The sequence below is a fragment of the Aeromicrobium wangtongii genome (genome assembly GCF_024584515.1).
Classification (GTDB): Bacteria; Actinomycetota; Actinomycetes; order Propionibacteriales; family Nocardioidaceae; genus Aeromicrobium; species Aeromicrobium wangtongii.
Map to the genome: position 1 here is coordinate 1,288,493 of NZ_CP102173.1, position 112,268 is coordinate 1,400,760.

At 69.2% G+C, this 112,268-nt stretch carries 111 protein-coding genes and 1 riboswitch (2 of these 112 running past the window's edge); of the genes, 74 read left to right on the forward strand and 37 right to left on the reverse strand.

Annotation, left to right across the window (positions count from 1 at the left end):
• Window positions 1–1,360, forward strand: the 3' portion of a protein-coding gene (locus NQV15_RS06510; RefSeq protein ID WP_232398958.1) for a DUF7507 domain-containing protein. The gene continues 1,592 nt to the left of window position 1, outside the view; only the last 1,360 of its 2,952 coding nucleotides appear in the window; its start codon lies beyond the left edge, outside the window; it ends in the stop codon at window positions 1,358–1,360.
• Window positions 1,361–1,370: 10 nt separating this feature from the next.
• On the opposite strand, the gene NQV15_RS06515 is transcribed toward NQV15_RS06510, so the two are convergent.
• Entirely contained in the window at window positions 1,371–1,532 is a 162-nt protein-coding gene (locus NQV15_RS06515; RefSeq protein ID WP_232398961.1) for a hypothetical protein, read from the reverse strand.
• A gap of 19 nt (window positions 1,533–1,551) precedes the next feature.
• A complete protein-coding gene (locus NQV15_RS06520) occupies window positions 1,552–1,938 on the reverse strand; it encodes a carboxymuconolactone decarboxylase family protein (RefSeq protein ID WP_232398963.1) in 387 nt (128 codons plus the stop codon).
• A 108-nt stretch (window positions 1,939–2,046) separates the two neighbouring features.
• Between NQV15_RS06520 and NQV15_RS06525 the strand changes: the two genes are divergently transcribed.
• The 6 genes from NQV15_RS06525 (at window position 2,047) to NQV15_RS06550 (ending at window position 8,396) form a co-directional block, all read left to right on the forward strand.
• Complete coding sequence (locus NQV15_RS06525) at window positions 2,047–2,307, forward strand: metal-sensitive transcriptional regulator (RefSeq protein ID WP_232398965.1); 261 nt, start codon at window positions 2,047–2,049, stop codon at window positions 2,305–2,307.
• A gap of 80 nt (window positions 2,308–2,387) precedes the next feature.
• Window positions 2,388–3,422 (forward strand): endonuclease/exonuclease/phosphatase family protein, encoded by a 1,035-nt coding sequence (locus NQV15_RS06530; protein ID WP_232398967.1) that lies wholly within the window; start codon window positions 2,388–2,390, stop codon window positions 3,420–3,422.
• 588 nt (window positions 3,423–4,010) lie between these two features.
• A complete protein-coding gene (locus NQV15_RS06535; protein ID WP_232398969.1) occupies window positions 4,011–4,739 on the forward strand; it encodes a hypothetical protein in 729 nt (242 codons plus the stop codon).
• Window positions 4,732–5,865: an XRE family transcriptional regulator gene (locus NQV15_RS06540; RefSeq protein ID WP_232398971.1), complete on the forward strand. Its 1,134-nt coding sequence runs from the start codon at window positions 4,732–4,734 to the stop codon at window positions 5,863–5,865. Before NQV15_RS06535 ends, NQV15_RS06540 begins: the two co-directional genes overlap by 8 nt.
• A 127-nt stretch (window positions 5,866–5,992) precedes the next feature.
• A complete protein-coding gene (locus NQV15_RS06545; RefSeq protein ID WP_232398973.1) occupies window positions 5,993–6,790 on the forward strand; it encodes a ComF family protein in 798 nt (265 codons plus the stop codon).
• Complete coding sequence (locus tag NQV15_RS06550) at window positions 6,774–8,396, forward strand: HAD-IA family hydrolase (RefSeq protein ID WP_232398975.1); 1,623 nt, start codon at window positions 6,774–6,776, stop codon at window positions 8,394–8,396. Before NQV15_RS06545 ends, NQV15_RS06550 begins: the two co-directional genes overlap by 17 nt.
• Before the next feature lie 367 nt (window positions 8,397–8,763).
• On the opposite strand, the gene NQV15_RS06555 is transcribed toward NQV15_RS06550, so the two are convergent.
• The 7 genes from NQV15_RS06555 to NQV15_RS06585 form a co-directional block, all read right to left on the reverse strand.
• Window positions 8,764–9,645, reverse strand: a complete 882-nt coding sequence (locus NQV15_RS06555) for a hypothetical protein (RefSeq protein WP_232398977.1) — start codon at window positions 9,643–9,645, stop codon at window positions 8,764–8,766.
• A 592-nt stretch (window positions 9,646–10,237) separates the two neighbouring features.
• A complete protein-coding gene (locus NQV15_RS06560; protein WP_232398979.1) occupies window positions 10,238–10,516 on the reverse strand; it encodes a hypothetical protein in 279 nt (92 codons plus the stop codon).
• 1 nt (window position 10,517) lies between these two features.
• Entirely contained in the window at window positions 10,518–10,856 is a 339-nt protein-coding gene (locus NQV15_RS06565; protein ID WP_232398980.1) for a hypothetical protein, read from the reverse strand.
• A gap of 241 nt (window positions 10,857–11,097) precedes the next feature.
• Window positions 11,098–12,108 carry a hypothetical protein gene (locus tag NQV15_RS06570; RefSeq protein WP_232398982.1) on the reverse strand — a complete coding sequence of 337 codons (1,011 nt, stop codon included), beginning with the start codon at window positions 12,106–12,108 and terminating at the stop codon, window positions 11,098–11,100.
• Between the two features lie 356 nt (window positions 12,109–12,464).
• Window positions 12,465–14,105: an AAA family ATPase gene (locus NQV15_RS06575; RefSeq protein ID WP_232398983.1), complete on the reverse strand. Its 1,641-nt coding sequence runs from the start codon at window positions 14,103–14,105 to the stop codon at window positions 12,465–12,467.
• Window positions 14,102–14,305, reverse strand: coding sequence for a hypothetical protein (locus tag NQV15_RS06580; RefSeq protein ID WP_232398985.1), 204 nt, complete (start codon window positions 14,303–14,305; stop codon window positions 14,102–14,104). Before NQV15_RS06580 ends, NQV15_RS06575 begins: the two co-directional genes overlap by 4 nt.
• A complete protein-coding gene (locus tag NQV15_RS06585) occupies window positions 14,302–14,493 on the reverse strand; it encodes a helix-turn-helix transcriptional regulator (protein WP_232398987.1) in 192 nt (63 codons plus the stop codon). The genes NQV15_RS06580 and NQV15_RS06585 overlap by 4 nt, the downstream gene beginning before the upstream one ends.
• Window positions 14,494–14,639: 146 nt before the next feature.
• Here NQV15_RS06585 and NQV15_RS06590 point away from each other — a divergent pair, with 146 nt between their 5' ends.
• Both NQV15_RS06590 and NQV15_RS06595 read left to right on the forward strand, forming a co-directional pair.
• The gene (locus NQV15_RS06590; RefSeq protein ID WP_232398989.1) at window positions 14,640–15,029 is read left to right on the forward strand and encodes a hypothetical protein; all 390 of its coding nucleotides are present in this window, start codon (window positions 14,640–14,642) and stop codon (window positions 15,027–15,029) included.
• 2 nt (window positions 15,030–15,031) lie between these two features.
• Complete coding sequence (locus NQV15_RS06595) at window positions 15,032–16,159, forward strand: tyrosine-type recombinase/integrase (RefSeq protein WP_232398991.1); 1,128 nt, start codon at window positions 15,032–15,034, stop codon at window positions 16,157–16,159.
• 123 nt (window positions 16,160–16,282) lie between these two features.
• Here the strand turns inward: NQV15_RS06595 and glnA are convergent, their stop codons facing one another.
• Entirely contained in the window at window positions 16,283–17,704 is a 1,422-nt protein-coding gene (gene glnA / locus NQV15_RS06600) for a type I glutamate--ammonia ligase (protein WP_232398992.1), read from the reverse strand.
• Window positions 17,705–17,883: 179 nt separating this feature from the next.
• On the opposite strand from glnA, the gene NQV15_RS06605 reads away from it, so the two are divergent.
• Entirely contained in the window at window positions 17,884–18,255 is a 372-nt protein-coding gene (locus NQV15_RS06605; protein WP_232398993.1) for an RDD family protein, read from the forward strand.
• 147 nt (window positions 18,256–18,402) lie between these two features.
• Here NQV15_RS06605 and NQV15_RS06610 read toward each other — a convergent pair whose 3' ends face one another.
• Window positions 18,403–19,110 carry a DUF4191 domain-containing protein gene (locus NQV15_RS06610; protein WP_232398995.1) on the reverse strand — a complete coding sequence of 236 codons (708 nt, stop codon included), beginning with the start codon at window positions 19,108–19,110 and terminating at the stop codon, window positions 18,403–18,405.
• Window positions 19,111–19,120: 10 nt separating this feature from the next.
• Complete coding sequence (lipA, locus tag NQV15_RS06615) at window positions 19,121–20,044, reverse strand: lipoyl synthase (RefSeq protein WP_255669851.1); 924 nt, start codon at window positions 20,042–20,044, stop codon at window positions 19,121–19,123.
• 74 nt (window positions 20,045–20,118) lie between these two features.
• Here lipA and NQV15_RS06620 point away from each other — a divergent pair, with 74 nt between their 5' ends.
• From NQV15_RS06620 to NQV15_RS06635, 4 genes are all read left to right on the forward strand, one after another.
• Complete coding sequence (locus NQV15_RS06620) at window positions 20,119–21,405, forward strand: sensor histidine kinase (protein WP_232398997.1); 1,287 nt, start codon at window positions 20,119–20,121, stop codon at window positions 21,403–21,405.
• On the forward strand, window positions 21,402–22,058 hold the full coding sequence (locus NQV15_RS06625) for a response regulator (protein WP_232398999.1): 657 nt from the start codon (window positions 21,402–21,404) through the stop codon (window positions 22,056–22,058). Before NQV15_RS06620 ends, NQV15_RS06625 begins: the two co-directional genes overlap by 4 nt.
• Before the next feature lie 77 nt (window positions 22,059–22,135).
• The gene (locus NQV15_RS06630) at window positions 22,136–23,014 is read left to right on the forward strand and encodes an ABC transporter ATP-binding protein (RefSeq protein WP_232399000.1); all 879 of its coding nucleotides are present in this window, start codon (window positions 22,136–22,138) and stop codon (window positions 23,012–23,014) included.
• Complete coding sequence (locus NQV15_RS06635; RefSeq protein ID WP_232399002.1) at window positions 23,011–24,207, forward strand: ABC transporter permease; 1,197 nt, start codon at window positions 23,011–23,013, stop codon at window positions 24,205–24,207. Before NQV15_RS06630 ends, NQV15_RS06635 begins: the two co-directional genes overlap by 4 nt.
• On the opposite strand, the gene lipB is transcribed toward NQV15_RS06635, so the two are convergent.
• Window positions 24,197–24,916 (reverse strand): lipoyl(octanoyl) transferase LipB, encoded by a 720-nt coding sequence (gene lipB, locus NQV15_RS06640; protein WP_232399004.1) that lies wholly within the window; start codon window positions 24,914–24,916, stop codon window positions 24,197–24,199. The genes NQV15_RS06635 and lipB overlap by 11 nt on opposite strands.
• 64 nt (window positions 24,917–24,980) lie before the next feature.
• Here lipB and NQV15_RS06645 point away from each other — a divergent pair, with 64 nt between their 5' ends.
• Complete coding sequence (locus tag NQV15_RS06645) at window positions 24,981–25,412, forward strand: hypothetical protein (RefSeq protein WP_232399006.1); 432 nt, start codon at window positions 24,981–24,983, stop codon at window positions 25,410–25,412.
• Window positions 25,413–25,419: 7 nt separating this feature from the next.
• Here the strand turns inward: NQV15_RS06645 and NQV15_RS06650 are convergent, their stop codons facing one another.
• From NQV15_RS06650 to lpdA, 4 genes are read right to left on the reverse strand one after another with little or no spacing between them, the layout of a single operon-like run.
• Complete coding sequence (locus tag NQV15_RS06650) at window positions 25,420–25,926, reverse strand: mycothiol transferase (protein ID WP_232399007.1); 507 nt, start codon at window positions 25,924–25,926, stop codon at window positions 25,420–25,422.
• Window positions 25,923–26,813, reverse strand: coding sequence for a TIGR01777 family oxidoreductase (locus NQV15_RS06655; protein ID WP_232399009.1), 891 nt, complete (start codon window positions 26,811–26,813; stop codon window positions 25,923–25,925). The genes NQV15_RS06650 and NQV15_RS06655 overlap by 4 nt, the downstream gene beginning before the upstream one ends.
• Before the next feature lie 3 nt (window positions 26,814–26,816).
• Window positions 26,817–28,616 (reverse strand): 2-oxoglutarate dehydrogenase, E2 component, dihydrolipoamide succinyltransferase, encoded by a 1,800-nt coding sequence (gene sucB / locus NQV15_RS06660; RefSeq protein WP_232399010.1) that lies wholly within the window; start codon window positions 28,614–28,616, stop codon window positions 26,817–26,819.
• Window positions 28,617–28,629: 13 nt separating this feature from the next.
• On the reverse strand, window positions 28,630–30,012 hold the full coding sequence (gene lpdA, locus NQV15_RS06665; protein ID WP_232399012.1) for a dihydrolipoyl dehydrogenase: 1,383 nt from the start codon (window positions 30,010–30,012) through the stop codon (window positions 28,630–28,632).
• Window positions 30,013–30,116: 104 nt separating this feature from the next.
• Between lpdA and NQV15_RS06670 the strand changes: the two genes are divergently transcribed.
• Complete coding sequence (locus tag NQV15_RS06670; RefSeq protein ID WP_232399013.1) at window positions 30,117–30,689, forward strand: hypothetical protein; 573 nt, start codon at window positions 30,117–30,119, stop codon at window positions 30,687–30,689.
• Between the two features lie 87 nt (window positions 30,690–30,776).
• On the opposite strand, the gene NQV15_RS06675 is transcribed toward NQV15_RS06670, so the two are convergent.
• Together NQV15_RS06675 and NQV15_RS06680 are read right to left on the reverse strand one after the other, a co-directional pair.
• A complete protein-coding gene (locus NQV15_RS06675) occupies window positions 30,777–32,129 on the reverse strand; it encodes a serine hydrolase domain-containing protein (protein ID WP_232399015.1) in 1,353 nt (450 codons plus the stop codon).
• Entirely contained in the window at window positions 32,126–33,583 is a 1,458-nt protein-coding gene (locus tag NQV15_RS06680) for a leucyl aminopeptidase (RefSeq protein WP_232399017.1), read from the reverse strand. The genes NQV15_RS06675 and NQV15_RS06680 overlap by 4 nt, the downstream gene beginning before the upstream one ends.
• 58 nt (window positions 33,584–33,641) lie before the next feature.
• Here NQV15_RS06680 and gcvT point away from each other — a divergent pair, with 58 nt between their 5' ends.
• Window positions 33,642–34,742: a glycine cleavage system aminomethyltransferase GcvT gene (gcvT, locus tag NQV15_RS06685; protein WP_232399019.1), complete on the forward strand. Its 1,101-nt coding sequence runs from the start codon at window positions 33,642–33,644 to the stop codon at window positions 34,740–34,742.
• A 1-nt stretch (window position 34,743) separates the two neighbouring features.
• Window positions 34,744–34,938, forward strand: a complete 195-nt coding sequence (locus NQV15_RS06690) for a hypothetical protein (protein ID WP_232399021.1) — start codon at window positions 34,744–34,746, stop codon at window positions 34,936–34,938.
• Window positions 34,939–34,951: 13 nt separating this feature from the next.
• Here the strand turns inward: NQV15_RS06690 and NQV15_RS06695 are convergent, their stop codons facing one another.
• On the reverse strand, window positions 34,952–35,509 hold the full coding sequence (locus NQV15_RS06695) for a DUF3043 domain-containing protein (RefSeq protein WP_232399023.1): 558 nt from the start codon (window positions 35,507–35,509) through the stop codon (window positions 34,952–34,954).
• 30 nt (window positions 35,510–35,539) lie between these two features.
• On the opposite strand from NQV15_RS06695, the gene NQV15_RS06700 reads away from it, so the two are divergent.
• From NQV15_RS06700 to NQV15_RS06750, 11 genes are all read left to right on the forward strand, one after another.
• Window positions 35,540–36,262 (forward strand): PspA/IM30 family protein, encoded by a 723-nt coding sequence (locus NQV15_RS06700; RefSeq protein ID WP_232399025.1) that lies wholly within the window; start codon window positions 35,540–35,542, stop codon window positions 36,260–36,262.
• Complete coding sequence (gene htpX, locus NQV15_RS06705) at window positions 36,237–37,145, forward strand: zinc metalloprotease HtpX (RefSeq protein ID WP_232399027.1); 909 nt, start codon at window positions 36,237–36,239, stop codon at window positions 37,143–37,145. Before NQV15_RS06700 ends, htpX begins: the two co-directional genes overlap by 26 nt.
• A gap of 7 nt (window positions 37,146–37,152) precedes the next feature.
• On the forward strand, window positions 37,153–37,722 hold the full coding sequence (gene pspAB, locus NQV15_RS06710) for a PspA-associated protein PspAB (protein ID WP_232399029.1): 570 nt from the start codon (window positions 37,153–37,155) through the stop codon (window positions 37,720–37,722).
• A 37-nt stretch (window positions 37,723–37,759) separates the two neighbouring features.
• On the forward strand, window positions 37,760–39,028 hold the full coding sequence (locus NQV15_RS06715; protein WP_232399032.1) for an aminotransferase class I/II-fold pyridoxal phosphate-dependent enzyme: 1,269 nt from the start codon (window positions 37,760–37,762) through the stop codon (window positions 39,026–39,028).
• Window positions 39,029–39,032: 4 nt separating this feature from the next.
• Window positions 39,033–40,154, forward strand: coding sequence for a glycerate kinase family protein (locus NQV15_RS06720; protein ID WP_232399034.1), 1,122 nt, complete (start codon window positions 39,033–39,035; stop codon window positions 40,152–40,154).
• A 95-nt stretch (window positions 40,155–40,249) separates the two neighbouring features.
• Window positions 40,250–40,612 (forward strand): HesB/IscA family protein, encoded by a 363-nt coding sequence (locus NQV15_RS06725; RefSeq protein ID WP_232399035.1) that lies wholly within the window; start codon window positions 40,250–40,252, stop codon window positions 40,610–40,612.
• A 76-nt stretch (window positions 40,613–40,688) separates the two neighbouring features.
• The gene (locus NQV15_RS06730) at window positions 40,689–41,663 is read left to right on the forward strand and encodes a carbohydrate kinase family protein (RefSeq protein ID WP_232399036.1); all 975 of its coding nucleotides are present in this window, start codon (window positions 40,689–40,691) and stop codon (window positions 41,661–41,663) included.
• A gap of 126 nt (window positions 41,664–41,789) precedes the next feature.
• Entirely contained in the window at window positions 41,790–42,662 is an 873-nt protein-coding gene (gene ctaC, locus NQV15_RS06735) for an aa3-type cytochrome oxidase subunit II (protein ID WP_232399038.1), read from the forward strand.
• Complete coding sequence (gene ctaD / locus NQV15_RS06740; protein ID WP_232399040.1) at window positions 42,662–44,437, forward strand: aa3-type cytochrome oxidase subunit I; 1,776 nt, start codon at window positions 42,662–42,664, stop codon at window positions 44,435–44,437. The genes ctaC and ctaD overlap by 1 nt, the downstream gene beginning before the upstream one ends.
• A gap of 3 nt (window positions 44,438–44,440) precedes the next feature.
• Window positions 44,441–44,836 (forward strand): cytochrome c oxidase subunit 4, encoded by a 396-nt coding sequence (locus NQV15_RS06745; protein WP_232399041.1) that lies wholly within the window; start codon window positions 44,441–44,443, stop codon window positions 44,834–44,836.
• Window positions 44,837–44,949: 113 nt separating this feature from the next.
• Window positions 44,950–46,161 (forward strand): L,D-transpeptidase, encoded by a 1,212-nt coding sequence (locus NQV15_RS06750; protein WP_232399043.1) that lies wholly within the window; start codon window positions 44,950–44,952, stop codon window positions 46,159–46,161.
• 288 nt (window positions 46,162–46,449) lie between these two features.
• Here NQV15_RS06750 and qcrB read toward each other — a convergent pair whose 3' ends face one another.
• The 4 genes from qcrB to ctaE form a co-directional block, all read right to left on the reverse strand.
• A complete protein-coding gene (qcrB, locus tag NQV15_RS06755) occupies window positions 46,450–48,159 on the reverse strand; it encodes a cytochrome bc1 complex cytochrome b subunit (protein WP_232399045.1) in 1,710 nt (569 codons plus the stop codon).
• Window positions 48,156–49,205, reverse strand: a complete 1,050-nt coding sequence (gene qcrA / locus NQV15_RS06760) for a cytochrome bc1 complex Rieske iron-sulfur subunit (protein WP_232399046.1) — start codon at window positions 49,203–49,205, stop codon at window positions 48,156–48,158. Before qcrA ends, qcrB begins: the two co-directional genes overlap by 4 nt.
• Window positions 49,202–50,029: a cytochrome bc1 complex diheme cytochrome c subunit gene (qcrC, locus tag NQV15_RS06765; protein ID WP_232399047.1), complete on the reverse strand. Its 828-nt coding sequence runs from the start codon at window positions 50,027–50,029 to the stop codon at window positions 49,202–49,204. Before qcrC ends, qcrA begins: the two co-directional genes overlap by 4 nt.
• 71 nt (window positions 50,030–50,100) lie before the next feature.
• Entirely contained in the window at window positions 50,101–50,775 is a 675-nt protein-coding gene (ctaE, locus tag NQV15_RS06770; protein WP_439647522.1) for an aa3-type cytochrome oxidase subunit III, read from the reverse strand.
• Here ctaE and NQV15_RS06775 point away from each other — a divergent pair.
• Both NQV15_RS06775 and trpD read left to right on the forward strand, forming a co-directional pair.
• A complete protein-coding gene (locus NQV15_RS06775; RefSeq protein ID WP_232399049.1) occupies window positions 50,764–51,168 on the forward strand; it encodes an Rv3143 family two-component system response regulator in 405 nt (134 codons plus the stop codon). The genes ctaE and NQV15_RS06775 overlap by 12 nt on opposite strands.
• Window positions 51,169–51,175: 7 nt before the next feature.
• Window positions 51,176–52,216 (forward strand): anthranilate phosphoribosyltransferase, encoded by a 1,041-nt coding sequence (gene trpD / locus NQV15_RS06780; protein WP_232399051.1) that lies wholly within the window; start codon window positions 51,176–51,178, stop codon window positions 52,214–52,216.
• A gap of 77 nt (window positions 52,217–52,293) precedes the next feature.
• Here trpD and NQV15_RS06785 read toward each other — a convergent pair whose 3' ends face one another.
• Both NQV15_RS06785 and NQV15_RS06790 read right to left on the reverse strand, forming a co-directional pair.
• Window positions 52,294–52,569: an Lrp/AsnC family transcriptional regulator gene (locus NQV15_RS06785; protein WP_232399053.1), complete on the reverse strand. Its 276-nt coding sequence runs from the start codon at window positions 52,567–52,569 to the stop codon at window positions 52,294–52,296.
• 26 nt (window positions 52,570–52,595) lie between these two features.
• Window positions 52,596–54,302 carry a DEDD exonuclease domain-containing protein gene (locus NQV15_RS06790; protein ID WP_232399055.1) on the reverse strand — a complete coding sequence of 569 codons (1,707 nt, stop codon included), beginning with the start codon at window positions 54,300–54,302 and terminating at the stop codon, window positions 52,596–52,598.
• Between the two features lie 127 nt (window positions 54,303–54,429).
• On the opposite strand from NQV15_RS06790, the gene NQV15_RS06795 reads away from it, so the two are divergent.
• The 3 genes from NQV15_RS06795 (at window position 54,430) to NQV15_RS06805 (ending at window position 57,143) form a co-directional block, all read left to right on the forward strand.
• Window positions 54,430–54,675, forward strand: a complete 246-nt coding sequence (locus NQV15_RS06795; protein ID WP_232399056.1) for a hypothetical protein — start codon at window positions 54,430–54,432, stop codon at window positions 54,673–54,675.
• A 92-nt stretch (window positions 54,676–54,767) separates the two neighbouring features.
• Window positions 54,768–54,923, forward strand: a riboswitch (cyclic di-AMP (ydaO/yuaA leader).
• 20 nt (window positions 54,924–54,943) lie between these two features.
• Window positions 54,944–55,900 (forward strand): C40 family peptidase, encoded by a 957-nt coding sequence (locus tag NQV15_RS06800; protein WP_232399798.1) that lies wholly within the window; start codon window positions 54,944–54,946, stop codon window positions 55,898–55,900.
• A gap of 25 nt (window positions 55,901–55,925) precedes the next feature.
• On the forward strand, window positions 55,926–57,143 hold the full coding sequence (locus NQV15_RS06805; protein ID WP_232399057.1) for a hypothetical protein: 1,218 nt from the start codon (window positions 55,926–55,928) through the stop codon (window positions 57,141–57,143).
• Here the strand turns inward: NQV15_RS06805 and NQV15_RS06810 are convergent.
• The gene (locus NQV15_RS06810; protein WP_232399058.1) at window positions 57,110–58,840 is read right to left on the reverse strand and encodes an AMP-dependent synthetase/ligase; all 1,731 of its coding nucleotides are present in this window, start codon (window positions 58,838–58,840) and stop codon (window positions 57,110–57,112) included. The genes NQV15_RS06805 and NQV15_RS06810 overlap by 34 nt on opposite strands.
• Window positions 58,841–58,979: 139 nt before the next feature.
• Here NQV15_RS06810 and NQV15_RS06815 point away from each other — a divergent pair, with 139 nt between their 5' ends.
• Genes NQV15_RS06815 through NQV15_RS06830 form a run of 4 tightly spaced genes read left to right on the forward strand, consistent with a single transcriptional unit; the run spans window position 58,980 to window position 61,673 of the window.
• On the forward strand, window positions 58,980–59,417 hold the full coding sequence (locus NQV15_RS06815; RefSeq protein WP_232399060.1) for an SRPBCC family protein: 438 nt from the start codon (window positions 58,980–58,982) through the stop codon (window positions 59,415–59,417).
• The gene (locus NQV15_RS06820) at window positions 59,414–59,695 is read left to right on the forward strand and encodes a hypothetical protein (protein ID WP_232399061.1); all 282 of its coding nucleotides are present in this window, start codon (window positions 59,414–59,416) and stop codon (window positions 59,693–59,695) included. Before NQV15_RS06815 ends, NQV15_RS06820 begins: the two co-directional genes overlap by 4 nt.
• Window positions 59,692–60,642, forward strand: coding sequence for an ROK family glucokinase (locus tag NQV15_RS06825; RefSeq protein WP_232399063.1), 951 nt, complete (start codon window positions 59,692–59,694; stop codon window positions 60,640–60,642). The genes NQV15_RS06820 and NQV15_RS06825 overlap by 4 nt, the downstream gene beginning before the upstream one ends.
• Entirely contained in the window at window positions 60,642–61,673 is a 1,032-nt protein-coding gene (locus NQV15_RS06830) for an ROK family glucokinase (RefSeq protein ID WP_232399065.1), read from the forward strand. The genes NQV15_RS06825 and NQV15_RS06830 overlap by 1 nt, the downstream gene beginning before the upstream one ends.
• Here NQV15_RS06830 and NQV15_RS06835 read toward each other — a convergent pair.
• Together NQV15_RS06835 and NQV15_RS06840 are read right to left on the reverse strand one after the other, a co-directional pair.
• A complete protein-coding gene (locus NQV15_RS06835) occupies window positions 61,579–61,995 on the reverse strand; it encodes a hypothetical protein (protein ID WP_232399066.1) in 417 nt (138 codons plus the stop codon). The genes NQV15_RS06830 and NQV15_RS06835 overlap by 95 nt on opposite strands.
• Window positions 61,982–62,767, reverse strand: coding sequence for an alpha/beta hydrolase (locus NQV15_RS06840; protein WP_232399067.1), 786 nt, complete (start codon window positions 62,765–62,767; stop codon window positions 61,982–61,984). The genes NQV15_RS06835 and NQV15_RS06840 overlap by 14 nt, the downstream gene beginning before the upstream one ends.
• Before the next feature lie 77 nt (window positions 62,768–62,844).
• Between NQV15_RS06840 and NQV15_RS06845 the strand changes: the two genes are divergently transcribed.
• From NQV15_RS06845 to NQV15_RS06855, 3 genes are all read left to right on the forward strand, one after another.
• Complete coding sequence (locus NQV15_RS06845) at window positions 62,845–63,609, forward strand: lysophospholipid acyltransferase family protein (protein ID WP_232399069.1); 765 nt, start codon at window positions 62,845–62,847, stop codon at window positions 63,607–63,609.
• 28 nt (window positions 63,610–63,637) lie between these two features.
• The gene (locus NQV15_RS06850) at window positions 63,638–64,666 is read left to right on the forward strand and encodes a 6-phosphofructokinase (protein WP_232399070.1); all 1,029 of its coding nucleotides are present in this window, start codon (window positions 63,638–63,640) and stop codon (window positions 64,664–64,666) included.
• Window positions 64,667–64,840: 174 nt separating this feature from the next.
• Window positions 64,841–66,175, forward strand: a complete 1,335-nt coding sequence (locus tag NQV15_RS06855) for a class II 3-deoxy-7-phosphoheptulonate synthase (protein ID WP_232399073.1) — start codon at window positions 64,841–64,843, stop codon at window positions 66,173–66,175.
• A 78-nt stretch (window positions 66,176–66,253) separates the two neighbouring features.
• Here NQV15_RS06855 and pknB read toward each other — a convergent pair whose 3' ends face one another.
• Together pknB and NQV15_RS06865 are read right to left on the reverse strand one after the other, a co-directional pair.
• Window positions 66,254–68,281, reverse strand: coding sequence for a Stk1 family PASTA domain-containing Ser/Thr kinase (pknB, locus tag NQV15_RS06860; protein ID WP_232399074.1), 2,028 nt, complete (start codon window positions 68,279–68,281; stop codon window positions 66,254–66,256).
• Between the two features lie 99 nt (window positions 68,282–68,380).
• Window positions 68,381–69,343, reverse strand: coding sequence for a polyprenyl synthetase family protein (locus tag NQV15_RS06865; protein WP_232399077.1), 963 nt, complete (start codon window positions 69,341–69,343; stop codon window positions 68,381–68,383).
• Between the two features lie 104 nt (window positions 69,344–69,447).
• On the opposite strand from NQV15_RS06865, the gene metF reads away from it, so the two are divergent.
• Window positions 69,448–70,341, forward strand: a complete 894-nt coding sequence (gene metF / locus NQV15_RS06870; RefSeq protein ID WP_232399079.1) for a methylenetetrahydrofolate reductase [NAD(P)H] — start codon at window positions 69,448–69,450, stop codon at window positions 70,339–70,341.
• Between the two features lie 19 nt (window positions 70,342–70,360).
• Here the strand turns inward: metF and NQV15_RS06875 are convergent, their stop codons facing one another.
• On the reverse strand, window positions 70,361–71,617 hold the full coding sequence (locus NQV15_RS06875; protein WP_232399081.1) for a phytoene desaturase family protein: 1,257 nt from the start codon (window positions 71,615–71,617) through the stop codon (window positions 70,361–70,363).
• A gap of 56 nt (window positions 71,618–71,673) precedes the next feature.
• On the opposite strand from NQV15_RS06875, the gene NQV15_RS06880 reads away from it, so the two are divergent.
• From NQV15_RS06880 to NQV15_RS06980, 21 genes are all read left to right on the forward strand, one after another.
• Entirely contained in the window at window positions 71,674–72,444 is a 771-nt protein-coding gene (locus NQV15_RS06880) for a class I SAM-dependent methyltransferase (RefSeq protein WP_232399082.1), read from the forward strand.
• Window positions 72,431–72,832: a DUF3040 domain-containing protein gene (locus NQV15_RS06885; protein ID WP_232399084.1), complete on the forward strand. Its 402-nt coding sequence runs from the start codon at window positions 72,431–72,433 to the stop codon at window positions 72,830–72,832. Before NQV15_RS06880 ends, NQV15_RS06885 begins: the two co-directional genes overlap by 14 nt.
• Window positions 72,833–73,063: 231 nt before the next feature.
• Complete coding sequence (gene mraZ, locus NQV15_RS06890; protein WP_232399085.1) at window positions 73,064–73,513, forward strand: division/cell wall cluster transcriptional repressor MraZ; 450 nt, start codon at window positions 73,064–73,066, stop codon at window positions 73,511–73,513.
• Window positions 73,514–73,632: 119 nt separating this feature from the next.
• Window positions 73,633–73,761, forward strand: coding sequence for a hypothetical protein (locus NQV15_RS06895; RefSeq protein ID WP_255669728.1), 129 nt, complete (start codon window positions 73,633–73,635; stop codon window positions 73,759–73,761).
• Window positions 73,758–74,705, forward strand: a complete 948-nt coding sequence (gene rsmH, locus NQV15_RS06900; RefSeq protein WP_232399086.1) for a 16S rRNA (cytosine(1402)-N(4))-methyltransferase RsmH — start codon at window positions 73,758–73,760, stop codon at window positions 74,703–74,705. Before NQV15_RS06895 ends, rsmH begins: the two co-directional genes overlap by 4 nt.
• Window positions 74,702–75,127, forward strand: coding sequence for a hypothetical protein (locus NQV15_RS06905; RefSeq protein ID WP_232399087.1), 426 nt, complete (start codon window positions 74,702–74,704; stop codon window positions 75,125–75,127). Before rsmH ends, NQV15_RS06905 begins: the two co-directional genes overlap by 4 nt.
• A complete protein-coding gene (locus NQV15_RS06910; RefSeq protein WP_232399088.1) occupies window positions 75,124–76,872 on the forward strand; it encodes a peptidoglycan D,D-transpeptidase FtsI family protein in 1,749 nt (582 codons plus the stop codon). Before NQV15_RS06905 ends, NQV15_RS06910 begins: the two co-directional genes overlap by 4 nt.
• Window positions 76,873–76,914: 42 nt before the next feature.
• A complete protein-coding gene (locus tag NQV15_RS06915) occupies window positions 76,915–78,396 on the forward strand; it encodes a UDP-N-acetylmuramoyl-L-alanyl-D-glutamate--2,6-diaminopimelate ligase (protein WP_255669865.1) in 1,482 nt (493 codons plus the stop codon).
• Complete coding sequence (locus tag NQV15_RS06920) at window positions 78,393–79,742, forward strand: UDP-N-acetylmuramoyl-tripeptide--D-alanyl-D-alanine ligase (protein ID WP_232399090.1); 1,350 nt, start codon at window positions 78,393–78,395, stop codon at window positions 79,740–79,742. The genes NQV15_RS06915 and NQV15_RS06920 overlap by 4 nt, the downstream gene beginning before the upstream one ends.
• A gap of 55 nt (window positions 79,743–79,797) precedes the next feature.
• The gene (gene mraY, locus NQV15_RS06925) at window positions 79,798–80,862 is read left to right on the forward strand and encodes a phospho-N-acetylmuramoyl-pentapeptide-transferase (RefSeq protein ID WP_232399091.1); all 1,065 of its coding nucleotides are present in this window, start codon (window positions 79,798–79,800) and stop codon (window positions 80,860–80,862) included.
• Window positions 80,844–82,331 carry a UDP-N-acetylmuramoyl-L-alanine--D-glutamate ligase gene (gene murD / locus NQV15_RS06930; protein WP_232399092.1) on the forward strand — a complete coding sequence of 496 codons (1,488 nt, stop codon included), beginning with the start codon at window positions 80,844–80,846 and terminating at the stop codon, window positions 82,329–82,331. The genes mraY and murD overlap by 19 nt, the downstream gene beginning before the upstream one ends.
• A gap of 28 nt (window positions 82,332–82,359) precedes the next feature.
• Complete coding sequence (ftsW, locus tag NQV15_RS06935; protein WP_232399093.1) at window positions 82,360–83,574, forward strand: putative lipid II flippase FtsW; 1,215 nt, start codon at window positions 82,360–82,362, stop codon at window positions 83,572–83,574.
• Window positions 83,571–84,653 (forward strand): undecaprenyldiphospho-muramoylpentapeptide beta-N-acetylglucosaminyltransferase, encoded by a 1,083-nt coding sequence (gene murG / locus NQV15_RS06940; protein ID WP_255669729.1) that lies wholly within the window; start codon window positions 83,571–83,573, stop codon window positions 84,651–84,653. Before ftsW ends, murG begins: the two co-directional genes overlap by 4 nt.
• Window positions 84,650–86,053: a UDP-N-acetylmuramate--L-alanine ligase gene (murC, locus tag NQV15_RS06945; protein ID WP_232399095.1), complete on the forward strand. Its 1,404-nt coding sequence runs from the start codon at window positions 84,650–84,652 to the stop codon at window positions 86,051–86,053. Before murG ends, murC begins: the two co-directional genes overlap by 4 nt.
• Window positions 86,050–86,775: a cell division protein FtsQ/DivIB gene (locus NQV15_RS06950; RefSeq protein ID WP_232399096.1), complete on the forward strand. Its 726-nt coding sequence runs from the start codon at window positions 86,050–86,052 to the stop codon at window positions 86,773–86,775. Before murC ends, NQV15_RS06950 begins: the two co-directional genes overlap by 4 nt.
• A gap of 175 nt (window positions 86,776–86,950) precedes the next feature.
• Window positions 86,951–88,138: a cell division protein FtsZ gene (gene ftsZ, locus NQV15_RS06955; RefSeq protein WP_232399097.1), complete on the forward strand. Its 1,188-nt coding sequence runs from the start codon at window positions 86,951–86,953 to the stop codon at window positions 88,136–88,138.
• A 31-nt stretch (window positions 88,139–88,169) separates the two neighbouring features.
• Complete coding sequence (locus NQV15_RS06960) at window positions 88,170–88,892, forward strand: polyphenol oxidase family protein (protein ID WP_232399098.1); 723 nt, start codon at window positions 88,170–88,172, stop codon at window positions 88,890–88,892.
• The gene (locus tag NQV15_RS06965; RefSeq protein WP_232399099.1) at window positions 88,889–89,581 is read left to right on the forward strand and encodes a YggS family pyridoxal phosphate-dependent enzyme; all 693 of its coding nucleotides are present in this window, start codon (window positions 88,889–88,891) and stop codon (window positions 89,579–89,581) included. Before NQV15_RS06960 ends, NQV15_RS06965 begins: the two co-directional genes overlap by 4 nt.
• Window positions 89,582–89,621: 40 nt before the next feature.
• Window positions 89,622–90,113, forward strand: coding sequence for a cell division protein SepF (locus NQV15_RS06970; protein WP_232399100.1), 492 nt, complete (start codon window positions 89,622–89,624; stop codon window positions 90,111–90,113).
• A gap of 6 nt (window positions 90,114–90,119) precedes the next feature.
• Window positions 90,120–90,410 carry a YggT family protein gene (locus tag NQV15_RS06975; protein ID WP_232399101.1) on the forward strand — a complete coding sequence of 97 codons (291 nt, stop codon included), beginning with the start codon at window positions 90,120–90,122 and terminating at the stop codon, window positions 90,408–90,410.
• 126 nt (window positions 90,411–90,536) lie between these two features.
• Window positions 90,537–91,328 (forward strand): DivIVA domain-containing protein, encoded by a 792-nt coding sequence (locus NQV15_RS06980; protein ID WP_232399102.1) that lies wholly within the window; start codon window positions 90,537–90,539, stop codon window positions 91,326–91,328.
• 152 nt (window positions 91,329–91,480) lie between these two features.
• Here the strand turns inward: NQV15_RS06980 and ileS are convergent, their stop codons facing one another.
• Complete coding sequence (gene ileS, locus NQV15_RS06985; RefSeq protein ID WP_232399103.1) at window positions 91,481–94,624, reverse strand: isoleucine--tRNA ligase; 3,144 nt, start codon at window positions 94,622–94,624, stop codon at window positions 91,481–91,483.
• 82 nt (window positions 94,625–94,706) lie between these two features.
• On the opposite strand from ileS, the gene NQV15_RS06990 reads away from it, so the two are divergent.
• Genes NQV15_RS06990 through NQV15_RS07000 form a run of 3 tightly spaced genes read left to right on the forward strand, consistent with a single transcriptional unit; the run spans window position 94,707 to window position 96,579 of the window.
• Window positions 94,707–95,108: a TraR/DksA family transcriptional regulator gene (locus tag NQV15_RS06990; RefSeq protein ID WP_232399104.1), complete on the forward strand. Its 402-nt coding sequence runs from the start codon at window positions 94,707–94,709 to the stop codon at window positions 95,106–95,108.
• On the forward strand, window positions 95,081–95,620 hold the full coding sequence (gene lspA / locus NQV15_RS06995) for a signal peptidase II (RefSeq protein ID WP_232399105.1): 540 nt from the start codon (window positions 95,081–95,083) through the stop codon (window positions 95,618–95,620). Before NQV15_RS06990 ends, lspA begins: the two co-directional genes overlap by 28 nt.
• Complete coding sequence (locus NQV15_RS07000) at window positions 95,617–96,579, forward strand: RluA family pseudouridine synthase (protein WP_232399106.1); 963 nt, start codon at window positions 95,617–95,619, stop codon at window positions 96,577–96,579. The genes lspA and NQV15_RS07000 overlap by 4 nt, the downstream gene beginning before the upstream one ends.
• A 68-nt stretch (window positions 96,580–96,647) precedes the next feature.
• Here NQV15_RS07000 and NQV15_RS07005 read toward each other — a convergent pair whose 3' ends face one another.
• On the reverse strand, window positions 96,648–97,640 hold the full coding sequence (locus tag NQV15_RS07005; protein WP_232399107.1) for an endonuclease domain-containing protein: 993 nt from the start codon (window positions 97,638–97,640) through the stop codon (window positions 96,648–96,650).
• Window positions 97,641–97,804: 164 nt separating this feature from the next.
• On the opposite strand from NQV15_RS07005, the gene NQV15_RS07010 reads away from it, so the two are divergent.
• The 5 genes from NQV15_RS07010 (at window position 97,805) to NQV15_RS07030 (ending at window position 105,090) form a co-directional block, all read left to right on the forward strand.
• Window positions 97,805–99,028: a pyridoxal phosphate-dependent aminotransferase gene (locus NQV15_RS07010; RefSeq protein ID WP_232399108.1), complete on the forward strand. Its 1,224-nt coding sequence runs from the start codon at window positions 97,805–97,807 to the stop codon at window positions 99,026–99,028.
• 120 nt (window positions 99,029–99,148) lie between these two features.
• Entirely contained in the window at window positions 99,149–100,132 is a 984-nt protein-coding gene (locus tag NQV15_RS07015; RefSeq protein WP_232399109.1) for an ATP-binding cassette domain-containing protein, read from the forward strand.
• On the forward strand, window positions 100,129–100,935 hold the full coding sequence (locus tag NQV15_RS07020; protein ID WP_232399110.1) for an ABC transporter permease: 807 nt from the start codon (window positions 100,129–100,131) through the stop codon (window positions 100,933–100,935). The genes NQV15_RS07015 and NQV15_RS07020 overlap by 4 nt, the downstream gene beginning before the upstream one ends.
• Before the next feature lie 79 nt (window positions 100,936–101,014).
• Entirely contained in the window at window positions 101,015–102,328 is a 1,314-nt protein-coding gene (locus NQV15_RS07025) for a hypothetical protein (protein ID WP_232399111.1), read from the forward strand.
• Entirely contained in the window at window positions 102,325–105,090 is a 2,766-nt protein-coding gene (locus tag NQV15_RS07030; RefSeq protein ID WP_232399112.1) for an outer membrane protein assembly factor BamB family protein, read from the forward strand. Before NQV15_RS07025 ends, NQV15_RS07030 begins: the two co-directional genes overlap by 4 nt.
• A gap of 10 nt (window positions 105,091–105,100) precedes the next feature.
• Here the strand turns inward: NQV15_RS07030 and NQV15_RS07035 are convergent, their stop codons facing one another.
• Window positions 105,101–105,508 (reverse strand): iron chaperone, encoded by a 408-nt coding sequence (locus NQV15_RS07035; protein WP_232399113.1) that lies wholly within the window; start codon window positions 105,506–105,508, stop codon window positions 105,101–105,103.
• Window positions 105,509–105,536: 28 nt separating this feature from the next.
• Window positions 105,537–106,547 carry an Mce/MlaD family protein gene (locus NQV15_RS07040; RefSeq protein ID WP_232399114.1) on the reverse strand — a complete coding sequence of 337 codons (1,011 nt, stop codon included), beginning with the start codon at window positions 106,545–106,547 and terminating at the stop codon, window positions 105,537–105,539.
• Window positions 106,548–106,732: 185 nt separating this feature from the next.
• Here NQV15_RS07040 and dnaE point away from each other — a divergent pair, with 185 nt between their 5' ends.
• Window positions 106,733–110,269 (forward strand): DNA polymerase III subunit alpha, encoded by a 3,537-nt coding sequence (dnaE, locus tag NQV15_RS07045; protein ID WP_232399115.1) that lies wholly within the window; start codon window positions 106,733–106,735, stop codon window positions 110,267–110,269.
• Complete coding sequence (locus NQV15_RS07050; RefSeq protein ID WP_232399116.1) at window positions 110,266–110,787, forward strand: hypothetical protein; 522 nt, start codon at window positions 110,266–110,268, stop codon at window positions 110,785–110,787. The genes dnaE and NQV15_RS07050 overlap by 4 nt, the downstream gene beginning before the upstream one ends.
• Here NQV15_RS07050 and ybaK read toward each other — a convergent pair.
• The gene (gene ybaK, locus NQV15_RS07055; RefSeq protein WP_232399117.1) at window positions 110,784–111,275 is read right to left on the reverse strand and encodes a Cys-tRNA(Pro) deacylase; all 492 of its coding nucleotides are present in this window, start codon (window positions 111,273–111,275) and stop codon (window positions 110,784–110,786) included. The genes NQV15_RS07050 and ybaK overlap by 4 nt on opposite strands.
• 52 nt (window positions 111,276–111,327) lie before the next feature.
• Here ybaK and hisD point away from each other — a divergent pair, with 52 nt between their 5' ends.
• Window positions 111,328–112,268, forward strand: the 5' portion of a protein-coding gene (hisD, locus tag NQV15_RS07060) for a histidinol dehydrogenase (protein ID WP_232399799.1). Its footprint extends 370 nt past the window's final position; the window shows 941 of its 1,311 coding nt (coding positions 1–941); it begins with the start codon at window positions 111,328–111,330; its stop codon lies beyond the right edge, outside the window.

The following is a 112,268-nucleotide window of genomic DNA, read 5'->3' on the forward strand; positions in this document are numbered from 1 at the left end:
CGCGCAGGCGGACGCGTCGGGTCGGATCGTCAACACCGCTGTGGCCACCGGCCTCAGCCCGATCGGCCAGAACGTCCAGTCGCCACAGGCGCAGGCGACGATCACGCTCGGCACCGACCCGGCTCTGAGCCTGGAGAAGACCGCGAGCCCCACCACCGTCACGGCGGTCGGCCAACAGGTGACCTACTCGTTCCTGGTCACCAACACCGGCAACGTCCCGATCGGGAACATTGCGGTCGTCGAGGACAGCTTCACCGGGTCCGGGACCTTGCCGGACGCGACGTGCCCCGCTGAGCCGGCTCAGCTGGCACCCGGCGACAGTGTGGTCTGCACCAGCGTCTACACGGTGACGGCGGCAGACCTGGACGGTGCGGGGCTGCGCAACACCGCCCGGGGGATCGGCATAGACGCCGCCAGGCAAGACATTTCGTCGTCGCCCGACTCCGCCGCCGTGCAGGTGGACGCGCCCGCCCCCCAGCCACGGCCCCAGCCGCGGATCGGCACCCGCACCTCGCAGCAGCGGGTCAAGCCGGGGCAGTCCTTTTACGACCGCGTCCTGGTCACCGGCCTGGCCTCGGGAACCACGGTGCCAGCCACCGCGCGGCTCTACGGACCGTTCACGTCACTCTCGCGCGCGTCCTGCAGCCAGGCCCACCTGGTGCGCACCGTGAGGTGGAGTGCCACGAGCGGCTGGTCCAGGACTCCGGCGGTGAAGCTCTCCGAGCCGGGCGTCTACACCTGGCAGGTGGCGACCCAGGAGACGGGCGCCGCCCAGGCGGCCTCAACGCGGTGCGGCCTCGCCTCCGAGACCACGACCGTGGCCAAGCCGACGTACGCCGTGCCGGTGATCAACGGCGGATTCTTCGGCGTCCTCGGTGGACCGAGCGCCGCCCAGGCCGGTCGTGCCGCGCGGGACGGGATCAGGGCGCCGCGGTTCGGCTTGCGCGCCCGGGTGACGTCGACAACGATCACCCGTGGTGGTCGGATGAAGCTGCCCGGCGACGTGGCCGTGACCGCCCGGCTGCGGAAGTCGGCGGGATTCGGCGACAAGATCGGTACCACGATTGTCGCCGGGCACGTCTCCGACCGGTCCGACCGCCCCGGAGCCATGGCGGGACTGCGGCGGGCCAAGCCCGGTCAGTCGGTGACGGTGCGCAGCGGCGGCAAGACGTACCGGTACAAGGTGATCGCGAACAGGGCGTACGACCGGACCCGGAAGCTGCCCGAGCGGTTGTTCAAGACCACCGGAGCCCCCCGGCTGGTGCTGGTCAGCTGCAGCGACCGGATCGTCTACCGCAACGGGCGCTTCCACTACGCGAAGTCCCGGGTGGTCGTGGCCAAGCCGGTGGTGGGTCGGTAGGAGACCGACCTCAGCGCCCGAGGAGTCTGCGGAGCCAGCTGTCGTTGTTCGGGTCGGCGTGACCGTTGCACCACTGGTCGACGGGCACGCCGGCCTTGACGTCGGCGACGTGCTGGCCGCAGCCGGCCCAGGTGATCTTGGAGCAGGTCTTGCAGGTGACGGGTCGACACATGATGGTTCCTCTTCTCGGCTCAGGCGGGGTTCTCGTCGGCGTCCATCGCATCTGCGAACTCGCAGACGGCGGCATACGCCCGGGCACCGTGGATGGTGGCAGGACCGCCGTGCATCAAGAACGTGACGCCGATGGCCTCGGCTGCCTCCTGACGGGTGGCCCCGGCGCGGATGGCGGCCTGCGCGTGGGACGCCACGCAGCCGTCGCAGCCCTCGACGACGCCGATCGCCAGGGCGATCAGCTCCTTGGTCTTGCGCTCGAGGGCGCCATCGGCGAAGGCGGCGGAGGACAAGGCGCCGAAGCCTTGGTAGACGTCGGGGATCGCCTTGCGCAGCGAGCGGTGAAGGGGGGAGAGGTCCTTCAGCACGTCCTTGCCGTGGGAGTGGTCGGAATGGTTCGTGGTCATGAGAGCCTTCTGGTGATGGGAATTCAGGAACCCCCTGGGGGGATACGAGAAGACCGTAACACAACCCCCCGGGGGGATGTATGATCGGCAGCGAGGAAAGGGAGTTCCATGAAGCTCGAAGCCGATGAGGTCAAGGCCATCACATTGCGCCTGAAGAAGGCGAACGGTCACCTGGCGTCCGTCATCCGCATGCTCGAAGAGGGTGCGGAGTGCGAGGACGCGCTGACCCAGATCGCGGCGGTCAGCAAGGCCATCAACCGTGGGGGATACGCACTGGTCGCGACAGGGCTGCAGCGTTGCCTGGTCGAGGGCGGGCCGGACAGCCTCGACACCAAGAAGATGGAGAAGCTGTTCCTCGCGCTGGCCTGACCGGCAGGGCGAGTCAGTCCAGCTGCCACAATCGGGCGACGCCGGTCCCGATGACCCACGCGGCCCATAGCCTGACGGCCATGCGATCAGCCCGCCCCGCACTCCTCGTGCTCGCCCTGCTCACCACGTTGACCTTCGGGTTGCTGTCGCCGACCGCCGCCCAGGCGGCCGGGTCAACGTCGAAGGTCTCCGTCCTCACGTTCAACGTGTGCGGGCACGCCGCGGGCTGTGGCAGCTGGACCAAGCGCGAGAACGCCGTCGTCAAGCGCATCGTCGACGCGAAGGCCGACGTCGTCGCCGTCCAGGAGACGTGGGGTGTCCTCTCCCGTCTCGAGCGGCGCCTTGCCCCGTACGGGTACGCCAAGGTCGCCGACAGCGGCAACGAGGGCATGTTCGCCAAGACGTCGAAGCTCTCGCCCGTCACCGTCCCGACCACGAACACGAGCTGCGAGCTCGTGACCTTCTTCCTCGACCCGTCGGTCGACACCAGCATGTGGGAGCGCCGCCTGCCGCAGACCGACGACGCCGGCAACACCTGGTACTGGAGCAGCAAGAAGGGCTGGACCCGCAGCAGCGAAGTTTGCACAGACAGCATCGTCCAGGCCCCCAAGGTCGGCCAGACGGTCATCGCGCCCGGTGGCCGCGCCGGCGCCGCGTGGGCCATGCTGAAGGTGAAGAAGACCGGAAAGACCTACCTGTTCGTCAGCGCTCACCTGTCCACCGGCAAGAACGGCGCCGCCGGCAAGCGCAACAAGGAAGCCGCCCGCCTGCTGGCAGTGACCGCCACCGCCGCCGAGGGCAGGCCCCGCGTCTTCGCCGGCGACTTCAACTCCAGCATCCAGCGCGGCAAGGACACCGTCGGCAAGCGCTTCGAGAAGGCCGGCTTCTCCGACGCGTACACCAAGACCAAGAAGCGCAAGGGAACCAAGTACAACACCGCCACCGGGTACGGCAAGAAGCCTGCCGCGGGCGGCTCCCACATCGACCGGGTCATGCTGCCCCGCGGTGCGGCCGCCACCCGGTGGGAGGTGCTGGTCAAGGTCCGCGGCGGAAAGGCCGTCAAGCCGGTGCCGTCGGACCACGCACCCGTGCGCGTCTCCACCGTTCTGCCGTAAGAGGTCTGCCGGTGCACCTCCGGCACACGCAAAAGCCCCTGATGGCGATCCGGGGGGACCGCCAACAGGGGCTTCGCGTCTGTACAGATCAGGGCGTGTCTCAGCCCTCCTGATCAGATGTCGTAGTACAGCTCGAACTGAAGCCCGAGAAACGGCTGTTCGCGACTATTGCCGACTTCACCGGATACGCACTGCGATACGAGGCCTCTCGGTCCCGGACAGTCACGACTGCTGACGACTATTCACGATCGCATTGGCACTCGGTGTGGGCCCGATGTGGGCTGGCGGGTGGCTCGTGAGAGGTCTGAGGATGAGGCGCCGCGCGACAACGTGGAGCAGCAGTCCCTGACCCGAGGGCCGGTGCGGTGTGCCTGTCGGTGCCGGCTGGATGCGCTGCTCACCACCGGGTGCGGTGGGGCTAAGTGATCAGCGCGCCAACTGTCCGCCCTCCCATTCGAGTGCTGACGTAGGTCCTTGGATGAAGTGAATAATGATCCCCGGGGGGGACATAGCATCCCAGATGCGCGTTTATTGACAAAAAGTGAAGTGTGGTCAACACTGGAGGTCCACTAACTAATAGGAGCCAGCATGAGCGCAGAAGGCGGTCGCAAGTGGGCCCTTGAGACATTCGGCCCGGACGGCGCGAAGGTCCGCGCAAAACTGCCTACCGTCATGAAAGCCCTGCATACGCGCATGGCGGATGCGCAGGACGCCTCCGGAATGCGCGCCCGGGGGGTGTACGGCAACATCTGGCGCGGCGCGCTCGAGACTCTCGTGGATGAGTTCGGCAAGCTTCAGGGGGCCTTCCTGTTCACGCCCAAGGGGGCGAACTACAAAGTCGTGTGCCTCAACGGAACGCTCCTATTCCCTTGGCGCTTTTCTACCGATGATCCTGCCGCGATCTCGAATGCCAACCTCATCACCTCTCCAGCGCGACTCGCGCTCTTCACACAGGCGCGGCCAGTCCAAGAGGAAGAGCTTGACCTGGACTTTGAACGTCCCGAATTGACAGACGCTGATCGCGAGATCCTGACGTCGTACGGCTCGCATATTGCGCGCGCAAAGAGTGAGGCGCGTAGCGTCGTGCTGATTGCGTACTCAAGTTCTTCGACGGGACTTCACTCGCTCGAGTGGGGGGACGTCAAGAGCGTTGACGGGGATACGGGTCATGTGGAATGGGACTTTCACGAGAGCCTGCTGGCGCCGACTGTCCAGGCGGCCGTTCAGACACCACCTACCAAGCGCGCCGACTTCGCGACCGGTGTTATCCCGCAGGCAATCGTCGTGCCAAGGCTCGTCGCGAACGACGATGAGTGACGACGACATTCAGCTGGAGCTGATTAGCGAACCTTCCACGCCTGCACGCACGGTTGCCAAGTCGTTCGAGGCCGCGCGACTGACGCAGGCGCGTGTTCTCCGCGGACTTACCAAAGCTGCACTCGCTGACCTTGTAGGCGTGACGCCCGCTGCGATCGGTCAATTTGAAGCCCGAATCACCACTCCGCGCGCCGAACTACTTACCAAGCTCGCCTTGGAGCTCGATGTCCCCGTCGAGTTCTTCGCGACGGGGCGACCGATGGCCGAATTGGATGCAGCCGAGGCTCACTTTCGAAGCCTACGATCGACCAGAGCGTCCGACCGCGCTAGAGCTGCCTCGTTTGTTGAGCAGGTTTGGGAGCTGTCGTTCGCCCTGGAGAAGCGTGTCCAGTTCCCTGAGATCGATCTTCCGGAGATCACTCCCGGCACCGAGCCTGCAGAAGCAGCACGCGCGCTGCGCGCCGCTTGGGGGATCAGCCCAGGGCCGCTGCCGCACCTTGTCGCAACCATCGAGTCGCGGGGCGTCATTGTCTCCATACTGTCGCTCGCAAGCCAAGAAGTCGCTCGTGTCGACGCATTCTCGACGAGCAGCCTCGGCCGTCCAATCATCGTTGTGACACCCGAGAGGGCTCAAAATGTCTACCGTCATAGATTCACCTGCGCCCACGAGCTGGGGCACCTGCTGCTCCATTCTGACGCCGCGCCAGGCGACCTTAGTCAAGAACGGGAGGCGGACGCCTTCGCCGCTGAATTCCTGTGCCCTGCGGATCAGATCGGCCCCAGCCTGCCGTCGAGCATGAATCTTCCTTCGCTGGAGCGCCTGAGCCGCCGATGGGGGGTCTCGACGCAGTCCTTAGTGCGCCGCATGGGCGAGCTGCGGACGGTCTCTGACTCGTCTGTCCGACGCGCGTACCAGCGTCTCCGCTCCGTCGAGTCTCTGGCTTCAGACGAGCCTGTGTCCGCATACAAGGGCGAGATGCCGTCGTTGCTACGTGAGGCCTACAAGATCGCCGGTGAGCACGGACTTTCGCTGGCGGATCTCGCTCGAGACCTTCGCTGGCAGCCCCGGAGAGTAACGGAGGTACTGGGCATGGAGGATCCGCGACCAGCGCTGAAACTTGTGTGACCTAGACATTCTGTCAGGGCCTTGCGGCATGATCGAACACATGTTCGAGTTTGCGTGTCTCGTTTGCCGGACCGTGGTCTCCTCAGTCTGTACAGTCTCGACTCAAATAGTCAGAGGAGCGAGACGCGTGCCAAACTATCGAGGTTTCAGCAAGCCTCAATTCGCCGACGGTCAGCACAGCGTCCTCGACTGGATGAACTGGCTGGACAGTCTTGGCGCGCTGGCGCCGTTCGCGCCGCGCCCCCTTGAGAGCTGCAGCATGTGTGGTGGCCCAGTGGGACTCAGCTACGAGGGCGACCGTTTCGCGTACTGCGCACACTGCCGCGCGTACACCCGTTCAATCGATTTGCTGGTCCCGGCCGTATACAGCTTCACTAACACTATCGAGTCGATGCTTCACCGCTACAAGGACTTTGGTGACCAGTACCGATGGCTCAACCTACCCCTGGGATCGCTCACGAGCATGTTTGTGCGGGATCATCTCGCGTGCATCGACAACCACTTGGGCGGCATCGACGTAGTCGTGAAGATCCCTTCGAACAACAGGACCCGCGGCTTCGACCACCTCGACCTCCTGCTCAATTCAGTCGAAGGGGGGGCCACGCTGAACCTGGACGATGAAGTCCTGACTCGCGATCACACGGTCACCCGCCCCCGGCGGGGTGAGTTGAAGCCTGAGGCGTACGACGTTGTCGACGAGGCCGTAGCGGGACGGACCGTTCTGGTTTTCGACGATCTATGGACTTCAGGATCTTCGGCTGCGAGCGCCGCGGCAGCCTTGAAGAATGCCGGTGCGGATACTGTTGCGGTGATGACCATCGGTCGGCAACTCAACGGGGCCAACGGGTATGAGAACAGCGCTGACCTCGTGACCGAGGCGCGTGAGCGTGACTGGGAAGGGAGCGGGTGTGTCGTCTGTAGCTGATGACGTGGCACGTCTAGGCGAAGCCTCCGAAGCTCTTCGTATCCTCGATGCGCCCGGGCTCGGTCCCCACAAGCTGCTGAAGTTGTTGCACGCTCACGGAACCGCCGAAAAGGTGGCGGATTTCCTTCTGAGTGACGCAAAGACGTCCGATCGCATTCGCGACCACCTAGCTACCTCGTCGCCCAATGGCTACGCGGAGATGCTGTCCAAGGCGTCTGAGCGCGGGCAGGAATTCAAGCTCTGGTCGGACTCCGACTATCCCGCCAACTTGAGTCTCTGGCACGCGCGACCGCCTGTTCTGTTCTACAAGGGCGATTTGAGCAACCTAAGTCGTCGGGCGCTCGCGTTAGTGGGGCGTGTCGATCCGTCGCCCGAGGGCGCCGATGCCGCCCGGCGGTTTGCACGTTCGTGTGTCGATGCCGACATCACGGTAGTTAGCGGTCTCGCGAAGGGGATCGACGGAGCTTCCCATCGAGGTGCGCTGGAGGACCCCCCGGGCTATACGTATGGCGTGGTCGGCCACGGGCTGGACCACGTCTATCCTGCGGAAAACCGCGACCTGTTCGATCAGTTGCCCGACCACGGAGCGGTCATAAGCCAGTTCATGCCGCACGTCGGAGCACAGAAATGGACGTTCCCGGCTCGCAACGAGGCGATGTGCACCCTAGCGCTCGGCACAGTGATCATCGAAGGAAAGCCCGGCTGTGGTTCGATAATTCAGGCGGACTTTTCTTTCAAGCACGGACGCCCAGTCTTCCTCCTATCGCGAAACCTCCGCTACGGCGAGACAGAGTGGGCGCAGAAACTCGTGAAGCGCGGTGCCCACGTCATCGAACGCTTCGAGCAAGTGACTGCCCTGGTTGAAGAGGCTTACGGGGAGTTGTGGAACTCCGGCCAGGACGAGCCCGCATCGCTAGTAGATTTGGACCCCGCAGTGTTCTCATCAAGCACCTCGATACCGGTCGGCGAGCATGCGGCACGTGCAGTTCTTTTCGACATCGACGGAGTCATCGCAGACAGTCGCGCCGCTACTGCGGAAGCCTTAGCTTCGATCGCTTCTCGACACACCGGACGTCGGATCGAGAGTCACACCTTTGACCCCACAGGCTCGCCGTCCAAGGTTCTTCAAAGGCTCGGAGTCCCGAACTCCTACAACGTCTATAGGAATGAGTACGACCAGGCCTTCATCGATGCGTCCGGGTCGATAACACTCTTCAACACTGTTGTCGACACGATCCGCACCCTGAAAGACAGCGGATACAGGCTCGGAGCCATCACCGCGCAGCCGAAGCGGAGGGCTGCCGCTCTTCTTCCCGAAGCGGTCCGGTCCTTGTTTGACGTTTTTTACACCTATGGCGACACTCAGGGCAAGAAGGACGTCGGCATAGCAAGAGCGCTTCGAGTGCTGAAAGTCAACGCGCAAGATGCGATCTACGTGGGGGACCAGTCCACTGATCTCGAGGCTGCGCGTATGGCGGGCGTCAAGTCCATAGGCGTCCTTTGGGGGTTCAGTTCAGAGGCCCAACTGCGCCAGTGGCCGCACGATGTACTTGCGTCGGTGCCTGCCGACCTAGACCTGGGCCTGGTTCGATCACTCATCCGCTGAACTGCGCGCCAGCGGCTAATAAGGGCTCGCGATGGTCCCAGTAACGAGTTTCTTCGGCTACCCGGGAAGCTGCATCTAGGCCGGGTCGTGGAAGCGCTTATTGCACGTGTTGGCGACAACTCAGGCTGCTTCATCCGGTAAACATGGTGGCTGCCGAGGGTGAGATGCGCGGGGATCCGTTCGGCGTCGGCTAACTGGCTAACACGTGTGCGACTCACGCCGAGAACCTGGGCTGTCTGCGTCGCGTTTAACCATGGATTGTCAATGAACGCTTGAATGTCGTACCGCTAGACGGTACTCACGAAGACCAATACGTCATCCGCCGCTTGATGTCTGAGGTAGCGATGAAGAATCGGAAGGCCTTGTGTCAAAGAACGACAGGCACTCGAAATTGGTATGAGAACTCGAGCTGGAAGTGATCCGAGCCGTATGTCGGCCCTGCATGGACCTTCTCAACTTTGACCAGGAGAAACACATCATCCCGTCTCCAGACTCCGATTTGGCCGACTCTCAAGTGGACGCTGTGACCGCTGAAGTCGAACGCGCGGGGGTCGTCGATTTCTTCAAACGATTGCGCATGGCGGGCCTCCGCCACCTCCATCCGTGGTCCGTAGGCGTAGCCGTGAATTGAATCCTGACCCGCGATACTCCACCTGGTCTCGAACTCAGTTCCATCCGCACTCACCACATGCCGCTTGTCGTTCAGCGTGAAGTCGAAGCTGGCAGTGCCTTCAGATCCAATCGAAAGCGCGAGGGCGTCCGTGAAATCGCGATTGTCATGCTGTACCTCGCGCCGGTACTCCGGCAAGAAATCCTGCACATGGATCCCCGCGTCAACTAACATCTTCCAGCCGCGTCTGTAAATGGTGGGGAACGGGTCGTACATCCCGACGTAGACGTTCGCGACCCCGCGGTCAATCAGTCTCTGAGCGCACGCAATTTTGCCCTCTGAGCGCCTGGAACACGGCTCCAGAGTTGAAAAGACGCTGGCCCCGCTGAGATCCACACCCTTCAAAACCTTTTCGAGCAGCCCGTATTCGGCGTGGTCGCCGTCTCCTGTTGCGCCCCGGTGGGAGCTGCCGAGAAGCGTTCCTTCAGCGCTGACTACGACGACCCCGACCATCGGTGCAGGCCGTGCACGGCCGGCTTCGACGATGCTTTTCTTGCCCTCGTCCACCGCCTGAGCCATCCACCTCCCCAACTTCTCGCGGTCAGAACCGATCAGGGAACTGGTGTTCAAGCTGCTCATAGGTCGATTCTTCCTCACTGGGGGTGCAGCAAAATGGAAACGCGCGCCGTCAGGCGGGACGTCTGTCGCCCCACTCTGTGGCTGCGCAATGAGGAGGTCTCGGATATCAGCGAGTGCCTTCGACTGAAAGACCATCTCCTCAAGCGCTCTCGCTCGAACTTCTGCTGGCGGGACGCAGCCTGCGTCTGCGCTTGGTCGGCGTGTAGAGCGGCTTATGCCCGTTCCTTGCTCAACTTCGTGATCGCTCGCGCGTTGTTGTAGACGAGGCCATGACCGTTCTGATGAGTCCCATGCCCATCTCCTGGGGTTGTCCCGTGGACAACTACGGGGGACTCAAGGTCCCGTCGGCCAGATCGCCACGAGGGGGGAGGGTGGGGTCCCCTTCCCCGATCGTCAGGCCGGCCCGGCCCGCATAGCACGCGTGAATCGCCGCGGCGAGTAACGCTTCCAAGGCGACGGGCCTGCGAGCCTCGCAGTGCGCCTGTGGGGGAGTCCTGTAGCTGCTCGACGGGCGTCTGGCCCCTCCGGACGCGACAAAGCCGCCAGATCGAAAATCTGGCGGCTTTGGAAAGGCCCGTAGGCGAGCGCTGCGCTATGTCGGGCGCACGTTGCCGATCGAGGCGGCGCGGTCCCAGCCCCACAGGACGCGGTCGCCGTCCATGCCGATGATGCGCCCAGCGCTGAGCTGTCCGTCTCGCCAGTGGCGATAGGCGACCTGCCAGCGGTCGTAGGCGAGCGTGTTGCGGGCGCTGGGGGCGAGGACCAGCTCCCGTGCGTCCAGGTAGTCGGTGAGCCGGGGGGCCATGACTGCCCGCCCCGGCCGCTCGGCGCCCAGCGGTGTGCTCGGGACCTGTCCACGTCGGCGCGCCATCTCAGATCACCTTCGGGACAGACTGCAGGGTCCGGGGACTCCGGTAGGCGCCTCGGCCGGAGCCGTCGCCCGAGCTGGCGCCCTCCTGGGGGATCCGGAGGCTGGCCACGAGCCTGGCGAGGGCCTGTCCCTGCATTCGCTGTTCGACCAGGATCGGATTGACGACGGGTCCGGTCTTGCTCTCGATCAGCAGATCGTCGCCGAGCGCGGCCTCTGCGCCGGCGAGCCGCTCGAGCCGGTCGACGGTGCGCGCGGCTGCTCGCAGGATGGCCAGCTCCTGCGTGTCGAACTCGTACGCGGTGACCAGTTCTCGCCAGAACTTGCGCGCTTCGGCGCTCATGCCCCTCGGCGCACGCGGTGCGGGTGTGGCGGTGTCTGTCATCGGGGTGTCTCTCAATCCGTGGAAGGGGGTGCCGGCCCGGCGGTGATGTCGCCGGGCCGGCTGGGGTGTCGCTGCCCGTCGCCGGGTCATCACGCCGGCGGGGGCGCGGAGCGGCAGGTGTAGGGCCTGCAGCGACGTGCTCCGGAGGGAGACCGGCCGGGAAACAAGTGGGATGCGACCCGGCCGGCCGTCTGGACTGTCAGCGCATCGGGAGGCGACGCTCGGCCAGGGCCTGGCGCTCCTCTTCGTACAGGACGCTGTTCTGGTACCGATCGGCGTGGGCGAACGTCAGACGCGAGTACGAGTACTGCTCGGTGGCTTCGAGGCGGGCCAGGAAATCGAACGTGTTCTCGGATTGCTTGGCCAGCCACTCGCGGGTGACCATCGGTAGCACCGTGCTCCGGTCGGTGATGGCGGCGTGGACGTCGTGGCGCTCGGAGGAGAGCCAACGCACGGCGGCGGCGACGCCGACCGTGGCACGGCCGGGTAGCTCACGGGCCTCGTCGTCGGACACGTGCCAGTGCGGTCCGAGCTTCAAATCCGCGGCGGCGTCGCCGAGCATGCGATCCACCTGGACGGCCTGCGAGACCTTCGCCGCGACGCGCTGGGCCTCGGCCAGCACCTTGGCCTTGGCCGCACTCTGCTTCTCGGCGATCTCGATGACCCGGGACGGGTCGATCTGCTTGGCCGTAGCGGCGTACTGCGCGCTCGCCTTCTGGGCGGCCTTGAGGGCCTCCCTCCACTGGGTCTCGCGGTAGGCGGCCTCGATCTGCCAGTCGCGGGCTGTCGGCTCGGGCAGCGGTTGGCCGGCCTTCGCCGCGGCCCTGGCGGCACGCACCGCCTCGTCGCGGGCATCGCGCTGCTCGCCGCGCAGCGAGGTCACGGCGTCCGCGGCCTCCTCGGCCACGCCGACCGCCCGCAGCAGGGCGTCCTGCGCCGCGGTGAGCGCCTCTTCGTCCACTAGTGAGTGCCAGGGCTTCACCGGCGCGTGGAGCTTCTCCTGCCAGGCGTGGGGGATGAACGGGCCAACCTGTCGGCGCTGTCGCTCCTCGAGCGGGATGAACGGATTCTCCGGCGGCGCGTTGCGATCCTGCGCGTCGCCAAGGCCGGCCTCGAGCGCCTGCGCGATGGGATCGTTGTCAGCGCCGACGACGTAGGACTGCGGGCGGGGTGTGCTGGGGCGGGGAGTGCGAAGGGTGGGGAGTGACACGGTGGTGCTCCTTGCTGTGATGGATGCCGGCTCGATGCCGGCCTGGTGTGGTGGGCCCGGAGAGGGCCAACATTCGTACTCCTGTTCTCGCGCGTCGTTCTGCTACTTCTTCTTGGTCACTCGCTCACGGCCTCGCCTCTCCCCGCCCCTCCCTAGAGGTCGGGGTGGGGGATAGGGGGCGCACCGTGCTTGGGAACCCGCTCACCCGCTCAGCGGGTCAGGTGGGTCTCCCGTAAGTCCCTGTAATTCCAGCGAATCTGTCGCGCTCGACCCGCTCACTGACTCGCTCTCAAACCCGCTCACTGACCCGCTCAGTAACCCGTTCAGGGGGAGGGGCGCGCGGGTTGCTGAGCGGGTCATTTGGCCGACTCGTAGACGCGATCGCGGTTCTCTCCGGATGCCTGGATCTCCCCGGTCTCGCTGAGCTTCGCGAGGTGTCGACGGATGGTCGACAAGGCGACCTCTTCGCCTCCGTCGTCGTTGACGCCTGCGGCGATCTGCGATGTGCTCAGCGGCAGCTCGGCGCCGTCGAGCACGGCGAGGATGCGGTCAGGGATCTGGGCCGGCTCGGCTTTGCTGGTGACCGGCTCCGCGTCGACGGGCTCCGGCTCGGTGTCGGAGATCCGGTCCAGCACGAGACTCTTGCCCATCGGCCGGGACCGATACGTAAACCTGCCGCCGTCGGCTCCGTCGCGGAGCTTGTCAACGGAGACCGTCACGCGCTGGCCGGACCGGCTCAGGGTCAGGATCCAATCGGCAGCGGCGCCGATCGCAGAGGATCCACGGATGCCGCGTTCGCTCCGTTTGCCGGTGTGGGCGACTAGTACGACGACACCGCCGGATGCATCGGCCAACATCTGGGCTGACCCCATCACCTTCGACATGTGCCCGGCGTTGTCCTGGATTGCCTCACCGCTGGCGAGCGCGAGCGTGTCGATGACGATGATCTTCGGCTTGTCCCGCTCGGCTCGCTTCAAGAGGTCGGAGAATCCCTGATCGCGGGCGAACAGGTCCGGCATGGCGTGGACGATCGTCATGTACTCGGCCAGGGCGACCAACGGCACGCCACGCCGCTCGGCCTCGGCCTCGATGCGCGAACCGAACGCGCGACGGCCTTCACCCGGCGCGTAGACGGCGCCTTCTCGGCCAGCAGCGACGCCGACGGCGATGTGCGACGCGAGGAACGTCTTGCCCGAGCCGGACGGGCCGGCGATGACGCCGACGCCCTCGGCGGGAACGACACCCTCCAGCATCGGAACGGCCTTTTGGGAGTCCGCGATGAGGTCGAGGAGACTGGTCGTGCCGCGGCGCTTTTCGGTTTCACGACGGAGCCTCTCCAGGGCTTCACCGTCCGACGCGATGAGCGCTTTCAGGTCGGCCAACGACGTCGCGGCCAGCGTCGCAACGGCAAGCGCCGGATGCGGTACACACTCGTCACACACAAGCGAACGGGCGGCGTCGTGACCGCCAGCGTCGTGGATGTCGCGGGCGAGCGTCAGCGCGGCGACGATCTCGCCGGCATTGTCCTCGCTGGCCACGGCCGTCTCTCCCGTCACGAACGGCGGCAGCGCGTACGGTCGACCCTCGATTTCTTCCCAGCGGCGGCTGTTCAGCAGGAGCTCGAGCATCTCCAGATCGAACTCATCGTGCGGCGTGCCCGGAATCAGGCTGTCCGCGAAACGGTCGGTGGCGGCGGCAGCGTCCGTCCTTCCCAGGCCGTAGAGGTCGTCGGGAACGGCGCTCTGAGTCAGTGCGGCATTGCCGAACCTGGCAGCGAAGTTCTCGAAGCGCCTGTAGATCTCGTCGTGGGCCGCGCGCATCGTCGCGACGTCGCTGTGCGGCGCGGTGAAGACGTCGAGCACGTGGAGGTCCCAGTAGTCGATGCGGACAGCTGCGGCGCCATCGACCGATAGGCTTGAACCTGACGTCGAGCCCGTCAGCACCTCCTCGATTGCGCCGTCACGATTGCCTTCGGGGCGGCGTTCCTCTGCGCTCATGCCGGAACCAACTCGGGCGCTGCGGCCCCGGGCATGAGGACGATCTTGACTGACTCGCCGTGGCGGGTGTCGACGCCCACGGCGGTCCCGTTGACGACCGCCTCGCGCAGGTCCTCCACCGTGGTGTTCAGAACACGGGCCGCTTCGCGGATCGGCGCCGTGCGGTACGTCGGTGTGGCGACGCGCTTTCCGCCGTTCATCGGGCGGCCTTGAACTGACCGGCGATGAACGCTTCGATGTCGCCGCGTCGATAGACCACGCGCCGGCCAAGCTTCGCCCATGCGGGGCCCCGATTGGTCGCTCGCCAGAACGCCAATGTGTTGACGTTGGAGCGCATCTCCTGCGCTGCTTCGTCGGTGGTGAGCAACTCATTTGCGGGGTTCGTCATCGTGCACCTCTTCTCTCATGTCCCAGCTAATTCCGGAACATCTCTTTGTCCGCCTCCTACGAATTGACGTCCGCCGACTTACGATTTATGCTTACGATATCACGTCCCACTGGACACAGATAAACGTAACAAATTGGGGAGACGACATGGGCGATGCAGAGCACTTCTTCGAGGACATCGAAGCGACCCGGGCAGCGGCGCGGGAACGTGCGAAGGCCGATCAGCAGCGGATTGGGGAACGGGCGCGCGAGGCCCGCGGTGATATCTCTCAGGCGTACGCGGTGCTCGCTCTGGAGCAGGAGCACGGCCTGGTGCTCTCCACGCGTGCCTTGTCTGAAATCGAGTCGGGCAAGCGATCGCTGAAACTGTCGGAGGCCGTGATCCTTGCCGGCTTCTACGGTGTCGAGCTGACAGCTCTTACGCCTGACGGCACGACGAGCCGGCAGGCCGCGATCGGCCGGGGCGCGAGCGAGCTACTACGGGTGCGCAACTACATCGACGAGCGGATCACCGTGCTGGAACAGGAGGGGGAATAGCCATGGCGAGCATCGTTAGACGTAAGCCAAAGCCGGGCGCTGGGCCGCTGGCCAATCCATGGCGCGTCCGGTACCGCGATGCTGAGGGCCGTATGCACGAGAAGCGGTTTGCGAAGCACACCGACGCGAAGAAGTGGGCGGCGGATCAGGAGAGCGCGAAGGACGAGGGCACGCACGTCGATCCCAAGCGGCAGAAAATCACCGTCAACCAGTGGTGCGACACATGGCTAGAGACCTACGGCGGCGCCGAGCGGACGCGGCTGCAGGCGCGCGTGCATGTGGCTGTCATCAAGGACGGGCTCGGCCCGCGTCGGCTTCGCACACTTCAGGTGTCCGACATCGAGAAGTGGCTGCGCGCGCTGGAGGTCCAGAAGTACGCCGACTCCTACCGGCGTGCGCTACTGGGACGGTTGCGCCAGGTCATCCGGGCAGCGGTCCGTGACGGTCTCCTGCACCGCAACGTGGCGGAGGAGGTCAAGGTGACGACGAGACGTCGTGACGTCCGGCTCGTGACCATAGATCAGGCGTGGGCGCTTCACGACGCGATGCCCGAGCACATGCGGGCGACGGTGATGCTCGGCGCATTCGCAGGGCTGCGGGTCGGTGAGGTATGCGGTCTACGAGTCCAGGACGTCGATACGGAGAGCCATCACGTCATGCCCCGCGTGCAGTACCCGGCGGAACCTCTGAAGTCGGACAAGAGCCGCGATGACGTGCCGATCCCCGAGACGATGTCGCGCCAGCTCGCGGACCATATCCGCGATCACGCGCGTGATGGGTACCTGTTCATCAATCAGTGGGGCGACCAGATGCACCCACGTGTGGTCGAGCGCTGGTTCCGCGCTGCCCGCGATGCGGTGCGAGCTGCCGAGGATCTGGCGGGGGAGCTGCCGGAGGATCGTCGGGTCCCGGCTGACTTCCGCTTCCACGACTTGCGCCACGTCTACGCCTCGTACCTGATCGGCGCGGGGCTCGATGTGAAGGTGGTCCAGAAGCGGATGCGGCACGCCACGGCCACACTGACGCTGGACACGTACGCGGAGCTGTGGCCCAAGGCTGACGACGGCACCCGTGATGCCGTAGGCGCTGCCTTCGTGGGCCGTGAGGGGCCAGTGCTGCGCGCTATCTGAGCAGACGCAAAAAGACCCCCGACCATTGTGGTCGGGGGTCTCTTTGTGCCCTGGTGTGGGCTATGTGTGGGCCGAGTGCACCATTACTAGAGATCTAACCCCGTAATTGCAGGCTGCGACGACTCAGATGTCGTAGTACAGCTCGAACTCGTGCGGGTGCGGCCGAAGCTGCACGGGCAGGATCTCCTCGTTGCGCTTGTAGTCGATCCACGTCTCGATCAGGTCGGGCGTGAACACGTCACCGGCGGTGAGGAACTCGTGATCGGCCTCGAGCGAGTCGAGCACCGCGTTGAGCGAGGTCGGAACCATGTTGATGGCTTCGTACTCCTCCGGCGGCAGCTCGTAGATGTTCTTGTCGATCGGGGCGGCGGGCTCGATCTTGTTCTTGATGCCGTCCAGGCCGGCCATCAGCAGCGCCGAGAAGGCCAGGTACGGGTTGGCCGACGGATCGGGGCAACGGAACTCGATGCGCTTGGCCTTGGGGTTCGCGCCCGTGATCGGGATGCGGACGCACGCCGAGCGGTTGCGGGCCGAGTAGACCAGCGCGATGGGCGCCTCGAAGCCGGGCACCAGACGACGGTAGGAGTTCGTCGACGGGTTCGTGAAGGCCAGCAGCGACGGCGCGTGCTTCAAGATGCCGCCGATGTAGTGACGCGCGAGGTCAGACAGTCCGCCGTAGCCGGACTCGTCGTAGAACAGCGGCTTGCCGTCGTCCCAGATCGACTGGTGCACGTGCATGCCCGAGCCGTTGTCGCCGAAGATCGGCTTCGGCATGAAGGTCACGGTCTTGTCGTTGGCCCACGCCGTGTTGCGGACGATGTACTTGAACTTCATGACATCGTCGGCGGCCTTGAGCAGCGTGTCGAACTTGTAGTTGATCTCGGCCTGGCCCGACGTGCCGACCTCGTGGTGACCGCGCTCGAGCACGAGGCCCGCGTTGGTCAGGTTGGTCATCATGTCGTTGCGCAGGTCGGACGTCTGGTCGGTCGGCGCGACCGGGAAGTAGCCGCCCTTGTAACGGACCTGGTAGCCACGGTTGCCGTCGATGCTGTCGCCGGTGGACCAAGCGGCCTCGGAGGACTGGATCTCGTAGAACGACTTGTTGGCGCTGGTGCCGTAGTTGACGCGGTCGAAGATGTAGAACTCGGCCTCGGGGGCGAAGAAGGCGGTGTCGCCGATGCCGGTCGTGGACAGGTAGGCCTCGGCCTTGCGGGCGATGTTGCGCGGATCGCGCGAGTACGCCTCACCGGTGATCGGGTCGTGGACGAAGAAGTCCATCGCGATGGTCTTGCGGCGCTTGAACGGGTCGACGTACGCGGTCTTGATGTCCGGGAACAGCACCATGTCGGACTGGTCGATGGTCTGGAAACCGCGGATCGACGAGCCGTCGAATGCCACACCGTTCTGCACCATGTCGGCGTCGAACGTCGACGCGGGCAGCGTGACCTGCTGCTGGATGCCGGGCAGGTCGGTGAAGCGGACATCGAGGTACTCGACGCCCTCGTCCTTGATGAACTTGAACAGCTCGTCGGCATTGCCGAACATGTGGCCTCCTCGACCGCGCAGAGCGGCCTTCGTTGTCGATACGGCAGGTGGTAGTGCGTCAACTGCACCGTATCGCCGAGGCTATGAGGGTGCAGTTTCCCGTCCGAGTCTGAATTGTTTCAGACGTGTTACATGTGCCCGTTCGAGGACGCCCGGAGTCCGATCGATAGGCTCACCGAGTGGAAACCCCCTCGCTGATGCGTCGTCTCGGTGCCCTGTTGATCGACTGGATCGTGGCGGCACTCAGCGCCGTGGCGATCGCCGGGGTCAACTACCCGCCGGCGCCGTTGGACCAGGACGCGAGCCAGACCTTCATCATCATCGGCTTCTTCATCCTCGAGGTCGGCCTGCTCAGCGGGCTGCTGGGACGGTCGATCGGCAAGCGGGTCATGGGCCTGCGGCTGGAGAACCGGAACGGCCAGCCGATCGGCGTGCCGCGTGCCCTGCTGCGCACCGCCCTGCTGTGCCTCGTGCTGCCGGCCATCGTGATGACCGAGGACAAGCGCGGCCTGCACGACCTGGCGGCCGGTTCCCGCGTCGTCCGGGACTGAGCCTTTCGACAGGCTCAAGGGGCGTTCCCTTTCGACAAGCTCAAGGGGCGTTCCCTTTCGACAGGCTCAAGGGGCGTTCCCTTTCGACAGGCTCAAGGGGCGTTCCCTTTCGACAGGCTCAAGGGGCGTGGTGGCTCAAGGGGCCTTTCAGCCGCGCATGGCCTTGCGGTTGCCCTTCATGGACGTGGGCACGGGGCCGCGCGGCATGGGGGCGGCCGGACGCATCGCGTCGAGGGCCTTGAGCTTGTAGATGACGTCGGTCATCTGCGCCGGCTTGATCTTCTTGGGCAGCTTGTTGATGTGCTTGACCAGCTTGGTCAGGCGGACCTGGCCCTCCTCGTTGCCGACGATGATGCCGGTGACCGGCACCTCGTCGCCGCCCACGCGGGCGTGCTTCTTGACCTCGGCGGAGAGCAGGCCGCGCACGGCGTTGGGGTTGCCCTCGCCGACCAGGATGATGCCGGGACGGCCCACGACGCGGTGCACGACGTCCTGGTTCTTGTTGAACGCCACCGCCGGCTTGACCTCCCAGCCACGGCGCAGCATCTGCAGGGCGCCGGCGGCAGCACCGCGCTGGCCCTCGACCTGTGCGTACGCAGCCTTCTCGGCGCGGCGGCCGAAGACGATCAGCACGGCCAGGATGCCGGTCAGCAGGCCGAAGACGATCGTGATGATCAGGCCGAGGACGCCGGTGCCGAACAGCAAGTAGCCCAGAGCGGCGAACGCTCCACCCACCACCAGGAAGGTCAGCAGCAGGATCAGACCGATGTGGCGGTCGCTGCGCTTGGTGATCTGGTAGGCCTGGCGCATCTGGCCGAGGCGTCCCTTGGCGGGGGTGGGGGCGGTGTTGGACATAGGAACCAGTCTACGGCGCGGTGGGGGCCGTTCCCATGCCGCGTCCGGACTCGCGTGCCTGCTGGTACAGAGATCCGGCCCGGTACGACGAGCGGACCAGCGGGCCGGACATGACTCCGGCGAAGCCGATCTCGTCGGCCTCGGCCTTGAGCTCGACGAACTCCTCGGGCTTGACCCACCGCTCGACGGGGTGGTGACGGACCGACGGACGCAGGTACTGCGTGATCGTGATCAGGTCGCAGCCCGCCTCGTGGAGGTCGACGAGGGCCTGCGAGACCTCCTCGCGGGTCTCGCCCATGCCCAGGATCAGGTTCGACTTGGTGACCAACCCGTAGTCGCGTGCCTGGGTGATGACGTCCAGCGAGCGCTCGTAGCGGAAGGCGGGGCGGATGCGCTTGAAGATGCGGGGGACGGTCTCGACGTTGTGCGCCAGCACCTCGGGACGCGAGTCGAACACCTCTGCCAGGAGCTCGGGGACGCCGTTGAAGTCGGGGATCAGGTTCTCGACGCCGGTGCCGGGGTTGAGCTCGTGGATCTTGCGGACCGTCTCGGCGTACAGCCACGCGCCGCCGTCGGGCTGGTCGTCGCGGGCGACGCCGGTGATCGTGGCGTAGCGCAGCTGCATCTTCTGCACCGACTCGGCGACACGGCGCGGCTCGTCACGGTCGATCGGCTCGGGCTTGCCGGTGTCGATCTGGCAGAAGTCGCAACGGCGCGTGCACTGCTCGCCGCCGATGAGGAAGGTGGCCTCGCGGTCCTCCCAGCACTCGAAGATGTTGGGGCAACCGGCCTCCTGGCACACCGTGTGCAGGCCCTCGCCCTTCACGAGCTTCATCAGCTCGTTGTACTCCGGACCCATCTTGGCGCGCGTCTTGATCCACGACGGCTTCTTCTCGATGGGTGTCTCGGAGTTGCGGACTTCGAGCCGCAGCATCTTGCGTCCCTCGGGTGCAATGGTCACACGGTCAAGGGTACGCCTGTCACGAACTGTGCCCTAGGCTCGGTCGCGTGCTGGACCTGGACCGTCGGTGGACCCGACCGAAGCCCACCTCCGAGCAGGTGCGGCGCGACGTGCTGGGCGGTGTCGCCGCGGCGATCCTGTCGGTCGCGTCGGTCGAGGTGTGGCACAGCGCATACGGATCGACGCTGGGCTGGAAGGGCATCGAGGCCTATGTGCTGTTCGGGCTGGCGGGCCTGTTGCTGGCGTTGCGCCGGCGCTTCCCGCTGACCACCTTGCTGCTGGTGTCCGCCGTGTTCCTCGCGATCATCGACCGGCTGCCCGAGCTCGGTGCGATCTTCACGATCCAGGTCATCATGTTCGCCGCGCTGTACTCGGCATGGGCCTGGTCACGCGCGCGACACCAGCTGTACGCCACGAGCGGAGCGGTGCTGGTCGCGGTATTCGGCTGGCTGGTGTGGGAGTACGTCACGGCGGACATGCCCGCGCGACCCCGCGAAGGCATCCTGCCGCCGTATGCGGCCGCGATCGTCTACTCGATCGCGATCAACACGATCTACCTGCTCGGCGCCATGGCCTGGGGGCACGTCGCCTGGCGCAGCGCGCGGCAGCGTGAGGAGATCGCCGAGGGCGTGGCAGCCGAACGGCGCGCGCAGGATCGCGAACGCGACATCGCGGTGCAGGCCGAACGGGTCCGCATCGCCCGCGACCTGCACGATGTCGTGGCGCACCACATCAGCGGCATCGGGGTGCAGGCAGCAGGTGCCGCACGCATCCTGGACAACCGTCCTGACATGGCCAAGGACGCGATCGAGGTCATCGAGCGGTCGTCGCGTCAGGCGGTCCTTCAGATGCACCAGCTCGTCGGCCTGCTGCGGTCGGACCACGACGGCGAGGCGCGCGCCCCGCAGCCCGGACTGGATGAGCTCCACACGCTCGCGACCGCCGTGGGCGGGCGGCCCGCTGCCGCGTCGACCACCGTGACGTTCCGCCAGGTGGGGGAGCCGTTCGAGGTGCCACCGACCGTCGGGCTCTCCCTGTTCCGGATCGCCCAGGAGGCCGTCGCGAACATCCGCCGCCACGCACGGGCCACCTCCGGCGAGGTCGTGGTGCGCTTCGCGCCGGCAGGCGACCAGACCCCGGCATCGGTCGAGGTCGAGGTCATCGACGACGGAAAGGGCGGCGACCTCGACGCGAGCCCGGCGCCGTCGGGCTCCGGAGGCTTCGGTCTCACGGGCATCCGCGAGCGGGCGGCGATGCACGGGGGCACCTGGGAGATCGGGCCGCGGCCCGAGGGCGGGTTCAGGGTGCGGGTCCGCATCCCGGTGGCCGCATGAGCCCGATCCGCGTGCTGGTCGCCGACGACCAGGCGCTCGTGCGCACCGGGTTCCGGATGATCCTGGCCGTCGAGGACGACCTGGAGGTCGTGGGTGAGGCGGCGGACGGCGCCGCAGCCGTCGAGCAGGCCGTCGCGCTGACCCCGGACGTGGTCCTGATGGACGTGCAGATGCCACGGATGGACGGCATCGAGGCGACCCGGCGCATCGTCGAGCGGGTGCCCGGGTGCCGGGTGCTGATCCTGACGACCTTCGACGACGACGAGTACCTGTTCGCGGCGCTGCAGGCCGGTGCCGGCGGGTTCATGCTGAAGAACTGCCCGCCCGAGGACCTGGTGTCGGCCATCCGCGTCGTCGCGCAGGGGCACTCGCTCCTGGCGCCGGAGGTGACCCAGCGGGTCATCGCCCGATCGACCGAGCGCGAGCGCGGCCCGCGCCCTGCCGGACTGGACGACCTGACCGAGCGCGAGCTCGGCGTGCTGGTCGCGATGGGCCGCGGCCTGAGCAACAGCGAGATCGCGGCCGAGCTGTTCGTCAGCGAGGCGACGGTCAAGTCCCACGTGTCGCGCGTGCTGGCCAAGCTCGACGTGCGTGACCGGGTGCAGGCCGTGATCATCGCGCACGAGTGCGGCCTCATGCAGCCGCCCGGCTGACCTCCGCCGCAGGGATGAGCGCAGTTCATCCTCGTGGCCGATGCGCGGCGGGGCCGACCCTTCGTACCGTGGCACCCATGTTGGACATATCCCACCTCAGCAGGGCGTACGGCGATGCCGTGGTCGTCGACGACGTGAGCTTCTCGGTCCGCCCCGGACGTGTGACCGGCTTCGTCGGCGGCAACGGCGCGGGCAAGACCACGACGATGCGCATGATCCTGGGCGTCCTCGCCCCGACCTCGGGGGAGGTGCTGTGGAACGGTGCCCCCATCTCGACGGGCCAGCGTCGCCGGTTCGGGTACATGCCCGAGGAGCGCGGTCTCTATCCGCGGATGCGCATCACCGAGCAGCTGGTGTTCCTCGCCCGCCTGCACGGCATCGAGCGGGCCGAGGCGACCCGACGGGCTCATGAGCTGCTCGGGCACTTCGACCTGGCGGAGCGGGCCGACGACGTGCTCGACACCCTGTCGCTGGGCAACCAGCAGCGCGTGCAGATCGCCGCCGCTCTGATCCACCGTCCCGACGCGCTGGTGCTCGACGAGCCGTTCAGCGGACTGGACCCCGTCGCGGTCGACCAGATGGCTGACCTGTTGGCCAAGGAGGCCGGCGACAAGCCGCTGCTGTTCTCCAGCCACCAGCTCGACCTGGTCGAGCGGCTGTGCGACGACCTGGTGATCCTGTCGCACGGCCGCGTCGTCGCGGCCGGCCCGGTCGACGAGCTCCGCGGCAAGGGGCCGGACCGCTACCGCATCGTCCTGGCCGGGGCGGACGCCGCGTGGCTCCGCGACCTGCGCGGCATCCAGGTGCGCGACGTGGACGGACCGGTCGCCCTGGTCGACCTCGACGGGACCACGCCGTCTGACCTGCTCGCGGCCGTCATCGCGCGCGGGCCCGTCGTGGAGTTCAGCCCCGTTCGCCAACCCCTGTCCGCCATCTTCCGGGAGGTCGCCCGATGAGCACGCTGGTCCACGAGCACGACACCGTCCGCAACGCCTGGCGGGTCGTCGCCGAGCGCGAGATCATGACCCGGGTGCGGGAGAAGAGCTTCCGCTACGGACTGCTCGCGATGGTGGCGGGCATCGCGGTCCTGGTCGTCCTGAGCTCCCTGCTGGGTGGACGTCCCACCGACCACACCGTCGGCGTCGTCGACAAGCAGGCCGCGGCCCTGGTGTCCTCGGCCTCCGAGCTCGTCGACCGGGCCGACGACGGGTCGAGCGCGAAGGCCACGTCCTACTCGTCGGTCGCCGCCGCCGAGCGGGCCGTCCGCGACGGGGACGTCGATGCCGCCCTGATCAAGACCCCCACGGGGTACGAGGTCGTCGGCGACCGGGAGATCGACGTGGCCCTGTCGGGCGCGCTGACCACCGTCGCGACGACCGCCTCGATCGAGGCCAACGCTGCTGACCAGGGCGTCGACCTGGCCGAGCTGGAGAGCGGAACGGCGGTCTCCGAGCGGCTGCTCGATCCCGAGAGCGAGGACGCGGGCGCGCGACAGGCGACCGCCTTCGTGTTCGTCCTGCTGTTCTACCTGACGGCGGTCATCTTCGGCATGAACATCGCGCAGAGCGTCGTGCAGGAGAAGGAGAGCCGGGTCGTGGAGATCCTGGCCGCCGCCGTGCCGATCCGGGCCATGCTGTGGGGAAAGATCGTCGGCAACACCGCGCTCGCCCTGGGCCAGATCGTCGTGCTCGCCGTCGTCGGCGTCGCGTCGCTCGCGCTGACGGGGGAGACCTCGATCCTGTCGGCGATCGGCCCCGCGGTCGCCTGGTACGTGCTGTTCTTCGTGCTGGGCTTCGTGGCCCTGGCCGGGCTGTGGGCCGTCGCCGGCTCGCTGGCGTCCCGCCAGGAGGACCTGCAGTCGACCACGATGCCCGGCCAGGTCATCTTGTTCGCGCCCTACATCCTCGCGGTGACGGCCGGCGCGAGCGTCAAGACGGTCGTGTCGATGCTGCCGGTGGTCTCGGCGATGATGATGCCGTCGCGGATGGCCGAGGGCGGCGTCCCGGCCTGGCAGGTGGGTGTCGCGCTGGCGGTCAACGTCGTGAGCGCGGTCGTGCTGGTGCGCTTCGCGGCGCGCCTCTACGAGCGGACCCTCATGCGCACCGACCGCAAGATCGGCTTCGGGGAGGCGCTGCGGCTCAGCGAATGACCGGCGTGCCGACCGGCACCAGCGGGACGGCATCGTCCCGCTCGGCGAGATCGGGCATGGGCGTGTAGGGCTCCCAGGCCAGCATCTCGGCCAGATGAGGGGCGATGGCCGCGGCGGCATCACGAACGGTGACGTCGCGGCCGAGCTCGGCCGACAACGAGGTGACCCCGGCATCGGCGATGCCGCACGGCACGAAGCGCTCGTAGAACGACAGATCCACATCGGCGTTGAGCGAGAAGCCGTGCATCGTGACTCCCCGTGAGACCCGGATGCCGATCGCGCCGACCTTGCGCTCGGCGCGGCCCGCGGATGCGGCGATCCACACACCGGACCGCCCCGGGACCCGTCCGGTCGTGACGCCGAGGTCGGCGGCCGCGCGGATCATCGCCTCCTCGACGCGCCGGACGTAGTCGACGACCAGCACGTGGGTGGGCAGCTTGGTGATCGGGTAGCCGACCAGCTGGCCCGGTCCGTGGAAGGTGATCTTGCCGCCGCGGTCGACGTCGATCACGGGCGTTCCGTCGAAAGGGCGCTCGTGCGGCTCGGTGCGCCGGCCCGCGGTGTAGACGGGAGGATGCTCCAGGAACATCGCGGTGTCGCCGATCTCGTCGGCGACACGTTGGGCGTGGAGGGTGCGCTGCAGCTCCCAGGCGTCATCGAAGCCGATGGCCGCGGAACCGAGCCAGTTGTCGAGGATCTCGATCGTCACGGTGTCAGCGTAGCCCTGTGGACGAGCGCCGACGAGACCTGGCGCACAGCGGCACAGTGAGGCCATGGACTGGCTGTGGGTGCTGATCGTCGCGGTCCGGGCGCTGTCGCCGGCACCCGCCGACCAGTGGGCCACACAGCTGACGGCCCTGGACCGGGCGCGCGCCGAGGCGTTCGCCCAGGCCGACCCGAGCGGCCTGGACGATGTCTACGTGGCCGGCAGCGTCGCCGCGGCCGCGGATGCCGCCACGATCGCCGCCTATGCCGCACGCGGCGGCAGGGTCGTGGGGGCCGAGCTGAGGATCCTGACCTGCCGGCTGGTGCAGGTGTCCGGCTCCCGGGTGCGTCTGGAGGTCGTCGACCGGCTCGGCCCGGCGCGGGTCAGGTGGCAGGACGGTACGACGACCGACCTGCCCCGTGACCGGCCGTCGCGGCGCCGGGTCACGGTGGTGCGCACCTCCGAGGGCTGGCGCATCGCGGGCAGCGGTCCGGCCTGAGCCGGACTCACTGTTCGCCGGTCGACCCGTCGAGCAGCTCGCGCACGATGTCCAGGTGCCCGGCGTGCCGGGCATGCTCCTGCATGACGTGGAACAGGATGCCGATCAGCGTGGGCAGCTCGTCGGCCGGGCCGAACATGCCGCCGACCCGCGCACGCTCGTCGGGGTCGTGCTCGGCGACGATGCGCCTCGTCCGCCGGCCGCCCTCGTCCAAGGCGTCCAGCAGCACCCCGATGGGCCGTTCGGTCACCCAGGTGTCGTCGGCGCGACGGTCGGCGCGGGGGGAGGGGACGTCCTCGCCGAGGAAGCCCCAGACCAGCCACCGTCGCTCCATGTGCACCAGGTGCTCCACGAGCTCGGGGATGGTCCAGCCCGAGGGGACGACTACCCGTTGGAGCATCTCGTCCGGCAGTCCACCTGCCTTGCGGCGCACCTCGGCGCGGAAGAAGTCGAGGTAGGCCAGGATCCGGGCGGCAGGGTCTGCAAAGACGTCCTGCGGCTCGGGGAGCGTCATGCCAGGGCGGAGTCGAGGGTGGCGCGCAGGTCAGGGTCCGCGAAGGTGAAGCCGACATCGGCGAGGGCGGACGGGAAGATCCGCAGCGAGCCGAGCAGGTCGTCGGAGATTCCGCCCAGCGCCGCCCTGACGGCCACCCCGGGCACCGCCAGGAAGGTCGGCCGGTGCACTGCCTGGCCGAGCGCATCGGTGAACTCGGCATTCGTCGCGCCGGCGGGCATCGCGAAGTTGAACGGTCCGGTGGCCGTGTCGTGCTCGAGCAGGAACTCGACGCCCCGCACCCAGTCGTGGCGGGAGATCAGCGACATGTGCTGCTGCCCGGACCCCAGGCGCGCGCCGCCGCCGAGCTTCCAGGCCGGCAGCATCAGCGCGAGGACGCCGCCGTCCTTGCTCAGCACCAGGGAGGTCCGCACGAAGCAGGTCCGCGCGCCGGCCTCGACAGCGGGCGCCGCGGCGGCCTCCCACTGCTGGGCGACCTCGGCGAGGAATCCGGTGCCCGGCCCCGCCTGCTCGGTCAGCACCTCGCCGGGCCGGGACGTGCCGTACCAGGACATCCCGGAGCCGGAGATGAACACCGTGGGTGTCGAGGACGCGGCAACGGCCTTGGCGAGGGTGTCGGTGGCGGCCAGGCGCGACGACAGGATCTCGCTGCGCCGGGCGGCCGTGCGCGGCCACTTCGAGATCTGGGATCCCGACAGGTTGACCACGGCGTCCGCCCGGTCGATCAACGCCTGGTCGATGCGACCCGCGGCGGGGTCCCATCTGGACGCGTCCGCGGCGAGGTCACCCGAACGGACGAGTCGGGTGACCTCGTGGCCGCGGGCACGCAGGTGGGTGGTCAGGGCCGTGCCGAGAAATCCCGAGGCCCCGCCCACCACGACGTGCATCGGTCAGGAACCGAGCTCAGCCTCGAACGAGCCGGCCTCGAGGCGCTGCTTGACCGCGGTCAGGAAGCGGCCCGCGTCGGCGCCGTCGATGATCCGGTGATCGTAGGTCAGCGCCAGGTAGGCCATGCTGCGCACCGAGATGCTGTCGTTGCCGTGCGCGTCCGTCACGACGACGGGACGCTTCACGACCGCGCCGACACCCAGGATCGCGACCTGCGGCTGGTTGATGATCGGCGTGTCGAACAGTGCGCCGTTGCTGCCCAGGTTCGTGATCGAGAAGGTCGCACCCGACAGCTCGTCGGGGGTGATCTTGTTGGTGCGGGTGCGCTCGGCGGCATCGGCGATCTTGCGGGCCAGGCCCGCGATCGACAGGTCGCCGGCGTCCTTGATCGTCGGGACCAGCAGGCCGCGCTCGGTGTCGACCGCGATGCCCAGGTGCTCACCGGCCGGGTACGTGATGGTGCCCGCCTCGAGATCGAGGGCCGAGTTGAGCTGCGGGTACGCCTTGAGCGCCTCGATGGCGGCCTTGGCGAAGAACGGCAGGTACGTCAGCTTGACGCCCTCGCGCTCCAGGAACGCATCCTTGTGGCGGGCGCGCAGGCGAGCCACCTCGGTGACGTCGACCTCGTGGACCTGCGTGAGCTGCGCCGAGATCTGCAGCGACTCGACCAGGCGTCCGGCGATGACCTTGCGCAGACGCGAGAGCTTCTCGGTCTTGCCACGCAGCGCGGACGGCTCGGGAGCCTTCGCCGCGGCGGCCGCGGGAGCGGACGGGGCGGGAGCGGACTCGGCGGGCTTGGCCGCGGCCTCGGCAGCGTCCAGGACGTCCTGCTTGCGGATGCGTCCACCGACACCGGTGCCGGTGACGGAGCCGAGGTCGACACCGTGCTGCTTGGCCAGCTTGCGCACGATCGGGGTGACGTAGGTGTCGCCGCTGTCGCCGGACGTGGCGGGAGCCGGCGCCTCGGTCGGAGCAGCCTGGGTCTCGGGCTGGGCCGGCGTGGGCTCGGAGGCCTTCGGCTGCTCGGGGGCCGGGGCGGGCTCAGGAGCCTTCTCGGGCTCGGGTGCCTTCTCCGGCTCCGGCTCGGGCTCGGGGGCCTTCTCAGGCTCGGGCTCCGGGGCAGGTGCGGCAGCCGCCGGAGCGGCGTCCTCGGAGCCGATGACGGCCAGGACGGCGCCGACCTCGACGGTCTCGTCCTCCTCGGCGCGGATCTCCAGCAGCTTGCCGGCCACGGGGGAGGGGATCTCGGTGTCGACCTTGTCGGTCGAGATCTCCAGCAGCGGCTCGTCGACGGCGACGTCGTCACCGACGGCCTTGAGCCACTGGGTCACGGTGCCCTCGGTGACGCTCTCGCCCAGTGCGGGCAGCGTCACCTCGGTGCCACCACCGGAGGCAGGAGCCGTCTCGGCCTGCGGCGCCGCAGCCGTCTCGGCCACGTCGTGCTGCTCCTCGGCGGTGTTCTCCGGCAGCGCCGAGCGCTCCTCGGCCTCGGCGGCAGGCTCGGGAGTCGCGGCCTCGGCCGGCTCCTCGGCGGCGGGTGCAGCGTCGTCGCCGGCGCTCTCACCCTCCTCGCCGATGATCGCGAGCACGGCGCCGACCTCGACCGTGTCGTCCTCCTCGGCCTTGATCTCCAGCAGCACACCGGCGACGGGAGAGGGGATCTCGGTGTCGACCTTGTCGGTCGAGATCTCCAGCAGCGGCTCGTCGACGGCGACGGTGTCGCCGACGGACTTCAGCCATTGGGTGACGGTGCCCTCGGTGACGCTTTCGCCGAGAGCGGGCAGGGTGACAGACGTGGCCATGATGATCTCCGGGTCAGGCGTGCGAGTGAAGGGGCTTGCCGGCCAGCGCGAGTGCGGCTTCGCCGAGGGCTTCGTTCTGGGTGGGGTGGGCGTGGATGAACTGGGCGACGTCCTCGGGGTAGGCCTCCCAGTTGACCATCAGCGACGCCTCGCCGACCTGCTCGCCGAAGCGGGAGCCGATCATGTGGACGCCCACGATCGGGCCGTCCTTCTCGCGGACGAGCTTGACGGTGCCGGCGGTGGCCAGGATCTGCGACTTGCCGTTGCCGCCCAGGTTGTACTCGACGGTCTCGACGTTCTCGTCGCCGTACTTCTCCCTGGCCTGCGGCTCGGTGATGCCGACCGAGGCGATCTCGGGCTCGCAGTAGGTGACGCGGGGGATGCCCGAGTCGATGACCGGCTGCGGGTTGAGGCCGGCGATCTCCTCGGCGACGAAGATGCCGTGGGCGAAGCCGCGGTGCGCCAGCTGCAGGCCCGGTACGAGGTCGCCGACGGCGAAGACGCCCTCGACGTTGGTCGCGAGGCGCTCGTTGGTCGGGACCCAGCCGCGGTCGACGGTTATGCCGGCCTCCTCAAAGCCCATGCCGGCCGAGTTCGGGCCGCGGCCGACGGCGACGAGGACCAGATCGGTCTCGATCGTGTCGCCGTTCTCCAGCGTGACGGTGACGCCGGACTCGGTCTGCTTGACCGAGTCGAACTTCACGCCGGTCTTGAAGTTGATCTTGCGCTTGCGGAAGGCGCGCTCCAGGCCCTTGCTGAGCACCGGGTCCTCGAGCGGGACGAGCGTGGGCAGGCCCTCGATGATCGTGACGTCGGCGCCGAAGGACTTCCAGACGGAGGCGAACTCCACGCCGATGACCGAGCCGCCGATGATGACGACCTTCTCGGGGACCTCGGTCATCGAGAGCGCCTCGGTGCTGGTGACGACCCGGCCGCCGATCTCCAGGCCCAGCGTGCGCGAGACCGATCCGGTGGCCAGCACGACGTTGGTGCCGGTGTAGCGCTCGCCGTTGACCTCGACGGTCTTGGTGTCGACGAGCTTGCCCTCGCCCTCGACGACGGTGATGCCGCCGGACTTGATCAGACCCTGAAGGCCCTTGTACAGGCGGTCGATGACGCCGTCCTTGTACTTGTTCACCTGGGCCATGTCGATGCCCTCGAACGTCGACTGGACGCCGAACATGCTGCCCTCGCGGGCCAGGTCGGCGACCTCGGCGGAGTGCAGCAGCGCCTTGGTCGGGATGCAGCCCCAGTGCAGGCAGGTGCCACCCACCTTGGACTTCTCGATCAGGGCCACGGTCTTGCCCAGCTGGACGGCGCGGAGCGCGCAGGCGTAACCACCGCTGCCGCCGCCGAGAATCACGATGTCGAAGTTGTTGCCGGCGACGTCCGCCACAGTGCCTCCCAGAGAAGATTTTCACCCTCATCTTGTCACTGGACGCAACCGGAGTGCCACCGGGGTTCACGCAGGAGTTCTCGGGGATCGGGCACACTTGTCACATGGGATTATTCCGAGGCCGCAAGGCCAGGACCGCCGGCGGCGCCGCCGTGTCCGACCGCGGCTCGAGCCGGGCCGACCTCGATGCCCTCAGGGAGTTCGCCGAGACCCGACGCGGGGTCGAGGCGTGGATCGAGCCGCAGACCTCCGTGACGCACACCACCTTGCTGCTGGTCGCCCACGACGGCGAGTCCATCCGGCGCCGGGTCGCCTCTGCCCAGGCGGGGCACGACTTCGCCCGCAAGAAGCTGCGCATCCCGGTGTACGACTCCAACCTGGTCCCGATCCCGTCGCGCAAGCGTGAGTACGACCTGCGCAAGGTCCGGAGCGCCGCCCCGGCGGCGGCTGCGGCCCCGGCCGCCGCAGTGCGACGCAGCCCTCGCGAGCTGCGCGCGATCATGACGCTCGAGTCGATCGCCGGCGCCGACCCGCTGCCCGACGACCCGTCCTTCGACGACCTCATGCGGGTCTACAAGAAGGCCCGTTCGCAGGCCCACCCGGACCGCCTCGGCGGCGCCCGCGAGAAGTGGGACACCGTCGAGGACGCGGCCCGCGTCCTCGGCCTGCCCGACTGACCCCAACACCCCCGCTGGGCCTGACGTTTTGACGTCGACACGCCGTGCGTGTCGGCCAAAACGTCAGGCCCAGCGGTCTGTCCGGGGTCAGTGCCAGCCGCTGCTGTCGAGGCCGCCGGGTACGTCGGCGTCAGGGGCGTAGGGCGTCCGGGTGAAGACGAAGGACGCCAGCACGAGGCGCAGCGGTCGGCCGGACGCATCGCGCTCCACCGCCAGCGGCTCGCCGCGGTAGTAGCCCTCCAGACCGATCCAGCCGTCGCCCTCGCGCCGGAACCTGGCTCCGCGGCCCTGGCCCGGCTCGCCGAGACGCAGCCCGCCATCGGCCTCCAGGGCGAGGGTGAACGCGTACGTGCCCCAGAACCACGGTCCGACCAGGTCGAGCGTGTCGGCCTGGGCGGAGTCGGCGTGCCACGGCGTCGGTGCGTCAGGCTCCCGCTCACGGAAGAGGGTGAGCAGGTCGGCGGCGGCCGTCCCGAGGCCGCTGGTGGCGTTGGCCATCAGGACGACCCCGTCGCCGGACGTCAGGTCGATGCGCAGGTTCGCCAGGAACCCGGGCATCGAGCCGCCGTGCCCGGCGAGCCGGCGACCCGCGACGTTCCACATCTGCCAGCCGAGGGCGTGCGCGCCGACCCACGGCGTCCCCGGGACATCGTTGACCGCGACCGGGTGCAGCATCTCGGTCAGCGTCTCGGGCGCCAGGACGTCACCGGTGCGTCCGCCGAGGAAGGCGGCCCAGCGGGACAGGTCCTGGACCGTCGACCACAGCTGGCCGGCCGGTGCCATCGACACCGCATCGTGCTCGGGCTCGACGTGGACCAGGTCGGCCAGCGGGTGCACCGCGAGCCCGGGCGCGGACGGCGCCTGCGGCCGGGTGGTCGTGCGGCTCATGCCCAGCGGCTCGAGGATGCCGGTGCGCACCGCGTCCTGCCACGGGACGCCGCGCAACCGCGACACGAGCTCGCCCAGCACGCCGTAGCCGACATTGGAGTAGTGGAACGCGGTGCCGGGGGTGAAGCGCAGCCCGATGCCGGAGGCCAGCAGCGATGCCCAGTCGCCGCCCTCGGTCCGCTCCCACCAGTCGCCATTGGTCTCGGCCTGCATGCCCGAGGTGTGGGTCAGCAGCTGCGCGATGGTGACGTGCCCGAACGGGACCTCCGGCAGGTGCGCGCCGATCGTGTCGGCGAGGTCCAGCAGGCCGGCGTCGCGCAGCCGCATGACCTCGACGGCCACGAAGGTCTTGGAGATCGACCCGATGCGGTACTGCGTGTCCGCCGTCGGCACGGGACCGTCGACGCGGGCGTCCGTCGTCCCCGCCGCGCCGGACCAGACCAGCGCGCCGGATCGGACGATGCCGGCCACGACCGACGGCAGCCGGTGCGTCGACTGCTCGACGGCGAGCCGCTGCTCCAGCGCAGCAGCGGTCGAGGCGTCCAGCGTCATCGGGCCCCGGCGAGCTCCGACGCGAGCCGCACGAGGGTGCGGACGCCGACACCCGTGCCGCCGTTGGGGGTGTAGTCATAGGCGCTGCCGTCGTTGAAGGACGGTCCGGCGATGTCCAGGTGCGCCCAGGGGATGTCACCGACGAACTCGCGCAGGAACGCCGCCGCGAACAGCGTCCCCCCGTAGGGCTTCGGGTTGTGCTGGCGCAGGTCGGCGATCTTCGAGGTGCGCACCGCGGTCTTGACCTCCTCGACGATCGGCAGCGGCCACATCGACTCGCCGGCCGATCGCGACGAGGCCAGCACGGTCTCGCCGAACTGCTCGTCGTTGCCGAGGATGCCGCTGGTGCGCTCGCCGAGAGCCACGACGCAGGCGCCCGTCAGGGTCGCGACGTCGACGATGTGATCGGCCTGCGCCTCGACGGCCAGCGCCAGGCCGTCGGCCAGGACGAGGCGTCCCTCGGCGTCGGTGTTGAGGACCTCGACGGTGCTGCCGTTGCGCATGCGGAGCACGTCGCCGGGACGCGTCGCGTCACCGCTGGGCATGTTCTCGGCGATGCACGCGTAGGCCGTGACGCGGATCGGCAGGCCGAGCCGGGCGATCGCGACGGTCGCGGCCACGACCGCCGCGGCACCCGCCATGTCGATCTTCATGGTGGACATGCCCGGACCGGACTTGATCGACAGGCCGCCCGAGTCGAAGGTGATGCCCTTGCCGACCAGGGCCAGGTGGCTCACGGCGTCGGCCGGCTCGTACGACATCACGACCAGCCGCGGGGGGCTGTCCGATCCGCGGCCCACACCGAGGATGCCGCCGCAGTTCTCCTTGGCGAGGCGCTTCTCGTCCCACACCTGGACCTTCACGGTGTCGGTGCTGGCGGCGTGGGCCGTGATGGCCTCGGCGAAGTCGGCGGGGCGCAGGTCGCCCGGCGGCGTGTTGACCCAGTCCCGGGCCGTGTTGACGGCCTCGGCGACCGTCGCGGCGCGCTCGAGCACCGTGTCCGTCGAGGCCTGCCGCGCAAAGGCGGTCAGGATCACGGCGCTGGTGAGGTCGACGCGCTTGGCGTCCTTGTCGGCGTCGGCGCTCTTGTAGACGTCGTAGCGGTAGCTGCCCAGCGCGACACCCTCGGCGATCGCCTCGACCTCGTCGACACCGGCCGGGTGCAGGGCCAGCGCGACGCTGGCGGCGTTCTTGGCCGCCCTGACGCCATTGGCGGCCGCACGGCGCAGGTCCTCGGCGGTGGGCTCCTCGGGAAGGGCGACCGCGATGACGACCGGGGCGGTGGTCGCGCCGCCGGACGGGAACCGCGTTGTCTGGCCCTTCTCCCCGGAGAAGCCCATGAGGTCGAGCGTCTCGGCCAGCTCCCCCTTGTCCTCGTCCGTTCGGATGCCCAGGATCAGGACCTCGGCCTGGGCGGTGGTCGGCTTGGCTGTGCTGACGGTGACAGTGGGCATGTCAGCCACTCTAAGGTCGATCTGTCGGAGCGTGCGACCGTCCCCTAGGTTGGGCGGCATGGATCTGCTTCACTCGCCGCTGCACGACCGACACGTTGCGCTCGGCGCCAAGCTCGCTGAGTTCGGCGGCTGGGACATGCCGCTGGAGTACGCCGGGGGAGGGGTGCTCGCCGAGCACAAGGCCGTCCGTGAGGGCGTCGGCCTGTTCGACGTCAGCCACCTCGGCAAGGCCCTGGTGCGCGGGACGGGGGCCGCCGACTTCGTCAACGCGTGCCTCACCAACGACCTGTCGCGCATCGAGGTCGGCAAGGCGCAGTACACGTTGTGCTGCGACGAGGACGGCGGGACGGTCGACGACCTCATCGCCTACCTGCGCAGCGACTTCGAGGTGTTCCTCATCCCGAACGCGGCCAACACCGCGGCGGTGGTCGCCCGCCTGAAGGCCGCAGCGCCTCCGGGCATCGAGGTCACCGACCAGCACCGTGACTACGCGATCCTCGCGATCCAGGGCCCGTCCAGCGACGAGGTCCTGCAGGCCCTCGGCCTGCCGGTCGACCACGAGTACATGTCCTTCGCCGATGCCACCATCGCGGGCGCGGACATCACGGTGTGCCGCACCGGGTACACAGGGGAGCGCGGCTACGAGCTCGTCGTGCCCGCCGGCGCAGCCGTCGAGGTGTGGGACGCCGTCGTGGCTGCGGGCGAGCCGTTCGGCATCCGGGCCTGTGGCCTCGGTGCGCGTGACACCCTGCGCACCGAGATGGGATATCCGCTGCACGGCCACGAGCTGTCGGCCGAGATCAGCCCCGTCATGGCCCGTGCCGGGTGGGCCGTGGGCTGGAACAAGCCCACCTTCTGGGGCAAGGAGGCCCTGGAGGCGCAGCGTGCAGCCAAGACCGTCCGCACCGTGCGCGGGCTGCTCGCCCAGGGCCGCGGCATCCCGCGTCCCGGCATGGCGGTGCGCACCGAGGACGGCGACGGGCTCGGCGAGATCACGTCGGGCACCTTCTCACCGACGCTGCGCCAGGGCATCGCGCTTGCGCTGCTCGAGCCCGCCGTCGAGGATGGCGCCACGGTCATCGTCGACGTCCGCGGCCGGTCCGAGGCGTTCACGGTGACCAAGCCACCGTTCGTGCAACCGTCGACGAAGGAGTCATGAGATGACCTGGACCTGGGCCTATGAGAGCTCCGCCGGCGACGTGATCGGCCGTTCGGAGGTCTTCGAGAGCCGCAGCGATGCCGAGTCGTGGGTCGGCGAGGCCTTCGGCGACCTGCTGGAGGACGGCGTCGACCAGGTGCGCCTGTTCGACGGCGAGGCCGAGGTCTACGGCCCGATGTCGCTGCACCCCGAGTGACGGGGCGCCGCGGTCAGCGGTAGTTGGTGCCGAGCTCCTGGCCGCGGTCGACCTGCGGCTTGGGAAGGCGGAATCGGCGCAGCTGGGTGCTGCGCAGGACCGCGTACGTCGTCGATCCCTTGATGGCGTCCTCGCCGAACCGGGCCCGGAGCTCCCTGCGGAGGCCGCGCACCATGATGAACTCGTCGAGGATCGTGCCCAGGATCAGGAACGGGTAGACGAAGGCCGTCAGGATCGTGGTGGCCGTGGGGCTGACGCTGCCGGCGACCGCGAACAGCACCAGCAGGATGATCAGGAACGGCAGCAGGTACTCGGCGAAGTTGCGCCGGCGGTCGACGTAGTCGCGGCAGAACCGGCGGACCGGGCCCTGCTCGCGCAGGGGGAGGTGGCGCTCGTCGCCGGTCTTGAGGGCCTCGCGCTGCTTCAGCCGGATCTCCTCGCGGGCCGCGCGATCGCGCTTGGCCCGCTCCTTGCGGCTCATCGGAGTCTTCATCTGCTTCTTGCGAGCGGCTTCGGCCTCCTTGCGACTGGGAGTCGGCCGTCCCTTGCCTGCTTCTGTCTCGTCTGCCACGCGCCACACACTACCCGTAGGCTTGACGGCATGAGCATTCGCGATCGGCTCTCGAAGCTGTGGGGTTCCCGTCAATCGGGGAGCGGTGACACGGGCGCGCTCAAGGACCGTCTCGACGAGACCTACCGCACCCAGACGGCACTGCTGCAGCAGGTGCGCCGGGGAGTCGCGGATGTCGCGACGAGCCGCAAGCGGGTCGACCTGCAGCTGGCCACGATCGCCCAGCAGGCCGCGAACCTCGACGACCAGGCACGCGCCTCGATCGCCGCGGGCAACGACGAGGATGCCCGCGCCGCGCTGACCCGCAAGGTCATGCTCGAGAAGACCGCGGACGACCTGCGGGTCCGCCGCGACGACCTCAAGGCCGAGGAGGACAAGCTCCAGCTGTCGGCCATGAAGATCGAGCAGGACGTCGAGAGCTTCCGCGTCCGCAAGGACACCCTGGCCGCCCGCCACAGCGCCGCCTCGGCCCGCGCGGAGATCAACAGCGCGACCAGCGGCATCAACTCGACCGTCAGCGACGTCGGCCAGGCGATGGAGGCCGCCGAGCGGCGCACCCGCGAGCTCGAGGCGAAGGCCGATGCGGTCGACGAGCTCGTGACCGAAGGGGTGGTCGGACGGTCGGGGGAATCGGCGGACGACGCCCTGGCCCGCCAGTTCGACGCGGCGCTGGACAGCGCCGAGGTCGACCGCCAGCTCCAGCAGCTCACGACACAGGAGGACGACGATGGCTCGAAGCCGGTTCAGGGGTGACAGCGGTCTGACGCTGCGCATGGGAGGGGTCAGCCTGGGTCTGGGTGTCCTCTACCTGGCGTTCGCCGCGATCCTGTACCAGACGCCGCTGGGCGCGGTCGGCATCGTGATCGTCCTGGCCCTGGCCTGGGGACAGTGGTACTTCTCGGACTCCCTGGCCCTGAAGTCCATGCGGGCGCAGGTCGTCGAGCCGCACCAGGCGCCCGAGCTGCACGCCATGATCGACCGGCTGTGCGCGATGGCCGACATGCCCAAGCCGCGGGTGGCCGTGGCCGTGACCGATCTGCCCAACGCCTTCGCGACCGGGCGCACCCCGAACCACTCGGCGGTGTGCGTCACGACCGGCATCATGCAGCGACTCGACGCCGACGAGCTGGAGGGCGTCCTCGCGCACGAGCTGTCGCACGTGGCCAACCGCGACGTCACCGTCATGACGGTCGCCTCCTCGCTCGGCCTGCTGGCCGGTTTCATCACCCGCTACGGGATGTACTTCGGCGGGATGTTCAGTGGAGGCAGGGACCGCAACAACAACAACGGCGGCCCGGCGTTCATCGTGGTCTTCCTGGTCAGCCTGCTGGTCTACGCCGTGAGCTTCGTGCTGATCCGCGGGCTGTCCCGGTACCGCGAGCTCAGCGCCGACCGCAGTGGCGCCTACCTGACCGGGCGCCCGTCCAAGCTCTCGTCGGCGCTGGTGAAGATCTCCGGTGAGATGGCCCGCATCCCCAACCGGGACCTGCGCGAGAACCAGGCGATGAACGCCTTCTTCTTCGCCCCTGCGATCAACCGTGAGTCGGTCGGCGCCTTGTTCTCGACCCACCCGCCGCTCCAGCAGCGCCTCGACCAGCTCGCCCGGGTCAGCGCCGAGCTGTCCGAGCAGGGCTGAGCGCGCGATGGGATTCCTCGACTCGATCCTGGGACGCTCCAAGCCGCCGCAGGCGGACCTGGACGTCCTGTTCTCGGTGCCGCAGGCAGTCATCTCGCTGCAGACCGAGGGCTTCACGCCGACGGGCGTCGGATCGGTGTGCTTCCGCGACATGGAGGGCCGCGCCGACGACCAGGTGATGGCCGATGCCGAGAAGATCATCAGCTCCTCGCCGGGCTCGACCGTCACGCGCAGCGATGACCGCTTCGGGTTCCACTGGCTCACCGTGACGAGGAACGATGCGGACGTGTCGGGACTGGTGACCGATCTGCACGCCGTCAACAGCTCGCTGGCCGATGCCGGCTTCGGCAGTGCGCTGCTGTGCTCGACCGTGGTCTTCTCGACCCCGGAGGGCAAGCCGTTCGGGCTGGTCTACCTGTACAAGCGCGGCACGTTCTACCCCTTCGCGCCCGACACCGGGGAGCGGCGTGACAACGCCCTGGAGCTGCAGGTGCGGGGCGTCGTGGCGCAGGACGTGCCCGTCGAGCCCGATCTGAGCAAATGGCTCGCGATCTGGGGCGCGCCCGGTCTGGCCTGATCCGGACGCCTTGAGGTCCGGGCGATAGATTGGTCACGTGAGCTTCGACGATCTATCCCGTGACCAGATCCAGGCCCTGTTCGACGAGCAGACGGCCGCCTACCGCGCCCTCCAGGAGCGTGGTCTCAAGCTGGACCTCACGCGCGGCAAGCCGTCGCCCGAGCAGCTCGACCTGTCCAACGAGCTGCTGAGCCTGCCCGGCGCCGACTTCAAGGACGCCTCCGGCACCGACACCCGCAACTACGGCGGCCTGACCGGTCTGCTGGAGCTGCGGGAGATCTTCGCGCCCATCATGCGGGTGCCTACCTCGCAGGTCGTGGCCGGCGACAACGCGAGCCTGGCGATGATGCACGACAACCTGGTCTTCGCGCTGTTCCACGGCGTCCCCGACTCCGAGCAGCCGTGGGGCGTGGAGGAGTCGGTCAAGTTCGTGTGCCCGGCACCCGGCTACGACCGCCACTTCGCGCTGCTGGAGGAGTACGGCATCGAGATGGTGACCGTCCCCATGAACGCCGACGGACCCGATGTGGACGCCGTGCGCGAGGCGGTCAAGGATCCCGCCGTCAAGGGCATGTGGCTGGTCCCCACCTACAGCAACCCGACCGGAGCGGTCATCAGCGAGGCCGTCGCGGCCGAGCTGGCGGCACTGGAGACGGCTGCGCCGGACTTCCGGATCTTCTGGGACAACGCCTACGCCGTGCACCACCTGACCGACCAGCAGACCAAGACCCCCGACATCCTGGGCCTGTGCGTCGCCTCGGGGCACCCGAACCGCCCGGTGATCTTCGCCTCGACGTCCAAGATCACCTTCGCCGGGGCGGGAGTGTCCTTCCTGGGCAGCTCGCCGGACAACATCGCCTGGTACCTGAGCCACCTCGGCAAGCGGACCATCGGCCCGGACAAGGTCAACCAGCTGCGGCACGCCCGCTACCTGGGCAGCACCGAGGGCGTGCACGCGCTGATGGAGCGCCACCGCGCGATCCTCGCCCCGAAGTTCGAGACCGTCGTGACGATCCTGCGCGACCGGCTGGCCGAGTACGGCATCGCCGACTGGACCGAGCCGGCCGGTGGCTACTTCGTGAGCCTGGACGTCCTGGACGGCACGGCGAGCCGGGTCGTCGAGCTGACCCGCGAGGCGGGCGTCGCGATGACGCCGGCCGGAGCCGCGTTCCCGTACGGGGAGGACCCGCGCGACCGCAACATCCGGATCGCACCGTCGTTCCCGTCGCCGGACGACCTGGCCACCGCGATCGACGTGCTCGCGACGAGCGTGCTGATCGCTGCTGCCGAGCAGTACCTCGCCTAGCGGCATGCGGGTGCTCGTGGCGCCCGACGCCTTCGGCGGCACGCTGAGCGCGCCCGACGCGTCCCGCGCCATCATCGAGGGCTGGCATCGTCACGCGCCCGACGACGTGCTCACGCCGGCCGCGATGGCCGACGGGGGGCCGGGGTTCGTCGACGTGCTGCACACCGCGGCCGGCGGCGAGCTGTCGGTCGTGACCGTGCGGGGCCCGCTCGGTGCGCAGGTGCCGGTCACGGTCCTGCGCGTCGACGACACGGCCTATGTCGAGAGCGCCCAGGCCTGCGGCCTGCACCTCGTGGACGTGGACGGGCGCGACCCGCTGGCTGCCACGACGTACGGCGTCGGCCAGGCCGTCGCGGCCGCCGTCCGGACCGGCGCGCGCCGGGTCGTCGTGGGCCTGGGCGGCAGTGCGACCAACGACGCCGGGGCCGGGATGCTGGCGGCCCTGGGCGCGACCGCGGACGGCCGGCTGGACGCCGGGCCCGTCGCGCTGCGCGACGTCACCTCGGTCGACCTGTCCGGCGCCGTGTCGACCCTGGCCGGCGTCGAGCTGGTGATCGCCGCCGATGTCGACGTTCCGCTGCTGGGGATGTTCGGCGCGACCCGGACGTTCGGTCCGCAAAAAGGCCTGACCGACACCCAGATCATCGAGGTCGACGGATGGCTGGACCGGTTCGTCGTGGCGACGTGCGGCCAGACGCCGGCGGAGCGACGGGTGGCCGACACCAAGGGCGCCGGGGCCGCCGGAGGGCTCGGCTTCGCGCTGATGCTGCTGGGTGGCCGGGTCATCTCGGGCATCGAGCTGGTCGCCGACGCCGTGGGGCTCACGAGCCAGGCGGCCCTGCACGACCTCGTGATCACGGGGGAGGGGACGTACGACTTCTCCTCGCGCGCCGGCAAGGTCGTCTACGGGGTCGCGACGGTCGCGGCGTCCGCCGCGCGGCCCTGCATCGTGCTGGCCGGTCAGGTGTCCGTCGGCTCGCGGGAGATGCGGGCGATGGGGGTGGAGGCCGCCTACGCGGTCGCCGACCGGGTCGGCGTGCAGGCATCCATGAGCGATCCGTACGCCCACCTGAGCGACCTGGCCGAGCGCGTCGCACGGACATGGTCGCCCCGCTCGCTGGGTTGACGGCGTACGATGGAATGGAATCGCTGGGGATCTCGTTGGCTACTTGACGAGCGTCCTTCGTGACGAGTCCAGCACCAGATCTTTCGGGAGTTCAGATGACAGTCGAGACCGAGCAGACCACCGACACCGCCAACACCGGCGTCAGCCTCAGCGCCGGCGCTGCCGAGAAGGTCGCCAGCCTGCTGGCCCAGGAAGGCCGCGACGACCTGGCACTGCGCATCGCGGTCCAGCCCGGCGGCTGCTCCGGACTGCGCTACCAGCTGTTCTTCGACGAGCGCTCGCTCGACGGCGACCAGACCTTCGGCTTCGGCGGCGTCAACGTCGTCGTCGACCGGATGAGCCTGCCGTACCTGGGTGGCGCGACGATCGACTTCGTCGACACGATCGAGAAGCAGGGCTTCACGATCGACAACCCGGCCGCGACCGGTTCGTGCGCCTGCGGCGACTCATTCCACTGATCTCCCGTCCCGCCTGAAGCGGACGTCACTCAACGCCCTCCCGCACGTGCGGGAGGGCGTTGACTACTGTGTGGGGGTGCACCTCGCCATCACCGGTTCGATCGCCACCGATCACCTCATGACCTTTCCTGGCAAGTTCGTCGACTCGCTGGTCCCCGACCAGCTGGACAAGATCTCGCTGTCATTCCTCGTCGACGACCTCGATGTCCGACGCGGCGGCTGCGGGGCGAACATCGCCTTCGCGCTGGCCAAGCTGGGCCACCGTGCCCTGCTCGTGGGAGCTGTCGGGCGCGACTTCGAGACCGAGTACCGCGGCTGGCTCGACGCCGCCGGCGTCGACACGAGCGGCATCCTGGTGTCCGAGACGCGCCACACGGCCCGCTTCGTGTGCACCACCGACACCGAGCTGGCACAGTTCGCGACGTTCTACGCCGGTGCGATGTCCGAGTCCCGTGACATCGACCTGCTGTCGGTCGGCTCCGGCTACGACCTGGTGCTCATCGGGCCCGACGACCCGGACGGCATGCTGCGCCACACCCGCGCGTGCCGCGACAACGGCATCCCGTTCGCCGCCGATCCGTCGCAGCAGCTCGCCTGGGCCGACGGCGACGTCATCCGCGACCTGATCGACGGCGCCGCCTACCTGTTCAGCAACGACTACGAGGCGTCCCTCATCCAGCAGAAGACCGGCTGGACGGCCGAGCACGTGCGCGCGCACGTCGGGACGCAGATCATCACCCGCGGCAAGAACGGCGCGACCGTGCTGCCCGCCGACGGCGACCCGATCGAGGTCAAGGCCATCGAGGGTGTCGTCGCGGTCGACCCGACCGGCGTCGGCGACAGCTTCCGGGCCGGCTTCCTGGCCGGCATCGCGGCAGGCCTGGGCTTCGAGCGCTCTGCCCAGATCGGCTGCACCATCGCGGCCAGCGTCGTGGAGACCACGGGCACCCAGGAGTACGTCCTGGAGCGCGACGGCTTCCTCAAGCGCCTCGCGGCCGCCTACGGCGACTCGGCCCGCACCGAGGTCGACGCAGCGCTTTCCCTCGCGTGACAGGAGGCCCGGGGGCGCGAGCGCGCTTCAGGGCCACCTGACCATTCCCAGCATGTTCCCCTGAAGTAAGGTGCTTTCGTGTCAGCACGTGACAATCATGGTCCAGAAAGGCGCCCCGTGGGTCGGATGAAGTTGGCGGTTGTCTTGTTCGCCGCCGTTGTTTTGAGCGGCTGCTCTCCTGATGCCGACTCGGATCTGGCGCGTCTCGCGCTGCCGGTCGGCGCGAGCGATCGCTCCCAGTACATCTGGGAGCTGTGGCTCGGTGCGTGGATCGCCGTGCTGGTGATCTTCCTGGTGGTGTTCGGTCTGATCATCTACTCGATGATCCGTTACCGTCGCCGCAGCGACGACGAGATCCCGGCGCAGATCCGGTACAACCTCCCGATCGAGGCGCTGTACACCTTCGCCCCGGTCATCGTCGTCGCGGTGTTCTTCTTCCACACCGTCACCTCGCAGAACGATGTTCTCGAGCGAGTCGACAACCCCGATCACTCGATCGAGGTCATCGGCAGCCAGTGGCAGTGGGCTTTCAACTACATCGACGAGGACGCGACCGACGGTGAGGACGTCTTCGACGTCGGCACCCCGGCGCAGCCCGCCGAGCTGTGGCTGCCGGTGGACGAGTCGGTCCGCTTCACGTTGAAGTCGCCCGATGTCATCCACTCCTTCTGGATCCCGGAGTTCTACTTCAAGCTGGACGTCGTGCCCGGCAAGGTCAACAGCTTCGACATGACGCCGACACGTACCGGCGTCTTCACGGGCCGCTGCGCAGAGCTGTGCGGCCTGTACCACTCACGCATGATCTTCAAGGCCCACGTCGTCACCCGCGCCGAGTACGACGCGCACCTGGCTGAGCTCGAGAAGGCCGGCCAGACCGGACGCCCCCAGGGCGCCTCGGATGCCGATCGGATCGCAGGTCTTGAGGGCAAGGACAAGACCGGCCGCGTCGACGAGGTTCAGCGCGGCGCAGGCGACTACAAGGACGGAGCTGGCGACTGATGGCCACCGCAACTTTCGACGATGCGTCGACCACGTTGAGGGCGGGGGTGCGCGAACGTACCCTCGGCCAGAAGGTCGTGACGGTGCTGACGACGACTGATCACAAGGTCATCGGCAACATGTACCTGATCACGTCGTTCGCCTTCTTCATCATCGGCGGCATCCTCGCGCTGCTGATCCGCGCCGAGCTGGCGCAGCCGGGAACGCAGATCGTCGACGACGAGACGTACAACCAGCTGTTCACGATGCACGGCACGATCATGCTCCTGATGTTCGCGACGCCGCTGTTCTTCGGCTTCGCCAACGCGATCATGCCCCTGCAGATTGGTGCGCCCGACGTGGCGTTCCCGCGCCTGAACATGTTCAGCTACTGGCTGTACCTGTTCGGCAGCACGATCGTCGTCTCGGGCTTCTTCGTGCCCGGTGGTGCGGCGAGCTTCGGTTGGTTCGCGTACGCCCCCCTGAGCGATGCGGTCAACTCGCCGGGAGCGGGCGGTGACCTGTGGGTCATGGGCCTGTGGATGTCGGGTCTGGGCACGATCCTGGGCGCCGTCAACTTCATCACCACGATCTTCACGATGCGTGCGCCCGGCATGACGATGTTCCGCATGCCGATCTTCGTGTGGAACACGCTGGTCACCAGCATGCTCGTGATCATCGCCTTCCCGATCTTCGGCGCAGCACTGCTGAGCCTGGCAGCGGACCGGATGCTCGGAGCCCACGTCTTCGATCCGGCCAACGGCGGACCGATCCTGTGGCAGCACCTGTTCTGGTTCTTCGGACACCCCGAGGTCTACATCATCGCGCTGCCGTTCTTCGGCATCGTGACCGAGATCCTGCCGGTGTTCGCGCGCAAGCCGATCTTCGGCTACGTCGGACTCGTCGGCGCGACCCTGATGATCGCCGCCCTGTCGGTGGCGGTGTGGGCCCACCACATGTTCGTGACCGGCTCGGTCGACCTGGCGTTCTTCTCCTTCATGACGTTCCTCATCGCGGTGCCGACCGGAGTGAAGTTCTTCAACTGGATCGGCACGTTGTGGGGCGGATCCCTGTCCTTCGACACCCCGCTGATCTTCTCGCTCGGCTTCCTGACGACCTTCCTGTTCGGTGGTCTGACCGGTGTCATCCTGGCGTCGCCGACGCTGGACTTCCAGCTGTCCGACAGCTACTTCGTGGTCGCGCACTTCCACTACGTGGTCTTCGGCACCGTCGTGTTCGCGATGTTCGCCGGCTTCTACTACTGGTGGCCCAAGTTCACCGGGCGGATGCTGGACGAGAAGCTGGGCAAGATCCACTTCTGGCTGCTGTTCATCGGCTTCCACCTGACGTTCCTCGTGCAGCACTGGCTGGGTGTGGAGGGCATGCCGCGTCGCTACGCCGACTACGGACCGTTCGACGGCTTCACCACGCTGAACGAGATCTCCTCGGTGGGTGCCTTCCTGCTGGGCGCCTCGACGCTGCCGTTCTTCTTCAACGTCTGGAAGTCGCGCAAGGCGCCGCTCGTGGGCCTTGACGATCCGTGGGGCTGGGGACGTTCGCTGGAGTGGGCGACCTCGTCGCCTCCGCCGCGTCACAACTTCACGTCGCTGCCGCGCATCCGCTCCGAGAGCCCTGCCTTCGATCTGCACCACCCGGAGATCGCTGCGCTCGAGCTGGCGGACAACCCCGGTGAGGACTCCGTCTTCGCCGATGCCCCCGATGTCAGTGGCAAGGGCAGCCAGGCCGAAGGCCGCGCCCGGGGCACCTCACACGATGAAGAACAGGACGGTCGCTGATCCATGAAGGCCGAAACTTGGACAATCGTCGCGGTCGGGATCTTCTTCGCCCTGATCTCGCCCGTCTACTGGGTCCTGACCAAGGACCCGACCGGTACCACCGCACTGGTCATGACGATGCTGCTGTGCGTCCTGCTGGGGTTCTACCTCGGCGTCGTCGCCAAGCAGATCCCCGACCGCCCCGAGGACCGCAGCGATGGCGAGATCGCTGAGGGAGCCGGTGAGCAGGGCTTCTTCCCCCCGTACAGCTGGTGGCCGCTGTTCGCGGCGCTCGCACTGTCCGTCGTCGTGCTCGGCTCGGTGTTCGGCTGGTGGCTGTTCATCATCGGCGCAGGCATCCTGGCGATCACCGTCTGGGGCTGGGTCTTCGAGTACTACCGCGGCATCCACGCTCACTGAGCAACAACACCTGGGGCGGCATCATCGATCACGATGGTGCCGCCCTTGGCATTGCAGGCCGTGAGCGACCTCATGTGGGCTTGAGACGACCAGCCAGCCCGTAAACTGTTGTGGTGAAGCAACTCAGAATGCCCCTCGCGCTGCTGTTCGCAGCCGTGATCGCCCTGTCGTCCTGCTCGATCAACGACGCCAAGGACGCGGTCAACCCTTCGCAGTCCGAGAACGCCATCAGCCTGACGCCGAACGTCAGCGACGGCGCGTCGGACGTCAAGGTGAGCACCTTCGTGCGCGTGCTGGCCGAGGACGGCAACGTGACGTCGGCCAAGCTGACCACCGCGGACGGCTCGACGCAGATCGACGGACGCATCAGCGAGACCGGGTGGCGCGCCGACAGCCGCCTGGAGCCGGGCACGGCGTACAAGCTCGCCGTCACCGGAGTGGGGGAGGACGGCAAGGAGGCGACCGTCACCCGCGCGTTCACGACCCAGGCCCTGAGCCTGGACCAGCAGACCTATCCCTCCGTCGCCCCCCTGCAGGGCGAGACCGTCGGTGTCGGCATGCCAGTCATCGTGACCTTCGATCTCCCGGTCAAGAATCGCGCGCTGTTCGAGAAGCACATGAAGGTGAGCACCGACAACGGCGTCACCGGATCGTGGACGTGGTTCAGCGACCGTGAGGCCCACTTCCGTCCCGAGCAGTACTGGCCGGCCCGCACCAAGGTCAACGTGCGGCTGAACCTCAACAGCCTGCCCGCCGGCGGCGGCATCTACGGCCAGCAGGACCAGGACGTCAGCTTCGAGGTGGGCCAGAAGGTCGTCAGCACGGTCGACATCGGCAAGCACCGGCTGACGTACACCGTCGATGACAAGAAGGTGCGCACGATCCCGGTCACGACCGGTGACGACAGCCACCGCACGCGCCAGGGCATCAAGGTCATCATGGAGAAGTTCGCCGCCGTCGACATGGACGCGGCCACCACCGGCGTCGACTCCGAGGACCCGGGCTACTACAACCTGAAGGACGTCCAGTGGGCGATGCGGCTGACCAACTCCGGTGAGTTCATGCACGCCGCCCCGTGGTCGGTCAGCTCGCAGGGCAGGGCGAACGTCAGCCACGGCTGCACCGGCATGAGCACCACCGACGCCAAGTGGCTGTACGACCGGTCGCGCCGCGGAGACGTCGTGGAGTACGTCGACAGCCCGCGTCCGCTCGAGGACCGCAACGGCTGGACCGACTGGAACGTCCCGTGGACGACCTGGACGGCGGGTTCGGCGCTGCAGGCCGCCGCGGCCGATCAGCCCGCCGACGACGGCGTCGTCGACTGATCTGAGGGCGGTCTCCCAGGAGATCCCACCGAGCTGGCGCATCACCCCGGTCGTGACCCGGGTGATGCGCCAGCTTGCTGTGCGACGGGGACGACGGGGTGCCCGTTTCCGGTGTGACGCGCCCGGGCGGTGTCGCAGCACCGCACGTCGGGGGACGCGTGCCACCACAGACGGGGCCCAGAGCCGGGGGAGGGGCTGCGGGGCGTGCGGGGCGGTGTGGTTGGCCCTGGACATGAGAAGCCCCCGTCAGCGACGCTGACGGGGGCTTCTACGGGGCTTTGCGCGGTCTCAGTGGACCCGGGGGATACCCGTCTCCGACACGCCCTGGAACTCGTCGCCGAGCTCGACGGGGTGACCGTCGTGCTCTGCGAGGTGCTCCTCGGCGTGGTGGACCTCTTCGATCGACGGCTTGTCCACCGTGTCGCGGTAGTAGAACTCGCGGAGCCTGGCCCGCAGCTTCGCCTTGCGCGAGTGCGGAGCGGCGACGCCGTTCTTGTCGGTCTCGGCCGGAGCCTCGAGCACGGGGACACGGTCACGGGCGGTGAGTGTGTACTGCTCGGCGATCGGCAGGGGAGCGTGACGCTCCGAGAAGCCGCCGTCGGGCGAGCGCTCGATGACGCCGGTCTCGTAGCCGTGCAGGAGGCGGTTGTTGTCCGCCCGCTGCAGACCGATGCAGATGCGCTTGGTCACGATGAACGCGATGACCGGCGCCACGAAGAAGGCGATCCGGAAGATCTCCGTCAACACGTAGATGTCCATGTGCAGCTGGGTGGCGATGATGTCGTTGCCACCGGCAGCCCAGCCGACACCGTAGGCCGTCATGGCCGCGACGCCCAGCGCCGTGCGGACCGGGGCGTTGCGGGGACGCTCGAGCAGGTGGTGCTCGCGCTTGTCGCCGGTGATCCACTGCTCGATGAACGGCCACAGGGCCAGCGAGACGAACAGCAGGGTCAGACCGCCGACACCCGGGATGAAGACGTTCCAGCTCCAGGTGAAGCCCAAGAAGGTGCTCTCGAGACCGGGCATGAGCCGCACGACACCCTCGGAGAAGCCCATGTACCAGTCAGGCTGCGATCCGGCGGTGACCTCGGACGGGTTGTACGGTCCGTACGCCCACACCGGGTTGATCTGCAGCAGGGCACCCATCAGCGCCGTGAAGCCGAAGACGACGAAGAAGAATCCGCCGGCCTTGGCCGCGTACACGGGGAGCATCGGGTAGCCGACGACGTTGTTCTCGGTACGTCCGGGTCCAGGCCACTGCGTGTGCTTGTGGTAGACGAGCAGCAGCATGTGGGCACCGATGAGGCCGAGCAGCAGCGCCGGGATCAGCAGGATGTGCGCCATGTAGAGGCGCGGGATGATCTCGTCACCGGGGAACTCGCCACCGAAGATGAAGAACTCGAGGTACGAGCCGACCAGGGGGATCGAGCGGATGAGTCCGTCGACGAAGCGAAGTCCGGTGCCGGACAGCAGGTCATCGGGCAGCGAGTAGCCCGCGAATCCCTCGACCATGCCGAGCGACAGCAGGCCGACGCCGATGAGCCAGTTGATCTCACGCGGCTTGCGGTACGCGCCCGTGAAGAACACGCGCAGCATGTGCACCATCATCGAGGCGACGAACAGGGCCGCGGCCCAGTGGTGGATCTGGCGGATCAGCAGGCCACCGCGGATGTCGAACGAGATGTCCAGCGTCGACTTGTACGCCTGCGACATCTCCAGACCGTTGAACGGCAGGTAGGAGCCGTGGTACTCGACCTCGGCCATGCTGGGCTGGAACCAGAACGTCAGGAAGACGCCGGTCACCAGCAGGACGACAAAGCTCCACAGCGCGATCTCGCCGAGCATGAACGACCAGTGCTCGGGGAAGACCTTGCGCAGGTTCTTCTTGGCGACACCGGCCAGACCGAGCCGGTCGTCGAGCCAGCCGACGGGACCGGCGGCCTTCTTCCCGACGCCAGTTTCCTGGATCGGTGTGTACTCCTGCTCAGTCGTGCTCATGCCTTATCATCCAACTTCTTCTGGTCACGCGCGAGCTCGGGGTAGCTGGGACCGACGATTTCGGGGAAGTCGCTCATCGCGATCAGGTAGCCCTCGTCGTCCAGGCCGAGCGGCAGCTGGGGGAGCGGCCGGTGGGCGGGGCCGAAGATGACCTTGCCGTTGTCACCCAGGTCGTAGGTCGACTGGTGGCACGGGCACAGCAGGTGGTGCGTCTGCTGCTCCCACAGGCTGATCGGGCAACCCACGTGCGTGCAGATCTTGGAGTAGCACAAGATGCCGTCGACGCCCCAGTTCTCCTTGCCCTTGTCGGGCGTGACGTCCTCGGGGCGCATGCGCACGACGATGATCGCGGCCTTGGCCTTGACCGCCAGCAGCTCGGAGCCGTGCAGGACGGGGTCGCCGTCGGCGTTGGTCTCGTACACCACGGCGGGCTCGCCGTTGATGAGCTGTCCGACCTGGATGTCGGCCGGCTTGAGCGGAGTGCCGGTGACGTCGTTGACCAGGCGCATGCCCTTCTTCCAGACCGTGTGGCTCTGGCCGTGCGGAAGGGGACCGAGATCGCGCAGCAGGACGATCGCGGGCAGGCCCAGCAGGCCCATCGCGCCGAGCAGGCTGTTGCGGATCATCGGGCGCCGGCCGAAGCCGGACTCCTCGATGCCGGCGTTCAGGTCCTTCATGACCGCGACGCGGTCCTGCTCGGAGGACGCTGCCGGGTGCCGCATCTCGATCATCTCGTGATCGCCCATGAGCTTCTTGGCCCACTGGATGATGCCGACGCCGATGAGCAGCATGCCGCCGCCCAGCGTCACGCCGAAGGCGAAGTTCTGGGCCGACCAGCCCAGGAACGTCGCGTCGATGTCGATCGCGAAGTATGCGACGCAGAAGCCGAGGAACAGCAGGCCCGCGACGATGAACATCGCGGAGATCTGACGTGCCGTGCGCGTGGCCTCGGCCTCGTCGACGTCCTGCGGACGGTAGAGGTGCTCGGGAAGGCCCGGGTCCCTGATCGGCTCTGCGTCAGGGATCGGTTGCAGATCGTCGCTCATGCCTTCTTCTTCACTCTCGCTCCGTGCGCACCGATCCAGATCGCTGCGATGACCAGGCCACCGATGCCGATGACCCAGGTGAACAGTCCGTCGACGACCGGGCCGAGACCGCCGCCGCCGATACCGCCGTAGTTGGGCTGGTCCTGGACCTTCTTGACGTACGCGATGATGTTGCGCTTGTCCTCGGGCGTGATGACGTCGTCGGAGAACACGGGCATCTGCTGCGGGCCGGTGATCATGGCCTCGGCGATGTGCTTGGCCGAGACACCCTTCAGCGACGGGGCGTACTTGCCGTCGGGCATGGCGCCGCCGGCGCCGACGGAGTTGTGGCACGCCGTGCAGTTGGCGCGGAACAGCTCGCCACCCTCACGGATGTCAGCGGTGGTCGCCTTGTCGAGATCGGTGTAGTCGCTGCCGGGGATGGCCGGCCCGGGGGCCAGCGATGCGACGTACGCCGCGAGCTGGCGGGTCTCCTCGGCGTCGTACTCGGGCGCCTTGGCAGGAGCCTGCGGAGCAGTGCGCTTCATGGGCATGCGACCGGTACCGACCTGGAAGTCGACGGCGGCAGCGCCGACACCGACCAGGGACGGACCGTAGTTGCCGCCCTTTTGCGTCTCGATGCCGGTGGCGTTCTTGCCGTGGCAGCTCGCGCAGCCGATCAAGAACAGCTTGCGACCGGCTTCGACGTCATTGGCCGTGGCCTCTTGGGCCGTTGCCGGCTTCGGCGCGAACGCCGTGTACAACCCGCCGGCGACGACGAGTCCCAGCAGCAGCACGACGAGTCCGGCGAGTGGATGCCGGCGTCTGGTGGACAATTTCCGCACCGAGGACCTCATTCCTGGAAGTGGTGTGAGCGTACCTTCAGGTACGCCGAAAGAATTGGGTGGACCGAGACTTACTGGATGAGGTAGATCGTGGCGAACAGCCCGACCCACACGATGTCCACGAAGTGCCAGTAGTACGAGACGACGATGGCGGAGATGGCCTGCTCGTGCGTGAACTTGCGCGCCGCGAAGGTGCGGCCGATCACGAGCAGGAAGGCGAGCAGGCCGCCGATGACGTGCAGGCCGTGGAAGCCGGTGGCCAGGTAGAACAGGCTGCCGTAGGGAGAGCTGGCGATCGTGACGTGCTCGGTGACCAGGGTCGCGTACTCGGTGGCCTGGCCCGCGATGAAGATCGATCCCATGATGTAGGTCAGGACGAACCACTCACGCATGCCCCACTGGCCCACCTGGTACAGCTTGCCGCTGCGTCCGGGCTTGCCGCGCTCGGCGGCGAACACGCCGAACTGGCAGGTCAGCGACGACAGCACGAGGATCGTGGTGGTCGTGACGGCGAACGGGACGTCCAGCTTCGCGGTCTCCTGCGCCCACAGGTTGGGCGAGATGTTGCGAATGGTGAAGTACGCCGCGAAGAGCGCGGCGAAGAACATCAGCTCGCTGGACAGCCAGACGATGGTTCCCACCGTCACCATCGAAGGACGGCCTTCTTGGCCGTGGAGGCGGGATGCGGGAATCACGGAAGTAGTCGTCACGGCTTCATTATGTACGATCGCCTTGTGAGCGAGCACAAGCCCCTACGGGTCCTGGTCTACAGCGACGATCGTGAGGTCCGTGCTGCCGTCATGACAGCGCTCGGCGCTCGTCCCCACCCCGATCTTCCTGCCTTCGAGTACGTGGAGTGCGCGACCGAGCCGGTCGTCTTCCAGCGACTCGATGCGCGCGGCATCGACCTGGTGATCCTGGACGGCGAGGCGGCCCCCGCCGGCGGCCTGGGCATCGCCCGGCAGATCAAGGACGAGATCTACGAGGCTCCTCCCGTCCTGGTGCTGACCGGGCGACCGCAGGACGCGTGGCTGGCCACCTGGTCGCGTGCCGAGGCGGCCGTCTCGCATCCCATCGAGCCGATCCGACTGGCCGAGGCCGTCATCGAGCTCGCCCGCGGCGTCCTGCAGCCCGGCTGAGCGCCCGGTGACACCACAGACGTGGCCCGACGTCCTGACGACGCTCGTGGCCGGTCACGACCTCGATGCCCCGACGACGGTGTGGGCCATGGACCAGATCCTGGCCGGCTCCGCCACCGACTCCCAGATCGCCGGCTTCGCCGTTGCGCTGCGCTCCAAGGGCGAGACCGCCGAGGAGCTGCGCGGCCTCGCCGACGCGATGCTCGCGCGGGCCAACCGCCTCGACATCCCCGGACGCTTCGTCGACATCGTCGGCACCGGCGGCGACCGGTCCCGGACCGTCAACATCTCCTCGATGTCTGCCGTGGTCGCGGCCGGCAGCGGTGTGGGCGTCGTCAAGCACGGCAACCGCGCGGCGTCCAGCGCGAGCGGCACCGCGGACGTCTTCGAGGTGCTGGGCATCCGTCTGGACGTGCCGGCCGCCCGCATCCCCGACGTGTTCGCCCGCAGCGGCATCACGTTCTGCTTCGCACCGCTGTTCCACCCCTCCTTCCGCCACACCGCGGTGCCTCGCCGCGAGCTCGGCATCGCGACCCCGTTCAACTTCCTCGGCCCGCTGACCAATCCTGCGCAGCCGGCCGCCTCGGCCATCGGCTGTGCGGACGTCCGCATGGCACCGCTCATGGCCCAGGTGCTGGCCGGTCGCGGCCACGATGCCTTCGTGTTCCGCGGTGACGACGGCCTCGATGAGATAACGATCACCACGACGACCCAGGTGTGGGAGGTGTCGGAGGGGACGGTGACGCACAGCGTCCTCGACCCGACCGTGCTGGGCTTCGAGCTGGCGCCGCCGGCGAGCCTGGTCGGGGCCGATCCGGCGTTCAATGCCGATGTCTTCCGCCGGATCGTGGCCGGGGAGGTCTCCCCGGTACGGGACGCGGTGCTGCTCAACGCGGGTGCCGCGATCGCGGCGCACGCTGCCGAGGGCGGATCGCTGCGCGACCGCCTCGCCGCCGGCGTCGAGCGTGCGCGCACGTCGATCGACTCGGGAGCGGCCGCTGCGACCCTGGCCAAGTGGGCCGAGGCGACGCGAGAGCTCGCGGGCTGACGCTGGCCCTGACGTTTCTACCGCGACACGCCGGACGGGTCAGTCAAAACGTCAGGGCCAGCGGCAACGCGTGGCGGCTACAGGCCGATGCTGAAGGCGTCCTCGAGATCGTGCTGGCTGTAGGCGCGGTACGCGATCTGGGTCTGCGTCGACAGGACGCCGTCGACCTTGTTGAGCTGGTCGGCGACGACCGAGGACACGTCGTCGATGTCGCGGACGCGCACCATGGCCACCAGGTCGAGCTCGCCGGTGACCGAGTAGACCTCACTGACGCCGTCGATGTCGGCGATCCGCTCGGCGATCTCGGAGAGCTGCGCGACCTCGGCCTGGATGAAGACGATGGCGGTGATCATGTCTTGAGCGTACCCACCCGTGGCGCCTATCCGGGACGTTGAAGCTCCTGCCACGTCGAGCTGGCGTCCTCGAACGGGGTCAGGTGCCGGGCGGCGCTCTCCAGCGGGACGTGCCACGAGCCGCGGACCATCCGCAGCCCGGGGGAGCCGAGCCAGCGCAGCAGCGTCTCGGTCTCCTCGGCGGTCGCCGCGGGGATGGGGCCGAAGCCGCCGACCACGGTCTCGGCCGAGGCCACCAGCTCATCGACCCACGCCGTCGGGTGGACGCCGCGCGGCAGGACGCCCGCCGCGGCCAGGCGCCCGTAGCGGATGACGTGGACCTCCCAGCCGCCGCCGGGACGTGGCGCGGCGGCGACCAGCTCGTCGACGGACGTCAGCTCACGCAGGCGCTGCGTCCGCACGACCGCCCGCAGGAAGGAGGTCAGCCGGTCACGCCACACGGCGGCGTCCTCGAAGCGCTCGGACCGGGCCAGGTCGACCATGTGCTGGCGGATCGACGTCACCAGGTCGGCCGGATCGGCGATCATGGCCCGGCGCACCCGCTCGACCTCGGCGGCGTACTCGCCGGCGTCGGCCGATCCGTCGCACGGCGACAGGCAGTGCCCCATCTCGGCCAGGGCACAGGGCGACTTGCGTGACCTGAGCGCCAGACGTGGGGTGCACTGGCGGATGCGGAACGAGTCGTGCAGCGCCGTCAGGGCTGCCTCGGCCGCGGGGCGGCCACGGAACGGACCGATGTAGTCGGCGTCGTCGTCCAGGATCGTGCGGACGATCGACAGACGCGGCCACGGCTCTCGGGTCAGCTTGAGCCAGGTGAGTCGGTCGGGGAACTTCGAACGCCGGTTGTACGGCGGGCGGTGCTTGCCGATGAGGCGCAGCTCGCGGACCTGGGCCTCCAGGGCCGTGGCGCAGACGACCGCGTCGATGCGTTGCGCGAGCATGACCATCTCACCCATGCGGGTGCGGGTCTCGGCCTTGGTGAAGTACGAGCGGGCGCGCACGCGCAGGTTTCGGGACGTGCCGACGTACAGGATGGAGTCGCGGGCGTCGCGAAAGAGGTAGACGCCGGGCGCCTCGGGCAGGTGGTCGGCGAGGTGACGCTTCTTGCGCTGCTCCGGCTTGACCTTGGAGGTGTACGTCGACACCTCCTCCAGCGTCGTCACGCCCAGCGGGCCGAGCCGCTCGAACAGCGCGTGCAGGACGTCGACGGTCGCGCGCGCGTCGGACAGGGCGCGGTGATTGGGGGTCGTGGTGGCGCTGAACGCCGCGGCCAGCGTCGACAGCTTGCAGTTGGGCACCTCCTCGCGGCTCAGGACCCGGCGGGCCAGGACCGCGGTGTCGAGCGTCTCGAAGCCCGGCCACGGGATCCCGAGGATCCGGGCGTCGTGCTTGAGGAAGCCCACGTCAAACGGGGCGTTGTGCGCGACCAGCACCGTCCCGCGGGCGAACTCCAGGAAGCTCGGCAGCACCTCGGCGATCCGGGGGGCGTGCACGACCATCTGGTCGGTGATGCCGGTCAGCACGGTGATGAACGCCGGGATCAGCTCATCGGGGTTGACCAGGGACTGGAACTCGCCCAACACCTCGCCGCCACGGACCTTGACCGCCCCGATCTCGGTGATCTTCGAGCCCTTGGCGGCCGAACCTCCCGTCGTCTCCAGGTCGACGACACAGAACGTGACATCGGCCAGCTGACGGCCCAGCTCATCGAATGATCCCTGCACTGCTTCCACGCCGCACAGATTAGGTGGGGCCGCCGACAGTCCGGCCGGGCACGGGCTCACGGGGCTTTTTGTCCGACGCCGCTCCTAGTGTCGTCGACGTGCCCGGACGACCGGGCCCACCCGGCACAGGAGGTGCATGACCATGAACGAGCACGACACCCATCCCACCGACTCGGTGGTCGTCGATTGCGATCGCTGTCTCGTCCGCGGGCCCAGCGCCTGCGGCGACTGCGTCGTGACGTTCCTGCTCGGCGCACCGCCGGCCGGCATCCAGATCGACGCCGAGGAGATGGCCGCGCTCGGCGTGCTGTCCGATGCGGGCCTGACGCCACCGCTGCGCCTGGTGACCCCGGTCGCCGGTCCCGAGACACAGGCCGGCTGAGGCTCCCACTGTTTGAACTGACCCCTCGCTGCACCTACAGTGACTCCTTGTGCGTTCGGTGAACGCCGCCGTCCAGGCGGTGTCGAGCGCACCGTCGAGTCACCGCAGCCATGGGGAAGATGTCTGGGGTGAACCGGGGAACCACGTAAGTGGGGTGAATCGGGCTCGTCGGTCTGCAGTTGGGACCGTCCAGTCCGTAGGGCAATCCACGGCCCGAACCCGTCAGCTCACCCGGTAGACGTCGAGGATGTAGGAGAACTACGTGCGGATGCCACGTGTCCCGGCGATCGCTGCGAGCCTCGTGCTGGCTGCCGGTCTGATGGCCCTCCCGGCCGCCCAGGCCGAGCCCAAGATCACGGTCAAGGACGTCGAGGCGGCCTTCAACAAGGTCGAGGCGGTCAACGAGCAGGTCAACCAGCTGGGTGTGCAGGTCAAGCAGACCCAGGCCGAGATCGACGACATCTCGTCCGACATCAAGCGGGTGATGACCACGTACTCGGCGCAGAAGGCCGAGCTGAGCGGCGCCATCGTCCAGCAGCAGCTCGATGCCCCCCTGGGGCCGACGGCGAATCTGCTCACCAGTGAGAACCCGGACCAGTTCCTGGCCGGGCTCGGCGCCGTCCGCGCCCTCAACAACACCCGCGCCGACGCGCTGGCGCAGTTCGGCGAGACCAGCAAGGAGCTGCGCAACCGTCGCGCCCAGCTGAAGGACCGCAAGCAGGACCTGGCCGAGGCCACCAAGGAGGCCGGCGCCAAGCGGGCCGAGGTCCGCAAGAAGTACGAGGCGGCCAAGGCCGAGCTCGCGCGCCTCGACGCCGCCGAGCAGGCCAAGTTCAACCAGAGCAACACCGACGTGACCGATGTCGACGTCGATCCCAAGGCCGGTGGACGCGCGAAGGCCGCGCTGGCCTTCGCGATGTCCCAGATCGGCGATCCGTACGTCTACGGCGGCACGGGCCCCAACGGCTGGGACTGCTCGGGACTGGTCATGAAGTCGTGGGCCGCGGCAGGGGTCTCCATCCCGCGCGTGGTCGGGCCGCAGATCGCCGCCGGCCGCGCCGTGCCGATGGACCAGCTGCAGCCGGGCGACATCGTCGCGTACGGCGACATGTCGCACGACGGTCTCTACCTCGGCAACGGCCGCGTCGTGCACGCCCCGCGGCCCGGCAAGACCGTGGAGATCACCAGCCTGAGCGGGTTCACCCGCGCGGCTCGGGTTGGCTGAGCGCCGACTACGGCCGTCGCCCAATGTGGCGGCGGCCCTGGTTCTGGCTGTCCTGGCCGGCGCGATCCTGCTGTGGCAGCGGCCCTGGGTGGGTGAGCCCGACCCCGGCGCCGGTGCGGTGTCGCTGCCGGCCGATGCCCGGTCACGGCTGACCGCGCAGCTGCGCGAGATGTCCCGGGCGTCCTCGCAGGACGCGTTCGTCGCAGCGGCCGGTGACCTGCCGGCAGCGCAGGCCTTCGCCAAGCGCACGTGGCGCGCGATGCAGTCGGTCGCGATGCCGGGAGCGACCTTCCGCTACGTCAGCGGGGGAGAGGTGGCGGACCGGGCCGACGGATCGGCCGCGGCGAGCGCCGAGGTGTCGTGGCAACCGTCCCCGGGATCGGGGCTGGACCCGGCGGCGACGTACCGCTCGACGGTCGAGCTACGGGTCCGTCCCGAGGCCGACGGCACCTTGTCGGTGGTCGGAGCCGCGCAGGTCGCCGGCCAGGTGCCGATCTGGCTGATCGGCGACGTCGCGGTGGACGATGGCGCCGGACGCACCGTCGTGCGCGTCGACGGCGGTGGCTCCCTGCCGCTCGAGGACATGGCGACGACCGCACGGGCTGCGGTCGAACGGGTCCTGCCCGGTGTGGACGGACGACTCACGATCATCTCACCGCGTACGCGTGCGCAGATGGCCGCGATCGTGGGGCAGGAGAGCGATGCAGTGGCCCAGATCGCTGCCATCACGACCGGGCTCGACGGGGACCCGGCCGCGGGTCAGCCGGTGGTGGTCCTGAACCCGACGGTCTTCGCCACGATGGACCGTCGCGCCGCCCAGGTCGTCCTGACCCATGAGGCGACCCATGCGCTGACGACCGCCGTCGGCACCACCGGTGCCAACTGGGTCGTGGAGGGATTCGCCGACTTCGTGGCCCTGCGTGACGACACCGCGCCGCTGTCGGTGAGCGCCGGGCAGGCCCTGGCCGACGTGCGCGCCGGGCGGGTGCCCGAGGGTCTGCCCGCCGATGCGGACTTCTCCTCCACCGGGCACGGCCTCGGCGCGCTGTACGAGTCGACCTGGATGATCTTCCGCCTGTTGGCGCGGGACCACCCCGACAGCGATCTCGTCGCGTTCTACCAGCAGGTCGTCGGCGGTGAGCCGGTCGACCGCGCGCTGCAGTCGACGTTCGGGCTCACCGCCGACGAGCTGACGGCGCGGTGGCGGGACTACCTGACGAAGAGCGCCTCGACGACGTCGTGAAAGTCGCGCAGGACGGCGCTGCGCTTGACCTTGAACGACGGCGTCAGGTAGCCGTTCTCCTCGGTCCAGTCCTCGGGCAGGATCTTGAACTTGCGGATCGACTCGGCCTTGGACACCTGGGTGTTCGCCTCGTCGATCGACTTCTGCACCTCGGCCAGGAGCTCGGGGTCGTCCAGGCTGCCGGTCCAGGTCTCGGCGTCGATGGTGATCAGCGCGGCGATGAAGGGCTTGCCGTCACCGACCACGAGGCACTGGCTCACCAGTGCGTGGGCGCGGACCCGATCCTCCAGGACCGCAGGAGCGACGTTCTTGCCGCCCGCGGTCACGATGATCTCCTTCTTGCGGCCCGTGATGCGGATGTAGCCGTCCTCGTCGATCTCGCCGAGATCGCCGGTCGCGAACCAGCCGTCGGCGTCGAGCACCTCCGCCGTGGCCTCCGGGTTCTTCCAGTAGCCGTGGAACACCTGCGGCCCGCGGAAGCTGAGCTCGCCGTCCTCGGCGACGCGGACCTCGGTGCCGGCGAACGGCTTGCCGACCGTGCCGAGCCGCATGTCGCTGGGACGGTTGGCGCACAGTGCGGCGGTGGTCTCGGTCAGGCCGTAGCCCTCGATGATCGTGACGCCGATGCCCCGGTAGAAGTGGGCCAGGCGCTCACCCAGCGGCGCTCCACCGGAGATCGCGAACTCGGTGCGACCGCCCAGCGCGTCGCGCAGCTTGCCGTAGACGAGCTTGTCGAACAGGGCGTGACGCGCCCGCAGGAGGACGCCGGGCTTGCCGCCGTCGAGCGCCCGGCTGTAGCTGATCGCGGTCTTTGCGGCCCGATCGAAGATCTTGCCCTTGCCGTCGGCGTAGGCCTTGCCGCTGGCGGTGTTGAAGACCTTCTCGAACACCCGGGGGACGCCCAGCACGAAGGTCGGCTGGTAGGTGCCCAGGTGGGTGACCAGGTCCTTGACGTCGGCGGTGTGGCCGAGCTTGGACCCCGACCGGATCGCGCCGACCTCGATGATGCGGGCGAACACGTGGGCCAGCGGGAGGAACAGCAGGGTGGAGGCGCCCGGCACGAACATCTCCGGCAGCTCGGTCAGACAGGCGTTCAGCTCGTACCGGAAGTTGCCGTGGGTCAGCTGGCAGCCCTTGGGGCGTCCGGTGGTGCCCGAGGTGTAGATCAGGGTCGCCAGGGTGTCGCTGGTCAGGGCCGAGCGGCGCTTCTCCAGCTCCTCGTCGGTGACGTCGGTCCCGAGTGCGCGCAGCACGTCCAGGCCGCCGGTGTCGATCGTCCACACCTGACCGAGATCGGGTGCGTCGCCTCGTGCTTCCTCGACGCGGCCGAGGTGTCCTTCGTTCTCCACGACCGCGGCCACGGCCCCGGAGTCGGACAGGATCCAGGAGATCTGGGAGGCGGAGGACGTCTCGTAGATCGGCACCGTGACGGCGCCGGTCCACCAGATCGCGTAGTCCACGACGGTCCACTCGTAGCGCGTCTTCGACAGCAGGGCCACGCGGTCGCCCGCTGCCACGCCCGCGCCGATCAGGCCCTTGGCCACGGCGATGATGTCGCGGTGGAACTCACCGAGCGTCACGTCGACCCACGAGTCCCCGACCATGCGGGCCAGCGCGATGTCTTCGGAGTGCTCCGGGAGGCGGTCCAGGATGTCTTCGCTGAGGTTGCCCAGATCGGGCGTCGGGTGCGATGTCACGTAGGCACGGTACTCCGGACCGCTGTGTGTGATCCCCAGGGGCCGGGGCGCCACGGGGTCGCAGCGCCCGACGCGGGCATCGGCTGGGTGAGCCACTAGCATGGTGGCTCACGCGGGAGCCGGGGACGAGGAGGGCTGAATGGCTCGCACCACGAGCGACATCGTCATCGATGCCCCGGCCGATCAGATCATGGCCGTGATCGCTGATTTCTCCGCGTATCCCGTGTGGGCGACCGGCGTCAAGACCGCCGACGTCGTCGCGACCGCGGACGATGATCGCGCGCGTCAGGTGCACTTCGTGCTCGACGCCGCGCCGATCCGCGACGAGTACGACCTGGCCTATGTGTGGGACGCCGACCGCACGGTCTCCTGGCGGCTGGCCGAGCCCGGCTCGATGCTGACCTCGATGGACGGCGCCTATGTCCTCGAGCCGCTCGACGGGGCACGGACCCGGGTCACCTACCAGCTGTCCGTCGACGTGTCGGTGCCGCTGCTCGGCATGCTCAAGCGCAAGGCCGAGAAGGTCATCATCGACACCGCCCTCAAGGGGTTGAAGAAACAGGTCGAGGCCTCGTGAGCGCGCCGGGACCGGAGAATCCACCGCCGCTCGACGACGAGCCGGTCGGCTCGATCGCCGAGGAGGCGTTCAAGCTGTTCGACGCCATGACCGGCTCCGCGACCGACGAGGCGGCCCAGCACCAGTGCAGCACCGCATGGTGCCCGGTGTGCCGCGTCGCCGGACTCGTCCGTGAGCATCCCGAGGCGATCGCCTCCGTCACCACCTCGGCAACCGCCCTGGTCCGCTCCGTGCGGAACCTCGTCGACCAAGCCCTCACCCCGCAGGAGAAGCAGTGACCCTCGCCATCGGCGTCGACATCGGCGGCACGAAGATCGCGGCCGGCCTGGTGTCGGAGACCGGACAGATCCTCGACTCCGTCGAGGAGCCCACCCCGGAGGACGCGAGCGCGATCCCGGTCGCCGTCGCCGATCTCGTGGAGCGGCTGACCGGGGAGCAGGATGCGGTGGGCATCGGCATCGGTGCCGCCGGATTCGTCGGCGAGGACCGGCAGACCGTCCGCTTCGCCCCCAACATCGACTGGCGCGAGGAGCCGCTGGGCCAGCGGGTGCAGTCACTCGTGAAGCTGCCGGTCGTGGTGGAGAACGACGCCAACGCCGCCGCGTGGGGCGAGTTCAGCTTCGGTGCCGGTGAGGACACCGACGACGACCTGCTGCTCATCACGGTCGGCACCGGCATCGGCGGCGGCATCGTGCACCACGGGCAGCTGTACCGCGGCGGATTCGGCGTGGCCGCCGAGATCGGCCACATGCGCATCGTGCCCGACGGCATCTTGTGCGGCTGCGGTCAGCGGGGCTGCTACGAGCAGTACGGCAGCGGCAGCGCGCTGGTGCGTGACGCCCGCGAGCGGGTGCTGAACGAGGACCCGCGGGCCGGCGCGATAGCGGCGCTCGGCGGCGGCGACCCGTCCCGCATCACAGGTCAGGAGCTGACCAAGCTCGCGAAGGACGGTGATCCGCTGGCGGTGGAGCTGTTGACCGAGCTCGGCCGGTGGATCGGCGAGGGCGCCGCGGTGCTGGCGACGATCCTCGACCCCAGCGTCATCGCGATCGGCGGCGGCGTGGCCGCCGCGGGCGACCTGGTGCTGGCCAGCGTCGTGGAGGCGTTCGAGACGCACCTGCCGGCACGTGCTCACCGTCCCCAGGCGTCGCTGCGCCTGGCCACCCTGGGCAACGAGGCCGGCATCATCGGGGCCGCGGATCTCGCCCGCGTCGAGCCGGTCTGATGGTCGTCTCGCTGGGGATCGACATCGGCGGCACCAAGATCGCCGCGGGCATCGTCGACGCCGACGGCCGGGTGCTGGACCGGGTGAGGCGGGACACCCCCACGACCGACCCGCTGCAGGTCATCGACGCGATCGCCGACATCACCGAGCTGTTCCGCAAGGAGCACCACATCCGGGCCATCGGCATCGGCGCGGCGGGATTCGTCGACGCCACCCAGTCCACGGTGCTGTTCGCGCCGCACCTGGCCTGGCGGCACGAGCCCCTGCGTGATGCCGTCGCACGACGAACCCGCCTGCCGGTGCTGGTCGACAACGACGCGAATGCGGCCGGCTGGGCGGAGTGGCGCTTCGGCGCGGCGCAGAACGAGACCGATCTGGTGCTCATCACGCTCGGCACCGGGATCGGCGGCGCCCTGGTCATCGACGGGCAGCCGTACCGCGGCAAGTTCGGCATCGCCGGGGAGTTCGGCCACATGCAGGTCGTGCCCGGTGGGCTGTCGTGCCCGTGCGGCAACCGGGGGTGCTGGGAGCAGTACGCCAGCGGACGGGTGCTGACGCGTCGCGCCCGCGAGGCCGCGGACGACGGCACGCCCTTCGGCGTCGAGCTGCTGTCCGACGCGGGTGGAGACGTGCTGGCCATCGGCGGCGCACACGTCACCGCACATGCCCGCAGGGGCAATAAGGAGGCCATGGCCTGGATCGCCGACGTCGGCGACTGGCTGGGGGTCGGCATCGCGAACCTGGCCGCCGCCCTGGACCCGGGCACCTTCGTGATCGGCGGCGGGGTCAGTGACGCGGGGGAGCTGTTGCTCGCGCCGACCCGCGCGGCGTTCTCGCGGACGCTGACCGGTCGGGGCTACCGCGCCGAGGCGCGGATCGTCCAGGCCCACCTGGGGCCCGAGGCCGGGCTGATCGGCGCAGCCGACATGGCCAGGCTCACAGCACGGCGCCGTCGTCCGGCCAGTCCCGGCGCGAGGGCCCGTGTTCGGGCAGCTGCAAGAACAGGTAGATCGCCGCGGCCACGAAGATGAGCGCGGCACCGGCGACGAGCGACCTGGCGAGGTACACGTGCGCGACCGTCGCCCCCACGAGCAGCAGCGGGGCACCGATCACCCCGACCCACGCCAGCAGGACGCCACGGCGACGGGGGATCAGCGACGTGGGCTCGACGCGGCGGTAGAACGGCTCCTCGGTCTCGGCCGGTTCGGCCTCGTCGGAGGCCCACCGCAGGGCGTCCGGATCGGGCCGGGGCGACGGCACCGGGTCGATCGGCTCGTCGGGGAAGGACAGGTCCAGGTCGAGACCCTCGACGATGCGGTCGAAGTCGTCGCGGTCGTCCTCACGATCGCTCATGCGCTGCTCCCGGGTGCTCGGCGGGCAGGTGCTCGGCCAGGAAGACATCGGTGCGCGAGAAGATCAGCGGGGCGTCGTGGTCCAGCGTCGCGACGTGGAAGCTGTTGTCCAGCGTGACGTCCTCGACGACGGTGGACGAGAGACCGTCCAGGATGATCCGGCGCGAGGTCTCGTCAACGACGTGGTCGTCGGTGGAACGGAAGAACAGCAGCGGCTGGGTGACCGTGGGCAGCGCCGCGCGCACGTCCTTCCACATCTTCAGCTGCGAGGCCAGCGCCTTCAGCGGTGTCCGGTCGTAGCCGATCTCGTCCTGCCCGGGCATCTTGATGTCGTTGCCGATGCCCGGCATCGAGGGGATGACCCACTGCAGCGCGGGGACGAGCTTGACGTCGAACCGCTTGACGTTGACCGCCGGGTTGACCAGCACGAGCGCGTCCACGTCGGACGGGCGCTGCTGGGCCAGGCGCAGGGCGAGGCACCCACCCATCGACAGCCCGGCCACGGCGACCCGGTCGCAGCGGGAGCGCAGGTCGGTCAGGGCGGTGTCGAGCTCGTCGTACCAGTCCGTCCAGCGGGTCCGGTTCATGTCCTGCCAGGTCGTCCCGTGCCCGGGGAGGCGAGGCACCCGGACGGTGTGGCCGCGCTCGGCGAGGTGCCGGGCCCATGGAGTCATGGACGCCGGCGAGCCGGTGAAGCCGTGACTGAGCAGGACACCGGTGCTGCCACCGTCTGCAGCAAAGGGTTCGGCTCCGGGCCGCGGCGTGGAGGTCATGTCCTCATCATCCATCATGACCTGTGACCCTGCGTAGCATCGTGCGAAACCGGTGCCGTTCGGAGTAGGGTCGGGCCGTGTTCTATTGGTTCTTGAAGTTCCTCGCGCTGGGTCCGTTGCTCAAGCTGATCTTCAGACCATGGGCGGAGGGCACGGAGAACGTGCCCAAGGAGGGTGCCGTCATCCTGGCGAGCAACCACCTGTCCTACAGCGACTGGCTGTTCATGCCGCTGGTGATCCCGCGGCGGGTGACCTTCGTGGCCAAGGCCGAGTACTTCGAGGGATCCGGCCTCAAGGGCTGGCTGCAGAAGACCTTCTTCTCCGGTGCCGGTCAGGTGCCGATCGATCGCACGAGCGGGTCCGCGGCGGCGGGGGCCATCAAGACGCAACTGCGACTGCTGCGCGACGGCGAGGTGTGCGGCATCTACCCGGAGGGCACCCGCTCGCACGACGGCAAGCTCTACCGCGGACGAACGGGCGTCGCGCGGCTCGCGCTGGAGGCCGGTGTGCCGGTCATCCCGCTGGCCGTCATCGGCACCGATGTCGTGGCGCCCCCCGGCAAGGTGTTCGGCCGCTTCGCCCGTCCCGGCGTCCGGTTCGGCAAGCCGCTGGACTTCAGCCGCTACGAGGGACTGCAGGACGACCGCTACATCCTGCGGGCCATCACTGACGAGATCATGTACGAGATCATGCGCCTGTCCGATCAGGAGTACGTCGACCTGTACGCGCCGGACGCCAAGAAGCGCGACCAGGCCCGCGAGAAGGAAGCTGCCAAGCAGGCCGCCCAGGAGGCGGCCCGCGCCGAGTCCGACGAGGTGTGGCAGGAGATTCGTCCGCAGTAGGCACGATTCCACCGAGAGGGAGATCACGATGCGCGTCGGAATGCTCACCGGGGGAGGAGACTGCCCCGGACTCAATGCGGTCATCCGGGCCGTCGTGCGCAAGGGGGTCACGGCGTACGGGCATGACTTCATCGGCTTCCGGGACGGCTGGCGCGGCCCGCTGGAGAACGACACCATGGCCCTGGGCATCGAGCAGGTGCGCGGCATCCTGCCCCGTGGCGGCACGATCCTGGGCTCGTCGCGGACCAATCCCTTCGCGATCGACAACGGCGTCGAGCAGATCAAGGACAACCTGGCCGCCAACGGCTGCGACGCCCTGATCGCGATCGGCGGCGAGGACACGCTGGGGGTGGCGACGCGGCTGGCCGATCTGGGGGTGGACGTGGTGGGCGTCCCCAAGACGATCGACAACGACCTGTCCGGCACCGACTTCACCTTCGGCTTCGACACCGCGGTCAACATCGCGACCGAGGCGATCGACCGGCTGCACACGACGGCCGAGTCCCACCACCGGGTGCTGGTGGTCGAGGTCATGGGCCGGCACGCGGGATGGATCGCGCTGCACAGCGGAATGGCCGGCGGCGCCAACATCATCCTGATCCCCGAGCGGCCGTTCGACATCGAGCAGGTGTGCGCGCAGGTGGAGAGCCGTTTCGCGACCCACTACGCGCCGATCATCGTGGTCTCCGAGGGCGCCGTGCCGGTCGAGGGCGGCGACATGTCGCTGGCCAGCGGCGAGAAGGACGCCTTCGGGCACGTGCGGCTCGGCGGCATCGGCGACCGGCTGGCCGCCGAGATCGAGCGCCGCACCGGCAAGGAGGCGCGGGCCGTCGTGCTGGGCCACGTGCAGCGCGGCGGGACGCCGACGGCCTTCGACCGGTGGCTCGCGACCCGGTTCGGGCTGCACGCCATCACCGCGGTGCACGAGGGGGACTTCGGCACGATGATGGCTCTGCGCGGCACCGAGATCGTCCGGGTGCCGCTGTCCGAGGGCACCGACCAGCTCAAGACCGTCCGCGCCGACCTCTACGAGGAGGCCGAGGTGTTCTTTGGGTGAGCCAAGCGAGCTCTGCGAGCGCGCGCGAACCCAGGTCGAGCGTGACACGCGCGGAGCGCGTCCCGCTGTCGAGGCCAGGTGAGCGATCCGGCTCGGCAGGCTCACCGCCGCGCCCGCGTCTCACATGGCTCGACCTGTCATCGGGGCCTCGCGCCGCGCGCGTATCCTTGGGCCGTGAACATCCCCAGCCTTGACGACCTCCATGCGATCGGCGCTGCCCAGCAGCCCACGTATGTCGACCAGTCTGCCCGCGACGCCGCGGTGCAGAAGCTGCGGAAGATGCCCCCGCTGGTGTTTGCGGGGGAGTGCGATGCACTCCGTGACCGGCTCGCCGAGGTGGCGCAGGGCAAGGCGTTCCTGCTGCAGGGTGGCGACTGCGCCGAGACCTTCGAGGGCGTGACGGCCGAGAACGTGCGCAACAAGCTGCGCGTCCTGCTGTCGATGGCCGTCGTGCTGACGTACGCGGCCAGCGTGCCGGTGGTCAAGGTCGGCCGGCTGGCCGGCCAGTACGCCAAGCCCCGCTCGAGCGACACCGAGACGCGCGACGGCGTCACGTTGCCGGCGTACCGCGGCGATGCGGTCAACGGCTTCGACTTCACGCCCGAGTCCCGCGCCCACGACCCGCAGCGGCTCGTCGACGTCTACAACGCATCGGCCGCGACGCTGAACCTGGCGCGCGCCTTCACGACCGGTGGCTACGCCGATCTGCGTCAGATGCACGCGTGGAACACCGACTTCGTCAAGAGCAGCCCGGTGCGCGAGCGCTATGAGCGCATCGGCGCCGAGATCGACCGAGCCCTGGCGTTCATGGACGCCATCGGCGTCGATCCGGAAGAGTTCCACACCGTCGACTTCTTCTCCTCGCACGAGGCGCTGGTCCTGGAGTACGAGCACGCGCTGACCCGCATCGACTCGCGCACGCAGCAGCCGTACGACGTGTCGAGCCACTTCGTGTGGATCGGCGAGCGCACCCGCCAGCTCGACGGCGCACACGTCGAGCTGCTCAGCCGCATCGCGAACCCGATCGGCGTGAAGCTGGGCCCCACCACGACGGCCGATGACGCGATCGCGCTGTACGAGAAGCTCAACCCCGACCGCATCCCCGGCAAGGTCAGCTTCATCACCCGCTTCGGCGCCGGCAAGATCCGTGACGGCCTGCCGAACCTGGTCGAGAAGGTCACCGCGGCCGGCATCGAGGTGGCGTGGATCTGCGATCCGATGCACGGCAACACCTTCGAGACCAGCAACGGGTACAAGACCCGTGAGTTCGACGACGTCATCGACGAGGTCCGTGGCTTCTTCGAGGTGCACCGCGCGCTGGGCACCTGGCCCGGCGGCCTGCACGTCGAGCTGACCGGCGATGACGTCACCGAGTGCGTCGGCGGCGGCGCCAAGCTCTCGGCCGAGGACCTCACCCACCGCTACGAGACCCTGTGCGACCCGCGCCTCAACCGCGCCCAGTCGCTCGAGCTGGCCTTCCTCGTCGCCGAGATGCTCGCCGGTCGCTGACCTCGGTCGCGCCGGAAACGACGGACGCCGTGCAGCCGCCCCTCAGGGGGCAGCCGCACGGCGTTCGTCGTGTGGGGGTCAGATCGGTGAGATCGTGACGGTCGCGCCGCGCTTGGCCTTCTCGCCGCCGTTGGGGCTCTGGCCCTGGATCGTGTAGTTGCCCGCACCGGGGAACCACAGCGCCCGCACCTTGAACCCGGCGGCCTCCAGGGCCGCCCGCCCGTCAGACTTGCTCATGCCGATGACCGAAGGAATGGGGATCTCCTCGGGGCCCTTGGAGACCGACAACGAGATCGTGTCGTTCTTGAAGCCCGTGCCCTGGGAGGGTGACTGGGACACGATGCGTCCCTCGGGGACGGAGTCGCTGAACGTCTCGGACGTCGACACCTTGAAGCCGGCGGCCGCGAGGGCCTTGCGTGCCGCGTCGAGGGGATCGCCGGTGTGGTCGGTGATCTTGATGGGCTTGCGGCCCTTGCTGACCAGCACGTTGACCGCGGTGCCGCGCTTGAGCTCGTCGGTGGACGTCACGCCATCGGCCTTGACGATGCGGCCCTCGTCGATCTTCTCGTCGAAGACCTGCTTCTGCTCGCCCAGGACCAGGTCCTGCTCGGCGAGGGCGGCCGTGGCCTCCTCGACCGTCATGCCCTTGAGGTCGCCCTTCGGGATGAACACCCGGTCCGGCCCCTTGGACACCACGGCCTCGATCGTCCCGCCGGGCAGGATCTTGGCGCCCGGGTCCGGGTCGGTGCTGATGATCGTGCCGGCCAGGACCGTCTCGGAGAAGTCGCGCTTTTCTACCTTGAACGTGAAGCCGGCGGCCTCGGCGTTCTCCTTGGCGACGGTCTCGGAGCTGTTGACCAGGTACGGCGTCTCGTCGTACCGCAGGTCGGTGAAGTACCAGGTCAGGCCGCCGGCCAGCACGGCCAGCAGCAGAGCGAGGATCAGCAGGGTGCGCCCGCGGCGCGAGTGGGGCTTGCTCGCGGCCTGGCCGTACTGCGCGCGGCTCATCGGCGGGTCGAGGCCCAGCGGCTTGGCGGCGCCGCCGGCCGGGGGGACCGGCGGATCGGTGACGCCGCTGCTCCACTCCATGGTGTGCTCGGAGCTGGCTGCGGTGGATGTCGTCAGTGCCGTCGCGGAGGCGGACGCGGCTGCGCCGGCCGGGATGCGGGGAACGGCGACGGTGGGGGAGTCGGCGTCCTCGTCGACGCGCCCGCCCGGCAACAGGTCGGCCACCAGCTCGGGATCATCGGCCAGCCCGGCCTGCAGGGCGCGCTGGACCGAGCGGACCTGCTGCAGCATGACCCGCGCATCGGTCGACCGCTGGTCGCGGTCGCGGACGGTGGCCCGGGCGACCAGGGCGTCGACGTACGGGGGGATGCCGGGCTCGAGGTCCGACGGGGGACCGATGTCCTCGTGCACGTGCTTGTAGGCCACCTGGATCGGTGAGTCGCCCGAGTGCGGCTTGAAACCGGTGAGCATCTCGTACAGCATCGCGCCGCACGCGTAGACGTCCGAGCGGGCATCGGCACCGTCGTTCGTGACGATCTCGGGGGCCAGGTACGACACCGTGCCGATCAGCGTGCCGCCGGTCGCGGTGGTCGCGGCGCTGACCGCACGAGCCAGGCCGAAGTCGGCGACCTTGACCTCGCCGTCGGGGGTGATGAGGACGTTCTCGGGCTTCACGTCGCGGTGGATGATGCGGGCCGCGTGCGCGGCCGACAGCGCGATGAGGACCTGCTCGAGCAGCTCGAGCGCGCGGTAGGGCGCCATGGGCGCCTCTTGGCGCATGAGATCGCGCAGGGTGTGGCCCGGCACGTACTCCATGACCAGATAGGTCACCTCGCCGTCGGTGCCCTGGTCGAAGACCGACACGACATTGCGGTGGTTGAGCTTGGCAGCGGACTTCGCCTCACGGACGAAGCGCTGGGTGAACTGCTGGTCGTCGCCGAGACCGCGGTGCATGACCTTGATCGCGACCTCGCGGTCGAGTCGCTGGTCGGTCGCCTTGAAGACGCTCGCCATGCCGCCGCGCGCAATGCGCTCGCCGATCAGGTAGCGCTCGTTGAGGACACTACCGACGAGGGCTTCGTCGCCCGTCAATGCCACGCCAGCCCTCCCTCGTCACGCAGCGGACCCACAGCGGGCCCTCACGCATTCTAGTGACTCTCCCACACGGCCCCGTGACCAGCACGGATGCGGGTTGGTTCAGCGCGTCCGGCGGGTCGCGGTCAGTGCCAAGGGGCCCAGCACGGCCGGCGCCACGCCGCCGATGCGCTCGATCGCGGCATCGGCCTCGTCCTCGAGCCGGGAGATGTCGGCCTCCACGGCCTCCCAGGCGCCGCAGGCGCGGATCAGGTCGGTGATCGGGCCGACGCCCTCGGCCGTGCCGAGTGCTTCGGCCAGCAGGGCGCGTCCTGCGTCGTCGGTCAGCTCCTGGGTCCGCGCGATGAGCACCGTGCGCTTGCCCTCGCGCAGGTCGTCGCCGGCAGGCTTGCCGGTCACGGAGGGATCGCCGAACACGCCCAGCACGTCATCGCGCAGCTGGAATGCCTCGCCGAGGGGGAGTGCGACGTCGGACAGGGCCCGGATCAGCGTCTCGTCGGCGCCGGCGAGGGCTGCGCCGATGTGCAGGGGACGTTCGACGGTGTACTTGGCGGACTTGAACCGGACGACCCGCATGGCCTCGGCGACCGACAGGGTCGCCCGGGTCTGGCCGACGACGTCCAGGAACTGTCCGGCGACGACCTCGGTCTTGCACAGGTCGAGGTAGGCCAGCGCGGCCGGCACCGTCGGCAGGCGGCTGGTGCGGAACATCTCGTCGCACCACGACAGCATCAGATCGCCGAGCAGGACGGCCGCCGAGACGCCGAACCCGGCGGGATCGCCGACCCGGTCCTCCGCACGGTGCAGCGCCTCGAACGCGCGATGGACGGAGGGGAGCCCGCGCCGCGTGTCCGAACCGTCCATGAGGTCGTCGTGCACCAGCGCGCTGCCCTGGAGCCACTCCAGGGAGGCGGCGGCGGGCACGATGCCGGGCTCGTCGGGGGCGCCGCCGGCCACGAGCCAGCCGGCGAAGCAGAACGAAGGACGCAGGCGCTTGCCCCCGCGGACGAAGGAGGCGGCCGCATCGGACACCTCGTCGAGATCGGGTCCGATGGCTGAGAACACGTCCCGTTGCCGCTGGACGAATTCCTCCAGGGTGTGATCGACGCGTGCCCTGAACTCGGAATCTTGCGCACCTGTGGCCACCTGCTGAACGGTACCGTTGAGCCATGGCTTTCGAAGACCGCTCCCTCGTTGCTGCGCTGACCGCCCCCGCGCCGACGTACTCCTTCGAGTTCTTCCCGCCGAAGGACGACGACGGGGAAGCGGTGCTGTGGCGGACCATCGCCGACCTGGAGACGCTGCGCCCGACGTTCGTGTCGGTGACCTACGGGGCCGGTGGCACGAGCCAGGAGCGCACCGTGCGCATGACGGCCCGCATCGCCGAGCAGACCGGGATCCGCCCGGTCGGCCACCTGACCCTGGTGGGCCAGACCAAGGGTGAGATCGAGTCGGTCCTCAAGCAGTACGCCGCGGCCGGGGTCGACAGCGTCCTGGCGCTGCGCGGCGATCCGAAGGGTGGCCCGCGTGCGCCGTGGGAGCCGCATCCCGACGGCATGACCTACGCGATCGACCTGGTTGAGCTCGCCGCGGAGATCGGCGGCTTCGAGATCGGCGTCGCCGCCTTCCCCGAGGGTCATCCCGACGCCGAGAGCCTCGACCAGGACGCCGAGGTGCTCGTCGCCAAGTCGCGGGCGGGTGCCGAGTACGCCATCACGCAGATGTTCTTCAGGGCGTCGGACTACTTCGAGCTGGTCGACCGGGTCCGGGCCCGTGGCTGCGACATGCCGATCGTGCCGGGCATCATGCCGATCCTGAACTTCGGGCAGGTCGCCCGCATGGCCGAGCTGTGCGGCGCGGAGCTGCCCCGCGAGGTGCTCGACCAGATCGAGCCGATCGCAGGCGACAAGGACGCCGTCCGGGCCACGGGCATCGAGCTGGCCACCCAGCTGTGCCGTGACCTGCTGGCGGGGGGAGCGCCGGGCCTGCACTTCATCACGCTCAACCGGTCGAAGGCGACCCGCGAGATCTTCGAGGCGCTGCGGGCCGACGGCCTGCTCTGAGCCCGTCCGCCGGCGGCTCCTAGCGCGCGACCGCGCCGACGTCGCCGGCGATCGCCGCGGTCGCCATGCCGATCGCCTCGAGCGTCCCGCCGGGATGGGCGTGGGCGCCGGCGAAGTACAGCCCGCCGGTGGGGGCGACCCCGGGCAGGTCGAAGGCCGTCGTCCAGCCGTTCCACGCCCAGCCCCAGTGGCCGAGGGTCACCAGCTCGCTGGGGGTCAGCGTCGTGCGGGCCGTGACGTGCCGGCGCAGGTCCAGGCCGAGGCGCGCCAGTGCCTGCAGCGGGTCCTCGCCGCTGTGGTGCTCGATCGTCCACCGGTCCTCGCCGGCGGCGAACAACCGCATCGGTGGATCGGAGTGGACCAGCAGGTCGTCGGCGATCGCCGGGGCGTCGGGCGACAGCGTGACGAGCGTGCGGGACGCCGGGATGACCGGCAGCATGCGGACCCGCGGCAGGGAGGCGGGCCGGGTCGGTGCGCACCAGACGACCACATCGGCCGGGACGGTGCGGCGGTCGGTCACGACGCCGGTCACCCGGTGGCCGTCGCGGACGATCTCGACACCGGACTCGCCGAGCTCGACCGTCACCCGCCGCTCCGTCAGACGCTTCTCCAGGGCTGCTGCGAGCCCGGGCAGTCCGCCCTCGAACCGCCACCGGCCGAAGGACCGCTCGAGATAGTGGGTCACCGCCAGGAAGGCCGGTGTGGTCCGCCGGTCCTGCCCGCCGAGCCGGAAGGGGTCCAGCACGATGCTGGCCAGCCGCTCGTCGGCGAAGTCACGGTCGAGCGCCGCGACGGTGCGCCGGGGACGCAGCGTCTTGCGGACCGGCCGGGTCACGGCGGGCCGCCCCGGGAAGACCTCGTCCAGCGCCATCGTGCGGATCAGGTTCCACGGCTCGGCGAACCGGTCCACCCACGGCGACCACTCGTCCTGGCCGAACAGGCCGGCGACGGCCTCGTGCTGGTCGCCCCGGTTGCCCAGCGGCAGGTCCAGGACCGAGCGATCGGCGAACAGGTGACGGCGCCCGGACGTCTTCTCCAGCCCCATGACCCGGTCGATCGGGCGCCCGGACTTGCGGAACAGGTCGCGGAACACCCCCGGCAGCGTCACGGTGTCGAGCTCGAGGGGCCACCGGTGGCCGTTCGCCTCGTGGCCGTGCAACCGGCCACCGAGGCGTGAGCTGCTCTCGAGCAGGATCACCTCGTGGCGCAGCTTGGCCAGGCGCGCTGCGGCCGACAGTCCGGCGAATCCGCCACCCACCACCACGACGTTCGCCATGCGCGCAGACTACGGGGTGGGGAGGCGGCCGCTGCGCTGTGGCTACAGTGTCCGTCATGGGTCCGGTGCGCTCCGAGCTGATGTGGCAGGCCGTGGCCGACGCGGTCACGATGGCAGGTGGCAGCTCGCTGCTCGACGTGCTCGACCTGGGCGGCGGGACCGGCGGCGACGCGGTGCGCCTGGCCCAGAGCGGGCATCGGGTCACGGTGGTCGATCCCAGCCCCGATGCGCTCGCGTCCCTGCACCGGCGCGGGGTCGAGGCCGGACTGGCCGTCCCCGTCACCGGTGTGCAGGGCGATGCGTCCGATCTGCCGGCGCACGTTGCCCCGGCGTCCTTCGACCTGGTGATGTGCCACGGGGTGCTCGAGCACGTCGACGACCCGGGGGAGGCGCTGGACACCGTCGCGACCGTCCTGCGTCCCGGCGGCCACGTCAGCGTCATGGTCGCCGGACGCAATGCCGCTGTCGCGGCGCGTGCCCTGGCCGGCGACTTCGTCACGGCGCAGACCCTGCTGGGACGCACGGCGGCGGACTGGGACCTGCGGTCGATGGGGCCGCGTCGCTTCGTCGTCGCCGAGGTCGAGCAGCTGCTCGTGGAGCGGGGTTTCCAGCCGGTCGAGAGCAGCGGTGTGCGGGTCTTCGCCGACCTCGTGCCCAGCGCGATCGTCGACACCGAGCCCGGCGCACGGGAGGCGCTGTTCGCCCTGGAACGAATCCTGAGGACGTCATCGGACTTCACAGGTTTCTCGGCTGGTCTGCACACCATCGCACGCCTAGACTTGAATTCAGCACCATCCGATCCAGGAGGCAACAGTGCCACTCTCTGACGAAGAGGCCAGGCTTCTCCACCAGCTCGAGCAGTCGTTGGCCGCTGAGGACCCCGACTTCGCCTCCACGCTGCGCGGTTCGAAGTTCATGGCCCACAACCGACGCGTTGCGGTGCTGTCTGCCCTGGGGTTCATCGCGGGCCTCGTGGTGATGTTCGCCGGCGCGGTCAGCAAGATGACCGTCATCGGCGTGATCGGCTTCCTGGTCATGGTGGGCACGGCCTTCCTGTTCACCCAGGCCTGGCGACGCGGCATCGGTGGACCGGCCGACGAGGCACGGGCCCCGTCCGGCAAGCCGGGACGCCCCGGTCGCCAGCCCAAGTCCTCCGGATCGTTCGTCGATCGCATGGAGGAGCGCTGGCAGCGCCGGCGCGACGACAACATCTAGATCGGGTGACCATGGCGTCGTAGGGCGATTTCGCCCCACTTCGCTCCACTCACGGACCAACCGCCCCCACGGGGGCGGTTTTTCTGTGTCCTGACGGCATTCAGCGCGTTCCCCAGCTCGTGGGGGACGCGCTTTTTTGTGCCCGAAAAAGGTGCCCAGAAGTGTCCTGGGTGGGGAAAGGTGGAGTACAGTGGTGCGAAATGGAGCGAATGGCCGACGAGGAGGAGCGAGGTGAACCCGGATGTGTCCAACTTCTTCGGCACCTACACCCCTCGCCTCGACGACAAGGGGCGCCTGTTCCTCCCGGCCAAGTTCCGTCCGCGCCTCGAGACCGGCATCGTCCTCACGCGTGGGCAGGAGAACTGCATCTACGGGTGGACGACCGAGTCCTTCAACGCCTTCACCGATCGCATCCGGAACACGCCGTTCACCAACCAGGCGGCGCGCAACTTCAACCGGATGTTCTTCTCCGGCGCCTCGTCGGAGGTCCCGGACAAGCAGGGACGCATCTCGATCCCTCCGGTCCTGCGCACCTGGGCGCACCTGGACAAGGAGTGCACGGTCGTCGGCGCGATGGATCGCATCGAGATCTGGGACTCGGCCCGCTGGGACGAGTTCTCCGCAGCCCAAGAGGGTCCGTTCGCGGACATGTCGGAAGAAGTGATGCCCGGGATCTTCTGACGTTCGTGCGGCGAGATCTGCGCCCGTTCGGTTCTGACATCACTTCCCCGGTGTCAGACCCGGCGGTCGCGGATCTGGTCGCAGGAGCACCAGCCGGGCACACGACAGGACGAGGAGACATGAGCACCCACACGAGGACACGACGAGTACGCCACGAGGTCGCCGACGGCGTCCGCCTCATGGCGTTCTCCTTGGGCTCCTCGATCGTGCTCGCCGTGCTGATCTCGACGGGTCTGGGCCGGCTGTGAGCGACGCGAGTCACGTCCCGGTCCTGCTGGACCGCGTGCTCGACCTGCTGGCCCCCGCGCTCGACGTCGAGCGGCCCGTCGTCGTCGATGCGACGCTCGGGCTGGGCGGCCACACCGAGGCGATGCTCCAGCGCTTCGAGCACCTGCACGTCATCGGGATCGATCGCGATCCGGAGGCCCTCGCACGGTCCAGGCAGCGGCTGGCCCCGTTCGGTGACCGGGTGACCTTCGCCCACGCGGTGTACGACCAGATCGTCGACGTCGTCCACGAGGCCGGCTTCAGCAGCGTCTCCGGCGTGCTGTTCGACCTCGGCGTCTCCTCGATGCAGCTCGACCTGGCCGACCGTGGCTTCGCCTACGCCCAGGACGCGCCGCTGGACATGAGGATGAACAACGAGGACGAGCTGACCGCCGCCGACATCCTCAACACCTACAGCTCGCGGGACCTGGCGCGGGTGCTGCGCGAGTACGGCGAGGAGAAGTTCGCCAAGCGGATCGCCGACGCCGTCGTGGCCGAGCGCGCCAGGGAGCCGTTCACCAACAGCGCCCGGCTCGTGGACCTGATCCGCGACAGCATCCCGCAGGCGGCCCGCCGCACGGGTGGCAACCCGGCCAAGCGGACGTTCCAAGCGCTGCGCATCGAGGTCAACGACGAGCTCGGCGTCTACCGCCGGGCCCTGCCGGCCTCGCTGGAGGTGCTGGCGCCCGGCGGCCGTGTCGTCGTGCTGTCGTACCACTCGCTGGAGGATCGGATCACGAAGCGCGCGTTCGCCGAGGTGACCACGACCGACGTTCCCCGGGACATGCCCTTCGTCCCCGCCGGGCACGAGGCGAAGTTCCGGCTCGTCACCCGCGGCGCCGAGATGGCGACCGAGAGCGAGATCGAGGAGAACTCCCGCGCCCGATCGGTCCGCCTGCGCGTCGTCGAGAGGAACGAAGCATGAGCTCGATGGTTGCCCGGGCGCTGGCGCCCGCACCTCGCCGGCTCGAGGAGGCGAAGGCCGCCGGGCTCCGGCTGGTCCGCCCCGTGCGCAGCCGCGCCCGCCGGGCCCCGTTCGTCGTGGTGGTCATGACGGTCCTGGCCATCGGGCTGGTCGGCCTGATCATCATGAGCACGATCCTGCAGGCGCAGTCCTTCGAGGCCGCCAAGCTCGACCGTCAGGCGGCGAGCCTGCAGACCAAGCAGCAGGCCATCGCGCGCGACGTCGAGCGGTTGCAGAGCCCGGGCAACGTCGCCGGCCGCGCGCTCGCGCTCGGCATGGTGCCCAATGCCAACCCCGCCTTCCTGCGCCTGTCCGACGGCCGGGTGCTCGGTGAGCCCGAGCCGGCCGAGCCCGGTCACAACCTCGGGAGCGTGACCCGGTGAGCCCGCGGCACCTGACGCGTCGCCGTCTGCACTGGTGCACGGTGGTGGTGCTCGTCATCTTCACGCTGTTCGGCGCCCGGCTCTTCCAGATCCAGGGAATCGACGCCAGCGCCTACGCCGCGATGTCGGTCCAGGCCGGCACCGCGACCCGGATCGACCCCGCACCGCGGGGCGCGATCCTGGACCGCAACGGCCAGAACCTGGCCACCAGCGTCGACGGCGTCACGATCACGGCCGATCCGAGCATGACGGCCCCGCACGCCCCGCAGATCGCGCGGATCCTGCGTGAGGAGCTGGGTGACTCGATCGACTACTTCGACACGATCGACAAGCTGCGCACGCCGAAGTCCCGTTTCGTCTACCTCGTCCGCGATCTCCCGAAGTGGACCGCCGACAAGGCGATCGACGCGATCGACAAGGCGGAGCTGACCGGCGTCTTCACCGAGAAGGGCACCCTGCGCAGCTACCCGGGCGGCAGGCTCGCGGCCAACCTCCTCGGCTACGTCAACGGCGCCGGCAAGGGTGTCGCGGGCCTGGAGCAGCAGTACGACAAGATCCTCACCGGCAAGGACGGCTCGAGCACCTACGAGGTGTCACCGACGGGCCAGCGCATCCCGATGGCCGACAGCACGGTGACCAAGATGGTCCCCGGCAAGGACGTCAAGACCACGATCGACCGCGATCTGCAGTGGTTCTCCGACCAGCGCCTGGTCAAGGCGGTCCGTGACTCCAGCTCCGACTGGGGGCTCGCGATCACGATGGACGTCAAGACCTGCCAGATCGTGCAGATGTCGCAGGCTCCCACCTTCGACGCCGACACGCGCACCGGCATGACCGACTCCAACACCGTCTCGCGCGCCGTGCAGACCGTGTACGAGCCCGGCAGCGTCATGAAGACCGTGACGATGGCCGCGCTCGCCGACCAGGGCAAGGTCACCGCCGACACCCCGATCGTGGTGCCCTCCAAGATGGTCATCGACAAGTACCCGATCGGTGACTACTGGGAGCACGGGACGCTCAAGCTCACGGCCGCCGGCGTCATCGCCCTGTCGTCCAACCTCGGCACGATCGTCGCGGCCCGGCAGATGAGCAACGAGACGATGTACGACTACTTCCGCAAGTTCGGCTTCGGCCAGGAGTCCGGGGTGAAGCTGCCGGGAGAGTCCAAGGGCATCCTGAGCAACGGCAAGGACTGGACCAAGGCCAATCACGCGACCATCTCCTTCGGTCAGGGCATCTCGGTCACGGCGATGCAGATGATGCGGGCGGTCGGGGCGATCGCCAACGCCGGCAAGATGTGCGAGCCGGCCGTCGTCGCCAGCACCCGCGACGCGGACGGTGAGGAGACGCCGGTCGGCTCCGCAGCGAGCCACCGCGTCGTCTCCAAGGACGCCGCCGCGACGGTCACCCGGATGATGGAGGCCGTCACGGCCGAGGACGGCACCGCGCCCGCGGCGGCCATCAAGGGATACCGCGTGGCCGGCAAGACCGGCACCGCGTGGCGCGTCGACCCCGCGACGGGCCGCTACATCCGCGGCCAGAACACGGTGTCGTTCATGGGCTTCGCCCCGGCCGACAACCCGCGCTTCCTGACCTACATCGTGCTCGACAAGCCGTACAGCAACGCGGGTGGCGGCTCGACCGCCGCGCCGGTCTTCCACGACATCATGTCGATGGCCCTGGAGCGCTTCGGCGTCGCGCCCAGCGGCTCGAAGAGCCCCAAGGTCGAGCAGACCTGGGAGTAGGCGGCACATGGCGATCGGTAGGGTTGCTGGGTGACGCAAGAGATGCGGGTTCGACCTTCCCAGACTCCCCGTTGGGGGCTCGCCGAGCTGGCGGCCGAGGTGGGTGCCACGGCATCCGGCGAGGCGGTCGTCACGGGCATCGCGCTGAACACGGCGCACGTCCAGCCCGGTGACCTGTACGCGGCGCTGCCCGGCGCCCGGGCACACGGGGCGACCTATGTCGGCCAGGCCGTCGAGCGTGGCGCGGTGGCGGTCCTGACCGACCGCGACGGTGCGGAGCTGGTCGCGGGGGTCCTGCCCACGATCGTCGTGGATCAGCCGCGTCGGAAGATCGCTGGGCTGAGTGCCGCGTTCTACGGGCATCCCGCCGAGTCGTTCACGACCGTCGGCATCACCGGCACCCAGGGCAAGACGACCACGACGTACCTGGCCGAGGCCGCCCTGGGAGACCGGGTCTCGGCCGTCGTCGGGACGATCGGCACGCGCATCGGGCGCGTCCCTGCTGCGTCGACCCTGACGACGCCCGAGGCACCCCAGCTGCAGGCCCTGTTCGCGGTGATGCGCGAGGAGGGCGTGGAGGTCTGCGCGATGGAGGTCTCCAGCCACGCGCTCGTCCAGGGCCGGGTCGACGGCTTCTTGTTCGACGTCGCGGTGTTCTTGAACCTGGGCCGCGACCACCTCGACTTCCACCACGACCTGGAGGACTACTTCCTGGCGAAGGCGGCGCTGTTCACCCCCGAGCGGGCACGGCACGCCGTGATCAACGTCGACGACGCGCACGGACGGCGGCTGCGCGAGCTGACGCCGCTGCCCATCACGACCTTCTCGACCGACGGCAACGCAGCCGACTGGCGTGCGGTCAACATCCGCCCGCACCGGCTCGGCACCGATCTGGAGGTCATCGGTCCCGACGGTGCCGCCTTCGACCTGTCGGTCCCGTTGCCCGGCGTCTTCAACGTCTCCAACGCGCTGGCGGTCATCGCGGCACTGGCGACCGCCGGCCACGACCCGGCCGAGCTGGCGGCAGGCATCGCGGCCAGCACCGGCGTGCCCGGCCGGATGGAGCGGGTCGACGCCGGCCAGCCGTTCACCGCGATCGTCGACTACGCCCACAAGCCCGATGCGGTGACGGCCGTGCTGTCGGCCCTGCGCCCCGTCACGGCCGGGCGGCTCATCGTCGTCATCGGTGCCGGGGGAGATCGCGACCACGGCAAGCGCCCGCTGATGGGGGAGGCCGCCGCGCGGCACGCCGACGTGGTGATCGTGACCGACGACAACCCGCGCACCGAGAGCGCCGCCACGATCCGCAGCGCCGTCATGCAGGGTGCCGCCGCCGGGCCCGGCGTCGCGATCGAGGTGCCCGGGCGCCGTGAGGCGATCGCCCACGCGGTGGCCATGGCGCACCTGGGTGACACCGTCGTGGTCGCCGGCAAGGGGCACGAACGCGGTCAGGAGGTCGACGGGGTCGTGCATCCCTTCGACGACCGCGAGGTCCTGGTCGAGCTGATCGGAGCCGCCTCATGATCCCCATGTCGCTGGCGCAGATCGCCGACGTCACCGGTGGGACCGTCGTCGGTGACGGCGGGATCGTCGTGGACGGTGCCGCGACGCTGGACTCGCGGGCTGTCGAGCCCGGCGGCCTGTTCGTGGCGATCGCCGGCGAGCACGCCGACGGGCACGACTTCACGGCACGGGCGGTCGAGGCCGGGGCGGCCGGGGTGCTGGCATCACGCGACACGGGGGTGCCGGGCGTCATCGTCCCCGACGCCACCCGGGCCCTCGGCGTCCTGGCCCGCCACGTGCTGGACGAGCGCGAGGACGTCCAGGTCGTCGCGATGACCGGCTCGAGCGGCAAGACCAGCGTCAAGGACCTCATCGCGCACCTGCTGGCGCCGGAGGGGGCCACCGTCGCCACCCGCGGCAACCACAACAACGAGCTCGGCGTCCCGCTGACGGTGCTCCAGGTCGACGAGCTGACGCGCTTCCTCGTGGTCGAGATGGGCGCACGGGCCATCGGCGACATCGCCGCCCTGTGCGAGATCGCCCCGCCGGACATCGGCATGGTGCTGAACGTCGGCCTCGCCCACGTCGGCGAGTTCGGCTCGGCCGACCGCATCGCGGTGGCCAAGGGCGAGATGGCCGAGTCCACCGGCCCGGACGGGGTCGTGGTCCTGAACGCCGACGACCCCCGGGTGTCGGCGATGGTGTCGCGGACGCGCGCCAGCGTCACGACCTTCGGCACGACCGGTGACGTGCGGGTCGGTGCGGTGCGCCTGGATGACGACGGGTCCCCGCACTTCACCTTGAGCCACCACGGACGTTCCGTCGAGGCCCACGTGCCGCTGATCGGCGACTACCACGCGATGAACGCGGCAGCGGCCGCAGCCGCCGCGCTGTCGCTGGGCGTCGACCTGGAGACGATCGCCGCCCGCTTGGCGACGGCCGACACCGCCAGGTCTCCCATGCGCATGGAGCGCCACGTCCGGGCCGACGGGCTCGTGGTCATCAACGACGCCTACAACGCCAATCCCCAGTCGATGGCCGCCTCCCTGCGCGCGGTCGCCGCGATCAGCCGCGGGCGGGGTGTCGCCGTGCTCGGGCCGATGTTCGAGCTGGGTGAGCAGAGCGACGCCGAGCACCGCCGGATCGGGCGTCTGGCGGCCGATCTGGGCTTCACCCGGGTCGTGGTCGTCGGCGCGGAGGCCAGCGCGATCGCGGACGGGGCCGGTGACATCGCCGAGCTCGTCGACGATGCCGATGTGGCGACCCGCACACTGCCCGCGAGCCTGTCCGGGGACGAGGTCGTACTTGTGAAAGCATCGAGGGGCGCGCGGCTCGAGCGCGTCTCCCAGGCGCTCGTCCAAGCCTGACCTCCCACTCGACGACAGCACGCCGAGGCATCTCCCCGAAAGGAACCACCACGCGATGAAGGCCATCCTGATCGCAGGAGCGCTCTCGCTGTTGGTCACGCTCATCGGCACCCGGTTCGCGATCTCGGTGCTGGTCAAGCAGGGCTACGGCCAGCTGATCCGCGATGACGGCCCGACCTCGCACCACACCAAGCGCGGCACCCCCACGATGGGTGGCCTGGTCATCATCATCGCGGTGCTCGTGGGCTACTTCGCGGCGAAGCTGGCCACCCAGACGGCGCCCAGCGCCTCCGCGATGCTGCTGCTGTTCCTGTTCGTGGGCCTCGGCGCGATCGGCTTCCTCGACGACTTCATCAAGGTCTCCAAGCAACGCAACCTGGGCCTGCGCAGCAAGGCCAAGCTGGTCGGCCAGACCGTCATCGGCCTGATCTTCGCGTGGCTGGCGATCATGTGGGAGGACGACGCGGGACGCACGCCCATCACGCACGCGATCTCGTTCACCCGCGACTTCGACGGGTGGCGGCTGCCCACGGCGCTGCTGGTGATCTGGGTGCTGCTGCTGGTCGCCGGTGCCAGCAACGGCGTCAACCTGACCGACGGCCTGGACGGTCTGGCGACCGGCGCCGCGATGATGGTCTTCGGCGCGTACGTGTTCATCAACATCTGGCAGAGCGGCCAGAACTGCGCCACCAACCCTGGCATCAAGTGCTACGAGGTGCGTGACCCGCTCGACCTGGCCGTCGTGGCGTCCGCGCTGACGGGTGCATGCTTCGGCTTCCTGTGGTGGAACGCGTCCCCGGCCAAGATCTTCATGGGCGACACCGGCTCGCTGTCGCTCGGTGGCGCGATGGCCGGCTTCGCGCTGATGACCCGCACCGAGCTGCTCCTGGTCATCATCGGCGGCCTGTTCGTCGCGATCACGATGTCGGTGATCCTCCAGGTCGGCTGGTTCAAGCTGTCCGGCGGCAAACGAATATTCCGGATGGCACCATTGCAGCACCACTTCGAGCTGCTCGGGTGGGCCGAGATCACGATCGTGGTGCGGTTCTGGATCATCAGCGGCCTGTGCGTCGCGACCGGCCTGGGCATCTTCTACAGCGAATGGGTCACCGGCGTATGACGATCGACGTGTTCTCGCTCGGCCGAAGCTCCTCGTGGGAGGGCGTCCGCGCGGCGGTCGGCGGTCTCGGGGTCAGCGGCTTCGCCGCCGCCGACACCCTGCAGCACCTCGGGGCCGATGTCATCGCGATGGACGACGGCGACGACGACGCCCTGCGCGAGAAGGGCACGCTGCTGGAGCTGCTGGGCGTCGACGTGCGCCTGGGCCCCGGCTCGACCGCGACGTTCCCCGAGGGCGTCGACCTGTTCGTGACCTCCCCGGGCTGGTCGCCCACGACACCGCTGCTCGCCGAGGCCGCGGCCCGTGCCATCCCGGTGTGGGGCGAGGTGGAGCTCGCGTGGCGGCTGCGCGGTGACGACCCGGCACCGTGGCTCACGGTCACCGGCACCAACGGCAAGACCACGACGGTGCAGATGCTCGAGTCGATCCTGCGGGCGCAGGGCCTCAACGCCCTCGCGGTCGGCAACGTCGGCACCCCCGTGCTGGAGGCCGTCATGAACCCCGAGCGGTTCGACGTGCTGGCCGTCGAGCTGTCCAGCTATCAGCTGCACTGGAGCCAGTCCATCTCGGCGCAGGCCAGCGCCGTGCTCAACCTGGCGCCCGACCACATCGACTGGCACGGCGGCCTGGACGCCTACACCGCCGACAAGGCCCGCATCTACGAGCGCACCCAGGTCGCGTGCGTCTACAACGTGCAGGATCCCGTGACCGAGCACATGGTCGAGGAGGCCGACGTCGTCGAGGGCTGCCGGGCGATCGGCTTCACGCTCGGCATCCCAGCGCCCGGCATGATCGGCCTGGTCGACGACGCGATCGCCGACCGCGCGTTCATCGCCGGCCGCCTCTCCACCGCCGCCGAGCTCGGCAGCGTCGGCGACATCGGCCTGGCCGCGCACGGCGATGCCGACCGGGTGCCGCCGCCGCACGTCGTGGCCAATGCGCTCGCCGCCGCGGCACTCGCGCGGGCGCACGGCGTCGAGCCCCGGGCGGTCCGCGACGGCCTGCGCGCGTTCGTGCCCGATGCCCACCGCATCGCCGAGGTCGCCACGATCGACGGGGTGCGCTGGGTCGACGACTCGAAGGCGACCAATGCGCACGCCGCGCAGGCCTCGATCCACGGATTCGCCGATGTCGTGTGGATCGCCGGGGGACTGGCCAAGGGCGCGACCTTCGACGAGCTGGTCATCGCGGTCCGCGACCGGCTGCGCGCGGCCGTCCTGATCGGGACGGACCGGGCGCTGATCGCCGAGGCGCTGCGCCGACACGCGCCTGACGTCCCCATCGTGGAGGTGGACACCGGAGACACTGATCCCATGGAACGCGTCGTCGAGGTCGCGGCACCGCTCGCCCGCCCGGGTGACACCGTGCTGCTGGCCCCGGGATGCGCGTCCATGGACCAGTTCCGCAACTACGCGGCGCGGGGCGACAGCTTCGCGGCCGCGGTGAACAGGCTGCGGAATCACTCCTGAACCAACCCCCCGGCAGAGGACGACCACGATGCGGAGCACCAGCGAGGCGATACGGCGGACGCTCGAGCGTCCGCTCGCGTCGTACCAGCTGATCCTCGGCACGACGGCCCTGCTGCTGGGCATCGGCCTGATCATGGTGCTGAGCGCCAGCTCGGTCTTCGCATTGGTCAACTACGGCAGCTCGTTCGCGATCGTCCTGCGTCAGCTGATCTTCGCGGTCCTCGGCGTCATCGGGGCGGTCATCGCCTCGCGCATGCCGCTGTCGCTGCTGCGCCGCCTCATCCTGCCGTTCCTGATCGTCTCGGTGGCGCTGATCGGCGCCACCTTCATCCCCGGCGTCGGCATCGAGGTCAACGGCAACCGCAACTGGCTGCCGCTGTTCGGCGGCTTCCAGCTGCAGCCCTCGGAGTTCGCCAAGCTCGCCCTCGTGCTGTGGATCGCCGATCTGTACGCCCGCCGCCAGAAGTACCTGGGCACCCCGCGCTACGTCCTGACCCCGATGGTGCCGGTCGCCGGCGCCGTCGCGCTGCTGGTCGTCGGTCAGCACGACCTGGGCACCGCGGTGGTCATCTTCGCGGTGATCGTGGGGATGCTGTGGATCGCGGGCCTCCCGCGCCGGCACATGTGGGGCATCCTGGCCGGACTGTTCGTGGGACTGCTCGTCGCGGTCGCCAACTCCCCGCACCGGGTCGAGCGGTTCTTGAACTTCACCAACCCGCAGGCCGATCCGGACAGCGCGGGCTTCCAGGCCATCCACGGCATGATGGCGCTGGCCCGCGGCGGCTTCTGGGGCGTCGGGCTGGGCGGCAGCCGGCAGAAGTGGGGATCCCTGCCCGAGGCCCACACCGACTTCATCCTGGCCGTGATCGGCGAGGAGATCGGCCTGCTGGGGACGCTGGTGGTGCTGGCGCTGTTCATCGTGCTGAGCCTCGGCGGCATCCGCGTCGCGACCCGTACCCGCGACCCCTTCGTCCGCTATGCGGCTGCGGGCATCACGATCTGGCTGATGATCCAGGCCATCATCAACATCGGCATGGTCCTGGGCCTGATGCCGGTCATCGGCATCCCGCTGCCGCTGATCTCGTACGGCGGATCGAGCCTGCTCGTGACGCTGGTCGCCCTGGGCGTGCTGCTCAACTGTGCCAAGACCGAACCCGGGGCCAAGCGTGCGCTGGCCGCCGGGCGGGCGAGCCGCAAGCGCTCGACCGCCCCGGCCCGGGTGAGCCTCGCTGGAAGGCGATGAACCACGTGCGTGTACTGCTCGCCGGCGGAGGAACTGCCGGACACACCTCGCCCCTGCTCGCGACAGCCGCCGTGCTGTCGCGCGACGGCGCCGACGTCACCTGTCTGGGGACCCCGCGTGGCCTGGAGGTCACGCTGATCCCGCAGGCGGGGTACCGGCTCGAGCTGGTGCCGCCGGTGCCGCTGCCGCGCAAGCCCGGCAGGGCGATGCTGCAGGTGCCGTCCCGGCTGCGCGCCGCGGTCCGCGCCACCGGCGAGGTCATCGACCGGGTCCGACCCGATGTCATCGTCGGCTTCGGCGGCTACGTCTCGGTGCCGGCGTACCTGGTCGCCCGCAAGCGCGGCATCCCGCTGGTGGTGCACGAGGGCAATGCGATGCCAGGCATCGCCAACAAGCTGGGCGCCCGGTTCACCGAGCACGTCGCGACGAGCTTCCCCGACACCGCCCTGCGACACGCCCACTACCTCGGGCTGCCGATCCGCCGCGAGATCTCCCACCTGGACCGCGCCGCGATGCGCGGCGAGGCGCGTGCGTTCTTCGGGCTCGACGCCGACCGACCGACCCTGCTGGTCACGGGTGGCTCGCAGGGCGCCCGGCGCATCAACCACGCGGTGTCCGCCGCGGCGCGCGACCTGGCCGATGCCGGGGTCCAGGTGCTGCACGCCGCGGGCCGCCCCGAGGAGGTCGCCGTCACGTCACTGGCCGGCGCCCCGCCGTATGTCGTCGCCCCGTTCATCGACCGGATGGACCTGGCGTACGCCGCCGCCGACATGATCGTGTGCCGCTCTGGCGCCAACACCGTCACGGAGGTCGCGGCGGTCGGCCTGCCGGCGGCCTTCGTGCCGCTGCCGATCGGCAACGGTGAGCAGGCGCTCAACGCCCATCCGGTCGTGCAGGCCGGGGGAGCGCTGCTGATCGACGACGCCGCCCTGACGCCCGCCTGGATCCACAACGTCGTGATCCCGCTGGTGTCGGACACCGAGCGGCTGGCCGCGATGTCGGCGGCTGCGAGCGGCATCGTGGCCCGCGACGCCGACGAGAAGCTGGCCGCCATGATCGTGTCGGCGGCCACGGCATGAGGATCCCCGTTCCCACCGACATCCCCTCGGCGACCGAGCTGGGCCACGTGTTCTTCGTGGGCATCGGCGGTGCCGGTCTGTCGGCGATCGCCCGCCTCATGGCGCAGCAGGGCATCCCGGTCAGCGGCAGCGACGCCCACGAGTCGGCCGTCCTGGCGGCGCTGCGGGCCGAGGGCATCACCTGTCACGTGGGTCACGACGCGGAACACCTGGCCGGCGTCGACACCGTCATCGCGTCGACGGCCGTGCGCGACGACAACCCCGAGATCGTCGAGGCGCAGCGCCGCGGCCTGCGGCTGTGGCCCCGGTCGGCCGGCCTGCGCTCGGTGATGCAGGGGCGCCGCACGATCGCCGTCGCCGGCACCCACGGCAAGACCACCACGACGGCGATGCTGACGTGCGCGCTCATCGCGGCCGGCGCAGAGCCGTCCTTCGCGATCGGTGCCGAGGTCGCGAGCCTGGGCGCCAATGCGCGCCTGGGTGCGAGCGATCTGCTGGTCGCCGAGGCCGACGAGAGCGATGGCGCCTTCCTGGTCTACGAGCCCGAGGGTGCCGTGGTCACCAATGTCGACGCCGACCACCTGGACAACTACGGCACGGTCGAGGCCTACGAGGCGGCATTCGACGAGTTCGTCGGCCGGGTCGGGCGGTTCCTGGTGCTCAGCGCGGACGATCCGCGGACCGGCGACCTGGCAGCCCTGGCCCGCGACCGCGGGCTGGAGGTGCTGACGGCCGGATTCGGCGAGGACGCCGACCTGAGGGGACTGCACCTCGCGGTCGAAGGCACCACGACGACCTTCGACGTCGCCCTGCGCGGCGTCGATCTGGGCCGGGTCGAGCTGGCGGTGCCGGGCGCGCACTATGCGCTGGACGCCCTGCTCGCGCTCGGTGCCGGACTGCTGCTGGACCAGAACGTCGACCTGCTGATCGCCGGGCTCGGCGCCTACACCGGCGCGAACCGCCGCATGCAGCTGCTCGGCGAGGCCGGTGGCGTGCGCGTCTACGACTCCTACGCCCATCATCCGACCGAGATCCGGGCCGATCTGGCTGCCGCCCGTGCGGTGGCCGGCCCCGACCGGCTCGTCGTGGCCTACCAGCCGCACCTGGTCAGCCGCACCCGCACGTACGGCGTCCAGATGGGGCAGGCGCTGTCGGCCGCGGACCGCGTCGTCGTCGCCGACATCTACCTCGCGCGCGAGGATGCCGATCCGGCCGTCACGTCGGCCCTCGTGGCCGATGCCGTGACCGGGCCGGAGGCAACCCTCGGCGGTCCCGTGGCGGGGCTGGCGGACGTCCTCGTGCCCGAGTTGCGTCCCGGCGACCTGTTGCTGACCCTGGGCGCCGGCGACATCACGACCGTGGGCCCGGCGGTGCTGGAGGTCCTGGGCGGCGGGCGATGACGCTGGATCCGTTCTCCGAGCGCATCCGCTCGGAGCGTCGTCGTCGGTGGATCCGGATCGCGATCGCGGTCCTGGCCGTGGCGGGCCTCGGCGCGCTGGTGTGGCTGATCTGGTTCTCCAGCGTGCTGGCCGTCCGCGACGTGGAGGTGGCCGGACGCACGACGCTCAAGCAGGCGCAGGTCCTGCGCGCGGCCCAGGTGCCGGCAGGCCGCCCGATGGCCCGCGTCGACCTGGAGGCCATCGAGGGACGCATCGCCGCGCTCAACCGGGTGGACACCGTCGAGGTGTCCCGTTCCTGGCCGCGCACCGTCTCGATCAGGATCGTGGAGCGCAAGGCTGTCGTGTGGGCCACGGTGGGCGGCCAGGTCCGCGGCATCGACCGCAACGGCATCGCGTTCCGCTCCTACGGATCGCCACCCAAGGACCTGCTGGAGGCCAAGATCACCCTGACCGACAGCCGGGACCGGGTGCAGACCTTCCAGGCCGTCGCCGAGGTGGTCGTCGCGATCACCGGCCAGGACCCGGCGCTGCTGCGGCAGATCAGATCGGTCAGCGCCGCGAGCAAGGACTCGATCGAGCTCGAGCTGGACGAGGGACGGACCGTGGTGTGGGGGAGCAGCGACAAGGCGGAGCGCAAGCTCGTCGTGCTCGACTCCCTGCTGGCCATCGACGCCGCCCGCTACGACGTCAGCGCACCGGACCAGCCGACCACCCGCGAGTGAGCCGCGGCGTGTCGTCCCGATCCGCCGAGCCGCTCCGCGTACCGTTCTTCTTAGGTCACAGGTTGACATAACTATAACCCTCTACCTCAGGGTTACGGTTCCCACACACTTCACAGTTCACACACCAGCACAGCTTCAATCCACTGCTTTGCAACATCCTCGGAAGGGACACACGATGGCGGTCCAGAACTACCTCGCCGTGATCAAGGTCGTCGGCATCGGCGGTGGCGGCGTCAATGCCGTCAACCGCATGATCGAGGTGGGACTCAAGGGTGTCGAGTTCATCGCGATCAACACCGACGCACAGGCGCTGCTCATGAGCGACGCCGACGTCAAGCTCGACGTCGGACGCGACTCGACCCGCGGCCTCGGCGCCGGCGCCAACCCCGAGATCGGCAAGCGCGCCGCGGAGGACCACGCCGAGGAGATCGAGGCTGCCATCAAGGGCGCCGACATGGTCTTCGTGACGGCGGGCGAGGGTGGTGGCACCGGTACCGGTGGCGCCCCGGTCGTGGCCCGCATCGCGCGCTCCCTGGGTGCGCTGACGATCGGCGTGGTGACGCGCCCGTTCAAGTTCGAGGGGCGCAACCGCTCCAACCAGGCCGATCACGGCATCCAGGCGCTGCGCGACGAGGTCGACACGCTGATCGTGATCCCCAACGACCGGCTGCTGTCGATCAGCGACCCCAACGTCAGCCTGCTGGACTCGTTCCGCCAGGCCGACCAGGTGCTGCACCAGGGCGTCTCGGGCATCACCGACCTCATCACGACGCCCGGCCTGATCAACCTCGACTTCGCCGACGTCAAGTCGGTCATGTCCGACGCCGGCTCCGCCCTCATGGGCATCGGCTCGGCGCGGGGTGAGCACCGGGCGGCCGTGGCCGCCGAGAGCGCCGTGTCCAGCCCGCTGCTGGAGGCCTCCATCGAGGGCGCCCGCGGCGTGCTGCTGTCGATCGCCGGCGGCTCCGACCTGGGTCTGTTCGAGATCAACGAGGCCGCCGGTCTCGTCGCGGACGCAGTGCACCCCGAGGCCAACATCATCTTCGGTGCGGTCATCGACGACGCACTCGGCGACGAGGTGAGGGTCACGGTCATCGCGGCGGGCTTCGACGGTGGCGAGCCGATGCTGCGCGACGCCACGAAGCCGGCGCTCATGCGGGAGAACGCCGCCGCCCCGGCTGCGGCCGAGGCGCCCGCCGCCCCGGTCGCCCCGCCGACGGCCGAGAGCTACCTGCCGCCCGATCCGTACCTCGACGGCCGCTCGCTGCCGCCGCGTGACAGCGCCGGCAACAAGACCGTCCCGCCCGAGCCGATGCCGACCGACTACGGCGACGACCTCGACGTGCCGGACTTCCTGCGCTGAGCCGTATCGGCACCGAACGGACTGACACAAATTGTTCTGGCAGCACGGAAGGATCGGGGCCGTCGAGTTCGTCTTCACCGACCGACTCGGCGGCACCAGCGACGGCCCCTGGGAGTCGCTGAACCTGGCCGACTCCAACGGTGACGACCCCGACCGGGTCGCGGCCAACCTGGCCGCGGTGGCCGAAGCCACCGCGGTCGACAGGCTCATCCTGATGACCCAGGTGCACGGGCGGGACGTCGTGTGGGAGTCACAGGTCCCCGACGGCGAGGTCCCGGTCGCCGACGCCCTGCTCACCGACCGGCCCGGGGTCGGGGTGCTGGTCCGGGTGGCCGACTGCACGCCCGTCGTCCTGGCCGATCGCGAGCAGCCGCTGGCCGGGGTCGTGCACTGCGGCCGCGTGGGCCTGGTCGAGGGTGTGATCGACGCCGCCGTCTCGGCGATGCGCGACCGCGGCGCGACCGCGCTGCAGGCCGTGGTCGGCCCCCGCGCCTGCGGCCGGTGCTACGAGCTGCCGGCCGAGCTGGCCGATTCCGTGGCCGCGGTCGTGCCGCAGGCCCGGTCCACGACCTCGTGGGGCACGGATGCCGTCGACGTCGGAGCCGGCGTGCTCGCCCAGCTGGCGGCGCTCGACGTCCCGGCGGACGACCTCGGCGCCGGCGAGTGCACGATCGAGCACGACCGCTGGTTCTCCTACCGCCGCCAGGGCCCCGCCTCGGGGCGGTTCGGCGCCGTCGCGGTGATCCGCGCATGAGCCGCCGCGACGAGCTGGCGACGAACCTGGCCGCGACGCAGGAGCGCATCGCCGCCGCCTGCGAGGCAGCCGGTCGCTCGCGCGAGGAGATCACGCTGGTCGTGGTCACCAAGACCTATCCCGCCTCCGATGTGGAGATCCTCGCCGAGCTCGGCGTCACGGATGTGGGGGAGAATCGCCACCCCGAGGCCGGTGACAAGGCCGCGGAGGTCCAGGCACCCGTCCGCTGGCACTTCCTGGGTGGGCTGCAGACCAACAAGGCCGGCGCGGTCGCCCGCTACGCCGATGTCGTGCACAGCGTCGACCGGGTCAAGCTGGTCAATGCCCTGTCCCGTGGAGCCGTTGCCGCCGGCCGCACGCTCACCTGCCTGGTGCAGGTCGACTTCGACTCCACCGATCCCGGCCGGGCCGGTGTCGTCCCGGCCGGCATCGACGAGATCGCCGACGCGATCGCGGGAGCCGAGGGGCTCGAGCTCGGTGGCGTGATGACGGTCGCACCGCTCGGCGAGGACCCCGCTCCACACTTCGCGCACCTGGCCGAGCTGTCGGCACAGCTGCAACGACGGCACCCGTCGGCGACGATCATCTCGGCCGGGATGAGCGGTGACTTCGAGGCGGCAGTCGCCGCCGGCGCGACACACCTGCGCATCGGGCGTTCGGTGCTCGGCGAGCGCCCTTCCACCGGGTAATCTCAGACATGTCACAACCGACCGGACACACGGAGTAACCATGGCTGGCGCAATGCGTAAGGTCGGCGAGTACCTCGGACTCGTCGAACAGGCTGACTTCGACGACGAGTTCGACGAGCTCGACGCCGACGAGCCCGCGGAGCGACCTGCCCCGACCCGCCAGCCGGCGGTCGTGCGTCCGTCCCCCGTCGCCAACATCGACGAGCGCCGTCGCACCGAGCGTCCTGAGCGCCGTGCCTCCACGCCGTCGGACCTGGCGCGCATCGAGACCGTGACGCCCCGCACCTACAACGACGCGCGCACCGTCGGCGAGCACTACCGCTCCGGCGTGCCGGTCATCATGAACCTGTCGGAGATCGACGAGGACGGCGCCAAGCGGCTCGTCGACTTCGCCGCCGGGCTGGTGTTCGCCATCCACGGCTCGATCAACCGCGTCACCGCCAAGGTCTTCCTGCTGTCGCCCGAGAACATCTCGGTGACCGACGAGGACCGTCAGCGGATTGCCGCCGGCGGCTTCTTCAACCAGAACTGAGTACAGATGCAAACAGTGGGCCGCGTCCTCGACCTGGTCCTGTGGATCGCGCTGCTGCTGCTGATCGCGCGGTTCGTCCTGGACTGGGTGCAGATGCTCGCACGCAACTGGCGACCCCGCGGACTGGTCGCCGTCCTGTGTGAGGGCCTGTACTCCATCACCGATCCGCCCTTGCGGGTCGTGCGGGGTGTGATCCCTCCGCTTCGCCTCGGAGCGGTCATGCTCGACCTGTCCCCGATGATCCTGATCATCGCCATCTACATCCTGCAAGCGATCGTCCGCGTAGTGTTTTTCTGACCATTCCAGCGGAGCAGTCGCCGCCTCTCCCGGATGTCGGTACGCCTGTGGCCGAAGCCGACGCGAGCAGAGTACGGTGGAGGCTCCGAGTCCCCAAGGACTAATCCCGAAACCCGAGGTGTACTCATGCCACTGACGCCAGAGGACGTGCGTAACAAGCGATTTACGCCTGTCCGTCTTCGCGAAGGCTATGACATGGGCGAAGTAGACCAGTTCCTCGACGAGGTCGAGGCCGAGCTCGAGCGTCTGACGGTCGAGAACGAAGAACTTCGCGCCAAGGTAGCTGCCGCATCGACCGGCGAACCGACCGGTCTCATTCCGGCCGTCTCGTCCGCGACCCCTGCGCAGGCGCCTCCGACCCCCGCGGTCCAGGAGCCGGCACAGGTTGCGCCGCCGGCCCCCGAGCCCAAGGCCGAGCCGGAGCCCGCTCCGGCGCCGGCCGCCGCGCCGGCTGCGCGTCCCTCGATGGGCGATGCGTCGTCCGCCGCGGCACGGCTGCTGCAGATCGCCTCCAACAACGCCGACCAGCTCATGGACGCGGCGAAGGAAGAGGCCGATCGGATGGTCGGTGAGGCTCGTACGAAGGCTGAGCGCATCACCAACGAGGCTCGTGGCAAGGCCGACCGGCTCGAGACCGATGCCCGCATCCGCGCGCAGAAGCTCGACGAGGAGACCGACGAGCGTCGCACGCAGGCTGTCGCGACGATCGAGCGGGAGCGCTACGAGATCCAGCGCGAGGTCGAGCACCTGCGGGCGTACGAGCGTGAGTACCGCGCCCGGCTCAAGAACTACTTCCAGAGCCAGCTCGACCAGCTCGCCGCCAACGAGAGCACCACGAGCTCGACGCCCGTCCAGACGCCCGCAGAGGTGGCCCCGCGCCGCCTTCGCTCGCTGCTCGGCGACGACGAGAACGTCTAGGCACTCACCAGCACCTCAGCACCAACCAGGACGGCCCGCCTCGCAGGAGGCGGGCCGTTCTGTCGTTCCACCCGCCCGGGGGACCGATCTTTCTGCGTTCGCGTCGCCGGGGCAGCGCAAACGTCGAAAGATCGGTCCCCTCGAGGGAGGGGCTAGACCTTCGTGACGGAGAAGGTCAGGCCCAGATCGGCGTCGGTGAAGCCCTGGGCGTCGGGTGTCTCGGTCATCGAGGTCGCCAGCACCTCGTCGGCGATCAGCTCGGCGTGGGCGCGGACCGCCTCGGCCATCGGCCCCTCGGCCGACCACGTGACGGCGATGCGGTCGCTGATGTCCAGTCCGGAGGACTTGCGGGCCTCCTGGATGACACGGATGGCCTCACGGGCCGATCCGGCCAGGCGCAGCTCGTCGTCCAGCTCCAGGTCGAGCGCGACGGTCTCGCCCTGGTCGTTGACGACCGACCAGCCCTCACGCGGACGCTCCGAGATGATGACGTCGTCGGGCCCGACCTCGACGGTCGAACCGTCGACGTCCACCGATGCGGTGCCGCCACCGGCCAGCGCACCGGCGAGGGCGGCCGCATCGGCTGCGGCGATCGCCGCGGCGACCTTCGGCGTCTCCTTGCCGAACCGCTTGCCCAGGTTGCGGAAGTTGCCCTTGGCGGAGTGGTCGACCAGGTCGCCGGCAGCCTCGGCCAGCGACTCCAGGGAGCCGACGTTGAGCTCCTCGCAGACCTGGGCGCGCAGGTCCTCGCCCAGCTGCTGCCAGGCGCCGGAGGCGACCAGGGCGCGGCGCAAGGGCTGACGGGTGCGGACCTTGGCCTCGGCGCGGGCCGCGCGGCCCAGCTCGGTGACGCGGCGCGCCAGCTCGACCCGGGCGCCGAGGCCCTCGACGATGAGGGACTCGTCGGCGACCGGCCAGGTCGCCAGGTGCACCGATGCGGGCGCGTCGGGCGTGACGGGCACGATGACGTCCTGCCACACCCGCTCGGCGATGAACGGGGTCAGCGGTGCCATCAGCCGCGTCAGGACGTCCAGCGTCTCGTGCAGCGTCGCGAAGGCCGCTGCGTCGCCACGCCAGAACCGGCGACGGGAGCGGCGCACGTACCAGTTGGACATGTCGTCGACGAAGCCCGCGATGCGCGCCCCGGCGGCCTGGGTGTCGAACTGCTCGAGCGCGGCGGTGACGTCGCGCGTCAGGGTGTGCAGCTCCGACAGCAGCCACTGGTCGAGGACCTCACGGTCGGCGACCGGCGGCACCTCGCCCTCGGTCGGGGTCCATCCCTCGGTGCGGGCGTACAGCACGTGGAAGGCCGTGGTGTTCCAGTACGTCAGCAGCACCTTGCGGACGATCTCGGACAGTGCGGTGTGGCCGATGCGGCGCGGTGCCCAGGGCGAGCCGGAGCAGGCCATGAACCAGCGCAGCGCATCGGCGCCGTGCTCGTCCATCAGCGGCATGGGCAGCAGGATGTTGCCCAGGTGCTTGCTCATCTTCTTGCCGTCCTCGGCCAGGATGTGGCCCAGGCAGACGACGTTCTCGTACGAGCTCTCGTCGAACACCAGCGTGCCGACGGCCATCAGGGAGTAGAACCAGCCGCGGGTCTGGTCGATCGCCTCGCAGATGTACTGGGCGGGATAGGCCCGTTCGAACTTCTCCTTCGAACCCGGGGCGTGCGGGTAGCCCCACTGCGCGAAGGGCATCGAGCCGGAGTCGAACCACGCGTCGATGACATCGGGCACCCGGCGGTACGTGCCGGCCTCGCCCTCGATCTCGAAGGTCACGTCGTCGATGTACGGACGGTGCGGATCCAGGTCGCTCAGGTCGCGACCGGTCAGCGTCGACAGCTCGGCGAGCGACTCGATGCACACGAGCTTGGACGGATCGGCGTCATTGCGCCAGATCGGCAGGGGCGTGCCCCAGTAGCGGCTGCGCGACAGCGACCAGTCGATGTTGTTGGTCAGCCAGTCGCCGTAGCGACCGTTCTTGATCGTCTCGGGGAACCAGTTGGTGTCGGCGTTCTCGGCCAGCAGACGGTCCTTGACCGCCGTCGTGCGGATGTACCAGGCGGGGAGCGCGTAGTACATCAGCGGCGTGTGGCAGCGCCAGCAGTGCGGGTACGAGTGCTCGTAGGCCAGCTCGTTGAACATCAGGCCGCGCGAGGCCAGGTCATCGGCGAGCGCGCGGTCGGCAGCCTTGAAGAACTGTCCGCCCACCAGCGGGACATCGGCCTCGAAGTGGCCGTCGGGCGCGATCGGGTTGACGACCGGCAGGTCGTACGCCTTGCAGACCGCCATGTCGTCGGCGCCGAAGGCGGGGGACTGGTGCACCAGTCCGGTGCCGTCCTCGATCGTGACGTAGTCGGCCAGCACGACGAAGTGGGCCTCGGCCGGGAACTCGATCAGCTCGAACGGACGCTGGTAGGTCCAGCGCTCCATGTCGCGACCGGAGACGCTCTCACCGGTGAGGGTCCATCCCTCGCCGAGGGCCTTGCCGACCAGCGGCTCGGCAACCACCAGCGTCTCGGTGCCGTCGGTCGCCAGGACGTAGGTGACCTCGGGGTTGACCGCGACCGCCGTGTTGGACACCAGGGTCCAGGGAGTCGTGGTCCAGACCAGCATCGAGGCCTTGCCCGCGTACGGTCCGGACGTCAGCGGGAAGCGGACGTAGACCGAGGGATCGGTGATCGTCTCGTAGCCCTGGGCCAGCTCGTGGTCGGACAGCGTGGTGCCGCACCGCGGGCAGTAGGGAGCGACGCGGTAGTCCTCGGTCAGCAGGCCCTTCTTGAAGATCGTGGACAGCGCCCACCAGACGCTCTCCACGTACGAGGGGTCCATCGTCCGGTACGGATCGGACATGTCGACCCAGTAGCCCATCCGGTCGGTCATCTCCTCGAAGAGATCGACGTTGCGGACGACGGCCTCGCGGCACTTGGCATTGAACTCGGCGATGCCGTAGGCCTCGATGTCGGGCTTGCCGTTGAAGCCCAGCTCCTTCTCGACCGCGATCTCGACCGGCAGGCCGTGGCAGTCCCAGCCGGCCTTGCGGTCGACGTGATAGCCCTGCATGGTCTTGAACCGCGGGAACACGTCCTTGAACACCCGGGCCTCGACGTGGTGCGTGCCAGGCGTGCCATTGGCCGTCGGCGGGCCCTCGTAGAACGTCCAGCGCGGCGCGTCGGCCGGTGTGTCGAGGCTGGCGGCGAAGGTGCCCTGCTCGGACCACAGCTCGAGGATCTCGCGCTCCAGCACCGGCAGATCGACGTGGGCGGGGACGGGGCGGTAGGAGGCGTGCGAAGTCACACCCTCAATCCTACGGGTGAGCGGCGGCAGCCCTGCGGCGGTCGGGTTTGTGTGGCGCCCGCGCGGGGTCTACTCTCCACCCATGCCCAACACCGAGCTCGCCGTCAGGCCGGATGAGACCCCCTGGACCGCTGCCGAGACCGAAGAGGTCCGCGCCGAGCTGGAACAGGACCTGGCGCGCCTGCGCGTCGAGCTGGACCAGTCCGCCCGCGAGCTGCAGAGCATGCTGCGCGACGGCGTCGACGGAGCCGGCAACGACCAGGCCGACGTGGGCTCCAAGGGCCTCGAGCGCGATGCCGAGATGTCGCTGGCCGCGAATCAGCGCGAGCTGCTGCTGCAGACCGAGAAGGCGCTCGAGCGTCTCGACAAGGGAACGTACGGACAGTGCGAGCTGTGCGGGGAGCCGATCGGCAAGAATCGTTTGATGGCGTTCCCGCGTGCGACACTGTGTATGACATGCAAGCAGCGCGAGGAGCGTCGCTGAGCCCTGGGGACGACCACGGCGCGACCACGAGGACGTACGTACGGCTGTTCGCCGTCGTGGCGCTGGTGGCCTTCGTCATCGACCAGGTCACCAAGGTCGTGGCGGTCGAGAAGCTCCAGGGTCGTGAGTCCATCGAGATCGTCCCGGGACTGCTGTCGCTGACCTTCCTGCGCAATCCGGGTGCCGCCCTGAGCACGGGCGCAGGATTCACGCTGGTCCTGAGCGTCATCGCGATCGCCGTCAGCATCGCCGTCGTCCGGGTGGCTCCGCGGCTGCGCGACAAGGGCTGGGCCATCGGTCTGGGCCTGCTGCTGGCCGGCGCGGTCGGCAACCTGTCGGACCGCATCTTCCGCGAGCCGTCACCGCTGAAGGGACACGTCGTCGACTTCATCGACTACGGCCCGTTCGTCGGCAATGTCGCCGACATCGCGCTGACGGTCGCGGCCATCATCATCGTCTGGCGCGCATGGCGTGGTGTGCGGATCGACGGAACGCACGAGGAGAAGTCATGACATCGGACAGCACGCACCTGGAGCATCGGGTCATCCAGGTTCCCGAGGGCCTGGCCGGGGAGCGCGTCGACAGCGCGCTCGCCCGGCTGCTCGGGCTGTCGCGCACGCGGGCCAGCGAGCTCGTCGCCGAGGGGCACGTGACCCTGGACGGCCACACACCGGCCAAGTCCGAGCGGGTCCTGCCCGGCTCGATCCTGGAGGCGTCCATCCCGGCGCCCCGACAGGCCGTCGTGGTGGCGACCGAGGTCGAGGGCATGAAGATCGTCTTCCAGGACGATGACATCGTGGTCGTCGACAAGCCCGTCGGCGTCGCCGCCCATCCCAGCGTCGGCTGGACCGGCCCGACCGTGCTCGACCATCTCGCCGGCGTCGGCATCCGCATCTCGACGTCCGGGGCGCCGGAGCGGCAGGGCATCGTCCACCGCCTCGACGTCGGCACGAGCGGCCTGATGACGGTCGCCAAGTCCGAGCACGCGTACACCGTGCTGAAGCAGGCGTTCCGCGACCGGTCGGTCGAGAAGACGTACCACGCGCTCGTGCAGGGACATCCCGATCCGCACACGGGGACGATCGACGCGCCCATCGCGCGCCACCCCAAGCACGACTTCAAGTTCACGGTCAAGGACGGCGGGCGTGACAGCATCACGCATTACGACACCCTCGAGGCGCACCGGTTCGCGAGCCTGCTGACCATCCGGCTCGAGACCGGTCGTACCCACCAGATCCGCGTCCACATGAGCGCGATCCACCACCCGTGCGTGGGCGACCTGATGTACGGGGCCGATCCGACCCTCGCCCAGCGCGTGGGTCTGGACCGGCAGTGGCTGCACGCCAAGGCTCTGGCCTTCATCCACCCCCGCACCGGTGAGCGGGTCGAGTTCGTCTCGGAGTACCCCGACGACCTGGTGCGCGCCCTCGAGATCGTCCGCACGATCGACGACAACCCCCTCCCGCGCTGACCCCCCAACCCGCTGAGTGGGACGTTTCCGACGTGGCCGCCGCGGGACGCTGCGCGGAAACGTCGCACTCAACGGGTTGGTTCGTCCCAACGGCGGGCGGGAGGCCAGGTCCACCACCAGGCGGGCTTGCTGGTCGTCCACTCACGCTTCGTGGCGTGCAGTGCGTCGCGGCGTGCCGCGGCGATGCGCCCGACGGTGCGCCACCTCTGCTGGTGGTCCAGGGCCGTGACACGGACGACGACCAGGCCGCTGCGCTCGAAGTCCTCCTCACGGACGTTGTCCTCGGTGTGCTGCCGGTTCTCGCGGTGGTGGCCTCCATCCGACTCGATCACCAGACCGGCCTCCTCGTCGAGCAGGTCGGCGATGCCGAGCAGGCGGCCGCCCAGCGAGAAGATCGGGACGTTGACCTTCAGACCCTCGATGTCGGCATCCCGCTGCGCCAGCAGACGCGTCCGGGTCTCCCACGGGCTCGCGGCGCGCGTCGACCCCCACGTCAGGGCGTCCCTGGCCTGCACCAGTCCGCGGACCTTGTGATGGCCGGAGATGACCTGCTCGACCCGCGCGACGGTCGTGCGCGGCAGACCGGCTGTGGTGCTGGTGGCCAGGTCGAGCACGACGACAGCCTCCCGCAGGTTGACCGCCATGCGCATCTCGTCGAAGGCGGCCCGCGCCATGGTGGTCAGGGAGAACGACTCGAAGTCGATGACCTCCTCGGGATGCAGCAGACCGCGGAACGGCTGGACCGCCGACCGGTGCCGCAACTGTGAGCCCGGCAGGCAGTGGACCAGGGCCGGGCGCGCCACCCCTGCGATCCCGAGCCCCTCGAACCAGGTGTTGCCTTGCGCCCGTAGCGATGCCCACCCGCCCAGGACGCATCCCGTGGTGAGCAGCCCGACCGCGTCGGCCACCCGCATCATCACGGGGTCGCCGTCGACGCCGGCCGGGAGCAGCAGCCCGTGGGCCCGTCGCTCGTAGGCGGCGCCGCCCAGCTCCCGCTGGGTGGCTCCTCGTGCCAGCAGCTGCGCCGATCGCTGGGGAACCACGAAGGGCCCATCTGTCATGGCGCGAAGTCTGCATCGAGCGGCCCTCGGGCGCCCGCGACCGTCCACAACCCCGTTGAGTGGGACGTTTCGGTGGGCGGCCGCGCGGGGGCGGTCGTGGAAACGTCGCACTCAGCGGGGACGGTGGGGCTCGCGGGCCGGGCGGTGGTGGAACAATGGCGGCCATGTCATCTGCCGTGCGCCAGTCCGAGAAGCTCCGAGATGTCCTGTACGACATCCGTGGACCCGTCAGTGCGCGCGCCGCGGCCCTCGAGGCCGAGGGGCACCGGATCCTCAAGCTGAACATCGGCAACCCCCAGCCGTTCGGCTTCGACGCCCCGGCCGAGATCCTGCAGGACGTCATCGCGGCACTGCCCGGATCGGCGGGGTACTCCGACTCCCGGGGCATCCAGTCGGCCCGCCGTGCCGTGGTGCACAACTACCAGCTGCAGGACGGCTTCCCCGCCATCGACGTCGACGACGTGTGGATCGGCAACGGCGTCTCCGAGCTGATCCAGATCGCGCTGCAGGCCCTGCTGAACAACGGCGACGAGGTGCTGATCCCGGTGCCGGACTACCCGCTGTGGACCGCGGTGACCAACCTGGCCGGCGGCGTGCCCGTGCACTACCGCTGCGACGAGGACAACGGCTGGAACCCCGATCTGGCCGATTTGGAGTCCAAGATCACCGACCGCACCAAGGCGATCGTGGTCATCAACCCCAACAACCCCACCGGGGCGGTCTACGCGCGCGAGACGTTGGCCGGCATCGCAGACCTGGCCCGCAAGCACGACCTGGTCCTGATGGCCGATGAGATCTACGACAAGATCCTGTACGACGAGGCCGTCCACATCCCGATGGCCAGCGTCGCGCCGGACGTCCTGACGCTGACGTTCAACGGCCTGTCCAAGGCGTACCGCGTGTGCGGCTACCGCGCGGGATGGGTCGTGGCGACCGGTCCGCTGGAGCGCGCCCAGGACTACCTCGAGGGCATCACGCTGCTGTGCTCGATGCGGCTGTGCCCCAACGTCCCCGCGCAGAACGCGATCCAGGTCGCCCTCGGCGGCTACCAGTCCATCAAGGAGCTGATCCTGCCCGGCGGACGGTTGCTGGAGCAGCGTGACACGGCGGTCACCGAGCTGCGCAAGATCCCCGGCGTCAGCGTCGTGGTGCCCCAGGGTGCGCTGTACGCCTTCCCGCGGCTGGACCCCGAGGTGTACCCGATCAAGGACGATCAGCAGCTAGTGCTCGACCTGTTGCTGCAGGAGAAGATCCTGCTGACGCAGGGGACCGGCTTCAACTGGCCCGACCCGGACCACCTGCGCATCGTGACGCTGCCGTGGGCCCGCGACCTGGCCGAGGCGATCCAGCGCCTGGGCAACTTCCTGAGCAGCTATCGGCAGGTGTGACCCAGTGATGGTTGCGTAAATCGACCAAAGTGGGGGCCTTCCGGGGGGCGATTTTGTCGGTGCCATGAGGCAAGATCTGTTCTTAGTGTTCCTGTTAGGAACACCGAGAGGCAGGTAGGCATGGCTGACATGATCCGGGCGACCGGGCTGGTGAAGAAGTACAAGGAGGTCGTGGCCCTGGCAGGGCTCGACCTGGCCGTCCCCGAGGGCAAGGTCCTGGCGGTGCTGGGCCCCAACGGCGCCGGCAAGACGACGGCGGTCCGCATCCTGGCGACGCTGCTGACCGCCGACGAGGGCACCGCCGAGGTCGCCGGGATCGACGTCGCGAAGAACCCCAACGGCGTCCGCGCCCGGATCGGGCTGTCCGGACAGTACGCGGCGGTCGACGAGTACCTGACGGGATTCGAGAACCTCCAGATGGTCGGACGTCTCTACGGCATCCCCAAGGCTGCCGCATCGAAGCGGGCGCGTGAGCTGCTCGAGCGCTTCGACCTGGACGACGCCGGGGATCGTCCCGCCAAGACGTACTCCGGCGGCATGCGGCGTCGCCTCGACCTGGCGGGGGCGCTGGTCGCCGCGCCACCGGTGCTGATCCTCGACGAGCCGACGACCGGCCTGGACGTGCGCAGCCGCCAGCAGATGTGGACGGTCATCCGCGATCTCGTGGCGTCCGGGTCGACGCTGCTGCTGACGACGCAGTACCTCGAGGAGGCCGATGTGCTCGCCGACGACATCGTGGTGATCGACCACGGCCGGGCGATCGCCCGCGGGACCGCCGACGAGCTGAAGGCGCAGACCGGCGGCGAGCGCATCGAGCTGGTGCTGACCGACCGGGCCCAGCGCGACGTCGCTGCGGCGCTGCTCGCCGCTGTCGCGATCGGCGAGGTGCAGCTCGCCGACAACGGACGCGCGCTCACGGCAGCCGTCGACGGCGGCGTGCCGCAGCTGCGCAGCGTGCTGGCCGAGCTCGAGTCGCGCCACATCGACGTCCTCGACGTGGGTCTTCGGCGACCGACGCTCGACGACGTGTTCCTGAGCCTGACCGGGCGCGCGGCCGAGGCCGCGGTGGAGCCGGCCAACCAGGCCGAGGAGGTCCCCGCATGAGCACCATGACCCGTCACGCGACCGACGGCTGGGTCGTCGCGAAGCGCAATCTGATCAAGATCGTCCGGGTCCCGGAGATCTTGGTGTTCGTCCTGATCTCGCCGATCATGTTCGTGCTGCTGTTCGCCTACGTGTTCGGCGGCGCGATCGATCCCGGCGACGGCCTGAACTACCGCGAGTTCCTGATCGGCGGCATCTTCGCCCAGACCGTCGTGTTCGGCGCGACGTTCACCGGCGCAGGTCTGGCCGAGGACATGCAAAAGGGCATCATCGACCGGTTCAGGTCGCTGCCGATGTCGCGCTCAGCGGTGCTCGTGGGCCGCACGACGTCCGACATCGTCTACAACGTGCTGTCGCTGATCATCATGGCCCTGACCGGTCTGCTGGTCGGCTGGCGCATGCGCGAGGGCGTCGTCGACGCCACGCTGGGCTTCCTGCTGCTGCTGCTGTTCGCCTACGCGATCAGCTGGATCATGGCCTACGTCGGCCTGCTGGTGCCCAGCGTCGAGGTGATCAACAACGCCTCGTTCATCGTGATCTTCCCGCTGACCTTCGTGTCGAACGCCTTCGTGCCGCTGGCGTCCCTGCCCGACGGGGTGCGCACCTTCGCGGAGTGGAATCCCGTCTCGACCGTCACGCAGGCCTCGCGTGAGCTGTTCGGCAACACCGGTGGCCGTCCGCCCGAGTCCGATGCGTGGGGGATGCAGCACCCCGCGCTGTACACCGTGCTGTGGGTCGGGATCATCCTGCTGGTGTTCGTGCCGCTCTCGATCCGTCAGTACCGCATCGCCAGCAGCCGCTGAGCTCCTCCCGAAATCCACGAGCGGGGTGATCCCGGCCCGCGATAGCCTGCGGCGCACATCGACGCGCTCAGGGGGACACGTGGAGGCATTGGACCGGCGTACGTTGCTGCTCGGCTCGGCGGGACTGGTCCTGGCCGGTTGCGGTGGCGGGGGCAGCGGGGGCGACACGAAGGCGAAGGCCACGCCGACCGGCCCCAACATCGTCAAGCCCAGGACCGGCACCGTCGTCACGGAGGCCGACACCGCAGCCCTGCGCGAACGGCTCAACCAGGCGTTGGCCTCCGGGGACGTCGAGCAGCTGGTCGCGGTGATCGAGCCCGGCGACTTCGGGCTCGACGACGTCCGCAAGCGGTGGACCCGACGGTTCGAGAACTTCGACCGGCTGGGGTTCATCGACGGGCAGTGGTACGTCGGTGTGCCGAGCGGCCGCACGCGCAACGCCGCCGGTGGCCTGGTCGAGTTCAGCGGCGAGCTGGTGTTCGCCCACACGGTCAGGGGCTGCGACGGGCAGCAGGTGGTCGAGAACATGCCGGCGAAGTTCCGCAAGAAGTCCGAGGACGCACCGCTGGAGCTGCTGCACATCGGCGACATCGACGAGTACTTCGACCCGTCCGTGTGGGACGTCGCGGACGTCGACGCGATCGAGACCGAGCACACGTGGATCGTCTTCCGGCGCCAGGACGCTCGACGGGCCAAGGCCTACGCCGCCCGGATCGAGGCCGGGGCCAAGCGGGCGTTCGCCCTCATGCCCCGGCCGAAGGGGGTCGACAAGGTCTTCTACGCGCTGACCTGGCCCCAGATCGACGGCAAGCTGTGGGGCGGTGTCTCGGTGGGCGACGCGGACGCCCACGCCTACTACCACCCGTTCCTCGACCCGGACGAGCTGGCGCGTGGGCAGAAGAAGGCGGCCGACAGCACCGGACTGCCGTTGGGCACCGGCCGCGTCGGGTTGCACGAGACGTCGTTCTCGCGCTCGGACTTCGAGGACGTGGCCTGTCACGAGGCCATCCACGTGCTGGCCAACCAGTGGTACGCCGGCGACAGGGCCAAGCCCACCTGGGTGGCGGAAGGACTCGCCATGTGGGGCGACAGCCGCCCCGGCTCGGGCCGGCTGATGGCGCGCGACGGTGGGCGGATCCGGGCCACCTTCGCCGAGTTCCAGACCATCGCCCCGAAGGGGTACGACGAGTTCCACGACTCACCGCGTGAGTACGAGTTCTACGCCTGCTCCGGCGCGGTGTTCGAGTACCTCGACCAGACGCAGGGACGCGATGCGGTCTTCGAGGTGGCCGAGGCCTTCTACTCATCGGACACCCGGTCGCAGGCGAGCAAGAAGCTGGGCAGGAGCGAGAAGGAACTGCTCGCCGCCACCCGGAAGTGGATCGGCGCATGAGGCGCCTGGCAGCCGTCGCCGTGACGATGGTGCTGGCCCTGACGGCCTGCACCGGCTCCGGGGGATCGGACGGCGAGGACGAGCAGAAGAAGGGGCCGTCGCTCCCGCTGCCCGACCGCGCCCCGTCGGCACGAGGTCCGGCGACGGGTCCGGCGCTCGACCCGAAGGTCCTGCTCGCCGCCTCCGACGACCTGGAGGAGCTGGCCGGCACGCTCGACACGGCGCAGGTCGAGCGGCGGTCGGGGGCATTCATCACCGGCCGGACCGTCGTCGGGTACTCGGTCGACAACATCTCCGGGTACGACCTGGGCTCCGGCGACCTGCTGTGGACCGCGGAGCTCGATCTGGGCGGCGGCACGGTCTGTTTCGTCTCCCGGCCCGACCGGGCGGTCAAGACCTTCACGGTCGCCTACGGCGACGGCGGCTACTGCCCCGAGCTGGCCACGATCCGCGTCTCGGACGGCACGGTGCTCAAGGTCTCCGACAAGCTGACGACCGGGGCCGAGTTCGAGGGCGAGTCCCTCGGCGGGACGGTCAACCACCTGTTCACGGTCGGCGGCAAGGACCACCTCGTCGACCAGCGCGGTGGGGTCTGGAAGATGGTCAAGGGCGAGCCGGAGCCGGTGGCCCGTCTCCAGGGCGACAGCTACTACGACCTGCACCCGACGCCGGAGGGCGACGTCCTGATCGGTGCTCGGGGCAGCGACCGCGGTCGCTGCCGGGTCGACGGGTACGCCCTGCCGTCGTTCAAGCCGCTGTGGACCCAGGAGTCGAAGACCCTGTTCCCCGAGGTGCGGGAGGACTGCGTCGTCTCGGCCGCCCCGGGCAACCCGGCCTGGCTGGTGCAGGAGACCAGCGACCGGTACTACATGGCCCAGGTCGACCCGATGACCGGGACGCTCGTGGGACAGGACAACAGGCCGAAGATGGGCGACAAGGTCGCCGAGGGGCAGTTCGAGCTGGCCAGCGCCGCCAACCAGTTCGACCAGGCCCTCGGCCTGCCCGGCGGCGACACGGTCTTCGCGCAGGTGCGGGGCCTGACCCGCTACTCGCTGAAGGACCAGAAGATCGTGTGGGACCTGGACCTGAGCCAGCTCGAGCTGGAGTCCGACGACGAGTTCGCCCTGACGACGGTGCTGCCGCAGGGCGTCACCGCCGACGGCCACCTGGTGGCCACGGTGAGCAACGAGACCGCGGTCGAGATCGTCGCGATCGAGGTCGACACCGGCAAGCTCGTCGCCCGTTGGGCCGTGCCGCCGGAGTACCGCAACGGCTTCCAGGTCGAGCCCGGCATGACGCTGTTCGGCGACGGGCTGGTGCTGACGCGCAACTTCGAGGAGTGGGAGTTCACGTTCGGCCCCGCACACCGGCGGCAGGCGCCCGACGGCGACCGGTACGACATCGGCGTCTTCACGTTCCCCGAGCCCGACAACTCGCCGGCGTCCGCCGTGCCGACGGCCGGACCGGTCGACACCGAGGTCGAGGCGCTCGGTGGTGTCCAGACACCCGCCGACGCCGCGGCGTCGCGCGACCCGGAGGCGTTCACGACCGGCAAGCAGGTCATCGCCAGCTCGAACCAGCAGGTCACCGGTTTCGACGCCGCGTCCGGCAAGTCCCTGTGGACGCTCGACCTCGGCGATGGCGGCGCGTCGCGTGTCTGCGCGGGCTCCGAGCCCGATCGCGCGGTCAAGACGTTCACGGTCGCCGTCGCGACCGGCGGCCCGAAGGCCCCGTGCAACACGCTGGTGCGCGTGCAGTCGTCCAACGGCACGGTGCTCGACCGCGTCACGCTGCCCATCGGAAAGATCGTGGACCTGTTCGTCCACGAGGCCGTCGTGTACGTCGTCACCGACGACCTGGCCGTGAGCCGCCTGGTCGACGGGGCCCTCGTCCCGCACGGCCGGCTGCAACGTCAGCCGTACGCCGGTCTCGAGCGGGCCAAGGGCGATCCGGCGCTGGCGATCGGCATGACGTCGCTGAAGGGCGGACGTGACTGGTCGATCGACGCGTACCGGCTGCCGTCCTTCGAGCCGGTGTGGTCGACGCGGGCCAGCAAGGTGCTCGGCGCGGTCGATCGCAAGAACGGCATCGACCTGTGGCACGGCAACGCGCTGTGGGTCTCGGGCTCGGTGGGCGACGCCTCGGTGCAGGGGAAGACCGTCAAGGACACCATGAGCCTGCTGGACCCCGCCACGGGGCAGGTCGTCGTCAGCACAGGTCCGGTCAAGCGCGACTACCTTGCCGACGACCTGGCCCAGATGTCGCTGACGGGTGCCATCACCGGCGCCTACGACTCGGTCGGCTTCGACAACGGCGACATGATGCTGCCACAGCGGTCGGGCATCATGCGGTACTCGCTGGCGGAGCAGAAGATCCGCTGGTCGCTCGACACGAAATCGATCATGGACTCGATGGAACGCGACCGGAAGGGGTCGTTCACGAACCAGGAGATCGACCTGCTCGACGGCGGCAAGACCGTGCTCGTGACGTTCAGCAACTACGTCTCGGTCGAGGCCATGACGGTGGACGCGTCGACGGGCAAGATCACCGGACGCTGGAACGTGCCGAAGGCGTCGCGCAACGGGCTGCAGGCATCACCGAAGACGGTGCCGTTCCCGGGCGGCTTCGCCCTGGTGCACAGCGAGTACTCCTGGGACTACGGATTTGCCCAGTCGGACCGGGCGGTGCCGCCCGAGCAGCGTTACGACGTCGGTCTGTTCGCCCTCCCCAAGGCGAAGGGGAAGGCCAAGGGCAAGGACTGACGTCGGGAGGTCAGTGTCCCGAGCGGCGACGGGCCGCGAACTCCTGGGCCTCGGCCAGCCGGAACCGCGCGATGTCGGCGATCAGCCCGACTGGCAGCGGCTGGTCGAGGGGGAAGCGCACGGATGACTTCACGACCCGGTAGGGCTGCAGCTCGGCGTCGAACCGGGCGCGGACGGCCCCTGCGGGGAAGAAGCTGAGCGAGGTGTGCTCGTCGTGGCCGGCGAACTGGACCACGACGACGCCGTGCTGGCGGTACGAGGGGATGTTGTGGGTGATGATCTCCTCGGCGTCCGGCAGTGCGGCACGGATCACCGATCGCATCTCCTGCAGCCGTGGCTCGATCTCGTACGTCGCCGCCGCGATGTAGTCGTCGACGGTGTCGTAGGTCTGCTTCTCGCGGTCCGGGTGCTCAGCCATGCCCCCAGTATCGCGGGTGCCCGGCGGGTCAGTGACCGCGCAGGGCCTGACGGATGTCGGCGGCGCTGTCGTCGTCGGCCTGGCGCAGGCGGTCGGCGGCGGTGTCGGCGGCGCGGCGACCCGCGGTGAGCGACTCGCGCACCGACTCGAGGTGCTCGGTCCAGTCGCGCTTGAAGCCGTTGTTGCTGCCGACGCGCTCCTCCTCGGGAAGCATCCGGCCGGCGCGGATCGCCAACCGGATGTCCTCGAGGCGGTCGGCCGCCTGGCCGAGCGCCTTGGCGGCGTCGAGCAGCTGCTCGCCGAGCGACTGCACCGCCTCGGGGGATGAGATCTCGGGGCTCGGCTCGCCGGAGCCGTCGCCGCGGACCGCGCCCAGCGAGGCCTCCGCGCGGCGGGGGAGCCGGCGGTCGACGTCGTTGTCGGCGTTCTTCGCCTTCTGCATGAGGTCGGCGTACTCGTCGACGATGCCGCGCACCTCACGGCGGTACTCGCCAATGGCCTGCTGGAGTGCTCCGCCCTGCTCGAGCAGCATCGCCTCTGCCTGCGCCCCACCGCCGCCGTCGGTGAAGCTGAGCCCGGCCTGGCGGCGGAACTGCGCATCGTGGGGCTCGGCGGTGTGGGCGTCGATGCGCCGGATCAGCGCGCCGGGGTCGTGCGGTCCGCCCTTCGCGTCCTGGAGGGCCTGCCGCAGTCCCTGCCGGGCCGCGCGCCACCGCTGCCGGAGGCCGTCGAGACCGTCCTGGCCCTGCGCGAGCGCGTCGGCGGCGGCCTCGATCGAGTCGGCGAGCTCGCCGAGCTGCCGGGCGTCCGCCTCGAGGGCCGTGCCGGCACGCTGCGCGCCGCGCGACAGCGCCAGCACCGTGCGGCCGCGGCTGCCCTGGGGCGGATTGGCCTGCTGCAGCTGCTCGGAGACCTGCCCGAGCTGGCGCGTGAGGTCGCGCAGCCCCTGCACCGCCTCGCGGAGCCGGGCGGGCTCGCCCGGCAGGTCGATGGTGTCGGGTCCGATCGGACCGCTGACGAGGACGGCGTGGAGTGGCATGTTTCCCCCTGGACGAACAGATCTGCCCCCATGATGGCGTGTGACGGTCCCCACCGCCAGCACTTGCGACGCTGATTTCTCGGGCGCGCAGGGCGGGACGCGGTTGCGGGGTGGCCGTTCTGGTCGGACCTCTCGACTAGGCTGTAGACCTTCCGTCAACCACCCGCCGAGGAGGCCATTTCTCGATGTCGAGCGACTCATTCGTGCACCTGCACGTGCACACGGAGTACTCGATGCTCGACGGAGCGGCGCTGCTCGACGGCCTCTTCGAGCGCACCGCCGAGCTGGAGATGCCGGCGATCGCGATGACCGATCACGGCAACCTGCACGGTGCGTACGACTTCTACAGCAAGGCCAAGAAGCACGGGGTCAAGCCGATCATCGGCATGGAGGCGTACCTGACGCCCAACATCCCCCGCACGGAGAAGAAGGCCGTGCAGTGGAACAAGGGCGCCAAGGACGCCGATGTCGCCGGACGCGGTGCCTACACGCACATGACGCTGCTGTCCGAGACGACCGAGGGCATGCACAACCTGTTCCGCATCGGCTCGTACGCGAGCCTCGAGGGCCAGTACCGCAAGCCCCGCGCGGACCGTGACCTCCTGCAGCGCTTCGGCAAGGGCCTCATCGCGACGACGGGCTGTCCGTCGGGCGAGATCCAGACCTGGCTGCGCATCGGCAACTACGACAAGGCCCGCGCCTCGGCGGCCGAGTTCCAGGACATCTTCGGCAAGGAGAACTTCTTCCTCGAGCTGATGGACCACGGCCTGGAGATCGAGCGCACCGTGCGCGACGGCCTGCTGCGGCTCAAGGCCGACCTGGGCCTGCCCGCCATCGCGACCAACGACTCGCACTACACCAGCCCTGAGGACGCCGAGGCGCACTCGGCCCTGCTGTGCGTCCAGTCCGGCAGCACGCTGACCGACCCCAACCGGTTCAAGTTCGACTCCAACGACTTCTACATCAAGTCCGCCGCCGAGATGCGTGACCTGTGGGAGCACCGCTTCGACCTCAAGGAGGCGTGCGACAACACCCTCCTGATCGCCGAGCGCTGCAATGTCGAGTTCACCGAGTCCAACGGTGGCTACATGGCGCGCGCCGACATCCCCGAGGGCGAGACCGAGGAGAGCTGGTTCGTCAAGGAGGTCTGGCGCGGCATCGAGAGCCGCTATCCCGGCGACAAGCTGACCGACGAGGTGCGCGCGCGCACCGAGATGGAGCTCGACGTCGTCCGCACCAAGGGCTACTGCGGCTACTACCTCGTGGTCGCCGACTTCATCAACTGGGCCAAGGACAACGGCATCCGTGTCGGGCCCGGTCGTGGATCAGGTGCCGGCTCGATCGCGGCCTACGCCCTGCGGATCACCGATCTGTGCCCGCTCACGCACGGCCTGATCTTCGAGCGCTTCCTCAACCCCGAGCGTCCCTCGATGCCTGACTTCGACATCGACTTCGACGAGCGTCGACGCGCCGAGGTCATCCGGTACGTCAGCAACAAGTACGGCGAGGAGCGCGTCGCGATGATCGCGACGTTCGGCCGGCTCAAGTCCAAGGCGGCCATCAAGGACGCCGCGCGGGTCATGGACTACCCGTTCTCCCACGGCGAGCGCATCACCAAGGCGCTGCCCGCCGACATCATGGGCAAGGGCGTGACGCTCAAGGGCCTGTTCGACAAGGACGACAAGCGGTACGGCGACGGCGCGGACTTCCGCAAGCTGCACGACGAGGACGCCGACGTCCGCAAGATCTACCAGACCGCGCTCGGACTCGAGGGCCAGATCCGCCAGTGGGGCGTCCACGCCGCCGGCGTCATCATGTCCAGCGATCCCTTGATCGACATCGTGCCGATCATGAAGCGCGAGCAGGACGGCGCGATCATCACGCAGTTCGACTACCCGATGTGCGAGGCGCTCGGGCTGGTCAAGATGGACTTCCTGGGGTTGCGCAACCTCACGGTGCTCGACGACGCGCTGATCAACATCAAGCGCAACCGTGACATCGACCTGGTGCTGGAAGACCTCACCTTCGACGACCCCGCGACGTACGACCTGCTGGCCCGCGGCGACACCTTGGGAGTGTTCCAGCTCGACGGCGGCCCCATGCGCGCGCTGCTGCGCAGCATGAAGCCCGACAAGTTCGAGGACATCTCGGCCGTCGGCGCGCTGTACCGGCCCGGTCCGATGGGCGCGGACTCGCACAACAAGTACGCCCGCCGCAAGAACGGCCGCGAGCCGATCGACCCGATCCACCCCGAGCTCGAGAAGCCCCTGGAGACGGTGCTGGGGGAGACCTACGGCCTGATCGTCTATCAGGAGCAGGTCATGGAGATCGCCCAGGTGCTGGCCGGGTTCTCCCTCGGACAGGCCGACAACCTGCGCCGCGCGATGGGCAAGAAGAAGAAGTCCGAGCTCGACAAGCAGTACGCCGGCTTCCAGGCTGGCATGCTCGAGCGCGGCTACTCCCAGAAGGCGATCACGGCGCTGTGGGAGATCCTGCTCCCGTTCTCGGACTACGCCTTCAACAAGGCGCACTCCGCGGCGTACGGCGTCATCAGCTACTGGACGGCGTACCTCAAGGCCAACTATCCGGCCGAGTACATGGCCGCGCTGCTGACCAGCACCCGCGTCGACAAGGACAAGTCGGCGATCTACCTCAACGAGTGCCGCCGCATGGGCATCAAGGTGCTGCCGCCGGACGTCAACGAGTCGGTCTCCAACTTCGCCTCGGTCGGCGCCGACATCCGCTTCGGTCTCGGCGCGATCCGCAACATCGGTGAGAACGTCGTGGCCGGCATCGTCGAGGGGCGCACGACCGGCGGTCCCTACCGCGACTTCAACGACTTCCTCGACAAGGTCCCGGCGCACGTGTGCAACAAGCGGGTCCTGGACTCGCTCATCAAGGCAGGCGCCTTCGACTCCCTGGGGCACCGTCGCCGCGCGCTGACGACGGTCGCCGAGGAGGGCGTCGACCTGTACATCGACCTCAAGCGCCAGGCCGCGATCGGCCAGGACTCGCTATTCGGTGGTGCGGACGAGGCGCTGTTCACCGGCGGCACGATCGACGTCCCCGACACGATGCCGGAGTGGGAGAAGACCCAGCTGCTGGCCTTCGAGCGCGACATGCTCGGGCTGTACGTCTCCGATCACCCGCTGCAGGGCCTGGAGCACGTGCTGCGCGCGAGCAGCGACTGCACGGTCGGTGAGCTGCTGGGCAATGCCGAGCTGCCCGACGGCAGCACGGTGCGCATCTGCGGCCTGATCACCGGCGTCCAGCGCCGCATGAGCAAGAAGGGCGACAGCTGGGCCTCGGTCACGCTGGAGGACCTCGAGGGCGGCATCGAGATCATGGTCTTCCCCGGCGCCTACCAGCTGGCGATGCCGGTGCTGGTGCCCGACACGATCGTCGTGGTCAAGGGCAGGGTGCGCCGCAAGGACGAGGGCGTCGAGCTCAACGCGCTGGAGGTGACCCTGCCGGCGATGGGCTCGGGCGGTCCCGAGCGTCCGCTCGTGGTCAGCCTGCCGGTGGCCCGGTGCACGGCCGACACGATCGGGACGTTCAAGCAGGTCCTGTCAGCGCATCCGGGCATGTCCGAGGTCCACCTGCGGCTGATCGGCAACGGGACGACGAAGATCATGCGCCTGGACGACAGCCTGCGGGTGGCGCAGTCGTCCTCGCTGATCGCCGATCTCAAAGAGCTGCTGGGTCCCCATTGTCTGTCGTGAACCCCTCGTCCCCGGCCTCCCACGGGCGCTCGGCGCTCGGCGCAGTCCTGCCGGCGCGCCGCATGCTGACCCTGGCCCTGGCGACCCTGGCGCTGGGCCTGGCCGCGGGGCTGGTGTGGCTGTGGCTGGCCGATCCGTCCCAGTGGCAGGTGAGCGACCGCGGCATCCTGCTGACCGAGGCGGCGTCCCGCGGACAGTTCCAGGTCGTGGTGATGTTCGTCCTGGTCGGCCTCGTGGTCTCGCTCGCCGCCGGCTGGGGCATCGTGCAACTGCTGCCCGATGCGGGCTGGCTGGTGGTGCCGGTGACGATCGTGGCGACCGTGTTGGCGGCGCTGATCGCGTGGCGGATCGGTGTGGACCTCGGACCGCCGTCCCCGGCCTCGGTCCGCGACGTGCAGCCCGGCGACACCCTGCCGTCACGGCTGGCGGTCGACTCCGTCGCGCCCTTCCTGGTGTGGCCGATCTTCGGCCTCCTCGGCGTGATCGGCGCGACGTGGGGCGCCGACCGCCGGGCCTAGCGAGCGATCCGGGCCAGCACGGCGCGGGTGATGCGGGTCAGGTCGGCCGGGGCGATCTCGGCCTCGAGCCCGCGGCGTCCGCCCGAGACGAAGATCGTCGGCCACTGCGAGGCGGACCGGTCGATCACGGTGCGATGGGCCTTCTTCTGCCCGACCGGCGAGATGCCACCGATGACGTAGCCGGTGGCCCGCTGGGCCTGGGCCGCATCGGCCATCTGGGCGCGCTTGCCGCCCAGCGCATCGGCGAGCGCCTTGAGGTCGAGCGAGCCCATGACCGGCACCACACCGACGCACAGCTCACCGTCGATGACCGCCATCAACGTCTTGAACACCCGGGCAGGCTCGACCCCGAGGGCTTCGGCGGCCTCCATGCCGAAGGACTCCGCGCGCGGGTCGTGCACGTACGAGTGCGCCGCGAACTTGACCCCGGCACGGTGCAGTGCAGCGAAGGCTGGGGTGGAGTCGACAGGCTTCTGGTTGGCGGCCACGACCCCACCGTAATGCTTCCGTAGACTGATAGCCGTGATACGACGTCTTGACCTGCGCACGCTTGCCCCTACCCCCGACGAGTCGACGGTGGCCTACAGCGCTGCCGTGCCCCGCGCGGCGGTCGACGTCGAGCACGCGCTGGCCGCCGTGCGCCCGATCTGCGACGACGTGCGCGAGCGTGGCACGGAGGCCGTGCTCGACGCGGGCGAGAAGTTCGACGGCGTGCGTCCCGCACAGCTGCGCGTCCCGGCGTCCGCGCTGGCCGATGCGCTGGCGAACCTGGCCCCCGAGATCCGCACCGCGCTGGAGGAGTCCATCCGCCGGCTGCGGCAGACCTGCATCGCCGAGCTCGAGCAGTCGCTGGTCACCGATGTCGCCCCCGGTGCGACGGTCGAGCGCCGCATCGTCCCGATGCAGCGGGTCGGTCTCTACGTCCCCGGCGGCCTCGCGCCGCTGATCAGCACGGTCATCATGAACGCCGTCCCGGCCCAGGTCGCGGGAGTGCCCGGCATCGCGCTGGCCAGCCCGCCGCAGGCCGAGTTCGACGGCCTCCCGCACCCCTCGATCCTCGCCGCGTGCGCGCTGCTGGGCATCGACGAGGTCTACGCCGCCGGGGGAGCGCAGGCGCTGGCGATGTTCGCCTACGGTGCAGCGTCCGATGGCCGGGTCGACTGCCGTCCGGTCAACCTGATCACCGGCCCGGGCAACATCTACGTCGCGGCGGCCAAGCGCCACCTGCAGGGCACGGTCAGCATCGATTCGGAGGCCGGGCCGACCGAGATCGCGATCATCGCCGACGACACCGCCGACCCGGCCTTCGTCGCCGCCGACCTGATCAGCCAGGCCGAGCACGACCCGATGGCTGCCAGCGTCCTGATCACCGACAGCGACGTGCTGGCGACCGCGGTCGAGGTCGAGGTGGACCTGCAGGTCGACACCGCGAAGCACGCCTCGCGCATCCGCACCGCCCTGGACGGCCCCCAGTCCGCGAT

Excerpts from the sequence above, each read along its gene's own strand:
- NQV15_RS06515 (WP_232398961.1), bottom strand. The coding sequence starts at position 1,532 with ATGTGTCGACCCGTCACCTGCAAGACCTGCTCCAAGATCACCTGGGCC.
- NQV15_RS06520 (WP_232398963.1), bottom strand. The coding sequence starts at position 1,938 with ATGACCACGAACCATTCCGACCACTCCCACGGCAAGGACGTGCTGAAG.
- NQV15_RS06525 (WP_232398965.1), top strand. The coding sequence starts at position 2,047 with ATGAAGCTCGAAGCCGATGAGGTCAAGGCCATCACATTGCGCCTGAAG.
- NQV15_RS06530 (WP_232398967.1), top strand. The coding sequence starts at position 2,388 with ATGCGATCAGCCCGCCCCGCACTCCTCGTGCTCGCCCTGCTCACCACG.
- NQV15_RS06535 (WP_232398969.1), top strand. The coding sequence starts at position 4,011 with ATGAGCGCAGAAGGCGGTCGCAAGTGGGCCCTTGAGACATTCGGCCCG.
- NQV15_RS06540 (WP_232398971.1), top strand. The coding sequence starts at position 4,732 with ATGAGTGACGACGACATTCAGCTGGAGCTGATTAGCGAACCTTCCACG.
- NQV15_RS06555 (WP_232398977.1), bottom strand. The coding sequence starts at position 9,645 with ATGAGCAGCTTGAACACCAGTTCCCTGATCGGTTCTGACCGCGAGAAG.
- NQV15_RS06560 (WP_232398979.1), bottom strand. The coding sequence starts at position 10,516 with ATGGCGCGCCGACGTGGACAGGTCCCGAGCACACCGCTGGGCGCCGAG.
- NQV15_RS06565 (WP_232398980.1), bottom strand. The coding sequence starts at position 10,856 with ATGAGCGCCGAAGCGCGCAAGTTCTGGCGAGAACTGGTCACCGCGTAC.
- NQV15_RS06575 (WP_232398983.1), bottom strand. The coding sequence starts at position 14,105 with ATGAGCGCAGAGGAACGCCGCCCCGAAGGCAATCGTGACGGCGCAATC.
- NQV15_RS06580 (WP_232398985.1), bottom strand. The coding sequence starts at position 14,305 with ATGAACGGCGGAAAGCGCGTCGCCACACCGACGTACCGCACGGCGCCG.
- NQV15_RS06585 (WP_232398987.1), bottom strand. The coding sequence starts at position 14,493 with ATGACGAACCCCGCAAATGAGTTGCTCACCACCGACGAAGCAGCGCAG.
- NQV15_RS06590 (WP_232398989.1), top strand. The coding sequence starts at position 14,640 with ATGGGCGATGCAGAGCACTTCTTCGAGGACATCGAAGCGACCCGGGCA.
- NQV15_RS06595 (WP_232398991.1), top strand. The coding sequence starts at position 15,032 with ATGGCGAGCATCGTTAGACGTAAGCCAAAGCCGGGCGCTGGGCCGCTG.
- glnA (WP_232398992.1), bottom strand. The coding sequence starts at position 17,704 with ATGTTCGGCAATGCCGACGAGCTGTTCAAGTTCATCAAGGACGAGGGC.
- NQV15_RS06610 (WP_232398995.1), bottom strand. The coding sequence starts at position 19,110 with ATGTCCAACACCGCCCCCACCCCCGCCAAGGGACGCCTCGGCCAGATG.
- lipA (WP_255669851.1), bottom strand. The coding sequence starts at position 20,044 with ATGCTGCGGCTCGAAGTCCGCAACTCCGAGACACCCATCGAGAAGAAG.
- NQV15_RS06625 (WP_232398999.1), top strand. The coding sequence starts at position 21,402 with ATGAGCCCGATCCGCGTGCTGGTCGCCGACGACCAGGCGCTCGTGCGC.
- NQV15_RS06630 (WP_232399000.1), top strand. The coding sequence starts at position 22,136 with ATGTTGGACATATCCCACCTCAGCAGGGCGTACGGCGATGCCGTGGTC.
- NQV15_RS06635 (WP_232399002.1), top strand. The coding sequence starts at position 23,011 with ATGAGCACGCTGGTCCACGAGCACGACACCGTCCGCAACGCCTGGCGG.
- NQV15_RS06645 (WP_232399006.1), top strand. The coding sequence starts at position 24,981 with ATGGACTGGCTGTGGGTGCTGATCGTCGCGGTCCGGGCGCTGTCGCCG.
- NQV15_RS06650 (WP_232399007.1), bottom strand. The coding sequence starts at position 25,926 with ATGACGCTCCCCGAGCCGCAGGACGTCTTTGCAGACCCTGCCGCCCGG.
- NQV15_RS06655 (WP_232399009.1), bottom strand. The coding sequence starts at position 26,813 with ATGCACGTCGTGGTGGGCGGGGCCTCGGGATTTCTCGGCACGGCCCTG.
- sucB (WP_232399010.1), bottom strand. The coding sequence starts at position 28,616 with ATGGCCACGTCTGTCACCCTGCCCGCTCTCGGCGAAAGCGTCACCGAG.
- NQV15_RS06670 (WP_232399013.1), top strand. The coding sequence starts at position 30,117 with ATGGGATTATTCCGAGGCCGCAAGGCCAGGACCGCCGGCGGCGCCGCC.
- NQV15_RS06675 (WP_232399015.1), bottom strand. The coding sequence starts at position 32,129 with ATGACGCTGGACGCCTCGACCGCTGCTGCGCTGGAGCAGCGGCTCGCC.
- NQV15_RS06680 (WP_232399017.1), bottom strand. The coding sequence starts at position 33,583 with ATGCCCACTGTCACCGTCAGCACAGCCAAGCCGACCACCGCCCAGGCC.
- gcvT (WP_232399019.1), top strand. The coding sequence starts at position 33,642 with ATGGATCTGCTTCACTCGCCGCTGCACGACCGACACGTTGCGCTCGGC.
- NQV15_RS06690 (WP_232399021.1), top strand. The coding sequence starts at position 34,744 with ATGACCTGGACCTGGGCCTATGAGAGCTCCGCCGGCGACGTGATCGGC.
- NQV15_RS06700 (WP_232399025.1), top strand. The coding sequence starts at position 35,540 with ATGAGCATTCGCGATCGGCTCTCGAAGCTGTGGGGTTCCCGTCAATCG.
- htpX (WP_232399027.1), top strand. The coding sequence starts at position 36,237 with ATGGCTCGAAGCCGGTTCAGGGGTGACAGCGGTCTGACGCTGCGCATG.
- pspAB (WP_232399029.1), top strand. The coding sequence starts at position 37,153 with ATGGGATTCCTCGACTCGATCCTGGGACGCTCCAAGCCGCCGCAGGCG.
- NQV15_RS06720 (WP_232399034.1), top strand. The coding sequence starts at position 39,033 with ATGCGGGTGCTCGTGGCGCCCGACGCCTTCGGCGGCACGCTGAGCGCG.
- NQV15_RS06725 (WP_232399035.1), top strand. The coding sequence starts at position 40,250 with ATGACAGTCGAGACCGAGCAGACCACCGACACCGCCAACACCGGCGTC.
- ctaC (WP_232399038.1), top strand. The coding sequence starts at position 41,790 with ATGAAGTTGGCGGTTGTCTTGTTCGCCGCCGTTGTTTTGAGCGGCTGC.
- ctaD (WP_232399040.1), top strand. The coding sequence starts at position 42,662 with ATGGCCACCGCAACTTTCGACGATGCGTCGACCACGTTGAGGGCGGGG.
- NQV15_RS06745 (WP_232399041.1), top strand. The coding sequence starts at position 44,441 with ATGAAGGCCGAAACTTGGACAATCGTCGCGGTCGGGATCTTCTTCGCC.
- qcrB (WP_232399045.1), bottom strand. The coding sequence starts at position 48,159 with ATGAGCACGACTGAGCAGGAGTACACACCGATCCAGGAAACTGGCGTC.
- qcrA (WP_232399046.1), bottom strand. The coding sequence starts at position 49,205 with ATGAGCGACGATCTGCAACCGATCCCTGACGCAGAGCCGATCAGGGAC.
- NQV15_RS06785 (WP_232399053.1), bottom strand. The coding sequence starts at position 52,569 with ATGATCACCGCCATCGTCTTCATCCAGGCCGAGGTCGCGCAGCTCTCC.
- NQV15_RS06795 (WP_232399056.1), top strand. The coding sequence starts at position 54,430 with ATGACCATGAACGAGCACGACACCCATCCCACCGACTCGGTGGTCGTC.
- NQV15_RS06800 (WP_232399798.1), top strand. The coding sequence starts at position 54,944 with ATGCCACGTGTCCCGGCGATCGCTGCGAGCCTCGTGCTGGCTGCCGGT.
- NQV15_RS06815 (WP_232399060.1), top strand. The coding sequence starts at position 58,980 with ATGGCTCGCACCACGAGCGACATCGTCATCGATGCCCCGGCCGATCAG.
- NQV15_RS06830 (WP_232399065.1), top strand. The coding sequence starts at position 60,642 with ATGGTCGTCTCGCTGGGGATCGACATCGGCGGCACCAAGATCGCCGCG.
- NQV15_RS06835 (WP_232399066.1), bottom strand. The coding sequence starts at position 61,995 with ATGAGCGATCGTGAGGACGACCGCGACGACTTCGACCGCATCGTCGAG.
- NQV15_RS06840 (WP_232399067.1), bottom strand. The coding sequence starts at position 62,767 with ATGACCTCCACGCCGCGGCCCGGAGCCGAACCCTTTGCTGCAGACGGT.
- NQV15_RS06850 (WP_232399070.1), top strand. The coding sequence starts at position 63,638 with ATGCGCGTCGGAATGCTCACCGGGGGAGGAGACTGCCCCGGACTCAAT.
- metF (WP_232399079.1), top strand. The coding sequence starts at position 69,448 with ATGGCTTTCGAAGACCGCTCCCTCGTTGCTGCGCTGACCGCCCCCGCG.
- NQV15_RS06875 (WP_232399081.1), bottom strand. The coding sequence starts at position 71,617 with ATGGCGAACGTCGTGGTGGTGGGTGGCGGATTCGCCGGACTGTCGGCC.
- NQV15_RS06880 (WP_232399082.1), top strand. The coding sequence starts at position 71,674 with ATGGGTCCGGTGCGCTCCGAGCTGATGTGGCAGGCCGTGGCCGACGCG.
- NQV15_RS06895 (WP_255669728.1), top strand. The coding sequence starts at position 73,633 with ATGAGCACCCACACGAGGACACGACGAGTACGCCACGAGGTCGCCGAC.
- NQV15_RS06905 (WP_232399087.1), top strand. The coding sequence starts at position 74,702 with ATGAGCTCGATGGTTGCCCGGGCGCTGGCGCCCGCACCTCGCCGGCTC.
- NQV15_RS06915 (WP_255669865.1), top strand. The coding sequence starts at position 76,915 with ATGCGGGTTCGACCTTCCCAGACTCCCCGTTGGGGGCTCGCCGAGCTG.
- NQV15_RS06920 (WP_232399090.1), top strand. The coding sequence starts at position 78,393 with ATGATCCCCATGTCGCTGGCGCAGATCGCCGACGTCACCGGTGGGACC.
- mraY (WP_232399091.1), top strand. The coding sequence starts at position 79,798 with ATGAAGGCCATCCTGATCGCAGGAGCGCTCTCGCTGTTGGTCACGCTC.
- murD (WP_232399092.1), top strand. The coding sequence starts at position 80,844 with ATGGGTCACCGGCGTATGACGATCGACGTGTTCTCGCTCGGCCGAAGC.
- ftsW (WP_232399093.1), top strand. The coding sequence starts at position 82,360 with ATGCGGAGCACCAGCGAGGCGATACGGCGGACGCTCGAGCGTCCGCTC.
- murG (WP_255669729.1), top strand. The coding sequence starts at position 83,571 with ATGAACCACGTGCGTGTACTGCTCGCCGGCGGAGGAACTGCCGGACAC.
- murC (WP_232399095.1), top strand. The coding sequence starts at position 84,650 with ATGAGGATCCCCGTTCCCACCGACATCCCCTCGGCGACCGAGCTGGGC.
- NQV15_RS06950 (WP_232399096.1), top strand. The coding sequence starts at position 86,050 with ATGACGCTGGATCCGTTCTCCGAGCGCATCCGCTCGGAGCGTCGTCGT.
- ftsZ (WP_232399097.1), top strand. The coding sequence starts at position 86,951 with ATGGCGGTCCAGAACTACCTCGCCGTGATCAAGGTCGTCGGCATCGGC.
- NQV15_RS06965 (WP_232399099.1), top strand. The coding sequence starts at position 88,889 with ATGAGCCGCCGCGACGAGCTGGCGACGAACCTGGCCGCGACGCAGGAG.
- NQV15_RS06970 (WP_232399100.1), top strand. The coding sequence starts at position 89,622 with ATGGCTGGCGCAATGCGTAAGGTCGGCGAGTACCTCGGACTCGTCGAA.
- NQV15_RS06975 (WP_232399101.1), top strand. The coding sequence starts at position 90,120 with ATGCAAACAGTGGGCCGCGTCCTCGACCTGGTCCTGTGGATCGCGCTG.
- NQV15_RS06980 (WP_232399102.1), top strand. The coding sequence starts at position 90,537 with ATGCCACTGACGCCAGAGGACGTGCGTAACAAGCGATTTACGCCTGTC.
- NQV15_RS06990 (WP_232399104.1), top strand. The coding sequence starts at position 94,707 with ATGCCCAACACCGAGCTCGCCGTCAGGCCGGATGAGACCCCCTGGACC.
- lspA (WP_232399105.1), top strand. The coding sequence starts at position 95,081 with ATGCAAGCAGCGCGAGGAGCGTCGCTGAGCCCTGGGGACGACCACGGC.
- NQV15_RS07000 (WP_232399106.1), top strand. The coding sequence starts at position 95,617 with ATGACATCGGACAGCACGCACCTGGAGCATCGGGTCATCCAGGTTCCC.
- NQV15_RS07005 (WP_232399107.1), bottom strand. The coding sequence starts at position 97,640 with ATGACAGATGGGCCCTTCGTGGTTCCCCAGCGATCGGCGCAGCTGCTG.
- NQV15_RS07010 (WP_232399108.1), top strand. The coding sequence starts at position 97,805 with ATGTCATCTGCCGTGCGCCAGTCCGAGAAGCTCCGAGATGTCCTGTAC.
- NQV15_RS07015 (WP_232399109.1), top strand. The coding sequence starts at position 99,149 with ATGGCTGACATGATCCGGGCGACCGGGCTGGTGAAGAAGTACAAGGAG.
- NQV15_RS07020 (WP_232399110.1), top strand. The coding sequence starts at position 100,129 with ATGAGCACCATGACCCGTCACGCGACCGACGGCTGGGTCGTCGCGAAG.
- NQV15_RS07030 (WP_232399112.1), top strand. The coding sequence starts at position 102,325 with ATGAGGCGCCTGGCAGCCGTCGCCGTGACGATGGTGCTGGCCCTGACG.
- NQV15_RS07035 (WP_232399113.1), bottom strand. The coding sequence starts at position 105,508 with ATGGCTGAGCACCCGGACCGCGAGAAGCAGACCTACGACACCGTCGAC.
- NQV15_RS07040 (WP_232399114.1), bottom strand. The coding sequence starts at position 106,547 with ATGCCACTCCACGCCGTCCTCGTCAGCGGTCCGATCGGACCCGACACC.
- dnaE (WP_232399115.1), top strand. The coding sequence starts at position 106,733 with ATGTCGAGCGACTCATTCGTGCACCTGCACGTGCACACGGAGTACTCG.